Source organism: Pseudomonas fluorescens, from assembly GCF_902498065.1.
In the GTDB taxonomy this organism is placed as follows: Bacteria; Pseudomonadota; Gammaproteobacteria; order Pseudomonadales; family Pseudomonadaceae; genus Aquipseudomonas; species Aquipseudomonas fluorescens_BJ.
Genome location: NZ_CABVIR010000011.1, coordinates 1 through 115,343, shown reverse-complemented (window position 1 = coordinate 115,343; position 115,343 = coordinate 1). Strand labels below are relative to the sequence as shown.

The 115,343-nt window shown below is 59.9% G+C and carries 95 protein-coding genes (1 of these 95 running past the window's edge); 56 read left to right on the top strand and 39 right to left on the bottom strand.

All coding sequences use genetic code 11. The features are described from left to right. From F8N43_RS28055 to F8N43_RS28040, 4 genes are all read right to left on the bottom strand, one after another. Nucleotides 1-976 carry the 5' portion of an aminopeptidase P family protein gene (locus tag F8N43_RS28055; RefSeq protein ID WP_150654660.1) on the bottom strand. The gene continues 833 nt to the left of window position 1, outside the view, so 976 of the gene's 1,809 nt are visible here — the first part of the coding sequence; the start codon lies at nucleotides 974-976; its stop codon lies off the left edge, out of view. Nucleotides 977-1,040: 64 nt separating this feature from the next. Further along, nucleotides 1,041-2,198 (bottom strand): cysteine desulfurase family protein, encoded by a 1,158-nt coding sequence (locus F8N43_RS28050; RefSeq protein WP_150635781.1) that lies wholly within the window; start codon nucleotides 2,196-2,198, stop codon nucleotides 1,041-1,043. Nucleotides 2,199-2,359: 161 nt separating this feature from the next. Beyond that, complete coding sequence (locus F8N43_RS28045) at nucleotides 2,360-2,974, bottom strand: LysE family translocator (protein ID WP_150654659.1); 615 nt, start codon at nucleotides 2,972-2,974, stop codon at nucleotides 2,360-2,362. A 98-nt stretch (nucleotides 2,975-3,072) separates the two neighbouring features. Continuing rightward, a complete protein-coding gene (locus F8N43_RS28040; protein ID WP_150632167.1) occupies nucleotides 3,073-3,342 on the bottom strand; it encodes a hypothetical protein in 270 nt (89 codons plus the stop codon). Nucleotides 3,343-3,822: 480 nt separating this feature from the next. On the opposite strand from F8N43_RS28040, the gene msuE reads away from it, so the two are divergent. From msuE to F8N43_RS28015, 4 genes are all read left to right on the top strand, one after another. Next, nucleotides 3,823-4,386 (top strand): FMN reductase, encoded by a 564-nt coding sequence (gene msuE, locus F8N43_RS28035; protein ID WP_150632168.1) that lies wholly within the window; start codon nucleotides 3,823-3,825, stop codon nucleotides 4,384-4,386. Between the two features lie 10 nt (nucleotides 4,387-4,396). Next, nucleotides 4,397-5,542, top strand: a complete 1,146-nt coding sequence (gene ssuD, locus F8N43_RS28030) for an FMNH2-dependent alkanesulfonate monooxygenase (protein ID WP_150632169.1) — start codon at nucleotides 4,397-4,399, stop codon at nucleotides 5,540-5,542. Between the two features lie 136 nt (nucleotides 5,543-5,678). Beyond that, on the top strand, nucleotides 5,679-6,866 hold the full coding sequence (locus F8N43_RS28020; RefSeq protein ID WP_150635787.1) for an acyl-CoA dehydrogenase family protein: 1,188 nt from the start codon (nucleotides 5,679-5,681) through the stop codon (nucleotides 6,864-6,866). 21 nt (nucleotides 6,867-6,887) lie between these two features. Then, the gene (locus F8N43_RS28015; RefSeq protein ID WP_150632171.1) at nucleotides 6,888-7,991 is read left to right on the top strand and encodes a sigma-54 interaction domain-containing protein; all 1,104 of its coding nucleotides are present in this window, start codon (nucleotides 6,888-6,890) and stop codon (nucleotides 7,989-7,991) included. Here F8N43_RS28015 and F8N43_RS28010 read toward each other — a convergent pair. Next, entirely contained in the window at nucleotides 7,988-8,353 is a 366-nt protein-coding gene (locus tag F8N43_RS28010) for an antibiotic biosynthesis monooxygenase (RefSeq protein WP_150632172.1), read from the bottom strand. The genes F8N43_RS28015 and F8N43_RS28010 overlap by 4 nt on opposite strands. A 94-nt stretch (nucleotides 8,354-8,447) precedes the next feature. Between F8N43_RS28010 and soxR the strand changes: the two genes are divergently transcribed. Next, nucleotides 8,448-8,915 carry a redox-sensitive transcriptional activator SoxR gene (soxR, locus tag F8N43_RS28005; RefSeq protein ID WP_150632173.1) on the top strand — a complete coding sequence of 156 codons (468 nt, stop codon included), beginning with the start codon at nucleotides 8,448-8,450 and terminating at the stop codon, nucleotides 8,913-8,915. Nucleotides 8,916-9,000: 85 nt separating this feature from the next. On the opposite strand, the gene F8N43_RS28000 is transcribed toward soxR, so the two are convergent. The 3 genes from F8N43_RS28000 to F8N43_RS27990 all read right to left on the bottom strand — a co-directional run bounded on the left by F8N43_RS28000 (nucleotide 9,001) and on the right by F8N43_RS27990 (nucleotide 11,727). Then, on the bottom strand, nucleotides 9,001-9,771 hold the full coding sequence (locus tag F8N43_RS28000) for a MetQ/NlpA family ABC transporter substrate-binding protein (RefSeq protein ID WP_150632174.1): 771 nt from the start codon (nucleotides 9,769-9,771) through the stop codon (nucleotides 9,001-9,003). Nucleotides 9,772-9,844: 73 nt separating this feature from the next. Next, complete coding sequence (locus F8N43_RS27995; RefSeq protein ID WP_150632175.1) at nucleotides 9,845-10,510, bottom strand: methionine ABC transporter permease; 666 nt, start codon at nucleotides 10,508-10,510, stop codon at nucleotides 9,845-9,847. Nucleotides 10,511-10,512: 2 nt separating this feature from the next. After that, complete coding sequence (locus tag F8N43_RS27990; RefSeq protein WP_150654658.1) at nucleotides 10,513-11,727, bottom strand: SfnB family sulfur acquisition oxidoreductase; 1,215 nt, start codon at nucleotides 11,725-11,727, stop codon at nucleotides 10,513-10,515. Between the two features lie 264 nt (nucleotides 11,728-11,991). On the opposite strand from F8N43_RS27990, the gene F8N43_RS27985 reads away from it, so the two are divergent. The 9 genes from F8N43_RS27985 (at nucleotide 11,992) to F8N43_RS27945 (ending at nucleotide 18,966) form a co-directional block, all read left to right on the top strand. After that, complete coding sequence (locus F8N43_RS27985) at nucleotides 11,992-12,450, top strand: VOC family protein (RefSeq protein ID WP_150635794.1); 459 nt, start codon at nucleotides 11,992-11,994, stop codon at nucleotides 12,448-12,450. Between the two features lie 282 nt (nucleotides 12,451-12,732). Then, complete coding sequence (locus F8N43_RS27980; protein ID WP_150632178.1) at nucleotides 12,733-13,935, top strand: PepSY-associated TM helix domain-containing protein; 1,203 nt, start codon at nucleotides 12,733-12,735, stop codon at nucleotides 13,933-13,935. Further along, entirely contained in the window at nucleotides 13,932-14,474 is a 543-nt protein-coding gene (locus F8N43_RS27975) for a thiamine pyrophosphate-binding protein (RefSeq protein WP_150632179.1), read from the top strand. The genes F8N43_RS27980 and F8N43_RS27975 overlap by 4 nt, the downstream gene beginning before the upstream one ends. Continuing rightward, nucleotides 14,471-14,800: a hypothetical protein gene (locus tag F8N43_RS27970; protein ID WP_150632180.1), complete on the top strand. Its 330-nt coding sequence runs from the start codon at nucleotides 14,471-14,473 to the stop codon at nucleotides 14,798-14,800. The genes F8N43_RS27975 and F8N43_RS27970 overlap by 4 nt, the downstream gene beginning before the upstream one ends. Further along, on the top strand, nucleotides 14,797-15,369 hold the full coding sequence (locus tag F8N43_RS27965) for a DUF6162 family protein (protein ID WP_150635798.1): 573 nt from the start codon (nucleotides 14,797-14,799) through the stop codon (nucleotides 15,367-15,369). Before F8N43_RS27970 ends, F8N43_RS27965 begins: the two co-directional genes overlap by 4 nt. Nucleotides 15,370-15,404: 35 nt before the next feature. After that, the gene (locus tag F8N43_RS27960) at nucleotides 15,405-16,331 is read left to right on the top strand and encodes a metal ABC transporter substrate-binding protein (protein WP_150635800.1); all 927 of its coding nucleotides are present in this window, start codon (nucleotides 15,405-15,407) and stop codon (nucleotides 16,329-16,331) included. Then, nucleotides 16,328-17,164 carry a metal ABC transporter ATP-binding protein gene (locus tag F8N43_RS27955; protein ID WP_150635802.1) on the top strand — a complete coding sequence of 279 codons (837 nt, stop codon included), beginning with the start codon at nucleotides 16,328-16,330 and terminating at the stop codon, nucleotides 17,162-17,164. The genes F8N43_RS27960 and F8N43_RS27955 overlap by 4 nt, the downstream gene beginning before the upstream one ends. Next, the gene (locus F8N43_RS27950; protein ID WP_046049213.1) at nucleotides 17,164-18,063 is read left to right on the top strand and encodes a metal ABC transporter permease; all 900 of its coding nucleotides are present in this window, start codon (nucleotides 17,164-17,166) and stop codon (nucleotides 18,061-18,063) included. Before F8N43_RS27955 ends, F8N43_RS27950 begins: the two co-directional genes overlap by 1 nt. Beyond that, nucleotides 18,064-18,966: a metal ABC transporter substrate-binding protein gene (locus F8N43_RS27945; RefSeq protein WP_150654657.1), complete on the top strand. Its 903-nt coding sequence runs from the start codon at nucleotides 18,064-18,066 to the stop codon at nucleotides 18,964-18,966. A 554-nt stretch (nucleotides 18,967-19,520) separates the two neighbouring features. On the opposite strand, the gene F8N43_RS27935 is transcribed toward F8N43_RS27945, so the two are convergent. The 5 genes from F8N43_RS27935 to F8N43_RS27915 all read right to left on the bottom strand — a co-directional run bounded on the left by F8N43_RS27935 (nucleotide 19,521) and on the right by F8N43_RS27915 (nucleotide 23,926). After that, nucleotides 19,521-19,745 (bottom strand): MbtH family protein, encoded by a 225-nt coding sequence (locus F8N43_RS27935; protein ID WP_150632186.1) that lies wholly within the window; start codon nucleotides 19,743-19,745, stop codon nucleotides 19,521-19,523. 81 nt (nucleotides 19,746-19,826) lie between these two features. Continuing rightward, the gene (locus F8N43_RS27930) at nucleotides 19,827-21,239 is read right to left on the bottom strand and encodes an aspartate aminotransferase family protein (protein WP_150654656.1); all 1,413 of its coding nucleotides are present in this window, start codon (nucleotides 21,237-21,239) and stop codon (nucleotides 19,827-19,829) included. A 76-nt stretch (nucleotides 21,240-21,315) separates the two neighbouring features. Beyond that, the gene (locus F8N43_RS27925) at nucleotides 21,316-21,801 is read right to left on the bottom strand and encodes a GNAT family N-acetyltransferase (RefSeq protein ID WP_150635809.1); all 486 of its coding nucleotides are present in this window, start codon (nucleotides 21,799-21,801) and stop codon (nucleotides 21,316-21,318) included. A gap of 119 nt (nucleotides 21,802-21,920) precedes the next feature. Continuing rightward, entirely contained in the window at nucleotides 21,921-23,246 is a 1,326-nt protein-coding gene (locus F8N43_RS27920; RefSeq protein ID WP_150635811.1) for an ATP-binding protein, read from the bottom strand. Further along, nucleotides 23,243-23,926 carry a response regulator gene (locus F8N43_RS27915; RefSeq protein ID WP_150635813.1) on the bottom strand — a complete coding sequence of 228 codons (684 nt, stop codon included), beginning with the start codon at nucleotides 23,924-23,926 and terminating at the stop codon, nucleotides 23,243-23,245. The genes F8N43_RS27920 and F8N43_RS27915 overlap by 4 nt, the downstream gene beginning before the upstream one ends. Before the next feature lie 154 nt (nucleotides 23,927-24,080). Here F8N43_RS27915 and dsbD point away from each other — a divergent pair, with 154 nt between their 5' ends. Genes dsbD through dsbG form a run of 3 tightly spaced genes read left to right on the top strand, consistent with a single transcriptional unit; the run spans nucleotide 24,081 to nucleotide 27,429 of the window. Then, nucleotides 24,081-25,817, top strand: coding sequence for a protein-disulfide reductase DsbD (gene dsbD / locus F8N43_RS27910; protein WP_150654655.1), 1,737 nt, complete (start codon nucleotides 24,081-24,083; stop codon nucleotides 25,815-25,817). Continuing rightward, nucleotides 25,817-26,683, top strand: coding sequence for a TlpA disulfide reductase family protein (locus tag F8N43_RS27905; RefSeq protein WP_150632191.1), 867 nt, complete (start codon nucleotides 25,817-25,819; stop codon nucleotides 26,681-26,683). Before dsbD ends, F8N43_RS27905 begins: the two co-directional genes overlap by 1 nt. Next, nucleotides 26,659-27,429 (top strand): thiol:disulfide interchange protein DsbG, encoded by a 771-nt coding sequence (gene dsbG / locus F8N43_RS27900; protein WP_150632192.1) that lies wholly within the window; start codon nucleotides 26,659-26,661, stop codon nucleotides 27,427-27,429. The genes F8N43_RS27905 and dsbG overlap by 25 nt, the downstream gene beginning before the upstream one ends. A gap of 115 nt (nucleotides 27,430-27,544) precedes the next feature. On the opposite strand, the gene F8N43_RS27895 is transcribed toward dsbG, so the two are convergent. After that, on the bottom strand, nucleotides 27,545-28,357 hold the full coding sequence (locus tag F8N43_RS27895; RefSeq protein ID WP_150654654.1) for an alpha/beta fold hydrolase: 813 nt from the start codon (nucleotides 28,355-28,357) through the stop codon (nucleotides 27,545-27,547). 181 nt (nucleotides 28,358-28,538) lie between these two features. Then, nucleotides 28,539-41,537, bottom strand: coding sequence for a non-ribosomal peptide synthetase (locus F8N43_RS27890; protein ID WP_150654653.1), 12,999 nt, complete (start codon nucleotides 41,535-41,537; stop codon nucleotides 28,539-28,541). A gap of 386 nt (nucleotides 41,538-41,923) precedes the next feature. Between F8N43_RS27890 and F8N43_RS27885 the strand changes: the two genes are divergently transcribed. Next, nucleotides 41,924-42,472 carry an RNA polymerase factor sigma-70 gene (locus F8N43_RS27885; protein ID WP_150632195.1) on the top strand — a complete coding sequence of 183 codons (549 nt, stop codon included), beginning with the start codon at nucleotides 41,924-41,926 and terminating at the stop codon, nucleotides 42,470-42,472. Nucleotides 42,473-42,631: 159 nt separating this feature from the next. On the opposite strand, the gene F8N43_RS27880 is transcribed toward F8N43_RS27885, so the two are convergent. The 3 genes from F8N43_RS27880 to F8N43_RS27870 form a co-directional block, all read right to left on the bottom strand. Next, nucleotides 42,632-43,636 (bottom strand): GNAT family N-acetyltransferase, encoded by a 1,005-nt coding sequence (locus F8N43_RS27880; RefSeq protein WP_150654652.1) that lies wholly within the window; start codon nucleotides 43,634-43,636, stop codon nucleotides 42,632-42,634. A gap of 101 nt (nucleotides 43,637-43,737) precedes the next feature. Beyond that, nucleotides 43,738-44,532 carry a substrate-binding periplasmic protein gene (locus F8N43_RS27875; protein WP_191630163.1) on the bottom strand — a complete coding sequence of 265 codons (795 nt, stop codon included), beginning with the start codon at nucleotides 44,530-44,532 and terminating at the stop codon, nucleotides 43,738-43,740. A gap of 93 nt (nucleotides 44,533-44,625) precedes the next feature. Continuing rightward, the gene (locus F8N43_RS27870; RefSeq protein ID WP_150632198.1) at nucleotides 44,626-45,252 is read right to left on the bottom strand and encodes a TetR/AcrR family transcriptional regulator; all 627 of its coding nucleotides are present in this window, start codon (nucleotides 45,250-45,252) and stop codon (nucleotides 44,626-44,628) included. A 190-nt stretch (nucleotides 45,253-45,442) separates the two neighbouring features. Between F8N43_RS27870 and F8N43_RS27865 the strand changes: the two genes are divergently transcribed. The 8 genes from F8N43_RS27865 (at nucleotide 45,443) to F8N43_RS27830 (ending at nucleotide 54,704) form a co-directional block, all read left to right on the top strand. Then, the gene (locus F8N43_RS27865; RefSeq protein WP_191630162.1) at nucleotides 45,443-47,233 is read left to right on the top strand and encodes an acyclic terpene utilization AtuA family protein; all 1,791 of its coding nucleotides are present in this window, start codon (nucleotides 45,443-45,445) and stop codon (nucleotides 47,231-47,233) included. A 12-nt stretch (nucleotides 47,234-47,245) separates the two neighbouring features. Then, nucleotides 47,246-48,115: an SDR family oxidoreductase gene (locus F8N43_RS27860; protein WP_150635823.1), complete on the top strand. Its 870-nt coding sequence runs from the start codon at nucleotides 47,246-47,248 to the stop codon at nucleotides 48,113-48,115. Between the two features lie 3 nt (nucleotides 48,116-48,118). Continuing rightward, nucleotides 48,119-49,735 carry a geranyl-CoA carboxylase subunit beta gene (atuC, locus tag F8N43_RS27855; RefSeq protein ID WP_150654649.1) on the top strand — a complete coding sequence of 539 codons (1,617 nt, stop codon included), beginning with the start codon at nucleotides 48,119-48,121 and terminating at the stop codon, nucleotides 49,733-49,735. A gap of 24 nt (nucleotides 49,736-49,759) precedes the next feature. Beyond that, nucleotides 49,760-50,917: a citronellyl-CoA dehydrogenase gene (gene atuD / locus F8N43_RS27850; protein ID WP_150632202.1), complete on the top strand. Its 1,158-nt coding sequence runs from the start codon at nucleotides 49,760-49,762 to the stop codon at nucleotides 50,915-50,917. Continuing rightward, nucleotides 50,914-51,711 carry an enoyl-CoA hydratase/isomerase family protein gene (locus F8N43_RS27845; protein ID WP_150654648.1) on the top strand — a complete coding sequence of 266 codons (798 nt, stop codon included), beginning with the start codon at nucleotides 50,914-50,916 and terminating at the stop codon, nucleotides 51,709-51,711. The genes atuD and F8N43_RS27845 overlap by 4 nt, the downstream gene beginning before the upstream one ends. Nucleotides 51,712-51,774: 63 nt before the next feature. Then, nucleotides 51,775-53,736, top strand: a complete 1,962-nt coding sequence (locus F8N43_RS27840) for an acetyl/propionyl/methylcrotonyl-CoA carboxylase subunit alpha (RefSeq protein ID WP_150654647.1) — start codon at nucleotides 51,775-51,777, stop codon at nucleotides 53,734-53,736. 71 nt (nucleotides 53,737-53,807) lie between these two features. Continuing rightward, nucleotides 53,808-54,350: an exonuclease domain-containing protein gene (locus F8N43_RS27835; RefSeq protein WP_150654646.1), complete on the top strand. Its 543-nt coding sequence runs from the start codon at nucleotides 53,808-53,810 to the stop codon at nucleotides 54,348-54,350. Nucleotides 54,351-54,419: 69 nt separating this feature from the next. Beyond that, the gene (locus tag F8N43_RS27830) at nucleotides 54,420-54,704 is read left to right on the top strand and encodes a pyrimidine/purine nucleoside phosphorylase (RefSeq protein ID WP_010461229.1); all 285 of its coding nucleotides are present in this window, start codon (nucleotides 54,420-54,422) and stop codon (nucleotides 54,702-54,704) included. Between the two features lie 72 nt (nucleotides 54,705-54,776). Here F8N43_RS27830 and F8N43_RS27825 read toward each other — a convergent pair whose 3' ends face one another. Together F8N43_RS27825 and F8N43_RS27820 are read right to left on the bottom strand one after the other, a co-directional pair. After that, nucleotides 54,777-55,583 (bottom strand): MOSC domain-containing protein, encoded by an 807-nt coding sequence (locus F8N43_RS27825; protein ID WP_150635831.1) that lies wholly within the window; start codon nucleotides 55,581-55,583, stop codon nucleotides 54,777-54,779. A gap of 202 nt (nucleotides 55,584-55,785) precedes the next feature. Further along, nucleotides 55,786-56,721, bottom strand: coding sequence for a chemotaxis protein CheV (locus F8N43_RS27820; RefSeq protein WP_150632207.1), 936 nt, complete (start codon nucleotides 56,719-56,721; stop codon nucleotides 55,786-55,788). Nucleotides 56,722-57,183: 462 nt separating this feature from the next. Here F8N43_RS27820 and F8N43_RS27815 point away from each other — a divergent pair, with 462 nt between their 5' ends. The 3 genes from F8N43_RS27815 to F8N43_RS27805 all read left to right on the top strand — a co-directional run bounded on the left by F8N43_RS27815 (nucleotide 57,184) and on the right by F8N43_RS27805 (nucleotide 59,542). After that, entirely contained in the window at nucleotides 57,184-57,654 is a 471-nt protein-coding gene (locus tag F8N43_RS27815; protein ID WP_150654645.1) for a hypothetical protein, read from the top strand. A 338-nt stretch (nucleotides 57,655-57,992) separates the two neighbouring features. Then, entirely contained in the window at nucleotides 57,993-58,886 is an 894-nt protein-coding gene (locus F8N43_RS27810; RefSeq protein ID WP_150632245.1) for a sensor histidine kinase, read from the top strand. After that, on the top strand, nucleotides 58,883-59,542 hold the full coding sequence (locus F8N43_RS27805; protein WP_150632209.1) for a response regulator transcription factor: 660 nt from the start codon (nucleotides 58,883-58,885) through the stop codon (nucleotides 59,540-59,542). The genes F8N43_RS27810 and F8N43_RS27805 overlap by 4 nt, the downstream gene beginning before the upstream one ends. On the opposite strand, the gene yegS is transcribed toward F8N43_RS27805, so the two are convergent. Then, entirely contained in the window at nucleotides 59,526-60,443 is a 918-nt protein-coding gene (gene yegS / locus F8N43_RS27800) for a lipid kinase YegS (RefSeq protein WP_150636413.1), read from the bottom strand. The two genes, F8N43_RS27805 and yegS, sit on opposite strands and share 17 nt — an antisense overlap. Nucleotides 60,444-60,675: 232 nt before the next feature. Between yegS and F8N43_RS27795 the strand changes: the two genes are divergently transcribed. Next, nucleotides 60,676-60,984, top strand: a complete 309-nt coding sequence (locus F8N43_RS27795) for a hypothetical protein (RefSeq protein WP_150632210.1) — start codon at nucleotides 60,676-60,678, stop codon at nucleotides 60,982-60,984. Between the two features lie 66 nt (nucleotides 60,985-61,050). Here F8N43_RS27795 and glp read toward each other — a convergent pair whose 3' ends face one another. Next, nucleotides 61,051-62,238 (bottom strand): gephyrin-like molybdotransferase Glp, encoded by a 1,188-nt coding sequence (glp, locus tag F8N43_RS27790; protein ID WP_191630161.1) that lies wholly within the window; start codon nucleotides 62,236-62,238, stop codon nucleotides 61,051-61,053. Between the two features lie 22 nt (nucleotides 62,239-62,260). Continuing rightward, nucleotides 62,261-62,800 carry a molybdenum cofactor biosynthesis protein B gene (gene moaB, locus F8N43_RS27785; protein ID WP_150632212.1) on the bottom strand — a complete coding sequence of 180 codons (540 nt, stop codon included), beginning with the start codon at nucleotides 62,798-62,800 and terminating at the stop codon, nucleotides 62,261-62,263. A gap of 81 nt (nucleotides 62,801-62,881) precedes the next feature. On the opposite strand from moaB, the gene mobA reads away from it, so the two are divergent. After that, nucleotides 62,882-63,484 (top strand): molybdenum cofactor guanylyltransferase MobA, encoded by a 603-nt coding sequence (gene mobA / locus F8N43_RS27780; RefSeq protein WP_150654643.1) that lies wholly within the window; start codon nucleotides 62,882-62,884, stop codon nucleotides 63,482-63,484. A 76-nt stretch (nucleotides 63,485-63,560) separates the two neighbouring features. Continuing rightward, nucleotides 63,561-63,782 (top strand): YgdI/YgdR family lipoprotein, encoded by a 222-nt coding sequence (locus F8N43_RS27775; RefSeq protein WP_150632214.1) that lies wholly within the window; start codon nucleotides 63,561-63,563, stop codon nucleotides 63,780-63,782. Nucleotides 63,783-63,852: 70 nt separating this feature from the next. Here the strand turns inward: F8N43_RS27775 and F8N43_RS27770 are convergent, their stop codons facing one another. From F8N43_RS27770 to F8N43_RS27760, 3 genes are all read right to left on the bottom strand, one after another. Beyond that, nucleotides 63,853-64,743 (bottom strand): pseudouridine synthase, encoded by an 891-nt coding sequence (locus F8N43_RS27770; protein WP_150654642.1) that lies wholly within the window; start codon nucleotides 64,741-64,743, stop codon nucleotides 63,853-63,855. Nucleotides 64,744-64,814: 71 nt separating this feature from the next. Beyond that, nucleotides 64,815-65,135, bottom strand: coding sequence for a transcriptional regulator (locus tag F8N43_RS27765; RefSeq protein WP_150632216.1), 321 nt, complete (start codon nucleotides 65,133-65,135; stop codon nucleotides 64,815-64,817). Between the two features lie 165 nt (nucleotides 65,136-65,300). Next, the gene (locus tag F8N43_RS27760) at nucleotides 65,301-65,537 is read right to left on the bottom strand and encodes a glutaredoxin family protein (RefSeq protein WP_150632217.1); all 237 of its coding nucleotides are present in this window, start codon (nucleotides 65,535-65,537) and stop codon (nucleotides 65,301-65,303) included. 210 nt (nucleotides 65,538-65,747) lie between these two features. Here F8N43_RS27760 and F8N43_RS27755 point away from each other — a divergent pair, with 210 nt between their 5' ends. Further along, on the top strand, nucleotides 65,748-67,460 hold the full coding sequence (locus F8N43_RS27755; protein ID WP_150635838.1) for a cation:proton antiporter: 1,713 nt from the start codon (nucleotides 65,748-65,750) through the stop codon (nucleotides 67,458-67,460). 1 nt (nucleotide 67,461) lies between these two features. Here F8N43_RS27755 and F8N43_RS27750 read toward each other — a convergent pair whose 3' ends face one another. After that, on the bottom strand, nucleotides 67,462-68,670 hold the full coding sequence (locus F8N43_RS27750) for an ammonium transporter (RefSeq protein WP_150632219.1): 1,209 nt from the start codon (nucleotides 68,668-68,670) through the stop codon (nucleotides 67,462-67,464). Between the two features lie 306 nt (nucleotides 68,671-68,976). Between F8N43_RS27750 and F8N43_RS27745 the strand changes: the two genes are divergently transcribed. From F8N43_RS27745 to F8N43_RS27725, 5 genes are all read left to right on the top strand, one after another. Then, nucleotides 68,977-69,291, top strand: coding sequence for a DUF883 family protein (locus tag F8N43_RS27745; RefSeq protein WP_008030332.1), 315 nt, complete (start codon nucleotides 68,977-68,979; stop codon nucleotides 69,289-69,291). Between the two features lie 2 nt (nucleotides 69,292-69,293). Beyond that, nucleotides 69,294-69,683: a phage holin family protein gene (locus tag F8N43_RS27740; protein ID WP_150632220.1), complete on the top strand. Its 390-nt coding sequence runs from the start codon at nucleotides 69,294-69,296 to the stop codon at nucleotides 69,681-69,683. Then, nucleotides 69,680-70,021 (top strand): hypothetical protein, encoded by a 342-nt coding sequence (locus F8N43_RS27735; protein ID WP_150654641.1) that lies wholly within the window; start codon nucleotides 69,680-69,682, stop codon nucleotides 70,019-70,021. The genes F8N43_RS27740 and F8N43_RS27735 overlap by 4 nt, the downstream gene beginning before the upstream one ends. 124 nt (nucleotides 70,022-70,145) lie before the next feature. After that, on the top strand, nucleotides 70,146-71,309 hold the full coding sequence (locus F8N43_RS27730; protein WP_150654640.1) for an EAL domain-containing protein: 1,164 nt from the start codon (nucleotides 70,146-70,148) through the stop codon (nucleotides 71,307-71,309). Nucleotides 71,310-71,478: 169 nt separating this feature from the next. Then, nucleotides 71,479-72,807 (top strand): deoxyguanosinetriphosphate triphosphohydrolase, encoded by a 1,329-nt coding sequence (locus tag F8N43_RS27725; protein WP_150632223.1) that lies wholly within the window; start codon nucleotides 71,479-71,481, stop codon nucleotides 72,805-72,807. A 248-nt stretch (nucleotides 72,808-73,055) separates the two neighbouring features. On the opposite strand, the gene F8N43_RS29775 is transcribed toward F8N43_RS27725, so the two are convergent. After that, the gene (locus F8N43_RS29775) at nucleotides 73,056-79,196 is read right to left on the bottom strand and encodes a calcium-binding protein (protein WP_150654639.1); all 6,141 of its coding nucleotides are present in this window, start codon (nucleotides 79,194-79,196) and stop codon (nucleotides 73,056-73,058) included. Nucleotides 79,197-79,883: 687 nt separating this feature from the next. On the opposite strand from F8N43_RS29775, the gene F8N43_RS27715 reads away from it, so the two are divergent. The 6 genes from F8N43_RS27715 to F8N43_RS27690 all read left to right on the top strand — a co-directional run bounded on the left by F8N43_RS27715 (nucleotide 79,884) and on the right by F8N43_RS27690 (nucleotide 91,716). Next, complete coding sequence (locus F8N43_RS27715; RefSeq protein ID WP_150654638.1) at nucleotides 79,884-81,605, top strand: type I secretion system permease/ATPase; 1,722 nt, start codon at nucleotides 79,884-79,886, stop codon at nucleotides 81,603-81,605. Nucleotides 81,606-81,623: 18 nt separating this feature from the next. Continuing rightward, nucleotides 81,624-82,943, top strand: coding sequence for an HlyD family type I secretion periplasmic adaptor subunit (locus F8N43_RS27710; protein ID WP_150654637.1), 1,320 nt, complete (start codon nucleotides 81,624-81,626; stop codon nucleotides 82,941-82,943). Between the two features lies 1 nt (nucleotide 82,944). Further along, entirely contained in the window at nucleotides 82,945-84,276 is a 1,332-nt protein-coding gene (locus F8N43_RS27705) for a TolC family outer membrane protein (protein WP_150635962.1), read from the top strand. A 512-nt stretch (nucleotides 84,277-84,788) separates the two neighbouring features. Continuing rightward, nucleotides 84,789-85,415 (top strand): response regulator transcription factor, encoded by a 627-nt coding sequence (locus F8N43_RS27700; RefSeq protein WP_150632247.1) that lies wholly within the window; start codon nucleotides 84,789-84,791, stop codon nucleotides 85,413-85,415. Between the two features lie 8 nt (nucleotides 85,416-85,423). Next, complete coding sequence (locus F8N43_RS27695; RefSeq protein ID WP_150654636.1) at nucleotides 85,424-88,723, top strand: transporter substrate-binding domain-containing protein; 3,300 nt, start codon at nucleotides 85,424-85,426, stop codon at nucleotides 88,721-88,723. 50 nt (nucleotides 88,724-88,773) lie between these two features. Continuing rightward, nucleotides 88,774-91,716: an HD domain-containing phosphohydrolase gene (locus F8N43_RS27690; RefSeq protein WP_150654635.1), complete on the top strand. Its 2,943-nt coding sequence runs from the start codon at nucleotides 88,774-88,776 to the stop codon at nucleotides 91,714-91,716. Here the strand turns inward: F8N43_RS27690 and F8N43_RS27685 are convergent, their stop codons facing one another. Together F8N43_RS27685 and F8N43_RS27680 are read right to left on the bottom strand one after the other, a co-directional pair. Next, nucleotides 91,717-92,199 carry a GAF domain-containing protein gene (locus F8N43_RS27685; protein WP_150632226.1) on the bottom strand — a complete coding sequence of 161 codons (483 nt, stop codon included), beginning with the start codon at nucleotides 92,197-92,199 and terminating at the stop codon, nucleotides 91,717-91,719. It lies immediately after the preceding gene. Continuing rightward, nucleotides 92,196-93,086, bottom strand: coding sequence for an ATP-binding protein (locus F8N43_RS27680; protein ID WP_150632227.1), 891 nt, complete (start codon nucleotides 93,084-93,086; stop codon nucleotides 92,196-92,198). The genes F8N43_RS27685 and F8N43_RS27680 overlap by 4 nt, the downstream gene beginning before the upstream one ends. Nucleotides 93,087-93,251: 165 nt before the next feature. Between F8N43_RS27680 and F8N43_RS27675 the strand changes: the two genes are divergently transcribed. Beyond that, nucleotides 93,252-95,573 (top strand): response regulator, encoded by a 2,322-nt coding sequence (locus tag F8N43_RS27675; protein ID WP_150632228.1) that lies wholly within the window; start codon nucleotides 93,252-93,254, stop codon nucleotides 95,571-95,573. On the opposite strand, the gene F8N43_RS27670 is transcribed toward F8N43_RS27675, so the two are convergent. From F8N43_RS27670 to msrB, 3 genes are all read right to left on the bottom strand, one after another. Then, complete coding sequence (locus F8N43_RS27670; protein ID WP_150632229.1) at nucleotides 95,557-96,018, bottom strand: MarR family winged helix-turn-helix transcriptional regulator; 462 nt, start codon at nucleotides 96,016-96,018, stop codon at nucleotides 95,557-95,559. The genes F8N43_RS27675 and F8N43_RS27670 overlap by 17 nt on opposite strands. Continuing rightward, nucleotides 96,015-96,500 (bottom strand): glutathione peroxidase, encoded by a 486-nt coding sequence (locus F8N43_RS27665; protein ID WP_150635967.1) that lies wholly within the window; start codon nucleotides 96,498-96,500, stop codon nucleotides 96,015-96,017. The genes F8N43_RS27670 and F8N43_RS27665 overlap by 4 nt, the downstream gene beginning before the upstream one ends. 141 nt (nucleotides 96,501-96,641) lie before the next feature. Next, a complete protein-coding gene (gene msrB, locus F8N43_RS27660; RefSeq protein WP_150632231.1) occupies nucleotides 96,642-97,037 on the bottom strand; it encodes a peptide-methionine (R)-S-oxide reductase MsrB in 396 nt (131 codons plus the stop codon). Nucleotides 97,038-97,263: 226 nt separating this feature from the next. Between msrB and F8N43_RS27655 the strand changes: the two genes are divergently transcribed. Beyond that, nucleotides 97,264-98,475 carry a pyridoxal phosphate-dependent aminotransferase gene (locus F8N43_RS27655; protein ID WP_150636425.1) on the top strand — a complete coding sequence of 404 codons (1,212 nt, stop codon included), beginning with the start codon at nucleotides 97,264-97,266 and terminating at the stop codon, nucleotides 98,473-98,475. A 318-nt stretch (nucleotides 98,476-98,793) separates the two neighbouring features. Then, nucleotides 98,794-99,681, top strand: a complete 888-nt coding sequence (gene htpX / locus F8N43_RS27650) for a protease HtpX (protein ID WP_008030365.1) — start codon at nucleotides 98,794-98,796, stop codon at nucleotides 99,679-99,681. 140 nt (nucleotides 99,682-99,821) lie between these two features. Here htpX and F8N43_RS27645 read toward each other — a convergent pair whose 3' ends face one another. Further along, the gene (locus F8N43_RS27645) at nucleotides 99,822-100,478 is read right to left on the bottom strand and encodes a thiopurine S-methyltransferase (RefSeq protein WP_150632232.1); all 657 of its coding nucleotides are present in this window, start codon (nucleotides 100,476-100,478) and stop codon (nucleotides 99,822-99,824) included. A 102-nt stretch (nucleotides 100,479-100,580) separates the two neighbouring features. Between F8N43_RS27645 and F8N43_RS27640 the strand changes: the two genes are divergently transcribed. Beyond that, on the top strand, nucleotides 100,581-101,348 hold the full coding sequence (locus F8N43_RS27640; protein WP_150635969.1) for a DODA-type extradiol aromatic ring-opening family dioxygenase: 768 nt from the start codon (nucleotides 100,581-100,583) through the stop codon (nucleotides 101,346-101,348). Nucleotides 101,349-101,378: 30 nt separating this feature from the next. Here F8N43_RS27640 and F8N43_RS27635 read toward each other — a convergent pair whose 3' ends face one another. Further along, the gene (locus F8N43_RS27635) at nucleotides 101,379-102,092 is read right to left on the bottom strand and encodes a UTRA domain-containing protein (protein WP_150632234.1); all 714 of its coding nucleotides are present in this window, start codon (nucleotides 102,090-102,092) and stop codon (nucleotides 101,379-101,381) included. Between the two features lie 349 nt (nucleotides 102,093-102,441). Between F8N43_RS27635 and F8N43_RS27630 the strand changes: the two genes are divergently transcribed. The 6 genes from F8N43_RS27630 (at nucleotide 102,442) to F8N43_RS27605 (ending at nucleotide 107,746) form a co-directional block, all read left to right on the top strand. Next, complete coding sequence (locus tag F8N43_RS27630; RefSeq protein WP_150632235.1) at nucleotides 102,442-103,506, top strand: ABC transporter substrate-binding protein; 1,065 nt, start codon at nucleotides 102,442-102,444, stop codon at nucleotides 103,504-103,506. A 130-nt stretch (nucleotides 103,507-103,636) separates the two neighbouring features. Next, complete coding sequence (locus F8N43_RS27625; protein ID WP_150654634.1) at nucleotides 103,637-104,443, top strand: alkaline phosphatase family protein; 807 nt, start codon at nucleotides 103,637-103,639, stop codon at nucleotides 104,441-104,443. 5 nt (nucleotides 104,444-104,448) lie between these two features. Beyond that, nucleotides 104,449-105,285 (top strand): ABC transporter permease, encoded by an 837-nt coding sequence (locus tag F8N43_RS27620; RefSeq protein WP_191623702.1) that lies wholly within the window; start codon nucleotides 104,449-104,451, stop codon nucleotides 105,283-105,285. Continuing rightward, nucleotides 105,272-106,072 carry an ABC transporter permease gene (locus F8N43_RS27615; protein WP_150632238.1) on the top strand — a complete coding sequence of 267 codons (801 nt, stop codon included), beginning with the start codon at nucleotides 105,272-105,274 and terminating at the stop codon, nucleotides 106,070-106,072. Before F8N43_RS27620 ends, F8N43_RS27615 begins: the two co-directional genes overlap by 14 nt. Further along, entirely contained in the window at nucleotides 106,069-107,058 is a 990-nt protein-coding gene (locus F8N43_RS27610; protein ID WP_150632239.1) for an ABC transporter ATP-binding protein, read from the top strand. The genes F8N43_RS27615 and F8N43_RS27610 overlap by 4 nt, the downstream gene beginning before the upstream one ends. Nucleotides 107,059-107,092: 34 nt before the next feature. Next, nucleotides 107,093-107,746, top strand: coding sequence for an HAD family hydrolase (locus tag F8N43_RS27605; RefSeq protein WP_150632240.1), 654 nt, complete (start codon nucleotides 107,093-107,095; stop codon nucleotides 107,744-107,746). A gap of 110 nt (nucleotides 107,747-107,856) precedes the next feature. On the opposite strand, the gene F8N43_RS27600 is transcribed toward F8N43_RS27605, so the two are convergent. Beyond that, on the bottom strand, nucleotides 107,857-108,819 hold the full coding sequence (locus F8N43_RS27600) for a zinc-binding dehydrogenase (RefSeq protein ID WP_150635973.1): 963 nt from the start codon (nucleotides 108,817-108,819) through the stop codon (nucleotides 107,857-107,859). 140 nt (nucleotides 108,820-108,959) lie between these two features. On the opposite strand from F8N43_RS27600, the gene F8N43_RS27595 reads away from it, so the two are divergent. Together F8N43_RS27595 and F8N43_RS27590 are read left to right on the top strand one after the other, a co-directional pair. Then, nucleotides 108,960-111,041 carry a carboxy terminal-processing peptidase gene (locus tag F8N43_RS27595; protein ID WP_191623703.1) on the top strand — a complete coding sequence of 694 codons (2,082 nt, stop codon included), beginning with the start codon at nucleotides 108,960-108,962 and terminating at the stop codon, nucleotides 111,039-111,041. A gap of 133 nt (nucleotides 111,042-111,174) precedes the next feature. Continuing rightward, nucleotides 111,175-112,965: a bifunctional diguanylate cyclase/phosphodiesterase gene (locus F8N43_RS27590; RefSeq protein ID WP_150632243.1), complete on the top strand. Its 1,791-nt coding sequence runs from the start codon at nucleotides 111,175-111,177 to the stop codon at nucleotides 112,963-112,965. Between the two features lie 128 nt (nucleotides 112,966-113,093). Here F8N43_RS27590 and F8N43_RS27585 read toward each other — a convergent pair whose 3' ends face one another. The 3 genes from F8N43_RS27585 to F8N43_RS27575 form a co-directional block, all read right to left on the bottom strand. Next, nucleotides 113,094-113,417 (bottom strand): hypothetical protein, encoded by a 324-nt coding sequence (locus F8N43_RS27585; RefSeq protein ID WP_150654633.1) that lies wholly within the window; start codon nucleotides 113,415-113,417, stop codon nucleotides 113,094-113,096. Between the two features lie 479 nt (nucleotides 113,418-113,896). Further along, nucleotides 113,897-114,307 (bottom strand): hypothetical protein, encoded by a 411-nt coding sequence (locus F8N43_RS27580; RefSeq protein WP_150654632.1) that lies wholly within the window; start codon nucleotides 114,305-114,307, stop codon nucleotides 113,897-113,899. A gap of 8 nt (nucleotides 114,308-114,315) precedes the next feature. Beyond that, on the bottom strand, nucleotides 114,316-115,343 hold a 1,028-nt coding region (locus F8N43_RS27575), incomplete at its 5' end, for an RHS repeat domain-containing protein (protein WP_191630160.1).

The following is a 115,343-nucleotide window of genomic DNA, read 5'->3' as shown; positions in this document are numbered from 1 at the left end:
CGTCCTGCTCCATGGCACGACGGATGTGCTCGGCATCGGCCAGGCTTTTCTGCGATTTGGCCAATGTCGTCGGGTTCAGGCCTTCGACCAGTTTCACGCCGCTGTCCAGGTTATCCAGCAGACCGGCGGTGACACGTGCCGGGTCGACTTGCAGGCTCGCGCCGCTCGGCACGGCGCGCAACGCGTCGGCCACTTCGCGGTAATCGCGCAGGGTCACGCCGTCCTGTTCAAGGATCGCGCGCAGCTCGGCGCTGACTTTGCTCAGGGCCACGAACAGGGTCGCCTGCTGTTGGCTGATCAACGCGAACGAGACGAACACCGGGTTGAAGGACACATCGCCGCCGCGCAGGTTGAACAGCCACGCGATGTCATCGAGGGTGGCAATGAAATGCCAATCGGCGCCCCGCTCTTTCAGCACTTCACGCAGGTTGGCGAGTTTTTCGCCACGGCTGACCGTCGCCTGGGGCGGCAAGTGTTGATAAATCGGCTCGTTCGGCAGCGTCGGGCGGTCGCTCCAGACTTCGCTCAACAGATCGATGTCGGTGCGCAGACGGGCGCCGCGCTCTTCGAGCTTGCTGCCCAACGTGCGTGCCGAGGCCACGGCCATCACCGCACCGTCGACGGCGACGACGCCACCTTCAGGGGTTTGTTCGGCCAGCCAGTCCAGCGGGCTGGGCTGGCCCGGTTGCAGCTTGACCAGTTCGATGCCGCTGCCTTTGAGTTCCTTGCTCGCTTGTTCCCAATAACGGCTGTCGGCCCAGACACCGGCAAAGTCCGGCGTGACGATCAGCGTACCGACCGAGCCATGGAAGCCCGACAGCCATTGCCGACCTTGCCAGTAGCCCGGCAGGTATTCCGACAGGTGCGGATCGGCCGACGGCACCAGCAGGGCATGAATGCCCTCCCGACTCATCAGCTCGCGGGTGTGTGCCAGGCGCTCGGGCACCGACCCATTGATCGAAGGCTGCGTACTCATCATGTCTCCTGCTAATCACTTCATCATTATTGTTGAGTGCCGATCAACGTCGGCACTTAAGGCCTTATTGCCAGAATGCCGGAGCACTGGCGCAGGCCGACTTAATCAGTTGGGCCGCCTGGTCGATGTCCTGCTCGGTGGTGAAACGTCCCAGGCTCAAGCGAATGGTGCGGCCCGCCGAGCGAGCGTCATGCCCCAGTGCCAGCAGCACATGGGACGGAGCATTGCTCGCGGAGTTGCAGGCCGAAGTCGCGGAAAACGCGATCGAGGCGCTCAACGCCGCGGAATTGAACTCACCTTCGCTGAAGGTCAGGCTCAAGGTGTGAGGGATGCGCTGGGTCGCACTGCCATTGAGGCGAACGCCGGGAATACTCAGCAGGTGTTCAAGCAAGCGCTCCCGCAGACGCGCGATAGTGGCTTTCTCTTCATCGAACAGTTGCGCGGCCAAGGCGAACGCCACGCCCATGGCAGCAATCTGGTGCGTCGCGAGGGTCCCGGAGCGCAAGCCACCTTCATGGCCTCCACCGTGAATCTGTGCCTGCAAACGCTGTTGCGCTCGAGGCCCGACATACAGCGCGCCGATGCCTTTGGGACCATAGATCTTGTGCGCCGAAAACGACATCAGGTCCACCGGCAAGTGCGCCAGGTCGATCGCCACTTTTCCCGCGCCCTGAGCGGCGTCGACATGGAACAACGCCTCGCGGGCCCGCACGACCTCGCCGATGGCCGCGATGTCATTGACCGTGCCCAATTCGTTATTGACCAGCATCAGCGACACCAGAAAGGTGTCCTCGCGCAGCGCTTCGCTGACCGCTTGCGGGGTAATCAAACCTTGCGCGTCGGGCACCAGATACGTCACGGCAACGCCGGCATCCTGCAATTGCTTCGCGGTGTCGAGAATTGCCTTGTGTTCGATCTGGCTGGTGATGATGTGGCCGCCGGACACTCCGCGCGCCTGGGCTACGCCCTTGAGGGCGAGGTTATTCGATTCGGTAGCGCCGGAAGTCCAGACGATCTGCTCCGCTTGCGCACCCACGAGTGCGGCAACTTGCAGTCGCGCCTGCTCGACCGATTGCCGGGCCTGTTGGCCGAATGCATGGGAGCTGGACGCAGGATTGCCGAAATTCCCGGCAAACCCCAGACACTCGACCATGACCTTGATGACCCGCTCATCCACCGGCGTGGTGGCGGCGTAGTCGAAATACAACGGACGTTTATTCATAAAAGACTCGCAGAGCTTGTTCCGGGATCAGGTGCTGGGAACCAGTCAACCAGCAATACCTGATCGGATGCGTAATAGAAGTACGACTTCATTGAAAAGTGCGTAGGAACGCTCCTGAAGTCGAGCTTAACAGGCATCGGGCAACCGGATGAAGCAATGCGTCAGCTAAAGCTTTCGAGCAACAACGGATACAGCGAAATCACCAGCAACGCGGCCATGCCCCAATTGAACACGCGCAACCAGCGGCGGTCCTTGAGCACATTGCGCAGCAGTGTGCCGCACGCGGCCCAGACGCCGACGCTCGGCAGGTTGATCACGGCGAAAACCGCCGCAATCACGATGACGTTGGTGAAATAGCCCTGCATCGGCGTGTAGGTGCTGATTGCACCGATGGCCATGATCCAGGCCTTGGGGTTGACCCACTGAAACGCTGCCGCGCCGAGGTAGCTGATCGGTTTGCTTTCACCGTTATGACCATCGGATACCGGCCCGGAATGCGCGATTTTCCATGCCAGGTACAGCAAATACGCCGCGCCGACGTAGCGCAGCACGGTGTAGAGCAACGGATAGGTTTGAAACACCGCGCCCAGACCAAAACCCACCGCCACCACGAGCACAAAAAAGCCGCAGGTTATGCCAAGCATGTGGGGGATGGTGCGGTTAAAGCCGAAGTTCACGCCCGATGCCAGCAACATGGTGTTGTTCGGACCAGGGGTGATCGAGGTAACGAGGGCAAACAGGGCGAAGCCCAGCAGCAGATCGAACGAGAGCGTCATCGGTGGCAGTCCATCAGGGTCAGTCAGGTATTGACCCTATCGCACACCTTCAGCGAAACCCATGGACAGTTGGGGGAAACTTCGAGCGGTACAGTCGCTCAGCTTGGGCGGCCGTGCAGTTGAACAGCGCGCTCGGCATTCATTTCGCCTTGTTTGTCGAAACGGAAAGATTTCTGCGGCTGACCGAGCAATGCGGCTTTTTGCGCATGGTACTCATCGAAAGACAAACCGCGACGATTCAGCGATTCCAACGCCAGTTGCCGGGTTTCTTCAGCGGTGTAAGGCCGCAACTCCGGGGACACGTGGCTGGCACATCCGGCGAGAACGGAGACCGCGAGCAGCAAGAAAGTGGCGATTAGAGGTTTCATGATGTGGCGTCCTGGCATCTGGGTTCGGGGCAATGAACACAGGCTACTCGCGCCTTTGGATGGGCAGAAATCAACGCGCTCGATAGTGGGTATTGAGGCTGGATCACTCCCCCTTGTAGGAGCCGGCTTGCTGGCGATGACGGCCGTAAAACACTGCATTGCTCAAGGGCGTCTTCGCCGGTAAGCCGGCCCCTACAAGACCGCTCATATTCATTAATGATCTATAAATATCAATCAATGATCTTTTGAGGAATAACAAACAACCTTTATAACAACCCCATCGCCGCAAACAACTGTTGCCCACGCAACTGTTTGCCAGGCAACAGTCATTCAACAAACAGTCCTTAAAATCGAACAGCACGCAGGCATCAATACGCTGCAAGCCACGCAAAACGTGGGCTCGATGGATTGGTACAGCTCTTGCTCAAGCCCTGTGACTACTCACTGCTCGCTGAGCAACTGTTTAAAAAGGAACTGATCATGTCGCGTCCATTGAAAGTCGTTGCCCTCTCCGGCGGTACCTGGCGTCCGTCCCGCACGTTGGTGCTGACCCAGGCGCTGTTGGCCGAACTGGCCGAGCAATTGCCGATCGAGAGCAAGCTGATCGAACTGGGAGACATCGCCCGGCCACTGGGCGCTGCACTGTCGCGTCAGGAACTGAGCGCCGACATCGAAGCCGAGCTGCAAGCCATCGAGCACGCTGATCTGCTGATCGTCGCCGCGCCGGTTTATCGCGGCTCCTACCCGGGCCTGCTTAAACACCTCTTCGACCTGATCGACTTGAACGCGCTGATTGATACGCCGGTACTGCTCGCTGCCACCGGTGGCAGCGAACGGCATGCGCTGGTGCTCGATCACCAGTTGCGGCCGCTGTTCAGTTTCTTCCAGGCGCTGACCCTGCCGATCGGCGTCTACGCCACCGAAGCCGATTTCGCCAATTACCAAATAACCAGTGAGCCCTTGAAGGCCCGCATTCGTCTTGCTGCAGAACGCGCAGCGCCGTTGTTCGGCGTGCACCCCAAAAATCTGCTGAAAATCGCTTAAGGATCTCTTCATGGATGTTTTCTGGTTTCTGCCAACCCACGGCGATGGCCACTACCTGGGCACCACGCAGGGCGCTCGCCCGGTGACGCTCAACTATCTGAAACAAGTGGCTCAGGCCGCTGACAGCCTCGGCTACCACGGCGTGCTGATTCCCACCGGGCGTTCCTGCGAGGATTCGTGGGTGATCGCCTCGGCGCTGGTGCCGTTGACCGAGCGCCTGCGCTATCTGGTGGCGATTCGTCCGGGGATTATTTCGCCGACGGTCTCGGCGCGCATGGCCGCGACCCTGGATCGTCTGTCCAACGGCCGCTTGCTGATCAACGTAGTGACCGGCGGCGACCCGGACGAAAACCGTGGCGACGGGATCTTCCTCGATCACAGCGAACGCTATGAAGTCACCGACGAATTCCTGCACATCTGGCGTCGCGTGCTGCAAGGCGAAGCGGTGGATTTCGAAGGCAAACACCTGCAGGTGCAAAACGCCAAAGCCCTTTATCCGCCGGTGCAGAAACCCTATCCACCGTTGTACTTCGGTGGTTCGTCCGAAGCCGCCCATGAACTCGCCGCCGAGCAGGTTGATGTCTACCTGACCTGGGGCGAACCACCGGCCGCCGTCGCGGAAAAACTCGCCGATGTGCGTGAGCGCGCGGCACGCAACGGGCGCACGGTGAAGTTCGGGATTCGCTTGCACGTGATCGTTCGCGAGACGGCCGAAGAGGCGTGGAAAGCCGCCGACAAACTGATCGAACACATCAGCGACGAGACCATCGCCGCGGCGCAAAAGTCGTTCTCGCGCTTCGACTCCGAAGGCCAGCGGCGCATGGCGGCGTTGCATGACGGACGTCGCGACAACCTGGAAATCGCCCCCAACCTGTGGGCCGGTGTCGGCCTGGTGCGCGGCGGTGCCGGCACGGCGCTGGTGGGTGATCCGCAGCAAGTGGCGGCGCGCATCAAGGAATACGCGGACTTGGGGATCGAGAGCTTCATCTTCTCCGGTTATCCACACCTCGAAGAGGCGTATCGCTTTGCCGAGTTGGTGTTCCCGCTGTTGCCTGAACCGTACGCAAGCCTGGCGGGGCGCGGTGTCACCAACCTCACCGGGCCGTTTGGCGAAATGATCGCCAATGATGTGCTGCCCGCCAAAGCCACGGCCTGACCACCCAATACCTGTGGGAGCGAGCCTGCTCGCGAAAGCGTCCGTACCGTCGACACTGATGTTGAATGTACCGGCCCCTTCGCGAGCAGGCTCGCTACCACAGCGGATCGGTCCTGAATTCACTGAGGAGCCCCGCGTGACTGCCAAGCCGCTAAGCGCCCTGATATCCCCCTTGCAAACCGCCCGCCAGTTGGCTGCCGAGTTTGCCTTGACCGCGGTCGAGCGCGACGAACGTGGCGGTACGCCGAAAGCCGAGCGTGACGCCCTGCGCCGCAGCGGCCTGCTCGCCTTGAGCATTCCCACCCAGTACGGCGGCCTCGGCGCCAGCTGGAGTGAAACCCTGACCATCGTGCGCGAGTTCGCCAAGGTCGACAGTTCGATCGCCCACGTCTTCGGTTTTCATCACCTGATGCTCGCCACCGTGCGCCTGTTCGCCCGGTCCGAGCAGTGGCAGCCGTGGTTCGAACAGACCGCGCGCAAGAACTGGTTCTGGGGCAATGCCCTCAACCCGCTGGACACCCGCACCGTGGTGAAAAAACTCAGCGGCTGGCGCGAGTTTTCCGGCAAGAAAAGTTTCTGCTCCGGCGCCAGCGATTCGGAAATGCTGATTGCCTCGGCGGTGGACGAAAACGCCGGCGGCAAGCTGTTGATCGCCGCGATCCCCAGCGGCCGCAGCGGCATCACCCTGCACGACGACTGGAACAACATGGGTCAGCGCCAGACCGACAGCGGCAGCGCTTCGTTCGAACGGGTGCGGGTCGAAGAATCGGAATTGCTGCTCGACCCGGGTCCGCTGAGCACACCGTTCGCCTGCCTGCGGCCATTGATCGCGCAGCTGACGTTCACCCACATGTTCCTCGGCATTGCCGAAGGCGCCTTCGAGGAAGCGCGGCAATACACCCTCACCGAAACCCGCCCGTGGCACAAATCCAGTGCGCAGGATGTGCGCCAGGACCCGTATGTCCTCAACCATTACGGCGAATTCTGGGTCGCACTTGAAGGCGTTCGCTTGCTGGTGGAACGCGCCGCCGACCTGCTCGACAAGGCCTGGGCGAAAGGCCCGAACCTCAGTGCCGAAGAACGCGGTCACCTGGCTACCGCCATCGCCACGGCCAAGGTCGCCGCCACCCGCAACGGCCTTGAACTCTGCAGCCGGCTGTTCGAAGTGACCGGCGCGCGCTCGACTCACGCCTCACTGCGACTGGACCGCCACTGGCGCAACCTGCGCACGCAAACCCTGCACGACCCGGTGGATTACAAACTCCATGAACTGGGCGACTGGGCATTGAACCAGTCCCTGCCGATTCCGACTTTCTATTCATAGCCTTCTCATGGAGCCTGCCCCATGCAACTGCTGACCTTACCGCCCTCGCCCGCCCTGGCCACGTCGATCCGCGCCACGGCGCAGGTGTTCGAAGACCCGAAATCCCAGGCCCTGCTCGCCCACATCCAACAGGTCGCGCCCAGCGAAGCCAGCGTGCTGATCATTGGCGAAACCGGCACTGGCAAAGAGTTGGTGGCGCGACATATCCACAACCTCAGCGCCCGGCGTAACCGACCGTTCGTGGCGGTGAACTGCGGCGCGTTCTCTGAATCCCTGGTCGAGGCCGAGTTGTTCGGCCACGAAAAAGGTGCGTTCACCGGTGCCTTGAGCGCCAAGGCCGGCTGGTTCGAAGAGGCCGACGGCGGCACCTTGTTCCTCGATGAAATCGGTGATCTGCCGATGGCGATTCAGGTGAAATTGCTGCGGGTGTTGCAGGAGCGCGAAGTGGTGCGCCTGGGTTCGCGCAAGAGCATTCCGATCAACGTGCGGGTGCTGGCGGCGACCAACGTGCAACTGGAAAAAGCCATCAACGCCGGGCATTTTCGCGAAGACCTGTATTACCGCCTCGACGTGGTCAGCCTGGAACTGAGCCCGCTGCGTGATCGCCCCGGCGACATCCTGCCGCTGACCCGTCACTTCGTCGAAGCCTACAGTCAGCGCCTAGGCTACGGCACCATCACCATCAGCAAAGACGCTGAATTGAAACTGCGCAGTTACAGTTGGCCGGGGAACATCCGCGAGCTGGAAAACGTCATTCACCACACCCTGCTGATTTGCCGGAACGGCGTGATCGAGCGCGATGACTTGCGGCTGTCGAACATGCGCATCGAGCGTCAGGACGACTACCACAGCCAACTCGACGATTCCCCGGAAGCCCTGCTCGACCGGGCCTTTCAGAAGCTGTTCGAGGAACAGGCCGGCGCGCTGCACGAGAAAGTCGAGGACGCCTTGCTGCGTGCGGCTTACCGTTTCAGCCATTACAACCAGGTGCACACCGCCGCGCTGCTGGGCTTGAGCCGCAACGTCACGCGCACACGCCTGATCAAGATCGGTGAGCTGGCGGTGAACAAACGCCGCCCCACGGAAAACGTGCAGGGTGAGCGCTTGATGCAACTCTCGATCTAAGCCACCAGATTGCAGTGCAACGCGTTGTCGTGGCTGCGCTCGAGACTGTGCAGCACCTGGAACGAGCCGAAGGTCACGGTTTTCGCCTGATGGGCGCGGATCAGTTGCCAGAAATCCTGCTCGCCGCTTTCAAAACTCTGAAACGCGGCTTCCCCCGCCTCACGCGATTGCCATTGCAGGTAATTGAGCACCCGCCGGCCATCGTCGCTGGCCTGGATGCTCGCGCTGAGAAAACCGCTGTAGCGCTGAGCCAGGCGTTCGGTTTGTAACGACAGCGCCGAGACCAGTGCGGGCTGCTGATGGGGTTCGATCTCGAATTCGATCAATTGGGTGAAGCTGCGATTTTTCTCTGGTGCTTGCATGAAAAGTCCCCACTGACGTGTCAGGCGGATCTTGCGATCCGAAGGCCTGCAGGGTAAAACCTTGAGTTAACTAGAGGTCAAGGGCATTTTTCACATGATCACCTCGGAACACCTGCATCAAGAACTGACCGTCGGCCAGGTCGCCGCCCGCAGCGGCGTGGCGGTCACGGCGCTGCACTTTTATGAATCCAAAGGGCTGATCAAAAGCAATCGCAATCAGGGCAACCAGCGGCGTTATCCACGGGAAGTATTGCGGCGGGTGGCGCTGATCAAAGTCGCACAGCGCCTGGGGATTCCGTTGGCGGAGATTGGTGAGGCGTTGAAAACCCTGCCGGATAACCGGGCGCCGACGGCGGCGGACTGGAAGGTGTTGTCGGCGCAATGGAGTCGCGAGCTGGATGAGCGGATCAATCAGTTGACCTTGCTGCGGGACAAGCTCAATGGCTGTATCGGCTGTGGGTGTTTGTCGATGGAGGCGTGTCCGTTGCGCAATTTTGGGGATGTGTTGGGGGAACAGGGGCCGGGCGCGCAGCTTCTTGAATCGGGGACAGATCCTAAATAACGGCGCGGCCATCACGGGCAAGCCCGACACAAAACCTGTGGGAGCGTGTGTTGCCCGCGATGGCGTCCTGTCTATCAACGAAAATTTAGAACCCCGGCGCAATCTGCCCTTTGTAACGGGTCAGGATGAACTGGCGGACCTCGTCGGAATTCAACGCCTTGGCCAGTTTCTGCAAACCCGGGTCGTTGATGTTGTCCGGCCGGGCCACCAGAAACTCGATGTACAGGCTCTTGCCCTTCTCGACGATCAACGCGCTGTTGGTGTCGATCCCCGCTTCCAGGGCGTAGTTGGCGAACACGAACGCCAGGTCCACCTGGCTCACCGAACGCGCCAGCAACGCGCCTTCCAGTTCACGGATTTTCAGGTGCTTGGGGTTTTCCGCGATGTCGCGCGGAGTGGCCAGGGTATTGATCGGGTCCTTGAGTTTGATCAGCCCGGCCTCGTGCAGCAGCACCAGCGCGCGGCCGGTGTTCACCGGGTCGTTAGGGATGGACACGGTGGCGCCATCCTTCAGCTCGGTAATGTTTTTGATTTTGGTCGAATAAGCCCCGAACGGCTCGATGTGCACGCCGACCACTGGCACCAGATCGGTGTGGCGGGTTTTGTTGTAGTCATCGAGAAACGGCCGGTACTGGTAATAGTTGGCGTCAAGGTTCTTCAGCGCAAGCTGCTGGTTGGGCTGGATGAAATCAGTGAAGACCTTGATGTCCAGGTCCACGCCTTCCTTGGCCAGGGTTGGTTTGACGAACTCGAGGATCTCCGCGTGCGGCACCGGCGTGGCACCGACGGTGAGTTTTTCGTTGGCGTGAACGCTTAACGAGACGAGGGCAGCCAGAATGGCCAGGGTCTTTTTCATGTTGTGCTCCTAGGCAGATTGAGTGGCCGTCGTGGGGTGGACGTGGGCCTGCGTGTTTTTTTGAGTCGAATATTTATCGTCGGCTGTACCGCGCCACCAATCGGTCGCCGGTCATTTGCAGGGCCTGGACCAGAATCAGTAAAAGCACCACAGTGACCACCATCACGTCAGTCTGGAACCGCTGGTAGCCGTAGCGGATCGCCAGGTCGCCCAGACCGCCGCCGCCAATCACCCCGGCCATCGCCGTGTAATCCACCAGCACAATCGCGGTCACGGTGACCGCCGCCAGCAACCCGCCGCGAGCCTCGGGCAACAAGGTGTGGCGGATGATTTGCCAGGTGGTGCCGCCCATGGCCTGGGTCGCTTCCACGACGCCGCGATCGACTTCGCGCAAGGCGGTTTCCACCAGCCGCGCGAAGAACGGCGTGCAACCGACCACCAGCGGCGGAATGGTCCCCGGCACGCCCAGCGAAGTGCCGACCAGCAGCGTGGTCAGCGGAATCAACACAATCAGCAAAATGATGAACGGCAGCGAACGCAGCATGTTCACGATGACCGACAACACCCGGTAAACGCCGATGGCTTCGTGCAACTGGCGCTTACCGGTGAGGAACAGCACCACGCCCAGCGGCAACCCCAACAGCACGGTAAAACCGAGGGCCGCACCGAGCATGCTCAACGTGTCGAGACAGGCCTGGCCGATGTCGGCCCAGTAAATGTTTTTGAACAGTTCGGCCATGATCAGGACCAGTCGTGGCGCGGCGGTTTCACGCCGTTGAGCAGCCAGTTGCCGACCACGTGGTATTTCCAGCGCACAGGATCATGCAGGGTGTGCACGCGAGCGTTGCGCCAGTGTCGGTCGAAGTTGTGCTTCTTCAGGGTCGAACGGGTGCCGCCGAGTTCGAACAGCTTGTTGCTGGCTTCGATGGCGATTTCGGTGGTCAGCACTTTGGCCTTCGCGACGGCGAGGGACGCTTGGGCGACGTTGTCTTCATCGGGCATCGAACGTGCCGCATCCAGCGCCCAACCGGCGCGTTCCAGCAAGGCTTCGGCGGCTTCCAGGCGAATCTCCAGGCCGCCGACCTGAATGATGGTCAACGGATCTTCGCTGGCCTTTTCCACCCCGGCATCGATCCATGGCCTTGCGAATTGCTGAACGAAGGCGATGGTGTCGCGTAGCGCTGCGCGGGCGATTCCGGCGTCGATGGCGGCGGTGGTCAGTTGCGCGAACGGACCGGCCAGAGTCGGGCTTTCATAGGAGCGCCAAGTCGGGAACACGTTGAACGCCGGGACGTGCAGGTCCTCGGCCAGCACGGTGCCGCTGGAGGTGGTGCGCTGACCGATGCTGTCCCAGTCGTCGACGATCACCAGCCCTGGGGTGCCGCGTTTGACGAAGGACAACTGGCCTTTCAGCTCTTCATCCAGCGCCAGCACCGCCAGCCAGTGGGCGTAAAGCGAACCGGTGCAATAGCCCTTGCGGCCGTTGATCACATGGCCGTCACCATAGCGGCGGATGGTCGCCTGAATGTCCTGCACGTTCTTGCCGCCGGTTTCCGACAAGGCATTGGCGAACCGATGTCCTTGCAACGCCAGGCCGAAGAAGTGCGCCTGCTGCTCGGGCGTGCCTTGCAGGCGGATGTCTTCCAGCAGGCAATAGTGGTTTTGCGGGATTTGGCCCAGCGACGGATCGGCCGCCGAGATGATCGCGATGACCTGCGCCAGCACCGCGTATGACACCTGCGCGCCACCGAATGCTTTCGGCACGCTGATGCCCCACAAGCCACTGTTGGAATACAGATCGACGATCTCGGCTGGCACCTGGCGCGTGCGGTCGCGCTCGGCGTCCTGTTCCAGCAGGACCAAAGCGACGCGCTCGGCCACGCGCAAGGCTTCGGCTTCATCGGCGATCCGATGGGCGGCCGGCGGGTTGATCGGATAAACGGCAGATTCAGGCATATGTCTCTCGGCAACAGTGTTTACCGGAGGACATTGCAGCTTCTGTGCCTGACCGCCTCGGCCAGTGTTTTCGGGTAGTTGCGGGGTTTTCAACAGCCTTGCAATGAGAAACCCGAGCATTCTGTTGCTTCACTGTTTATGGCCGAACAGTGGCGCTGCTGCTCGTCGGGCACTCGGTTGCGTAAAAGCCGCTGACCTATAGTTATCCGGCCGGAATCGGCGAAGGACTATCTTCAACCAGAACAATAGACAGGGAGAATCGTCATGAGCGTCAAACCCATTCCAGAGGGTTATCACAGCATCACCCCCTATCTGGGCATTCAAAAAGCGGCCGAAGCCATCGAGTTCTACAAGAAAGCGTTCGGCGCGACCGAAGTCATGCGCCTGTCCATGCCCGACGGCAGCATCGGTCACGCCGAACTGCGCATCGGCGACTGCCCGATCATGCTCGGCACGCCGTGCGATCAGGGGCCGTTGAGCAATCCCGATAAATCACCGTCCGTGGGCTTGCACCTGTATGTGAACGATGTGGACACGTCTTACAAGCAGGCCATTGCGGCCGGCGCCACGGTGGTGTCCGAGGTCAAGGATCAGTTTTACGGCGACCGTTCGGGAACGTTGAAAGATCCGTATGGGCATTTGTGGTTTCTGGCCACGCGCAAGGAGGATTTGACCCAGGAGCAGATTGAGCAGCGGGCGCAGGAGATGTTTAAGCAGGGTTGAGATCTTCCGTACCTGACCAGGCCCCATCACGGGCAAACCACGCTCCCACAGGTTTTGTGTGCGCCGCAGATCAACTGTGGGAGCTTGCCCGCGCCCACAGTTAACTGCATTCACGGAACGCGAAACATTTACTTTCATATCCCGGTTCGGGATTTCTGATTCTCATTCGTCTTATATAGATGCAGACGGTTCGCGTAGGCAAAAGCCACGACCGTACTTTTCATGGACCCCACGCTGGGAAGCCCGCAGCAGAGGCCCTCTCATCGATACAAGACCTTAATCATGTCGAAGAAATCCCGTTCAAAACTCTGGTTTCTGGTCCATAGCTGGCTGGCACTGCCCATCTGGTTTTTTGTCCTGATCGTTTGTGTGACCGGCACGCTGGCGGTGATCAGCCAGGAAATCGTCTGGCTGGCCAACCCGCAAATGCGCGCCAGCCAACCCTCCGATGATGCGCCGCTGTTGAGCTATGACCAGCTCATTGCCGCGATCAAGCAGGCCGAACCGCAGATCCTGGTCGAGAGCATCAGCCGACCTGACGAAACGCATTTCGCCCTGGATGTGGAAGTGACCTACCCCGACGGCCGCTCGGTGGTGGTGTACGTCAACCCGTACAGCGGCGTGATCCAGGGCACGGCCCCACAATTCAACTTCAGAGCCTTCACCCGCGCCTTGCATGGCTGGTGGCTGGTGCCGTTCACCAATGGCTACAGTTGGGGCTGGTACCTGGTGTCGTTCCTCAGCCTGCCGCTGCTGGCTTCACTGATTACCGGGTTGGTGGTCTACAAGCGCTTCTGGAAAGGTTTTCTGCGACCGACCCTGCGCATTCGTCATGGCGCACGGATTTTCTGGGGCGACTTTCACCGCCTCAGCGGCATCTGGTCGATCTGGTTCATCGCGGTAATTTCCGTGACCAGCACCTGGTTCCTGATCGAAGCGTTCATGTTCGATAACCAGATCACGATTTCCACCGCCCCGGTGGCGCCCGTGGTCCCGCGAGAGAGCGTGCCCCTCACCGCCGATGGTTCGCCGGCACCGATGATCAGCCTGGAAACGGCGATCCGTGAAGCGAAAGCACGCATTCCCGGCCTCGAAGACAGCTTCGTCAGCCTGCCCGCCAATGCCTACAGCTACCTCTCGGTGGGCGGCCGCAGTTGGTATCCGCTGATGTTCCAGACTGCTGAAATCAATCCGTACACCGGCGACGTCGCCGTCACCCGCCTGCTCTCGGACCGCTCGGGGCTGGAGCTGGTAACCGAATCAATGCGGCCGCTGCACACCGGTGATTTCGGCGGGATCTGGATCAAGCTGATCTGGTTCTTCTTCGGTCTGCTCCTGAGCATGATGGTCCTCAGCGGACTGCTGATCTGGACCAAGCGCACCGCCCTGGCCACCGCCAATGCGCTCAAGCGCAGCAACAAACGTCCCCGCGCTGCCGATGCCACTCAAGTCACCAGCCGCGACACCGCGGAGGTCAGCCCATGAGCCTGTTCGCCGCCGAAAAACCGGGCTCCAGACTGAGCCGCTTCTGGCACAAATGGCGCTTCCACATCAACGTCCTGCTGTTGCTCGTGCCCCTGGGCTTTATGCCCAAGTACTTTGCCGATGCCGCCCTCTTTCGCGGGGACACCGGCCTGGGTGAGCGGGAAATCGGGGAAGTTCAGGTCGGGCCGTGGAGTCTGCGCCTGGCGGAATTTCGCAACGAAGCACCGCGGCCCGATGGCCCGGCCGGTTACATGAAGAGTTTCAACGCGGCGCTGTGCGACAGCTGCCGCGAGCAGGTCAAGGCGACTTACCTGCGCATCGGCAAACCGCGCAGCCTGCGCGCCGCCGGGGTGATTTTCTTCGGCACGCCATACCGCATGGGCGCCATGCTGCCGATCCCGGAAAAAACCAAGGCCGACGCCGAGCTGTGGATCACCATGGAAGGCTGGGACGGCGCGATGCATCAAGCCTCCATCCCGCTGAGCCAGGCATCCCCCGCCACCCTTGAGTGGCTGACCAAACAAGGAGGCAAACCATGAGCAACGCCTTTCGCCCTCTCCACGCTGTTTTGCTGGTGCTGTGCGTCGGCTTCAGCGCCAGCGCCCTGGCCCACAACCCGATGTGCGAGTGCAAGGCCATCGACGCCGAGCAGATCCAGTGCACCGGCGGTTTCTCCGACGGCAGCGGCGCACCGGGCGTGACCCTGGATGTGATCGGCTACGACGAAACCATTCTGGTGCCGGGCAAGCTCGGGGCCGATTCCAAGTTGACCTTCAAGAAGCCCAGCGCCGAGTTTTACGTGCTGTTCGACGCCGGTCCCGGCCACGTTGTCGAGATCGACCAAGCGGACATCGAAGCCCCATGAGTACACCCACTACGCACGTCGTCCGCCCGGCCGGTGCCGGCCATGAAACCCTGTATGTGTTGCTGTTGTGCCTGATGATTCTGGCGGTCGCCGGTTCGGTGGTCGCCTGGCGTCATGAGTCCCAGGAAACCAGTAACGTCAGCAGCCATCAACTGGATGCCCGCCGTGACCTGAGCGCTTCCGAGCAAGGCATCTACGCCGATTTGCGGGTGACGCTGGACGAGATTCACCTGCTGCGTCAGGAACAGCAAACCCTGCCAACGCCCGAAGTTCTCGCCGACGAGGGTTTTGCGCCGTTTGCCCAGGACGCCAGTTCCGTCAGCCGTGGCGCTCATGCCTGGCAATTGCTCGACGCCAAGGCGTATTTCGGTCAGAGCCAGACGCCCGCCGTGGCCGGATCGTTTCTGATGCGCCTGACCGCCGACGATGATGCGCCTGACATCTGGCTCAACCGCGCCGCCGACCTCAACGCCCCGATCGACATGGCCGACACCGCGCTGGAAAGCGCTGGCTGGCAGCAGATCGTCGCGCAATTCGATGCCGGCGTGACCCGCCAGCACCGGCACTGAACCCTCGCCTTCACCCGAGAGAAGACCGCTTTCCCATGCCAATTTCATCTCAACGTTCTTACTTGCGCCCGCTGCTGGTCGGCCTGCTTGCCTTGCTGCTGACCCCACTGGCCAGTGCCGACGAAGCCAAGCGCCTGCGCATCGGTATCACCCTGCACCCTTATTACAGCTACGTGGCCAACATCGTCGGCGACAAGGCCGAAGTGGTGCCGCTGATTCCGGCCGGTTTCAACCCGCATGCCTACGAGCCCCGCGCCGAAGACATCAAGCGCATCAGCGGGCTGGACGTGGTCGTGCTCAATGGCGTCGGCCATGACGACTTCGCGGACCGCATGATCGCTGCCAGCGAAACGCCGAACGTTGCGGTGATCGAAGCCAACGAAAACGTACCGCTGTTGGCGGCCACCGGCACGGCCGCGCGCGGAGCCGGCAAGGTGGTGAACCCGCACACGTTCCTGTCGATCAGTGCCTCGATTGCTCAGGTCAACAACATTGCCCGTGAACTCGGCAAGCTCGACCCGGACAACGCCAAGACCTACACCCAGAACGCTCGCGCCTATGGCAAACGCCTGCGGCAGATGCGCGCCGACGCCCTGGCGAAACTGACCCAGGCGCCGAATGCCGAACTGCGGGTGGCTACGGTTCACGCGGCCTACGACTACCTGTTGCGTGAATTCGGCCTGGAAGTGACCGCCGTGGTCGAGCCGGCGCACGGCATCGAGCCGAGCCCGAGCCAGTTGAAAAAGACCATCGATCAACTGCGCGAACTGGATGTGAAAGTGATCTTCTCGGAGATGGATTTCCCGTCTACCTACGTCGAGACCATTCAGCGCGAATCCGGGGTGAAGCTGTACCCGCTGTCGCACATTTCCTATGGCGAATACACCGCCGACAAGTACGAAAAGGAAATGACCGGCAACCTCAACACCGTGGTCCGGGCGATTCAGGAGTCTGGCGCATGACGGCTAAAGAAACCCTCAGCGAATCCCCTGTGGAAGCGAGCCTGCTCGCGAAAGCGTCAGGTCAGTCCGCACATTCGTTAAATGACACAGCGCCTTCGCTGGCAAGCCAGCTCCCACAGGTTTCGGGACCGACGCTGGATTTTGCGGAGGTCAGCTTGACGCTGGGCCGCACGACGATCCTCGACCAGGTCACGTTTCAGGTCCAGCCCGGCAGCGTGCATGCGCTGGTCGGCCCCAATGGGGGCGGCAAGAGTTCGTTGATCAAGACCCTGCTCGGGCAGATGCCGCATCAGGGTCGCTTGAGCCTGCAATGGACTGGCGAACCCGGCACCATCGGCTACGTGCCGCAAGCGCTGGAGTTTGATCGCGGCTTGCCGATGACCGTCGACGATTTCATGGCCGCCATGTGTCAGCGACGCCCGGCGTTTCTCGGGTTGAGCAAGCATTACGCGGCGGCGATTGGTGAAGCGCTGGAGCGGGTCGGCCTGCAGGACAAGCGCAAACGGCGCATGGGCGCCCTGTCCGGCGGCGAGCGTCAGCGCGTGTTGCTGGCGCAGGGGCTGATTCCGGCACCGCAGTTGCTGGTGCTCGATGAACCGATGTCGGCCCTCGACGAGGCGGGCATTCAGGTGTTCGAACGGTTGCTCGGTGACTGGCGTCAGAGCGGGATTACCGTGCTGTGGATCGAGCATGATCTGGAAGCGGTCGGACGTCTGGCGGACCGCGTTACCGGTCTCAATCGCCGGGTGTTGTTCGATGCCACGCCGAAACAGGCACTGACCCCAGACCGTTTGCTGACCCTGTTCTCGACCCATCCACGGAGCGCTGCCTGATGAGTTACGAAGCCTTTCGTTTGATGGTTCAAGGCTGGGCATCTTCAGGTTATCTGCCTGAAGCGCTGGCCTATGGATTCGTGGTCAACGCCCTGCTCGCCGGTTTGCTGATCGGCCCGGTACTCGGTGGTTTGGGCACGCTGGTGGTGGTCAAGCGCTTCGCGTTTTTCTCTGAAGCGGTGGGTCACGCGGCACTGACGGGCGTGGCCATCGGCATTCTGCTCGGCGAGCCCTACACCGGGCCATATGGCAGCCTGTTCGGTTACTGCCTGTTGTTCGGCATTTTGCTCAATTACCTGCGCAACCGTACGGGTCTGGCGCCGGATACATTGATCGGTGTGTTCCTGTCGGTGTCGTTGGCGCTGGGCGCGAGTCTGCTGCTGATTCTGGCGGGCAAGATCAACGTGCACATTCTGGAGAACGTCCTGTTCGGCTCGGTGCTGACGGTCAACGGTAATGATTTGCTGGTGTTGGCCATCGTCGGTTCGCTGGTCATGGCGCTGGCGTTGCCGCTGTACAACCGCATCATGCTCGCCAGTTTCAACCCGCAACTGGCGGCGGTGCGCGGCGTGGCGGTGAAGACCCTGGATTACCTGTTCGTGATTCTGGTGACGCTGATCACTGTGGCGGCGGTGAAAGTCATCGGTGCGATTCTGGTCGGTGCATTGCTGGTGATTCCAGCTGCAGCGGCGCGGTTGCTCAGCCAGTCGCTGAAGGGTTTCTTCTGGTGCTCGGTGCTGATCGCCACGGTCAGCACGCTGTGCGGGATTCTTGCGCCGATTGTCTTCGACCTGCCGATCCCCTCCGGTGCCGCGATCATTCTGGTGGCCGGTATCGCCTTCGCCCTCGCCGCCATTGCGCGCGGTGTCGTACCAAGTCTGAAAGGGAATATTGGATAAATGTCATTTTCTCTGCGTCAACTGACCCTGGCCGTCGCCCTGTGCGGGCTGGTTAATACCTCGTTTGCGGCAGACAGCGCCAAGCCGCTGCAGGTGCTGGCGTCCCTGCCGATCACTTATGGTTTGGGCGAGGTGTTGCTCAAGGGCACTAACGTCAACCTTGAACGGGCGGCGCCGGCGAACTTGCCCGGCAGCCGTCAGACCGCTTATTTCACCGGGCGTGGCGCGCCGGCGCTGGCGAAACTGGCGACGGACGCCGATGCGGTGATTGGTCTGCGTTCGTTGTGGGCGGATGATCCGCTGTACCCGATCGCCCGGCGCAGCAACATTCGCATTGTCGAAGTCGACGCCGCGCGCCCGGTGGACGGCGCCCTGCCCGGCATCGCCGTGCAGCCGGGCAACAAGGTCGATGGCTTGAACAGTCAGCCGTGGTTTTCCAGCAACAACATGGGGCGCATGGCAGACGTGATGGCGGCGGACCTGGTGCGCCTGGCCCCTGCTGCAAAGCCTGTGATCGAGGCAAACCTGGCGGCGCTCAAGCAGCGCTTGCTCAAGTTCAGTGCCGACAGCGAAGCGCGGCTGGCCAGTGCCGATAATCTGAGTGTGATGAGCCTGAGCGATCATTTTGGCTATCTGATTGGGGGGCTCAACCTGGAGCTGATCGGCCTCGATGCGCGGCCGGATGCCGAGTGGACACCGGAAGCGTTGAAGCAATTGGGCGTGACGCTGAAGGACAATGATGTGGCGGTGGTGTTGCATCATCGGCAGCCTTCGGAGGCGGTGAAAGCGGTGATTAATGAGGCCGGTAGCCGGTTGGTGGTGTTGAGTGTGGATGCGGAGGATCCGGTGGGTGAGCTGGAGGGGAATGTGGATTTGGTGATTAAGGGGTTGAGTGGGGCGTAGCTGGCCAATTTTTTCGGGTTTACATATCCGTTGCTGCGGTAACGGCGGCTATTGGTTCCGCCTTTACGGCGGCACCGCAAGGCGGCCTACCGGCCTATCTCTTTGATCGTACGCATGACCCTGTGGGAGCTGGCTTGCCAGCGATGGCCGCCAACGATGATGCGTGCTGCCTGGATGAACACGCTGTCTGGACCTCCATCGCTGGCAAGCCAGCTCCCACAGGGGATTGTTGGTGGACATGTGGAAAAGGGACTCGCTGTACGGGCGAAACCGCCAGTCGCCGTTACCGCAGCAACGGATATGTACACCATCAAGAACCCCGCCGCCTGACACACCGCTTCGCTAGCAGGCTAGCTCCCACAGGGGTTCCGGGTACATCCGCAAGAACATGTCGGCTGTCAGGCCGCCATCGCGGGCAAGTCGGATCGCCGCACCGCCGCTCCCACAGGGATCGAGGCTTGCTCAGAAAACACGCCTCCAGCCAACACAACGTACAAAGCAAAAAAAGCCCGCTGACCTTACCGGTCCAGCGGGCTTTTCTTTGCGCGAAATCTTTAGTGAGCCGCAGCCTGCTCTTCCATCTTCTTGCGCAAGCTCAACGGACGCATGTCCGTCCAGGTTTCTTCGATGTAAGCCAGGCATTCCTTCTTCAGCCCGCTCTTGCCCACGGTGCGCCAGCCTTCAGGCACCGCTTTGTAGTCGGGCCAGATCGAGTATTGCTCTTCGTGGTTGACCACGACCTGAAAGAGGATGTCCTCGCGGTCGAATACTGACGTCATGGTGTCTCTCCATCGCTGTTAGGTTCGCTGCACTGCGCGCGCAGCCGTTATGTAGAAAGAACGTTCCGGGGCCCGGAAAATTTAGAGGATGGCGGTGGCGGCGGCCATGGCCCGACCAAAAATCTCCGCCACCCGATCAATTTCCGCAGCGGTAATCACCAGCGGCGGCAGGAAACGCACCACGCCACCATGACGGCCACCCAACTCCAGAATCAGTCCACGTTTCAGGCATTCACGCTGCACCAGCGGCGCCAGACGAGCGAAGATCGGTGGATGACCTTGCGCATCCGGCGCGCCAGTCGGGTCAACCAGCTCGACACCCAGCATCAAGCCACGACCGCGAATATCACCCAATTGCGGGAAATCCCGCTGAAGAATGCGCAGGTGTTCGCTCAAGCGCTCGCCCATGGCCGCAGCGTGTTCGCAGACCTTGTGCTCAACCAGATAACGCATCACCGCAGAGCCCGCCGCCATGGCCATTTGGTTGCCACGGAAGGTCCCGGCATGCGCGCCCGGCAACCAGGTGTCGAGCCAGTCGCGATACACCACCACCGCCAGCGGCAGGCTGCCGCCGATGGCTTTGGACATCACCACCACGTCCGGAATGATCCCGGCGTGCTCGAAGGCGAACATCTTGCCGGTGCGGGCGAAACCGCTCTGGATTTCGTCGACGATCAGCGCCACGCCCGCCTTTTCAGTGATACGTCGCAGACCGCGCAACCAATCGAGATCGGCCGGGATCACCCCGCCCTCGCCCTGAACGGCTTCGACAATCACAGCAGCCGGCAACTGCACGCCGGCCTCGGGATCGTTCAGCAGGTTTTCCAGGTAGTTCAGGTTGACCTGCACGCCTTGTGCACCACCGAGGCCGAACGGGCAACGGTAATCGTAGGGGTACGGCATGAACTGCACGCCACTACTGAGCAATGCGCCCAAGGGCTTTTTCGGCCCCAGGCTGCCCATCAGGCTCAACGCGCCCTGGCTCATGCCGTGATAACCGCCCTGGAACGACAATACGGTGCTGCGCCCGGTGGCGGTGCGCACCAGCTTCAGCGCGGCTTCCACGGCGTCGGTGCCGGTCGGGCCGCAGAACTGGATCTTTGCTTCAGCGGCTAGCGCCGGTGGCAGCAGACCGAACAGGTCCTGGACAAACTGGTCCTTGACCGGGGTGGTCAGGTCGAGGGTGTGCAGCGGCAGTTCATCGGTCAGCACTTGCTGGATCGCTTCGATCACCACCGGATGGTTATGCCCCAGGGCCAACGTCCCGGCGCCGGCCAGGCAGTCAATGAAACGGCGGCCTTCAACGTCTTCGACATAAATGCCCTTGGCACGCTTCAGGGCCAGGGGAATGCGGCGCGGGTAGCTGCGGGCATTCGATTCCTGCTGGTTCTGGCGCGCGAGCAATGGCGATTCGTTGAACTGATAAAGCGTTTCGGCCGGCGCCGGAGCGATCCGGGCCGACTGATCTTCCATAAGGCTGGTAGCGACTGACATCTCTCGACCCCTCAATAAGGTTTTCCTGTTCTGGAAACGCTTCGGCGCACCGAGGATTTAGACCCTTGATCAGCTTTTATGAAGGTGGCGTCAGCGCCTTGTGCATGGGGATGGCATGGAGTCCGGCGACGGTGAACGTTTCAGCACAGGGCTGATAACCCAGATGACGGTAAAAGGCTTCGCTGGTTCGGGTGCTGTTGAGTCTGACTTGAGCCAGACCGTTATCGATCAGCCAGCCTTCAAGATCGCGCACCAGCGCTTGCCCGGCACCCCGGCGAAACCATTCCGGTTGCACGTAACAGAACGCGAGCTTGCCGCTGATCGCCGCCATCGCAACGCCGACCGGTTTGTCCTGCAACAGGGCAATGTTCAGGTACAGCCGTTGGTCAGTCAGCCACGGTTGAATGTGTTCGATGGTTTTGTTGTGAGTCCAGATGGCGACAGTTTGCGGGTTGTTGCGGTGGTCGAGCGCACAACCGACGCGGATGGAACGCTCGACGATCCGGCTGATGATACCGGCGTCGGCAGGGGTTGCCTTGCAGATGTACAGGGGTGCATCCATAGCGCTGTGACCTCAATCCATTGAGAAAAAGCTGCCGGGGACGATAGCGTTGGTGGTCGTCGGAATGCCAATGGAGAGACGTTACATTTGATGTGCAACACAACCTCCCTGTGGTGTGCTCAGACCGGTTGCAGCGGCATAGTCAGCTCAACCCGCAAGCCATCCGGTCGGCTGTCGAAATGCAGCGTGCAGCCACAACGCTGAACAATCGCCTGGACAATCGCCAACCCCAGACCGCAGCCGGTGCTCTGGCCATTGCGCCAGAAGCGTTGGGTCAGGTGTTGCAGATCGTCTTCGGCAATGCCCGGGCCATGGTCGCGCACCACGAACTGCACACGGCTGCCGGTGGTCTCCAGACTCAGTTCCACCGGTCCGTCGTTCGGGGTATGGCGCAGGGCGTTGTCCAGCAGGTTTCGCAGCGCGGCAATCGACAGCACGGCGGGCATTTGCACCGGTGCGTGAGAGAGCTTCGGCGGCAACTTGAATTTGATCCGCTGACGATCACCGCTGGCGGCATCCTGAATCGCCAGTTTCGCCACTTGCTCGGCGCTGCATTGCACACCGTCGTCGAACGACAGGCTGCCCTCGACCCGCGCCAGCAACAACAGTTGCTCAAGGGTACGGTGCAGACGGTCGGCGCCCTCTTCCGCCCGGGCCAGCGATTGATCCCGTGCCGCGCCATCGGTCATGCGTGCCACTTGCAGGTGAGTCTTGATCGCCGTCAACGGGCTGCGCAGTTCGTGGGCCGCGTCACCGGTCAGCCGGCGTTCGCGCTCGATGGTCTTGCCGATGCGCTGAAACAATTGGTTCTGGGTATCCAGCAACGGTTGCAATTCGCTGGGCAGCGGCTGGATCTGCAAGGGTTCCAGCGAGTCGGCACTGCGGCGCATCAAGGCATCGCGCATGCGGTTCAGCGGCGCCAAACCCTGGCCGATGCCCAGCCACAGCAGGCACAGGCAACCGAGCAATGCCACGCCCACCGGCACCGATGCCGCCAGCAAAATCGACATGTTCAACGCTTCGCGCTCGATCTGCCGATCCGCTGTGGTAATGCGCAGATCGCCACGGGCCAGGGTGAAACTGCGCCACGGCGCACCGTCGATCATCTGATCGTGGAAGCCCATTTTCTCGGCCTCCAGAGTTTGCTGCGGATCGGTGTGACTGCGGGCCAGGATTTCGCCGCGCAGCGAGCTGACCTGACACGCCATGCCGCCCGGAATGTTCAGTTGTTCCGCGCTGAAATGGGTGCCCTCGCCCTTGGTCGGCAAGGCGGGCAATTGCTCCATCAGGCCGGCAACCATGCGCGCCGACGCCACCAGCCGCTGGTCGAGGGAAAACATCATCTGGTTGCGCAGGTCGCTCAGCATCCAGGCCGCTGCCAGGGCCCAGATCAGCGCAAATGCGGCACCCAAGGTGAGGCTCAGGCGCAAACGCAGGCTCATCACTTTTTCAATTCCTCTGCGCCATCGGCCGGCCCCAGGCGATAGCCCAGGCCGCGCACGGTCTCAACAATGCCATTACCGAGTTTGCGCCGCAGGTGATGGATATGCACGTTGAGGGCGTTGCTTTCCAGCTCGTCGTTGAAACCGTAGACGCTGTCTTTCAACTGCTCGGTCGACAGCACCCGGCCACGGTTGTGCAACAGCGCTTGTAACAGCGACTGTTCGCGCCGGGAAAGGTCCACCGGTTGGCCGGCGAGCGTGGTTTCGCGGCTGCTCGGGTCGTAGGTCAGGGCGCCATGCTCGATCAGGTTGACGCTGCGCCCCGCCACCCGTCGCAACAGCGTGTGCAGGCGTGCGGCGAGTTCGCGCAGGTCGAATGGCTTGAGCAGGTAATCATCGGCCCCCGCTTGCAGGCCGTCGACACGATCGATGACCGAATCCCGCGCGGTGAGAATCAGCACCGGGATTTCCAGACCGTTGTGGCGAAGCTGCTGCAACAGCTTCAGCCCGTCTTCGTCAGGCAGACCGAGGTCGAGCACCATGACGTCGAACTCGGCGACCTTGAGCATGGCGCGGGCAGCCGAAGCCGTGGCCACGTGCTCGACCGTCAGGCCTTGAGCGGTGAGACCGGCGACAATCCCGCTGGCGATCAGCTCGTCGTCTTCGCAAACCAGTACGTGCATGGTCAACCCTGTTGAAAAAAAGCTGATTAGGCCGGTGGCCGATTAAGCGGACATTATGCCGCAAGCGCCACGTCCACAAGGTTATCGCGGTTAATCATCGGTTAATCGCCGCCTCCCATTGTGCACCTCACTTGCAAAGGGATAAGGCTTACCCATGCGTCGTCTGTTTTTGTTTTTTGTTCTCTTGATCTCGGGTGTGGCCCAGGCAGGGACCAATCCGTTCGAAACCAAACCTGAATTCCTGCCGGTGGAAAAGGCGTTTGTCTTCACCTCCGAGCGCCTCGAATCAGGTGAAACACAGCTCTATTGGCAGATCACCGACGGTTACTACCTTTATCAGAAACGCCTGAAGTTCGATGGGTTGCCCGCCGAGCTGCACCCTGTGTTACCCGAAGGCGAGTCTCACAGTGATGAATTCTTCGGCGAACAGCCGGTTTATCGGCAAGGCCTGGAACTGAAGATTCCGGCGGGTGCGACCGGCCAGATCAAGGTCGGCTTCCAGGGGTGTGCCGATGCCGGGCTGTGTTATCCGCCACAAACCCAGGTCGTGGATCTGGGTGGCAGCGCTGTCACTTCGACGGCCAATGAAGCGCCGGATCAAGCCCTGGCCAGCGGCCTGCAACAACGGGCGCTGGGCTGGAGCTTGCTGGTGTTCTTCGGTCTGGGCCTGCTGCTGGCCTTCACCCCTTGCACATTGCCGATGCTGCCGATTCTGGCCGGTTTGATCGTCGGCAGTGGCGCTACGCCCAAACGTGGATTTGCCTTGGCTGCCAGCTACGTCGTGAGCATGGCGCTGGTGTACGCGGCGATGGGCGTTCTGGCGGCGCTGCTCGGCGCAAACTTGCAGGCGCTGCTGCAAAACCCATGGTTGCTGGGCAGTTTCGCCGCCGTGTTTGTGTTGCTGGCGCTGCCGATGTTCGGTTTCTTCGAGTTGCAACTGCCGGTGGCGTTGCGGGATCGGCTGGAGAACGTGTCGCGTAATCAACGCGGTGGCAGCCTGATCGGCGCGGGTGTGCTGGGCGCGCTGTCCGGCCTGTTGGTCGGTCCGTGCATGACCGCGCCGCTGGCGGGCGCCCTGCTCTACATCGCGCAAAGCGGCAACGCGCTCCACGGCGGGTTGATTCTGTTCGCCATGGGCATCGGCATTGGTGTGCCGCTGCTGTTGCTGGTGACGGTCGGCAATCGCTTCCTGCCCAAACCCGGCGCCTGGATGAACCTGCTCAAAGGCGTGTTCGGCTTCCTGTTCCTCGCCACCGCGTTGCTGATGCTGCGGCCGGTGCTGGATGAATCGTTGTGGGTCGGCCTGTGCGGTGCGTTGTTGCTGATTGCCGCCTACAGCGCCTGGAAACAGTCGGAAGGTTTCGGGCGTGTCGCGCATCTGTTCGGTGCCAGCTCATTGTTGCTCGGCGTGTGGGGCAGCTTGTTGATGATCGGTGCGGCGGGTGGCAGTGATGACCTGTTGAAACCGCTACAGGTCTATAGCACCGCCAATGCGAGCAATTTCGCCCGCCCGGTTGGCCACGATGCCTTCACCACGATCAAGGACCCGGCCGCACTGCAACGGGAACTTGACGCGGCAAAAGCTCAGGGGCAATGGGTGCTGCTGGACTACTACGCCGACTGGTGCGTGTCGTGCAAGGTCATGGAAAAACAGGTGTTCGGCCAACCCCGCGTGCTTGACGCCTTGAACGACGTGCGCTTGCTACGGCTCGACGTCACCGCCGACAATGCCGCCAGCCGTGAACTGCTCGGCCGTTATAAAGTGCCGGGACCACCGAGTTTTCTGTGGATCGGCGCCGACGGCGAAGAACGTCGCAGCCAGCGCATCACCGGCGAGGTCGATGCCGACACCTTCCTGCAACGCTGGACCACCACCCGAGACGCCCGTTAATGCTGACTTTTACCCTCGGCACGTTTGCCATCGCGCTTAACCACCTGCTGCTGATCAGTGCCCTGGCGCTGGCGACGTTTGTCGGCTGGCGGGCGGCCAAGCGTGGCGGCGAAAACCCCGAGTCAGCGCTGTTCAGCCTGTTCCTGGTGGGCATGCTGGCGGCTCGAATCAGTTTCGTCGCGCTCTACTGGAAGCATTATCGTGACGATCCGTGGCAAGTCATCGACCTGCGCGACGGTGGCTTTCTCGCCTGGCCGGGTGTGATCGCTCTATTGCTTGCCGCGGTGTATCGAGGCTGGCGTCGCCCGGGTTTGCGTCGTCCGCTGGGCTTTGGCGTAGCCAGTGGTTTGGCCTTCTGGCTGCTCGCGACGTTCTCCCTGAGTATTTACGAGCAAGGCACGCGCCTGCCGGACATCACCCTGCGCAATGCCGCCGGTGAAACCGTGAAACTGGCCGACTACAAGGGCGGGCCTCTGGTGATCAATCTCTGGGCCACCTGGTGCCCGCCGTGCCGCCGGGAAATGCCGGTGCTGGAAAACGCCCAGCAACATCGTCCGGACCTGACCTTCCTGTTCGTCAATCAGGCGGAAAGCATGCAAAGTGTCAGCACCTTTCTGGAAACCCAGGGCCTGAGCCTGTCCAACGTGCTGTTCGACGGCGGCGGTCGATTGGGTCAGGCGGTCGGTTCGATGGCATTGCCGACTACGCTGTTCTATAGCCCTGACGGTCGCCTGCTGGGCAGTCATCTGGGCGAGTTGTCGGACGCCAGCCTGGCCCGCGCCCTGGAAAACTTTGACACCCCTAATCCGGCCACACCTTCCACTTCTTCAAGGAAACTGCCATGCCCCGCCTCCGCCATCTGCTGACGCTGACCCTGGGCGCTGCCCTGCTGCACCTGCCGTCGGTACAGGCTGCCGAAGAACTGCCCGAGGCGATCAAGAAGATCGAAGCCAAGGGCGCGAAAATCGTCGGTCAGTTCGATGCCCCCGATGGCTTGCGCGGTTACGCGGCGCAGTACCAGAACCGCGGTATGGCGCTGTACCTGACGCCGGATGGCAAGCATGTGCTGCTGGGCAATTTATACGACGCCGAGGGCAATGACCTGAGCAGTGCGCCCTTGCAGAAACTGGTGTACGCGCCAATGGCCAAGGAGATCTGGGGCAAGATGGAAGCCAGCAACTGGATCGGTGATGGCAACAAGGACGCACCGCGCGTGGTGTACCTGTTCAGCGATCCGAACTGCCCTTACTGCAACCTGTTCTGGGAACAGGCGCGGCCATGGGTGAAGGCCGGCAAGGTGCAGTTGCGGCACATCATGGTCGGCATCATTCGTGAAGACAGTCCGGGGAAATCCGCGGCATTGCTGGCCGCGAAGGATCCGCAAAAAGCCCTGCAAGACCACGAAGGTGCCGGCAAGGCCAGTACGCTCAAAGCACTGAAAGAAGTACCGCCAGCGATTCAGGCGAAACTGGCGGCGAACATGCAGTTGATGGAAGACCTGGAACTGCAGGCCACGCCGGCGATTTTCTACATGGACGACAAGGGTGAACTGCAACAACAGCAAGGCGCGCCTTCGCCGGACAAGTTGGTGAAAATTCTAGGGCCGAAGTAGTTTCTTTCAGAGGTTTAGTGACCTCATTGGCCCCATCGCGAGCAGGCTCGCTCCCACATTGGAATGCATTCTCCTGTGGGAGCGAGCCTGCTCGCGATGGGGCCAGTCAAAACAACTAATTTCTCTCAGCCAGAAACTTCAGCAAAGCCTCAGTCACAAACGACGGATTCTCCAGATTGGAGATATGCCCCGCTTCCGGCACCAGCACACACGGGCAACCGATCAACCCGGCCATTTCCATCGCCTCCGACGGCGGTCGCGGCTTGTCCTGATCGCCACACATCACCAGCGTGGCGTCAGCCTTCAACTCGCCCAGACGCGGCAACAGATCATCCCGACCAAACGTGATCCGGCCCATCGGCACAATGCTTTGACGCAGGCGCTCCGGCGGCAGCGCAGCCAGTTTCGCGCGGAAATCCTGATACAGCGCCGACTGCGCATCGATGCCCGGACGGAAGAAGATCGGCACGACGATGTCGAGCAACTGCGGGGCAATCACGCCGGTGTCTTCGATCTGTTTGAACAGTGAGAAATAATACTGGCGGGTCGGTTCCGGTTCGACGCCGACGTAGGTGTCCATCAGTACCAGGCCGTTGATTCGTTGCGGAACTGACAGCGCCAGACGCACGCCCCACATGCCACCAACCGACAGACCGACCAGCGTGACCCGGTCGATGTCCAGATGATCGAGCAACGCCAGTGCCTGACGGGCAATGTCATCCAGCGATTGCGTGCCTTCGGGTAGCGGGCCTGATTCACCGTGCCCCCACAGGTCCAGGGCGATGACCCGGTATTGCTGCGACAGCGCGGCGATCTGCGGCGCCCACATGGCCTGGTCCCAGAGGTAGCTGCCGGCGAGCAGCACGGCGGGACCGGTGCCTTGATCGATGAAGTGAAGGGGTTGTCCGTCAATCGTAACGAGGGGCATTGACTGTTTCCTTTGTGAAAACTGGAGCAGGGAGACTGTGCTGCTGTGGTTCCACAGTCAACCTTGTGGTGCTTTAAGAGGCCCCATCGCCAGCAGGCTGGCTCCCACATTTGTCCTGCGAACACAGTTCAAATGTGGGAGCCAGCCTGCTGGCGAATAGGCCCTTACAGACGCTGGAGAATTAAAGCCCCTCCAACTCCGCCATCAAGTCATTCAACCGATCAACCTTGTCCTCGGTGATATCACTCGCCGCCAACCCGTCGATGTACTCCGCCAACTCTTCCACCGTGCTGCACTCGAACATCGCCCGCAACGGCACATCCCGTTGCAGCGATTTCTGCACACGCGACGCAATCTGCGTCGCCAGCAGCGAATGCCCGCCCAGCTCGAAGAAGTTGTCGTGAATCCCCACCTTCTCGACCTTCAACACCTCGGCCCAGATACCCGCCAACGTCTGCTCCAGCTCATTGCTCGGTGCCTGGTAATCCTGGCTCTGCAACTGGCCGATCTCCAGCGCCGGCAGTGCCTTGCGATCCAGTTTGCCGTTGGCGTTGAGCGGCATCCGCTCCAGCCACAACCAGTGCAGCGGCACCATGTATTCCGGCAGCTCGGCGCGCAGGCGTTGCTTGATGCGCTCCAGTCGTTCGCCCGGATTCAATGCCGAATCCGCGGCTACCAGATAGCCAACCAAGTGTTTGCCGTTCACGCCTTCCTGCACCCCGACCGCCGCTTCGCGCACTTCGGGTTGCTCGTGCAGACGCGCTTCGATTTCACCCAGTTCGATGCGGTAGCCGCGAATTTTCACCTGATGGTCGATCCGCCCGACGTATTCCAGCACGCCGTCACTGCGACGGCGCGCGAGATCGCCAGTGCGATACAAACGATCCCCCGGCTCGCCAAACGGGTTCGGCACAAACACCTGTGCGGTGCGCAGCGAATCGCTGACATAACCACGCCCGACACCGGTGCCGGCCACGCACAACTCGCCGACCGCACCCAACGGCACCAGGTCCAGCGCGCCGTCGAGCAGGTACAAACAGTTGTTGTCGGTCGGCGTCCCAATCGGCAGATAGCTGCCGCGGGTCGAGGCCATGTCGACACGGAAGAACGCCACGTCGTCCGAGCATTCCGCCGGTCCGTAAGCATTCACCAGCCCGATGTCCGGGTAGCGCAGCAACCATTGGTGTGCGAGCTCCGGCGGCATCGCTTCGCCCGTCGGCAGCATCCAGCGCAGCCCGTCGAGGCTCATGCGTTCCTGGGCAAGCATGCCCTGAATCAGCGACGGCACGCTTTCCAGCACGGTGATGCCCTGGGCCGACACATGCGCCAGCAAACCCTGTGGATCGTGGGCGATGGTGTTTGGCACGATGTCCACCCGCGCGCCAAACAACGGGGCGGCGAGGAACTGCCAGACCGAAATGTCGAAGCTTTGCGAAGCGGTCTGGGCGATCACATCGGTGTCGCTGAGGTTCAGGTACGGGACCTTGCTCAACTGGTTATTGAGCATCCCGCGCTGTTCGACCATCACACCTTTGGGCAACCCCGTCGAACCCGAGGTGTAGATGACGTAGGCGAGGTTATCCGGACCGCTGTAGAGGCCCGGATTCGCCACCGACACATTGCTCGCCTGCACCTCTTCCCACACCAGCAACCGTGGCCGATTGGCGCAACCGAATTCCTCCAGCAGCGCGACAGCCTGTTCACGACAGGACTGCGTGCACACCAGCAACGGCGTGCGGCTCAGGTCAATGATCCGGCTCAGACGCTGACTCGGCAGCCCCGGATCCAGCGGCAGATAACCCGCGCCCGCCTTGAAGCTGCCGATGATCATCCCGAGTAGGTCGAGGTTACGTTCGGCCAGCAACGCCACCGGTTGATCCAGCCCGACACCGGCCGCCGTCAACGCATGACCGAGACGGTTGCTGCGCTGGTTCAGCTCGACGTAACTGTGTTGCTGATCGAGGCAACGGGCGGCGATCCGTTGTGGATGCAACGCCACCTGCGCTTCGAACAACGCGACGTAGCTCTGCTCAAGCGGGTAAGCGTGTTCGCTCTGGTTACAGCCGTGGATCAGGAAGTCCTGTTCCTCGATACCGAGCAATGGCAAGTCCGCCATGTCGCCATGGAAACCTTCCACCAGCGCCAGCAACAAACGCTTGAACTCGCCGAGCATGCGTTCAACGGTCGACTCGTCGAAATAGCGCTGGTCGTAAGACAGGTGCAAGCCCAGGTCATCACCCGGATAACACACCGCCGTCAGCGGGAAGTTAGTGTGGGTCCGTCCCGAATCCGAGGTTGCATTGAGGCTTTGCGCGCGGTCCAGCACCGAGACTTCCACCGGGGCGTTTTCGAACACGAACAGGCTGTCGAACAGCGGTTGGCCCTTCGGCAATTCGCTGTTTTCCTGGAGGCTCACCAGCGGCAGGTATTCGTACTCGCGCAGTTGCATGTTGCTGTCGAGTAAATCGCTCAGCCACTGGCGAACGCTGCAACGCTGATCGTCCTCGGGCATTTTCACCCGCAGCGCGATGCTGTTGATGAACAGCCCGACGGTACGTTGCATCTCCGGCATTTCCACCGGTCGCCCGGCCACCGTGACGCCGAACAGCACGTCGCGATCACCGCTCAAGCGACGCAGCACCAAGGCCCACGCCGCTTGGGCGAAGGTGTTGATGGTCAGTTGATGGGCCTGCGCCAGTTCACGCAATTGCGCACCGTCGCGGGCATCGAGACGGGTGTAGCGATCGCCGACAATCATGCCGCCGCTGTCGCCGGCATGTTCACGCAGGAACGGCCGGTCACTCGGGATCGGCGTGGTCCGTTCGAAGCCTTGCAGGTTGGTTTTCCACCACTGCCGTGCCTCGGCCAGGCTCTGGCGTTGCAGCCAGCCGATGTAGTCGCGGTAGCGCGGCGGCACAGCCAACCGGGCTTCGCGACCTTCACCCAACGCGGAGTAGATTTCGAAGAAATCGTTCATCAGCAACGACCGGCACCAGGCATCGATGAGGATGTGGTGGTTACTCATCATGAACCAGTAGCGCGCCTCGCCCACCCTGATCAAACGCAGGTGGAACGGTGCCTGGTTGAGCAGATCGAACCCGGCTTCGCGCTCGCTTTTCAGCAGTGCTTGCAACTTCGGCTCTTGCTCGGCCTCGGCGATGGCGCTCCAGTCCAGATACTCGATCGGCGTGCTGCCCGGCTTGTGGATAACTTGCAGCATGTCCTCGCCGACGTTCCAGCAGAACGACGCACGCAAGGCTTCGTGACGGGCAATCACCGCTTGCCAGGCCTCGGCGAAACGCTGCGGATCGAGCGCGCTGTTGATGCGGTAGCGGTCCTGCATGTAATAGAGGCCGGTGCCCGGTTCGAGCAAGGTGTGCAGGAGCATGCCTTCCTGCATCGGCGTCAGCGGGTAGACGTCTTCGATGGCGGCGGCCGGGATCGGCAGTGCATCGAGTTGCGCCTGGGTCAGCTTCGCCAGCGGGAAGTCCGAAGGTGTCAGGCCGCCCGCCTCGTCACGCAGGCAATGCTCGATCAGGCTCTGCAATTCCCCGAGGTAGGCGTCCGCCAGCTCGCTGATGGTTTGCGTGTCGTGACGTTCGGCGCTGAAGGTCCAGCGCAGCACCAGTTCGCCGCCATAGACCTGACTGTCGACGCTCAGCTCGTTGGGCAGCGGCGCACGCGGATCGTGGGCGGTGCCGACGGCTTCATCGAGCGGTCGGAACAACGCGTCCGCGCCGAAGCTCTGGTCGAACTGACCGAGGTAGTTGAAGGTGATCGGCGCCACCGGCAACGCGGCCATGGCTTCACGGCACGGCGCATCGGCGAGGTAACGCAACACGCCAAAACCCAGGCCTTTGTGCGGCACGCCGCGCAGTTGTTCCTTGATCGCCTTGATCGAGGCGCCCTGGCCGGCGGCTTCTTCGATGTTCTGCGGGGTCAGGCGCAGCGGGTAGGCGCTGGTGAACCAGCCGACGGTGCGGGTCAGGTCGATCTCATCGAACAGCGCCTCACGACCGTGGCCTTCAAGTTGAATCAACGCCGACTCATCACCGCTCCAGCGGCACAGTACGCGGGCCAACGCCGTCAGCAGCAGATCATTGACCTGCGTGCGATAGGCGCTCGGTGCCTGTTGCAACAACTGTCGGGTGTACTCGGCGTCGAGGCGCACGCTGACGGTTTGTGCATGGCGATTCTGCCGCCCGCCCTCAGGCCGCTCGCACGGCAGCCCGGCGCTTGCCCCCGCCAGCTGCGATTGCCACCAGCTCAGCTCTTCGCGCAGGGATTCGCTGCCGGCATACGCCTGCAAGCGGGCAGCCCAGTCCTTGAAGGCGCTGGTTTTCGCCGGCAGTTTCACCGACTGTTCAGCCGCCAGTTGGCGATACACCGTTTGCAGATCGTCCAGCAGCACACGCCAGGAAACGCCGTCCACCACCAAGTGATGGATCGCGAAGAACAGCCGTTGCTGGCCTTCGGGACCATCGACCAGCAGCACCCGCATCAACGGCCCTTGTTCGAGGTCGAGGCTGCGCTGGGCATCGGCAAACAGTGCGGCGCATTTATCCATCGTCGACACACGCACCTGCCACAACACCGGGGCATCGGAGACCTTCTGGTGTGTGGCCGACCATTGACCCGCAGTCTGGGTGAAGCGCAGGCGCAAGGCGTCGTGCTGTTCGATCACCGCCAGCAACGCCTGCTCCAGCCGATGAGGTTCCAGCGCAACGGTCGGTTCCAGCAACAACGCCTGATTCCAGTGCTGACGCTCGGGCATGTCGGTGTCGAAGAACCAGTGCTGGATCGGCGTCAAACGCGATTCACCGGTGAGCAAGCCTTGCTCGGCCGTAACCTGCTCGGTGCGGCTGGCCACCGCCGCGAGGGTCTGCACGGTCTGGTGCTGGAACAGGTCACGCGGAGTGAAGTGAATGCCCTGCTGCCGCGCACGGCTGACCACCTGGATCGACAGGATCGAGTCGCCGCCCAGTTCGAAGAAGTTGTCATTGAGGCCGACCTGGGCGACGTTCAGCACTTCGCACCAGATCTGCGCCAGCGTCAGTTCCAGCTCGTTGCTCGGCGCCACGTAGTGCTGACGGCTCAGCTCTGGGTCCGGCGCCGGCAGTGCGCGGCGGTCGAGTTTGCCGTTGGCGGTCAGCGGCATGCTTGCCAGCAGGATCAGGTGCGTCGGCACCATGTATTCCGGCAGTTGCGATTTCAGGTGAGCCTTGAGGACTTCACGCAATTCGGCTTGTTGTGCTTGGTCCTGCCCGGCCACTTCGGTGACCAGATAGCCGACCAGTTGTTTGCCGCTTGGGGCGTCGAGCGCCAGCACCACCGCTTCACGCACAGAGTCATGGTCCAGAAGACGGGTCTCGATCTCGCCCAGCTCGATGCGGAAACCGCGAATTTTCACCTGATGGTCGATGCGCCCAAGGTATTCCACCAGCCCGTCGGCGCGCTGCCGCACCAGGTCGCCGGTGCGATAAATCCGCCCGCCATCCGCTGTAAACGGGTTGGCCACGAAACGCTCTGCGGTAATGCCCGGACGGTCGTGATAACCCTGGGCAAGACCGGCACCACCGACATACAACTCGCCGGTCGCGCCTTGCGGCACCAGTGCCAGATCGGCGTCGAGGATGTACGCCACGCGAGCACCGATCACACTGCCGATCGGCACGCTGCCCATGCCCTCTTCAAGCTGCTCGGGCGCGAGACTGGCCAACGGCATGACCACGGTTTCCGTCGGACCGTAGGCGTTGAAGAACAGGCTCGGCTTGAACGCGGCGCGAATCCGCTGCAGATGTTCGCCGGTCAGGGCTTCACCGCCGGTGATGCACATCCGCACCGGCAGGGTTTCGCCCTGCGTCGCCAGCCACTGCGCCAGTTGGCTGCCGTAGCTTGGGGTAAAACCGAGGATGTTGATGGAGTGGCGACGGATCAACCCGCAGATTTCTTCCGCGTCCCACTGGCCCTGAGCACGCAGGACCACTTGCGCACCGCTCAGCAATGGCACCAGCAGACGTTCGGTCGCGGCGTCGAAATTGATCGAATAGAAGTGCAGCTCACAGTCGTCCGGGCGCATGCCGAAACGCTCGATCACGGCACGGCAGTGCATGGCGATTTCACCGTGGGACACCACCACGCCTTTCGGCTTGCCGGTGGAGCCGGAGGTGTAAATCAGGTACGCCTGATGCTGCGGCAGGCTGATGAACGGCAGCTCGGTGGCCGGGTAGTTGGCCAGTTCCGCGGCGTCATCTTCCAGGCACCAACGGGCCACGGTTGGCGGCAAATCACCGAGGGCGTTGAACATCGCCGCATCGCTGAGCAGCAAACCGACGCCGCTGTCTTCGATCATGTAATGCAGGCGATCGAGCGGGTATTCCGGATCCAGCGGCACGTAGGCGCCCCCAGCCTTGAGGATCGCCAGCAGGCCGACGACCATTTCCAACGACCGCTCAAGCGCCAGGCCGACGCGAACCTGCGGCCCCACCCCACGCTCGCGCAACATCCAGGCCAGGCGATTGGCGCGGCTGTCGAGCTCGGCGTAGCTCAAGGTTTCACCGGCGAACGTCAGCGCCGGCGCATCTTTGCGCACCAGTGCCTGTTCGCTGAACAGGTGATGGATGCACTGATCCAGTCGGTGTTCGCCCGGCTCGACGCCGAGGCTGTCGAGCAGGTTTTGCTGTTCCGTGGCTTCGAGCAACGGCAGTTCACTGAGGCGCTGTTGCGGATCGGCCAACAGCGCTTCCAGCAGATTGCGCCAGTGCCCGGCCATGCGCGCAATGCGCGGTTCATCGAACAGATCGGTGCTGTAAGTCAGGCAGCAACCCAACCGATGATCGAGGTCGGTGACTTCCAGGTTGAGGTCGAATTTGGTCGCACGCGCATCGTTCGCCAGGTATTCGACAGTCATGCCGGCGAGCGTGCGGCTTTGCTGGAATTCCCAGCGCTGCACGTTGCACATCACCTGGAACAGCGGGTTGTAAGCGGCGCTGCGCGGTGGCTGCAACGCTTCAACCAAATGGTCGAACGGCAGGTCCTGATGGGACTGGCCTTCGATCACGGTGTGACGCACCTGCTCGAACAACTCGCCGACCGACATCTGCCCGTCGAGCTGGCAACGCAGCACTTGGGTGTTGAGGAACGCACCGATCAGCCCTTCGCTTTCCGGGCGAATGCGGTTGGCGACGGGCGCGCCGATGCGCAGGTCGGTCTGGCCGCTGTAGCGGTAAAGCAGCACGGCCAGCGCGGCGGTCATGGTCATGAACAGGGTCAGGCCGTTTTGCGCGTTGAAGGCGCGAACCCGTGCGGCGAGGTCGTCGCCCAGGTCGAAACGGAACAGCTCGCCCCGATGGCTTTGCACGGCTGGACGCGGACGGTCGGCGGGCAATTCCAGCAGCGGATGTTCGCGTCCCAGTTGCGCGGTCCAGTAATCGAGCTGGCGCTGACGCTCGCCGGACTCCAGCCACTGACGCTGCCAGACGCTGTAATCGAGGTATTGCACCGGCAGCGGCGCCAGTGGCGATTCGCGGTCATCGACGAACGCTTCGTAAAGCGCACTGAGCTCCCGGGCGAAAATGTCCATCGCCCAGCCTTCGGTGACGATGTGGTGCAGGGTCAACACCAGGTAATGTTCCTGCTCGGCGGTCTTGACCAGACAGGCACGCAACAGTGGACCGGTTTCCAGATCGAAGGGCTGATGCGCTTCGCTGTCGGCCAATGCCTGAACCCGCTGTTCGCGCAAGTCGGTGTCCAGCGCGGAGAAATCCTTCCACTGCATACGCATCCCGGTTTCCGGGTGCACGCGCTGTTGCGCTACGCCGTCGATGCTCGGGAACGTGGTGCGCAGGGTTTCGTGACGCATGATCAGCGCCTGCAAAGCCATCTCGAAGCGCCCGACATCCAGCACCCCGCGCAACCGCGCCATACCACCGACGTTGTAGGCCGGGCTGTCCGGCTCCATCTGCCAGAGGAACCACATGCGCTGCTGGGAATAGGACAGCGGCACCGGTTGGCTGCGGTCGACTTTCTTGATCGGTGGTTGCTTGTTCGTACTGCCGCTGGCCTGAATCTGTTGAACCTGCCCGGCGAATGCGCCCAGTTCACTGTTTTCAAACAATGCGCGCAGCGGCAATTCGACGTCACAGGCCTGACGGGTGCGGGAGATGATTTGCGTGGCCAGCAGCGAATGACCGCCGAGGGCGAAGAAGTCGTCGCGCAGGCCGATCTGCTGCAGGCCCAACACCTCACGCCAGATCGCGGCGATCTGCTGTTCAAGTTCAGTGACCGGCTCAATGTGTTCGCGTACCTGCCATTGCGGCTCCGGCAAGGCGCGGCGGTCGAGTTTGCCGCTTGGGCTGAGGGGCATTTCGTCGAGGCGCATCAGTTGCGCCGGGACCATGTATTCCGGCAGCTCGGCCGCCAGCGCGGTGTTCAGGCGTGCGGTTTGAGTGTCTTCGGATTCACGGGTATCGGTGGCGGTGTAGTAGCCGATCAATTGCCCGCCAGCGGCAGTTTCACGCACCAGCACCACCGCTTGTGCGACACCGTCCTGCGCCAGCAGGCGCGCTTCGATTTCTTCCGGTTCGACGCGGAAGCCGCGCAGCTTGACCTGCTGATCGAGACGGCCGAGGTATTCGATCACGCCATTGGCAGTCCAGCGTGCACGGTCGCCGGTACGATAAAGGCGTGCGCCCTGCTCGCCAAATGGATCGACGACAAAGCGTTCAGCCGTCAGGCCCGGACGCCCCAGATAACCACGGGCCAGGCCGATGCCGCTGATGCACAACTCGCCGGGCACACCGGCCGGCACAGGGTTGAGCTCGCTGTCGAGCACGCGGCAGATCACATTGCCCAACGGACGGCCAATCGGCGAGCGCTCGCCATCGGCCGCGCTGCACTGCCAATGGGTGACGTTGATCGCGGTTTCGGTCGGGCCATAACGGTTGTGCAGTTGCACGGCCGGCAGTTGTTCCAAAACGCGGTTGCGCAGTTCCGCCGGCAGGGTTTCGCCGCCAGAAAATACGCGGCGCAGGCTGGTGCATTCGGCGGTGAGCGGTTCGTCGATGAACAAGGCAAGCAACGGCGGCACAAAGTGCAGCGTGGTCACGCCGTATTGCTGAACAAGCTGGGCAATGCGATGCGGATCGCGGTGTTCACCGGGACCGGCAATCAGCAAACGTGCCCCAGTGATCAGCGGCCAGAAGCATTCCCACACCGACACGTCGAAACTGATCGGCGCCTTTTGCATCAGCACATCGGTGTCGTTCAGGCGATAGGTGTCCTGCATCCATTGCAGGCGTTCGGCGAGCGCCGCGTGGGTGTTACCGACGCCCTTCGGCTGACCGGTGGAGCCAGAGGTGTAAATCACGTAAGCGAGGTTGTCGCCGTGCACATGCAGGCCCGGCGCCTGGCTTGGCCAATTCTCCAGATGCAGCGCATCCATGGCGATCACGCTGACGCCATCGGTGGCCGGCAGCCGGTCGAGCAATTGGCTTTGCGTCAGGAGCAACTCCACGCCACTGTCGCTGAGCATGTAGGCCAAGCGTTCGGCGGGGTAATCCGGGTCCAGCGGCACGTAGGCACCACCGGCCTTGATGATCGCCAACAGACCGATCAGCAACTGCGGCGAGCGTTCGGCGGCGATGGCCACGCGGACGTCCGGGCCGACGCCTTTGTCGCGCAAGTAATGCGCGAGGCGGTTGGCCTGGGCGTGCAGTTCGGCGAAGTCGAGGTTGCCGCCGTCCCACATCAACGCCGTACGTTCCGGGGTCCGGCGGGCCTGTTCGCCGAGCAGTTCCGGCAGCCATTGGCTGGCCGGTGTGCACGGTGCGGCGCTCCAGTTTTCCTGCTGATCGTGCTCGCTGGGCGCCAACAATTGCAGATCGCCGACGGCCGTTTTCGGTTGCTCGCAGATGGCGCGCAGCAGGTTACTGAAATGCTCGGCCAACCGCTCGATGGTGCTGGCGTCAAACAGTTCGCTGGCGTAGTCGAACGACAGGCTCAGGCGACCGTTACGGTCTTCCTCGCTGTGCAATTGCAGGTCGAACTTGGCTTCGCGGCTGTACCACGGCAATTCTTCGGCGAGCAGACCGGGCAAGCGGCGCAATGCGCTCAAATCCCGTTGCTGGTGGTTGAACATGACCTGGAACAAGCCTTGTTCGCGAGCCTGCGGGAACGCTTCCAGCAGTTGTTCGAACGGCAAGTCCTGATGCGCTTGGGCACCCAAGGCCGCCTGACGGGTTTGCGCCAGCAGTTCAACGAACGGCAACCGCGAATCCACTTCGGCGCGCAGCACCTGGGTGTTGATGAAGAAGCCGATCAGGCCCTGGGTTTCCAGGCGTGGTCGGTTGGCGTTCGGCACGCCGATGCGAATGTCGCGTTGGCCGCTGTAGCGGTGCAGCAGGCTCTGGAACGCCGTGAGCAACAGCATGAATGAGGTGGAATCGTGGGCCTGGGCAGTCTGGCGAATCGCCTCGCCAAGGGGGGCGGCCAAACGCACTGTATGGCGTGCGGCGCTGTGCAGGTGTTGCGCCGAACGCGGATGATCGGTGGCCAGGCTCAGGGTCGGATGCTCATCGCCCAACTGTGCTTTCCAGTAGACCAGTTGCCGTTCGCCCTCGCCTTGCGCCAGCCATTGGCGCTGCCAACTGCCGTAGTCGGCGTACTGGGTCGGCAATGGCGCGAGCGTTGCCGTTTGCCCTTGGGACGCAGCGGCATACAGGCGCGAGAATTCGTCGATCAGCACGTTCAGCGACCAGCCGTCGGCAATGATGTGGTGCAACGTCACCAGCAGTTGGTGATTCTCATCATCAAGGCGTACCAAAGTCACCCACAACAGCGGGCCTTTCTCCAGATCGAACTGGGTACGCGCTTCGTCCTCGCGGATTTGCTGCGCGCGGGCTTCACGCTCGGCGACGGGCAAATCGCTGATGTCGATCAGTTGCAGGTTGAATTCGCCAGCGGCATCGACCTGTTGCAGCGCCACGCCGTCACGCTCGAAGAAGCGTGTGCGCAGGGATTCGTGGCGTTCGATCAGTTGCTGGAAACTGGCGCGCAAGGCGTCTTCGTCCAGTTCACCGCGCAAACGCAAGGCACCGGGAATGTTGTAGGCGCTGCTGTGCGGGTCGAGCTGCCAAGTGATCCACAGACGGTTTTGCGCGAGGGATTGCGGCAGCGCTTCACTGCGCGACAACGTGCCGATCGCGCCTTGGGCCAGGCCGCCGTCCTGTTGTTGCTGCGCGACCGCGGCGGTAAACGCGCCGAGCGTTGGCGCTTCGAACAACAGGCGCAGGTTCAGCTCCAGACCGAGTTCTTCGCGCAAACGCGCCACCACCTGAGTGGCGGCGATGGAGTTGCCGCCGAGCAGGAAGAAGTGGTCATCGGCGTTGACCTGCTTGACCTGCAACTGCTCAGACCAGATCTGGCCGATCAGGGTTTGCAACTCGGAAGCCGACTCGGTTGTTGCTTGGTTTTCAGGGGTCGCCGACGGGAACACCGCGTAGCTGTCGAGACTGCCCTCCGCCAGGCGATTACGGCATGCCGAGCGTTGCAGTTTGCCGCTGGAAGTCTTGGGCAATGCCCCCGGATTGAGCAACACCACCACGCTCGGCGCTTCCTGATACACCTCGGCCACAGCTTGGCGAATGGCTTTGATCAGCGCTTCGGGCGGGAGGATTTTCTGCACGCTGCGGCTGATTTCCGCGGCGATGCCGATGCCTTCCTGACCGTCGATGTTCACCGCGAATGCAGCGACGCGACCTTTGCGCACCACTTCCACTTCTCGCTCGATGGTCTGCTCGATGTCTTGCGGGTACAGATTGTGCCCGCGAACGATCAGCATGTCCTTCAGGCGACCGGTGATGAACAGCTCACCGTCGCGCATGAAACCCAGGTCGCCGGTGCGCAGCCAGGTTTTTCCGGCGTGCTGGACGAAGGTCTTGGCGCTGGCCTCGAGGTTGCGCCAGTAGCCGTGGGCGATGCTCGGCCCGGTGGCCCAGACTTCGCCGACCGCGTTGTCGGCCAGCTCGGTAAGCGCCGACGGATCGACAATCAGTACCGCGTGATCCGGCTGGCTGATGCCGCAACTCATGATCGCGCTGCCTTCGCCCGGTTCGGCGCGATGTTGCGCCAACGCCTGATCGTCCACCCGCAGATTTCCGATGCCTTCGCCACGCGGTGTGCCGGCGACGAACAACGTGGCTTCCGCCAAACCGTAGGACGCCATGAAACTGTCCGGGGTGAAACCGCAGGTCGCGAACTTCTCGGCGAAGCGGTCCAGAGTGTCGAGACGAATCGGTTCGGAACCGGAATACGCCACGCGCCAGGCGCTGAGGTCGAGGCGCTCCAGCGCCGATTCGCTGACCCGCTCGCTGCACAGTCGATAGGCAAAATCCGGCCCGCCGCTGATGGTCCCGCCGTACTCGCTGATCGCTTCGAGCCAGCGCAACGGCCGGCCGAGGAAGTACACCGGCGACATCAACACGCACGGCACGCCGCTGAAAATGGGTTGCAACAGACCGCCAATCAAACCCATGTCGTGGTACAGCGGCAGCCAGCTGACGATCACGTCATCCGGGTTCAGGTCGATGCCGAAACCGTGGCGGATCAGCCGTTCGTTGGCGACCAGGTTGCCATGGCTGACTTGCACGCCTTTTGGCAACGCGGTCGAGCCGGAGGTGTATTGCAGGAAGGCGATGTGATCGCCTTCGAGATTTGGTTCGATCCACTTTGTGGCCAGTTCACCGTCGAGGGTGTCGACGCACAGCAGCGGTGGCGCGCCTTCGATGTGCAGTAACGCGTCGCGCAGGCCGGCGCTGGTCAATAGCAGACGCGGTTCGGCGTCGCTGATGATCGACAGCAGGCGATCCTGATGGTGGCGCTTGGCCGATTCCGGCGGATAGGCCGGCACCGCAATCACGCCCGCATACAGGCAACCAAAAAACGCCGCGACGTAATCCGGACCGCTGGGAAACAGCAGCACCGCACGATCGCCGAAATCAGTTTCGGCCTGCAACGCGCCGGCAATGGTGCGCGCCCGTTGATCCAGTTCGCGATAGCTGAGTACCACCGACTGATCCGGGGTTTCGGCGAGAAAACGCAAGGCCACCCGATCCGGCGTCAGGGCCGCGCGGCGCTGAAGGGCTTGGACCAGTGTGCCAGGTATTTCGAACGCGTCGGTCATGAGGTTTCCTGCCTGAATTCGGCTTGCAAGTGGAATCGGTTTTCTGACGTCACGCCCCTTCAGGGGCATGCAGGACGCGGTCTTCGCCGACCGCGCAAGGCATTGGGAATGCTGTTTTGGCCGGGGCTTGCGCCCGGAGCCATTCACCAATGAGAACGGATGACGTCTTGAAATAATTAGTCGACGGGCTGGATCGTCAACGGGGGCGCGGCTGCGGCAAGCGGGCGCGACAGCGTGTCGCAGTTCTCACTGCGCACCTTTGAAGAGCATTACTTCTCTTTCTCAATTGACAATCATTATCATTCAGAATAATTTGGCGCTCGATGTGTAGGACGGCTCCGCTCCTCTTGCCGTCCCACGACCCTATTTGCAGCAAGGTGATTTCCATGACGGAACAAGTATCCACAAGCAGGTGCGATTCACCGCTACTTCAGGCATTCGTGGACAATCGACTGATTCTGGTCAAGATTGCCGCCCGTATTACCGGCTGCCGGTCACGTGCCGAAGATGTGGTTCAGGATGCGTTCTTCCGCCTGCAATCGGCGCCGCAGATCACGTCCTCGATCAAGGCTCAGCTCAGCTACCTGTTCCAGATCGTGCGCAACCTGGCGATCGATCACTACCGCAAACAGGCGCTGGAGCAGAAGTATTCGGGGCCTGAAGAGGAAGGGCTGAACGTGGTGATTCAAGGCGCATCGCCGGAAACCTCGCACATCAATTTCTCGACCCTGGAAAACATCGCCGACGCGCTGACGCAGCTGCCCAGCCGCACCCGTTACGCCTTCGAGATGTACCGCCTGCACGGTGTGCCGCAAAAGGACATCGCCAAGGAACTGGGTGTTTCGCCGACCCTGGTGAACTTCATGATTCGTGATGCGCTGGTGCATTGCCGCAAGGTGTCGGGCAGTCGGGCGGATACCTTCGCCCGTCGTTGAAAGCTGAAATCGCATCGCCCCCATCGCGAGCAGGCTCGCTCCCACATTTGATCTCTGCCTTTCACACATTGTGTGATCACAGAAGATCCCATGTGGGAGCGAGACCGGCTTGCCGGCGATGACGGACCCAAGACCGACGCAGGTCTTGAGCCTTGTTTATCAAGCCAACCCACACCGCTCGAAAAACCGCTCCCGCCCCAACACCATCAACGCCGCGCGCTTGTGCGGGAAGTCGAACTCTTTCTCGCAATGAAACCGCTGCCCCTGCATGTACCCGATCATCTTCGCGTTGTCCGCACGCGGCTCGGCGACCACTCGCCGGGTGCGTGGATCGTCGAGCAACAGGTAATGCGTCAACGCCGATAACCAGCTCGCCACCTTGTGCGGACCGCGGTGATTTTCCTCGCCGACCAGCATGTGAATGCCACGGTCGTAATCGTCGACATCGTAGAACGGCGCAATGCGATCCTCCTTGGCCCAATAGGCTTCGAAATAGGCAAACGGCTGATCATCGAAACAGCCGATCAACGTCACGGTGTGAGGATCGGCGTCGAGTTTGCTCAGGTATTCGCGATGCTGTTCAAGGCTGCCCTCCTCCTGCCAGAAACTCGCCACCCGCGCACTGTTCTGCCAACGATTGAACCGCGCCAGGTCCAGGTCGATGTCCAGCGTTCGCAGGGAAATCCAGGCACCCAGGCGCGCATCAAAACGCCGATAAACCTCACCGCGCGGTTTGACCGGGCGCAACGGGTGACGCTTGCCCCCGCTGATCACCATTTGCTGTGGGTAGCTGCTGGTCAGCGACGTGCCCAGCCAAGGCTGCGGCAACTGCCAGAACAGCGTGCGCTCGCAGCGATACTGGCCAGCGAGTCCGTTCGGCACCAGCAAACCGCTGAGCAAGGCTTCGGCGGGGGCTTCATCAAGGTGCCAGGTCAGGCGCTGGCAGGCCGGGTCACGGGCAAACAGCCAATAACCGGCAGCCCACACGGCCTGAGTGTCGACGCGCGCCTCGACGCGCACCTGCAACTCCGGCTCACGGGTCAGTTGCAGCGTAATCAGCAGCTGCTCGTCCAGGCTTAGGCTCAGGCAGTTTTCGGTTTCATCCGCGACAAGGCGGCTGCCTGTCGGCAAGGCCAGGGCAGTCAGGTCATTCAGATTGGGCATGGGTCGGGCTCACGATAATCGTCGACAGTTCAACGAAGTGACGTGAGCCAGTGCGGAAAATTTAAGGGCAGTCGGCCAATACGCCGCCGGGCGACGCGAACTCAGTTGCCCGGAACCGGTACCACGGCGATCTTGTACGGATCGAAAATCTTCAGCATCTGGCCGTTGTCCCGCAACCCTTGCAGCAACTTGCCGAAGGCAACACCACTGATGGGCGCCGCCGGGCGGAGAATGGCGTAGTGGTGATAGACCTGATCGACACGCTCGGACACCAGCAGTTGATCGGCGACTTTCTCGTTGCGCAGCAGGTAATCGCTCAGGTAGGAGCGCGTCACCAGGGCAATGTCGGCGCGCCCGCGCAACACCATCAGCAGGTTGCTGTCATGGGAATAGGTCAGCGTAGCGTTGTAGTTTTGCGCGAGGGCTTTGGGGTCGGCATTGAAGTTGGCGAATTCATAGTGGTAGCCGCTGAACAGTGCCAGACGCTTGCCGGCGAGTTCGGCGAAGTAGTTCTGCTGACGATTGGGAATCCGTTGCGCGACAAAAACCTCGGCATCTTCCAGCCCCATGTCGACGCTGATGTGGGGAATGTCCTTCCAGCCCCAGTTCGGGTTCTCGAAAATGGCCATGTCCACCCGGCCTTGCTTGAAGTCACCGAAGCGCCGCGGAATGGACGTCGGCACCAGCACAAACTGATAGTCGGTTTGCAAGGCATTGAGCGCCTCGACCAATTGCGGCAACAGGCCGGTGTCGGCGCCGGATTCGGGGCGTACGGTGTAGGGTGGAAAATGCGCGGCACCGACCCGCACCAGTTGCGCCGCCGGGGAGGGCAATACCCAAAGCGCTGCAAGCGCCGCGAGAAGGAGCCGTGAGGCCGTCCGAATTGGCGAAGACATCAAAACAACCCACTCCCCAAAAAAATACTCATCAATGCATTCAAGCTAGGCGGTTTCGGCCACTTAGCCAGTTTCCTGCGGCTGCGGGCAACACTATTGTTTTTCTTCAAGCACCAGAGTCAATGCCTCATCGGCCAATTGATCGAGATTCATGCTTCCATCCGCGCGATACCACGTCGTGGTCCAGGACAGCGCACCGGTCAGAAAACGCCGGGTAATGAACACATCCCCGCGGATGAATCCCGCGTCCTTGGCCTCCCCCAGCACCTGCAGCCAGAGGTCTTCATAGATGTCGCGCAGCGCCAAGACCTTCGCCTGCCCGTCCTCGGACAGCGAACGCCATTCATACACCAGCACCGCCATGGCCTCGCCGCTGCCGCCCATGATCGACTGCAACTCACAGCGAATCAGCGCCAGCACCCGCTCGCGCACGTTTTCGGCTTCGGCGATCGCGGCCCGCATCAACGCGGTGTTGTAGCAAATGGTTTCCTCCATCACCGCCCGCAGGATCTCGTCCTTGCTTTTGAAGTGATGAAAAATACTCCCCGACTGAATGCCCACTGCGCCGGCCAGATCACGCACCGTGGTGCGCTCATAACCTTTGTTGCGGAACAGGTGAGCGGCCACTTGCAGCAGCTTTCCACGGGCGCTGTCCGGGTCGGTCAACTGGCCGCTGTCGACCAGTTCGCGCATTACCCTCAGGGCTTTTTGCTCGTCCACCCGTTCTCTCCTACAGTCGATCAGTCATATGCACCGCTCTGCGCTAAAACAGTGGGGTTGCGCGGGCAATTTAAGCTGGCGAAGACAACCAAGCAAGCGCTCGGGCCGAAGATATTTAAGACGTTTACAAACCAAGCGCTTGCTTGGTAGTCTCGATGCACGTCTATGGGAGGTGGCTATGGAAAGGGCTGTGCCTGAAACTGTTCGCATCGGTTGCGCCAGCGCCTTCTGGGGCGACACCTCGACCGCCGCCGCGCAACTGGTGGAAGGTGGGCATCTGGATTACCTGGTATTCGATTATCTGGCCGAAATCACGATGTCGATCATGGCCGGGGCGCGGATGAAAGATCCCCAGACCGGCTACGCCAGCGACTTCATCGAAGTCCTCAGCCCGCTGCTCACGCAGCTCGCCGCGCAGAACATTCGCGTCATCAGCAACGCCGGCGGCGTCAACCCACTGGCCTGTGCCGCGGCCCTGCAAGCGGCCTGCGACAAGGCTGGCGTGGCGCTGAAAATCGCCGTGTTGCTGGGCGATGACCTGCAACCGCAGTTCAAACACCTGAGCACCCGCAGCCTTCAGGAAATGTTCAGCGGTGCGCCCCTGCCGCCGATGTGCGTTTCAACCAACGCCTACCTCGGTGCACCCGGCATAGTCGAAGCCTTGCGCCTGGGCGCGGACATCGTCATCACCGGGCGCGTGGTCGACAGCGCCGTGGTCAGCGCCGCGCTGGTGCATGAGTTCGGCTGGTCCTGGCACGATTACGACAAACTCGCGCAAGCCGCACTCGCCGGTCACCTCATTGAATGCGGCGCCCAGTGCACCGGCGGCAACTTCACCGATTGGCGCGACGTGCCCGACTACGAACACATCGGTTTCCCCATCGTCGAAGTCAGCGCCGACAGCCAGTTTATCGTCAGCAAGCCCGAAGGCTCCGGCGGCCTCGTTACGCCACTGACCGTCGGCGAGCAGATGCTCTATGAAATCGGCGACCCGCAGGCCTATCTCCTGCCCGATGTGGTCTGTGATTTCACCCAGGTCAAACTTCAGCAACAAGGCAAAAACGCGGTTCACGTGCATGGCGCCAAAGGCTTGCCGCCGACCGCTCAATACAAGGTCAGCGCGACGTATCCGGACGGTTTTCGTTGCACCGCCAGTTGCCTGATCGCTGGGATCGACGCGGTGGACAAGGCGCGACGCGTCAGCGAAGCGATCATCAACAAGACCTCGGAAATCTTCAGTCAGCGCGGGTGGGCACCCTACAGCGAAGTCAATATCGAACTGCTCGGCAGCGAGGCCACGTACGGTCCCCATGGCCAGCGTCAGGACAGTCGCGAAGTGGTGATCAAACTCGCCGTGCGCCATCCGAATAAACAGGCGTTGATCGTGTTCTCCCGGGAAATCGCCCAGGCCGCCACCGGCATGGCGCCGGGGCTGACCGGGATCGTCGGCGGACGGCCGACGGTGTATCCGCTGATCCGGCTGTTCTCGTTCCTCATCGACAAAAGCGCCTGCACGCTGGACATTGATCTCAACGGGCAACGCCATCCATGCGCCCTGCCCACCCTCGACGCGCTTGCCACCGCGGACTTGCCGGTACCGATCGACCCACCGAAACCCACCGGCCGCGCCGATGCCAGCGTGGCGCTGATCAAACTGGCGGTCGCCCGCTCCGGTGACAAGGGCAATCACAGCAACATCGGCGTCATGGCCCGCGAGCCCGAGTACCTGCCATGGATCGCCGAGGCCCTGACCCCGGCCGTGCTCGTCGACTGGATGCGCCACGTGCTCGACCCGGTGCACGGTCGCGTCGAGCGCTGGTATTTGCCGGCCACCCACAGCCTGAATTATTTGCTGGAAAACGCCCTTGGCGGTGGTGGCGTGGCCAGTCTGCGGATCGATCCGCAAGGCAAAGCCTTCGCTCAACAACTGCTGGAGATCCAGATTCCGGTGCCGCAGCGCATCGCCGACCAGGTCAACTAGAGGACTGCCGCCGTGGCCTACGATTCGATTTTCAAAGCCGATCTGTTTGCCGGCCAAACCATCATCGTCACCGGCGGCGGCAGCGGCATTGGTCGCTGCACAGCCCATGAACTGGCGGCCCTTGGCGCCCATGTGCTGTTGATCGGACGCAAGGCCGACAAACTGAAAAGTGTCGCCGCCGAGATTGCCGAAGACGGCGGCAAGGCTGACTGGATGACCTGCGATATCCGCGAGGAAGAAGCGGTGACGCATCTGGTCAGCGAACTGATCCGCCAACACGGGCCGATTCACGGATTGGTCAACAATGCCGGCGGGCAATACCCGTCGCCGCTGGCCTCGATCAATCAGAAAGGTTTCGAAACGGTGATGCGCACCAACCTGGTCGGCGGCTTCCTGATGGCCCGGGAAGTGTTCAACCAGTCCATGAGCAAACACGGCGGCGCCATCGTCAACATGCTCGCCGACATGTGGGGTGGCATGCCCGGCATGGGTCACTCGGGCGCCGCCCGCTCGGGCATGGACAACCTGACCAAGACAGCCGCGTTCGAATGGGGTTATGCCGGGGTGCGGGTCAACGCCGTCGCGCCGGGCTGGATCGCCTCCAGCGGCATGGACACGTATGAAGGCGCGTTCAAAGCCGTGATTCCAACCCTGCGCGAACACGTGCCATTGAAACGCATCGGCACCGAGTCAGAAGTCAGCGCGGCGATCGTGTTCCTGCTCAGCCCGGCCGCGGCGTTTGTCAGCGGTAGCACCTTGCGCATCGACGGCGCCGCGAGCCTGGGCGGTCGGGCGTGGCCGATCCACAAAGCGACGAACAGTGAGTCGTACAACGGTTTCCACCGCGCTTACTTACCAGACGTGCTCAAGGACAAGGAATAAGCCATGCCGGTGATTCAGTCGCAAGTCGACCCGAACAGCGAACAGTTCGCCCGGAACCGTGCCGCGATGCTGGCCGGGATCGAGCAGGTCCGTCAGCTCGAACAAAACCTGCTGAACAAAGCGGCCGAAGCCAAACCGAAGTTCGACAAGCGCGGGCAATTGCTGCCCCGTGAGCGCCTCAATCTGTTGCTCGACCCCGGTGCGCCGTTCCTCGAACTGGCGAGCCTGGCCGGCTACAAACTGCATGACGACAAGGACGGCAGTTCGGCGGGCGGCGGCTTGATCGCCGGGATCGGCTATGTGTCCGGCGTGCGGGTTCTGGTGGTGGCGAACAACAGCGCGATCAAGGGCGGGACGATCTCCCCCAGCGGCTTGAAAAAATCCCTGCGCCTGCAACAGATCGCCATGGAGAACAAACTGCCGGTGATCACCCTCGCCGAAAGCGGCGGCGCCAACCTCAATTACGCCGCAGAGATTTTTGTCGAAGGCGCGCGCAGCTTTGCCAATCAGGCGCGGATGTCGGCCATGGGTTTGCCGCAGATCACCGTGGTCCACGGTTCGGCCACGGCGGGCGGCGCTTATCAGCCAGGTCTGTCCGACTACGTGGTGGTGGTGCGTGGCAAAGCCAAACTGTTTCTCGCCGGCCCGCCGTTGCTGAAAGCCGCGACCGGTGAAGTGGCCACCGACGAAGAACTGGGGGGTGCCGAAATGCACGCGCAAACCGCCGGCACCGCTGAATACCTGGCCGAAAACGATGCCGATGGCGTGCGCCTGGTGCGCGAGATTGTCAGCCTGTTGTCATGGAATGAGCAGTTGCAGTGGGTCCCCGAACGCCGCTATCAAGAACCGCTCTACCCCATCGAAGAACTGCTCGGGCTGATCCCGGACGACCCGAAAAAACCCTATGACGTTTGCGAAATCATTGCGCGAATCGCCGACGGTTCGAACTTTCTCGAGTTCAAGGGCGAGTTCGATCAACAGACCGTCTGCGGCCATCTGCAGATTCAGGGTCGCACCTGCGGATTCATCGGCAACAACGGCCCGATTACGCCCAAAGGGGCAAGTAAAGCCGCGCAATTCATCCAGCTCTGCGATCAGAGTCAGACGCCACTGCTGTTCTTTCACAACACCACCGGGTTCATGGTCGGCACCGAGTCGGAACAGCAAGGCGTGATCAAGCACGGCGCAAAGATGATTCAGGCGGTGGCCAACGCCCGCGTGCCAAAACTGACCATTGTCGTCGGCGGCTCCTATGGCGCCGGCAACTACGCGATGTGTGGCCGTGGCCTCGACCCACGCTTCATCTTTGCCTGGCCCAACAGCCGCACGGCGGTGATGGGCGGCGCACAGGCCGGCAAGGTGCTGCGCATCGTCACCGAGGCCAAGCAGCTCAAGGACGGTTTGGTGCCCGACCCGAAAATGCTCGACATGCTGGAGCAGGTCACTGCGCAGAAACTCGACAGCCAGTCCACCGCGCTTTATGGCAGCGCCAGTCTGTGGGACGACGGACTTATCGACCCACGGGACACCCGGACCCTGCTCGGTTACTTGCTGGACATCTGTCATGAGGCCGACGTGCGGCCGCTGCAAACCAACAGTTTTGGCGTAGCCCGGTTCTGAGCCGGCCAGAGGAGAACAATAAAAATGATCTTCACCCAGGAACACGAAGCACTGCGCCGTACCGTTCGCCAATTCGTCGAGCACGAGATCAATCCGCACGTCGAGGAATGGGAAAAGGCCGGACGCTTTCCCATCCACGAGATCTTCCGCAAGGCCGGTGAACTCGGCTTGCTGGGGATTTCCAAGCCGGAAAAATTCGGCGGCATGGGGCTCGACTACAGCTATTCGATTGTCGCCGCCGAAGAATTCGGCACCATTCATTGCGGCGGCATTCCGATGTCCATTGGCGTGCAGACCGACATGTGCACCCCGGCGCTGGCGCGTTTCGGTTCCGATGAACTGCGTGAAGAATTTCTGCGCCCGGCCATAACCGGCGAACAGGTCGGCTGCATCGGCGTTTCCGAAGTCGGCGCCGGTTCCGACGTGGCCGGGCTGAAAACCACCGCCCGCAAGGACGGCGACGACTACGTGATCAACGGCAGCAAGATGTGGATCACCAACTCGCCAAGCGCCGATTTCATTTGTCTGCTGGCCAACACCTCGGACGACAAACCGCACATCAACAAGTCGCTGATCATGGTGCCGATGAACACGCCGGGGATCAGCCTCAGCTCGCACCTGGACAAGCTCGGCATGCGCAGCTCGGAAACCGCCCAGGTGTTTTTCGACAACGTGCGCGTACCGCAACGCAACCGCATCGGCCATGAAGGCGCCGGGTTCATGATGCAAATGCTGCAGTTTCAGGAAGAACGCCTGTTCGGCGCGGCGAACATGATCAAGGGCCTGGAATACTGCATCGACAGCACCATCGAGTATTGCAAGGAACGCAAAACCTTCGGCAATGCGCTGATCGACAATCAGGTCATCCACTTCCGCCTCGCCGAATTGCAAACCGAAATCGAATGCCTGCGGGCGCTGGTCTATCAGGCCACCGAGCAATACATCAAAGGTCAGGACGTCACGCGTCTGGCCTCAATGGCCAAACTCAAGGCCGGGCGGCTGGGCCGCGAAGTCAGCGACAGTTGCCTGCAATATTGGGGCGGTATGGGCTTCATGTGGGACAACCCGGTGGCCCGCGCTTACCGCGATGTGCGGCTGGTGTCGATTGGCGGCGGCGCCGACGAAATCATGCTGGGAATCATCTGCAAACTCATGGGCATCCTGCCGGGGAAAAAGAAATGAGCACCCTGCCGGTTTGCCAGACGTTACTGCTCGAACCGCATAACGGCGTGCTGCACATCACCCTCAACCGCCCGGAAAGCCGCAACGCCATGAGCCTGCTGATGGTCGCCGAACTGCGCGCGGTGTTGTTGGCTGTGCGCGACGACCGTGCGATTCGGGCCTTGGTGATCGGCGGTGCCGGGGGACATTTCTGTGCCGGTGGCGACATCAAGGACATGGCCAACGCCCGTGCTCAGGGTGCGAGCGCCTTTCGCGATCTGAACCGCGCATTCGGCGCGCTGCTGCAAGAGGTGCAACACGCGCCGCAAGTGGTGATCACCGTGCTGCACGGCGCGGTGCTGGGCGGCGGTTTGGGGCTGGCCTGCGTCAGCGATGTTGCCCTGGCGGATCACCAGGCGCAGTTCGGAATGCCAGAGACCAGCCTCGGCGTGTTGCCCGCGCAGATCGCGCCGTTTGTGGTCCAGCGAATCGGTCTGACTCAGGCCCGGCGCCTGGCGCTGACGGCGGCGCGGTTCGATGGCACCCAGGCGCGGCGCATGGGGCTGGTGCATTTTGTCGAGCATGACGCGCAAGCTTTGGCCGAGCGTCTCGGTGAAGTTCTGGCCCATGTGCTGTGTTGTGCGCCGGGGGCCAATGCGACGACCAAAAAGTTGTTGCTGGCGAGTGCCGGACAGCCTTCGGAGGCGTTGCTGGATGAAGCGGCCGAGTGGTTCAGCGAAGCGGTGACCGGGGCGGAAGGCGTTGAGGGGACCATGGCTTTTGTGCAAAAGCGTAAACCGGGGTGGGCCATTTAAAAGCTGCGCGGGCAAGCCCGCGATGAGGCCATCACTTTCACCGCAATCCCAAGGGAATAAACCATGCCCGCCCTGAAAAAAATCCTGATCGCCAACCGCGGTGAAATCGCCTGCCGCATTCAGCGCACCGCCCAGGCTTTGGGCTACCGCACGGTCGCCGTGTTCAGCGACGCAGATGCAGATGCCCTGCACGTGCAAATGGCCGACGAAGCCGTCAACATCGGCCCGGCCCCGGTGCAGCAGTCGTACCTGAACATCCCGGCCATCCTCGACGCCGCCCGACGCACCGGTGCCGATTCGATCCACCCCGGCTACGGCTTCCTCTCGGAAAACGCCGAATTCGCTCGCGCCTGCCACCTCGCCGGCCTCACCTTCATCGGCCCCAGCCCCGAAGCCATCGAGCTGATGGGCAGCAAACGCCTGTCGAAACTCGCCATGCTCGAGGCCAATGTACCCTGCATCAAAGGCTATCAAGGCACCGGGCAGGACGACGCGACCCTGAGCCGCGAAGCCGCGCGCATTGGCTTTCCGCTGATGATCAAGGCCAGTGCCGGCGGTGGCGGACGCGGCATGCGTCTGGTGCACGATGCAGGGGACTTGCTCGCACAGATCCGCACCGCGCGCTCCGAGGCATTGCACGGGTTCGGCAGCGGCGAACTGATCCTCGAACAAGCGCTGATCGATCCGCGTCACGTTGAGGTTCAACTGTTCGGCGACCAACACGGCAACCTGATCTACCTCGGCGAACGCGACTGTTCGATCCAGCGCCGCCATCAGAAAGTCATCGAAGAAGCGCCCTGCCCGGTCATGACCGCCGAACTGCGTCAGGCCATGGGCGAAGCGGCACTCAAGGCCGGTCGCGCGGTGAATTATGTGGGCGCCGGCACTGTGGAGTTTTTGCTGGATGCACACGGGCAGTTCTACTTTCTGGAAATGAACACACGGTTGCAGGTGGAGCACCCGGTGACCGAATTGATCACCGGTCTCGACCTGGTGGCCTGGCAACTGCACGTCGCCGAAGGATTGCCGTTGCCGCTGCGCCAGGAACAGGTGCACCTCAACGGCCACGCCATGGAAGTGCGCCTGTATGCCGAAGACCCTGCCCAGGGATTCCTCCCGCAGACCGGGCGCATCACCACCTGGGAACCGGCCTTGCAAAGCGGAGCGCGGATCGACCATGGGCTGATCGAAGGTCAACAGGTCAGCCCGTTCTATGACCCGATGCTGGGCAAGATCATCGCCCACGGTGCTACCCGTGAAGAAGCCCGGCGCAAGTTGTTGCGCGCGGTGCAGGACAGCGTGCTGTTGGGCCTGCCGAGCAATCAGCGCTTGCTCGCCAGCCTGCTGGAACATCCATGCTTCATTAGTGGCGAGTTCAGCACCGGGTTCATCCCGTCGCATTTCGCTGACCATCCCTGCCTGCATCCTCATGTACCCAGCGCCACAGAGCTGGCGATTGCAGTGGCACTGTTCTATCAGGCTTGCGCGCAGGTTCATCCCGCCGCGCTGGCCGGTTGGCGCAACAACGCCAGTGTGCCGCTGCACTATCGCATCGGCCTGGGGGATCGGGACTGGCTGGTGCAATTGAACGCGGTGCCGGGCGAACCGTACCGGATTGAAGTCGCCACACAGACCTTCGAACTGGACGTCATCCAGTGCGACGGACGCTGGGCCACTCTGGAGATCGACGGCATCCGCCAGCGTCATGCCTATCGTCTGGAAGCCGGACAACTCTGCCTCTTCACCCGCCCCGGCAGCCTGCACCTGGAGGACCGCACGCAAGCGCTGGTCAACGGCCAGGCCAGCGCCAGCTCCGGCACGCTCAAGGCGCCGATGGACGGCGCGATCGTCGACGTGCTGGTCGCGGAAGGCAGCCCGGTCAGTAAAGGCCAACTGCTGGTAGTGCTGGAAGCAATGAAAATGGAGCATCCGCTCAAGTCCGGCATCGACGGCGTGCTTAAACGCTTGCAGGTCAGGGTGGGCGATCAGGTAAAAAATCGTCAGATTTTGTTGGAGGTCGAATAAGCCGCTAGGCGGATCCGTCGGGTTTGGCTACGCTCAAGCCCTATCAGGATGCGGATACCGGGAACCCTTCAATGCCTCACTGGCTGGTGATTGATCTGGAAGCCACCACCGATGAGGGTGGCTGGCCAGTTACGGAAATGGAAATCATCGAAATCGGCGCCACACTGGTGGACCGAAAAGGGCGTGAACAGGACCATTTCCAGCGCTTCGTGCGACCGTTGCGACGGCCCCTGCTCACGCCGTTTTGTCGCGAGCTGACCCACATTACCCAGGCCAATATCGACACCGCGCAGCCGTTGACCGAAGTCTGGACGGCCTTCGAACGCTGGCTCGCGCAGCATCACTCGCGCCTGGAAGGCTGGGCCAGTTGGGGCGATTACGACCGCAAACAACTGTTGCAGGAATGGCAGAAGTTGCAACTCGACAGCCAACTGAGCCGCGTGCCCCACATGAATCTCAAGCAACGCTTTGCCAAGGCCCGGCGGCTGGAACGCCCGCTGGGCCTCAACGGCGCCCTGCAACTGGCGGGCATGCAGTTCACCGGCCAGCAACACCGGGCGCTGGAAGATGCGCGCAATACAGCACGTCTGTTACCGCTGATTCTCCCGTTCTAGAGAGGTGACGGCGCCAAGGGCCTTGTGCATACTGGCCGGCCCTTTTTAGCCCTTTTCGAGGAATCGCCCATGTTTAAAGTCAACGAGTACTTCGACGGCACCGTCAAGTCGATCGCCTTTGGCACCGCTGAAGGTCCGGCGACCATTGGCGTCATGGCTCCGGGCGAATACGAATTCGGCACCAGCCAGCGTGAAATCATGCACGTAGTGACCGGCGCCCTGACCGTCAAACTGCCAGACAGCACCGACTGGGAAACCTTCGCCGCCGGTAGCCAGTTCAACGTGCCAGCCAACAGCAAGTTCCAGCTGAAAGTGGCCGTCGACACCGCTTACCTGTGCGAATACCGCGGCTAAAACCGCGGGCTTGCACCGCGCAAAAAAATGCCCGTGTCCTTTTGGACACGGGCATTTTTCATTCCAGGGCGCTTACTCCAGGATCGTGACCGGCATGCCGACTTCGAGTTGGCCGTTGCCGTCATTGACCAGATTCTGGCCGAACATCGCACCGTCTTCCTGGGCGCGATATTTCTGCAAGGTTGCGAGGGGCTCACGATCATCGCTGCGTTCGCCGGTTTGCGGATCGATGGTGGTCAGAATGCAGCGCGAGCACGGCTTGACCACGCGGAACTCGACGTCGCCGATACGGATGCGCTTCCAGCCATCCTCGGCATAGGCGTCGCTGCCCTCGATCACCAGATTCGGTCGAAAACGCAGCATCTCCAACGAACGCCCGACTCTTTGCGAAAGATCCTCAAGGGATGCCTGCCCGATCAGCAACAACGGGAAGCCATCGGCGAAGGCCACCTTGTCGTCGTCCTTGCCATAACCTGCCTGTGTGGTCCGTGCGCGATCAACCGGCACTTGCACCAGGCGAGTCGGCTTGCCAATGAATTCACTGACCCAAGCCCCGGCCGCATCGCCGGCATCAGGCACACGCAAGGTGTCGCGCCAGATGGTCACGCCACGCAGTTCAGCGTCGCTGGCAGGCAAGGCAATATCGATCGGCGTATGGCCGGGAGCGCTGAGGGTCAAGCCACCTTGGGTATTCCACAACGCCGACAGCTGACTCATCTGCGCCACCGCACGCTGGGTCAGGAAGCGCCCGCTGGCCTCGTCCACCAGCATCCAGCGTCGATCCCCGTCCAGCCCCAGTGTGTCGAGGCTGACCTGTTGCAGGGACTCGCCCTTGCCGGATTTCAACGGATAACGATAAAGCGCGCTCAGACGCAGCATGACCAGCTCCCTGGAGGACAAAAACGCCACCCTATACGAGCTTTCTCATTGAATCAAAGGCTGAAAGTTGGACACCAGGCCCCTGTGGGGGCGGGCTTGCCCGCGAAGGGGGCATCACTTCCAGCATCAATGGCGACTGGTCTAGCGCTATCGCGGGCAAGGCCGCTCCCACAGGTCGGTTGTTTGCAGCCTTTACGGATTATCAGGCAGGCACTTCATCGAGCATCAGGCGCTGACGCACCACGTCGACCAGTTTGTCCGGCTGGAACTTGGAGAGGAAGTTGTCGCAGCCGACCTTCTTGACCATCGAGTCGTTGAAACTGCCGGACAACGAGGTGTGCAACACCACGTAGAGTCCGCGCAGACGCGGATCGTTGCGGATCTCGGTGGTCAGGCGATAGCCGTCCATTTCCGGCATCTCGGCGTCGGTGAAGATCATCAGCAGTTTGTCGGTCATGTTCACGCCAGTATCCGCCCAGCCTTTGAGCATGTTCAGCGCTTTCAAACCATCGCTGGCAATGTGCATCTTCACACCCAACTGGCCGAGGGTGTCGCGCAACTGCGAGAGCGCCACGTTGGAGTCGTCCACCAGCAGCACTTCACGCCCACGGGCGCGTTCCAGCACCGGATCGTCAAGCTTTTCGCGGGACACCTTGGCGTTGTACGGAACGATTTCGGCGAGGACTTTTTCGACGTCGATAATCTCCACCAACTGATCATCGACCTTGCTGATGGCGGTCAGGTAATGCTGACGGCCGGCGCTGGTCGGCGGCGGCAGAATGGCTTCCCAGTTCATGTTGACGATGCGGTCCACGCCGCCAACGAGGAACGCCTGCACCGAACGGTTGTATTCGGTGACGATGATCGTGCTGGTCGGACTTGGCACCAGCGGACGCATACCGATCGCCTGGGACAGGTCGATCACCGGCAACGTCTGGCCACGCAGGTTGACCACGCCGCAGACGAACGGATGGCGCTGGGGCATCAGGGTCAGCTTCGGCAGTTGCAGCACTTCCTGCACTTTGAAAACGTTGATCGCAAACAATTGCCGCCCCGCCAGGCGAAACATGAGAATTTCCAGGCGATTCTCACCCACCAGTTGCGTGCGTTGGTCTACCGTGTCGAGAATGCCGGCCATCAATGACTCCTGGTCTTGTTCTGATGAATTCACTAAAGAGGGTTATCGGCTGTTTTTTCCGGACCTTGACCCCGATGCAAAATGCCACGTTCAAGCATTGATGTCACATTAACATCATGCTTTACTAGCCCCATCACTTCATCTGCTTCATTCCCTGCGGCGCGACCACGTTTCGTCCGTTAGGTTCCCGTGCGTAAGGGATTCCCCTAGTAACAATCAGGCCCGACCTGATATTCGCAATATCCAATAGCCATTAATGTGACGCCATTCTCATTGCATGAACGGAGTCAGGCTTTTGTGTGCGATCGCAGATCAGTGGCCATCCTCCCTCTCGAACTCCCCAGCCTGCAGACAGCCCGGCTGGGCCACGATCTCACGACGGCACGGCAACGCCATGGCGCCGATCATCTTCACCGACGCACACGACATTCCCTCAATTGACATGACGTTGTGGAGATAAGCATGCCGAACGACCGTAAAGAGTGGGCACAGCGACTCCCTGAGTTTCTCGTCGAAGCTGAAACGCTCCTGGCCAAATCCGAGGAATGCGTGAGTCATTTGCAACTGATCAGCAATGACAAAGACGCCATTGAATGCATGCTCAGCACCCTGCTCAAGCTGGCCAGCAAGGCCGATGCCCTTGCCCTGGTCGCCGTTTCGGAGTTTTCGCTGCACATTCATGGCCTGCTGAACCATGCCCAAAACCACGTTGACCTGCACGCTCAGGCGCTGGATGCCTTGAAAGACTGTCTCACATTGATGGCCTGGCAACTCGAACTGATCGATCAGACCACGGGTCAACTCAGCCTTGATGGCAGTGAACAGACCTCGTTGATCGAAGCCTTTGCCTACCAGGTCGGGCAAAACCAGTTTCAGCCACCGGTTAATTCAAAACCGTTCCGACTCGTGTCCTTTTCGGAACGGCAAGCTTAATTTCACCCGCTAACTTCATCGTGGTTCGTATTCATATTGCCACGATGCCATTCTGTAACTTGAGCACGCTCATGTCGCAATTGAATACTTCATACCTGTCAACGACAGCCTGATACAAACAACTATTCCCCGCCGAACTTTTCCATTGTGGAACTACCGTCCCAAATCTCTATTTCCTGACTGTATAGACATATATACCGAACGCGACCAACGGTATGTTAAGTGGTATTATGCCGACCATTAGTTGACGTCAATTAATGGCAGAGTGACTCAGACAGTGACCCGTCAATCAATTGGACCGGTCTGCCCGCAGCGAACATCCATTGGCTCCATCCGCTATGTACGCCAGCCTCAAGTCAATCACCATGTGGCCCCCCTCCCGAGTAAACGCACGTCGGTTCACGCTTTTGCTGTGTACCTGCTCGGCGCTCGGCAGCCTGCTGATCTATGGCCTTTCCACGCGTTTGCCGCTAAGCCTGCTGGTGCTTAATATTGCAGCGCTGACGTGCGTTTGGGTACAGCATCGCCTCTCGCGCAAGTCGATAAAGTTCGAGCCTCAAGAGCTCGCCGACCGCTTATTGAAGGTTCAGGAAAACGAGCGCCATCGGCTCAGTCGTGAACTGCATGACGATATTGGCCAGTTATTGACGGCGGCAAAACTTCAAAGTGAATGGCTCAAACGCCGAATGCCCGAAGAACTGCAAGAGCAATGCGCGGTGCTCTGCGACACGCTGGAAGAAACCCTGACCAAAGTGCGGGACGTATCGGCCATCCTCAACCCCAGACAGCTGACTAGCCTCGGGCTGGAAGCCAGTCTGCGTGCACATTTGCTCAAGACACTGGGCAACACGCCGGTGCACTGGAGCCTGGAATGCCATTCACGCTTGACCGGCATCCCCGAAGAAATGGCGGTGGCCGCCTTTCGAATTACTCAGGAAGCGGTGACCAACATACTGCGCCACGCCGAGGCGAAAAACCTGTTGGTCCGCCTGCAGCGCCAGCCTCAAGGCTTGACGCTGTTGATCAGCGATGACGGCCTGGGGTTCGCGCCGGCAACAGATCCGGGTCGTGAGGGGCAGCGCGGAATGGCCGGGATGTCGGAACGTATCGATCAGTTGGGCGGCACACTGACCGTCACCAGCGAACCGGGCAAAGGCACTCAAATCGAAGCTCTCTTCCCCTGGGCGCCACGTGCGCTCGAACGGGCCAGTACGAATAAGGTTAGGCGTTGACTTGTAACTTACTTCTGGTGGATGACCACTCGCTTATCAGGGCTGGCGTGCGCGCTCTGGTGCTGGATATTCCCGGCTACGCCGTCATCGGCGAGGCCAATGACGGCTCGCAGCTGCTCGAAATGGTCGAACAGCTGTCCCCGGACATCGTGCTGCTGGATATTTCCATGAAGGAAACCGGTGGCCTTGAAGCCTTGCAACGCCTCAAGCGCGTGCGCCCGCAAAGCAAGGTGCTGATTCTGTCGATGCACACCGATCCGGCGCTCATCATGCAGGCTCTGGAATCCGGCGCCCATGGCTACCTGCTCAAGGACACCACGGCCACCGAACTCGAACACGCCCTGGATGCCCTGCGCAATAACGAGCGCTACTTGAGCCCGGCCATCGCCCATACTGTTATCAACCAGGCGCTGACCCGGAACCAGAAACATCAGCCGGAACCCGCTGACTCGCACAACCTGACGGCACGTCAGCTGGAAATCCTGCGGCTGATTGTCCGCGGAAAATCCACCCGGGAAATCGCCAATGGCCTGGGCCTGAGCATCAAGACAGTAGAAACGCACCGCTCGCAAATCATGAAACGCTTGCAGATTTACGACGTGGCGGGTCTGGTGCTGTTCGCCGTGCGTGAGCAGATTATCAGCCTGGACGATTGATCGTTGCCGGAACGCTCAGCAGCGGTGAGTCCTCGGGCAAATGCACCCGCAGTGCTGCCGGGCGCGCCGAGAAGCGCAAGCTGTCGCCTTCCAGTGGTTCACCATCGAGATTGATGTAGAGACCTTCCGAGACCTTGATCTCGACCCATGGCAAACGGGCGCGCACGAACATATTGTCGATACCGAAGCCTTCAGCGAGCAAACTTTTCAACGTTCCGACCACTTCCTGCGGCGCAGGTAGAATGCTGATATCCAGCAGACCGTCGTCCGCCAGCGCCTGGGGGCACAGCACGTGACCACCGCCCGCCTGGCGCCCATTGCCGATGCCCAGCGCCAACAGTTCGCCACTCCACTGAAAATCCGGGCCATGCAGCTCGCCATAGGCTGCATGCAACTCGCTGAAACGTGACAAACCCGTGAACAGGTAGGCGGCGCCTCCGAGCACTTTCTTCAAGTCCTCGGAGGTATTGGCCGTGACCTGACTGCCGAAGCCGCCCGTGGCCATATTCAGAAACACCTGCCCACCGACTTCCCCCAGATCAATGGCCCGTGGTTCAGTGTCCAGAAGATTCAAGGCTTGGGCGGGTTCCAGAGGTACGCCGGCAGCGCGTGCGAAATCGTTGGCCGTTCCCAACGGCATCAATACCAGACTGGCCTGCGTCGACTGCGCAGCCATGGCCTCGGCAATATCACGCAACGTTCCATCACCCCCTCCGGCGATGACCTGCCTATAGCCCGCCGCCAGCGCCTCATCCACCAGGCGCCGTGCGTCACCAGCCTCCCAGGTCAATCGAACAGCCAACTCCCAACCTTGTGCGCGCTTACCTTCGACCGCCGCACGGACCTCCTCGTTGACCGCCTGCTTGCCATGCAGAATCAACAGCGCCTTGCGTTCGCTCATTGTGATCACTCCCATGTTTGCATTCCGTATGGGGGATGTTGACCGCGATGCGCCCCATAAAAGTCGCAGGAAAAAGAATTATTTCAAAGAGACCGGGATTGCGGTCCTACAAGGCGGGATTTTTTCTTACAAAATCTGAGGAATCGGCTCAATTGACCCACCCGTTTGATTGGTACACCTTGGTGGCTGCGGTTTATCAGCCATCCATCAGCAGGAATTACAGGGACGTACCATGCAAAGCCATGACATCAGGTTACCGGGCATTCCGGTTGTACCACACGTAGAAAGACGGGCCAAACAGCAAGCCGAATCCAATAAAAGCAGAAACCCCACTGGAGAAGTTGAAATGGAACCTCGTGTCATTGAACTGGAAACGCACCTCGAATACATCCGAAGAGACATGGATGAAGTACGCAATGACGTCAAATCAATCAAACACAGGCTTGCCTATTCAGCCGGTGGCACCGCCGTGGTGCTCGGCCTTCTGGGCTGGATCGCCAACAGTCGTTTCGACCAGGTCGCGGCGCTTCTCGCACATTGAGCGTCAGCCAACAACGCAAAACCCGGTTCGATCAACCGGGATTACGTGGTCAGCGCGAGGCAAGTATCAGCCCAGAACTTCGCTCAGCGGGATGAAATACACGCTCTCACCTTCGATCAGCGTGCGATCCTCCAGCACTTCAACCAGACCATCAGCCCAGGCTGCGCTGCGCAGTACACCTGAACTCTGGTTCTTGTAGATGATCGCCCGGCCGTTTTCCAGACGCCCACGCAAGTACTCGCGTCGACTGCCGGCTTTGGGCCAATCAAACCCTGCCAGTACCTGAAATTTCAGCGGTTCAACCACTTTTACGCCCTGACGGCGCAGAAGATAGGGCCTTGCCAACAAGGCAAAGGTCACCAGGGTCGATGCCGGGTTGCCGGGCAATCCAATGACCGGAACCCCACGAAAATGCCCGAAGGTCAGCGGCTTGCCCGGTTTGATAGCGAGTTTCCACAATGTCAGCTCGCCCTCCTCCCGCAAGGCAATGCCCAGAAAATCGGCCTCACCCACCGATACGCCACCTGTCGAGAGGATCAGGTCGACGTCTGTCAAACCGGCAAGACGGGCACGAGTGGTCTCCAGGTTATCCGGAAGAATACCGGCATCGATCACCTCACAACCCAAACGCTGCAACCAGCTACAGAGCAACACTCGATTGCTGTTGTAGATCTGGCCGGGGCCCAACGCTTTACCCGGTTCAACCAATTCATCACCGGTGGACAGTACGGCGACACGCACTTTGCGAATCACCTCCAGCTCTGCGCATCCCAGTGAAGCCGCCAAGCCCTGCTCTATTGGCCCAAGCCGCGTGCCGGCTGGCAGAATCAGTTCACCGACGGTGGTTTCCTGGCCTTGTGGACGGATGTTTTGTCCTGGCGCCAAGGCTTCGGTGAAACGGACTCGTTCATCCGCCTGGACTTCGGCGTTTTCCTGCATCTCGACGCAGTCGGCCCCAGCAGGAACTGGCGCACCGGTAAAGATTCGCGCGCAGGTTCCGGGCCTCAAGGGCTCCGGTGCGATGCCCGCAAATATTTTTTGGCTGACCTCCAGCGGTTCTCCCGTCCAGTCAGCCATCCGCAAGGCATAACCGTCCATTGCACTGTTAGGCCACGGAGGAAGATCAAGCGTCGAGACCAGGTCATCGGCCAGAACACGGCCCTGAACCTGCGCCAGAGGCAAGCGCTCACGTTCACGAATTGGCGCGGCCTCAGCCATTTCCAGCAAGCGCGCCAGTGCCGCTTCGACAGGCATCAGGCTGCCTGTCTTGCCTGGCTTACCCACGGGATTCACAGGGTGCAGCCTGTTTCAGATGAGGCACGAAATTGCATGGGCGGTGCCGCGAATCCAATTGTTCAGCGAGAATACCGTCCCAACCGGTTCGCACAGCGTTGGTCGAGCCGGGCAAGCAGCAGACCAATGTCCCATTTGCCAAACCGGCCAAGGCGCGGGACTGGACAGTGGAGGTGCCAATATCCGCCACCGATATTTGCCGGAAAAGCTCGCCAAAACCATCGACCTGTTTATCCAGCAGGCAACTCACCGCTTCGGGTGTGCTGTCGCGCCCGGTGAATCCCGTGCCGCCCGTGATCAGGACAACCTGTACCACATCGTCGGCAATCCAGTTGGCGACTTGCGCACGGATTTTGTAGAGGTCATCTTTGAGCAGAACCCGAAAGGCCAGGTTATGGCCAGCAGCGCTCAAACGGTCAACGAAGACCTGGCCTGACGTGTCGGTTTCCAGAGTTCGGGTATCGCTGACAGTCAGCACCGCGATGTTGAGCGGTGCGAAAGGTACATCAGCCTTGGCTTTCATAGGCTCGTCCAGTTGTAGGAGAAACAGCCCGGTGTTATATCACAGCGCCTCCTTTTTTCGCCGCCCCCATGGAGACCTGCCATGACCTCGAATACACATTTACCCCCCTGTTCCATTTTGCTCCTGGCGGGAGGGCGCGGCCAACGTATGGGGGGGCAGGATAAGGGGCTTATCGAGTGGCACGGCGAGCCATTGATCGCGCATCTACATCGCAAGACTCGTCTGCTGAGCGATGACCTGATCATTTCCTGCAACAGGAACCTTGAAAAGTATGCGCCCTACGCCGACCAGTTGGTCCATGACGAAGACGGCGACTTCCCCGGTCCGTTGGCCGGCATGCGTGCAGGCCTGAGGGCCGCTCGTCATGCACATCTGCTGGTATTGCCTTGTGACGTTCCACGCATCGATGCCACGCTACTGCATAGCATGCGCGAAACCGCCAGCCAGCATCCGGACAAACCGCTGATGCTGCGCCATGGCGAACATTGGGAACCCTTGCTGTGCATCATTCCCGTAGCGCTGCGCGAAGCGTTCGAAAGTGCCTGGAATGACGGCGAACGCAGCCCGGGTCGCCTCATGCGCAAACTGGGTGCTACCGCGCTGCAGTGCCCCGACAACGATCCTCGCCTGGCCAACCTCAATACACCGGAACTGTTAAGTGCCCACAACACTGTGTCAGACTGACACGAGAATGAACTTGCGCGTGTCGCAAACGTCTCAAGCTCAGTTACTAAAAGAATTCATATTCGGAGACACACTCATGACTCAACGGACCCTCGCCGCTTTCATGCTCGCACTCGGCATCGCTACCCTTGCCGGTTGCGCATCGCCTGCAGTGATCACCTTGAATGACGGGCGCGAAATCCAGGCTGTCGACGCGCCAAAATACGATGATGAATCGGGTTTCTACGAGTTTGAACAGTTGGACGGCAAACAAACCCGCGTCAACAAGGATCAAGTTCGTACCGTCAAAGAGCTGTAATCTTTGCGGCACCCACCGGATACAGAAAAGCCCGCTTTATGCGGGCTTTTTCGTGGCTGAAGAATGACCATCACCATTGCAGGGTGATAGCACTTTCGAAGTCTCTTTCCTCCCCCGTGACCGGGTCCACAAACCGCAGTCCTTGTGCCAGCAACTTCAAGGGATTGGCATAATCGTCGTCGACATCCTTGAGCACTTGCGGATAGAACGGGTCATTGCAGATGCTGGCACCCAAAGCCGTCATGTGCACCCGCAACTGATGCTTTTTGCCTGTCACCGGGTAAAGCGCATAACGCCAGAGATCACCGTTCTTCTCCCTGACCTCGACAGCTGTCTCGGTGTTGCTGGCGCCCGGCCCTTCCTGCATGCGGAAGAAAGGCTCGCCATCTATGAGCCGACTCTTATGGACCAAGGGAAAGGCCAGTTCCGGTAATGCCCTGGCAATGGCCTCGTAGCGTTTTTCGATCTGCCGCGTTGGAAACAACGACTGATACGCAGAACGGCTCTGAGGGTTGGCTGAAAACAGCACAAGCCCCGCCGTATGCCGGTCAATGCGATGCAACGGCACAAGGTGCGGGTTATCCAGCCGACGGATCAACCGCCGCAACAGCGTCTGCTCGACATATTCACCGGCCGGGGTTACAGGCAGGAAATGCGGTTTGTCTGCCACCACCAGATGTTCGTCCGCATACAGAATCGACTCGATCACAGGGATCGGCTTTTCGTCCGGCACTTCCCGAAAATAGTGAATCCGCAGGCCTTCCTTGTAAGGAAGATCAAGGGAGATTGGCGCACCGTGCCCATCGAGGACACGACCCCGGGCGATTCGATCCAGCCATTGCTCGCGACCGATGGCGCTGAAGTGTTCGCACAGGCAATCGAGTACGGTCTGCCACGGGCCAGGCGGCAAGTAGAGCGTACTGGCCTGGCTGTGCGCAGCAGAAAAAGATGAAGTGGACATACGGAAGTTCTGACCCTCAATGCAGGGCGGTATTATCCAACAGTGGCCGGACCGAACCTAGCAGAGAATCCTCAGGCCGGGATCGACTGCGTGCGCGCCGCCGCTTCGGTGAACTCCTTGAGCCAGCGCAACACATCTACCGCCTCCCAGCGACCCGGATCATAAATCGCGTACAACAAGCCCTGATAGCCCACGACGTCCAGCTGCCGGTGATAACCCGCTCGTTGGAACAGCGCTTCGATTTCGGCGAAACAGGTATTGAAATGCAGCTTGTTGAACGGGGTTTTTCCTTCCGTAACCAAGCCATCCAGACGCAATTCGAGGACGGCCTCACGCACTACATCCACCGACATCCGGTTCACGCTGTTCTTCAATTGTTCGACATTGACCAAGATTCATCCCTCTGACTTCCGGGATCACCTGCCTGAATCCGCAATCAAGAGAACACGACAGGTGATCGGCATAACTGTATGCACATACAGTAACCGAATAACCTTAATTTGGCCAACGACCGAAACGGCAACAGCGACGGGCGGGAATCGCGAAACCTGTCAAGGTCAGCGCAGGAACGCCACAACCTGGTCGGCACTGAATGGCCAGCCCAGATCAGCGCCGGTATCGACTCGCCGTAACACCGGAATACGCAGGCTGTAGGCTTCGAACCATGCTTCATCGTCAGCGATATCCACCAGTTCGACCAGCAGACCGCGCTCGACAAACTCCATCAGCATGGCTTCGGCCACTTCGCATAGATGGCACCCAAGGGTGCCGAAAAGCTGACATTCAGGAAGCATGAGCTCAAGCCCCGATATAGTAAGCGTTTATTCTAGGCCCGCTATCAGGAGCAGTCGAGCCAATGAATCAGACGCCCAGGCAACGGCGCATCTCAAAAGTTTTCGGCAACTCCCTGACTCAAATCATTCAAGCGCAATGTCATTTGCGCGATGCTCGCGGCTTTTTTGCCTCTACGCTTGAGTCATTCGCACCCTGACCGGAGTTTCTTTGTGTTCGCCAACCTGTTGATCATCCTCGCCTCCTCTCTGGTGGTAATTGCACTGTTCCAGCGCCTGCGCCTGCCACCGGTGCTGGGTTACCTGTGCGTAGGGTTGATGATCGGACCGACCGCATTCAACTGGGTCAATGAAAGCGAGGAGTTGCCTGACCTCGCCGAACTGGGCGTGGTGTTCCTGCTGTTCTCCCTCGGCCTGGAGTTCTCCCTGACAAAAATGCTCGCGTTGCGCCACGTGGTGTTCCGGCTGGGCGGCCTGCAAGTACTGGTCACCGCGATACTGCTTGGGGGGGTGCTGATGTTGCTCGGCATGTCGGCAACCCCTGCGCTGCTGCTCGGTGCCGGTCTGTCGCTGTCTTCCACCGCCATTGTCAGCAAGGAGTTGGGCAGTCTCGGCGAAATTTTCAGCAGCCATGGCCAGAATGCCATTGCGGTGTTGCTATTCCAGGACGTCGTGGCGGTATTGCTGCTGACCCTGGTGCCGGTGTTCGCCGGCAATAGCGATCAGCCTTGGTATTGGGCGCTGCCTCTGACGCTGGGCAAGACCATTGTGCTGTTCGTCGGGCTGTTGCTGGCCAGTCGCTGGTTGCTGCCTCGGCTGTTCCATGAAGTGGCGGAGGCTCGCTCCGCCGAACTATTTGTACTGTTGGCGCTGGTCATTGTGTTGCTGACCGCCTGGCTGACGCACCTGCTCGGCCTCTCCCCTGCCCTGGGGGCGTTTCTCGCCGGCATGCTGCTGGGGGAGAGCCATTACCGCCATCAAATAGAAGCCGATATCCGTCCGTTCCGCGACATTCTGCTCGGGGTGTTTTTCGTCAGCATCGGCATGTTGATCGACTTGCAGTTGTTTGCCAGCCACGGCCTGCTGATCCTCGGTCTGACCCTCGGTTTGCTGCTGATCAAAGGCTGCGTGGTCGCGCTGCTGGTCAAATGGCGCGGCAGCGATCGCGAGACCGCCTGGCGCAGTGGCCTGGCTTTGGCCCAGGGCGGCGAGTTCTGCTTCGCGTTGATGGCCCTTATGCAACAGAACAAAATGATGCCCTCCGATCTCGGGGGGCTGCTGCTGGCCGCGACCTTCTGCTCGATGCTGCTAACGCCGCTGTTGCTGCGCGCGGCGCCCAACATCGCGACACGTCTGCACCGCAAACCCAACGAAGAAGCCAAACTCGAGGAAATAAGCACGCTGAACGCCGGTTTGCACAGCCATGTTGTGATCTGCGGCTACGGTCGCGTCGGTCAGTCGATCGGGAGAGCACTACGCAATGCGCTGCAGCCCTATATCGCGCTGGACACCGATCCGGTGCGTGTCCAGGAAGCCGCCGCGGGTGAGACCTGTGTGCACTATGGCGACTCACGGCGCGGTGAACTGCTGCTGGCGGTCGGGCTGGTGCGCGCCAGGCTGCTGGTGATTGCCGTGGACCAGGCCGATATCGCGTTACTGATTCTCAAGGAGGCGCGCCGATTAAACTCGACCGTTCCAATCCTGGTACGCACTCGGGACGACAGCCAACTGGCCGAGTTGAAAGCAGCCGGCGCCAGCGAAGTCGTGCCCGAATTACTCGAGTCGAGCCTGATGCTCGCCTCCCACGCGTTGATCATGCTGGGTTTACCCGCGCATCAGGTCCAAGAGCGGGCCAACCAGATACGGCATGACCGCTATCGTCTGCTGCACGGTCTTTATCCCGGCACCGACGATGAAGAAACCTGACTCAGTCCTGACTCACGGCGCCGATCTTGTGCACCGACAAGTCCGCGCCGTAATACTCTTCTTCCTGACTCAGGCGCAGACCATGGAACGCCTTGATCACGCCATACACTGTGAAGCCACCGGCCAGCGCCACGACCACTCCCAGGGCGGTTCCGATCAACTGACTGATCAGGCTCACCCCACCCAGACCACCCAATGCACTCTGACCAAAAATGCCGCAGGCGATTCCGCCCCAGACACCGCACAGACCATGCAATGGCCACACACCCAATACGTCGTCGATGTGCCATTTGCCCTGGGCGGCGGTAAAGCACCAGACAAACAGCGCCCCGGCGATGGCACCGGTCACCAGCGCGCCTACCGGGTGCATCAGATCGGAACCGGCGCAAATCGCCACCAACCCGGCCAGTGGACCGTTATGCAGAAAGCCCGGGTCATTGCGCCCGACGATCAGCGCCGCCACAGTGCCGCCAACCATCGCCATCAGCGAGTTGACCGCGACCAACCCGCTGACGCCCTGCAAGGTTTGCGCGCTCATCACGTTAAAACCGAACCAGCCCACAATGAGAATCCACGACCCCAGGGCCAGGAAGGGAATACTCGAAGGGGCGAACGCCACCAAGCGTCCATCGCGATAGCGACCTTGCCTGGGGCCGAGCAACAACACCGCAGCCAGCGCCAGCCAGCCACCCATGGCGTGGACCACCACCGACCCGGCGAAATCATGGAAACTGGCGCCAAAGTGCGCCAGCAACCAGGCCTGCAAGCCAAAGTTGCCGTTCCAGATCATGCCCTCGAAAAAGGGATAGATGAATGCCACGATCAACGCCGTCGCACACAACTGCGGAACGAACCGGGCGCGCTCGGCGATGCCGCCGGAAATGATTGCCGGTATCGCTGCGGCGAACGTCAGCAGAAAGAAAAACTTAACCAGGCTATAACCATGATCGGCATTGATCACCGCCGCCGGTTGCATGAAGGTGACACCGTAGGAAATCCAGTAGCCTATAAAGAAGTAGGCGAGGGTCGAAATGGCGAAATCGCTGAGGATCTTCGACAAAGCGTTGACCTGGTTCTTTTGTCGAACCGTGCCGACTTCGAGGAAGGCAAAACCGGCGTGCATGGCCAGGACCATCACGGCACCGATCAGAATGAACAACGTATTGGAGCTGTGGACCAGACTGGCCACAGCGCTTTGCAGATTTTCCATGAGGTTGGCAGACCTGAAGGCTAAAAAAAGCACCAAATCGGTTCGCGCTGACAATTCATGCACCAAGTTGCAACTTCGACGAATCAGTCCATTGATCCCGTTGAGCCACTTTGGCGCACAAGGTTGGAACCTTTGCGCGGGTTTTCATAATTTGAGATAAGGTTTTGCCCGATTCTTGCCCAGCAACAGCGCAAACACGCGGGCTAACGCACCACGACATAGCAAAAGTTGTACCAGTCATTTGTACTGAACCTTCGCGCAAGGCTCATACTCGAACGCAACAGAAGCCACTTACGGAGATCACCAATGGCCAGCATCAAGGCAAAGACTGCTCAAGAAATCCTGATGAACGACTTTCAGACTTTGGTCAGCGACACCGAGCGGTTGCTGGAACACACCGCCACATTGGCCGGCGATCAGGCGGATGAGTTGCGCGAGCAGATCCACGACAGTCTGCTGCGTGCACGCGAAACCTTGAAACTGACTGAAGACTCTTTGCGCGAACGTGGCAAGGCCGCAGTCACCGCCACTGAAGACTACGTTCAGGCCAACCCATGGCAATCGGTCGGGATCGCGGCCGGCGTGGGTTTCCTGATTGGTCTGCTGGCAACCCGGCGCTGATTATGGCGATCGGCGAATCCGGCTCGTCCGCGACGGGCCCAAACTCCTCACCGCGGCGCCTGGGTGCCGCTTTCCTCGGCCTGCTGCACAGCCATGTCGAACTGTTCGGCATCGAATTGCAGGAGCAAAAAGCCCGCACCGTCAGCCTGCTGCTGTTCGCAGGCCTGGCGCTGGTGTTTGCCTTGCTGTTGCTGGTGGGATTGTCGACGCTGGTGTTGATCCTGTTTTGGGACACCTATCGTCTGCCCGCCATCATCGGGCTCTGCGTGTTCTACACCCTCGCGGCCATCTTCTGCGCGATGCGTTTGAGAGCAGCGATTTTCGATGAGTCCTCGCCCTTCCATGGCACCCTGGAAGAACTGGCCAATGATCGGGAGCGCCTGCTGCCATGAGCCTGCCTGAACTGCCTCACAACAGCTCGCGCACGGAAATGCGCAAGGCGCTGATCCGCCTGCGCATGGAAATGCATCGCCAGGAAATCCGTCACGAATCCGCGCAACTGCTACAACCCTTGCAACGTATGCGCGGGATGACGCAAAACCTGCAAGACGGCTTCGGCATCAAGCATGCCCCGCTCTGGGGCGTGGCGGCCGTGACTCTGCTGGGCTTTTTGACTGGCAAGGGCGCCAAGAGCGGTGGCGCAAGCAGCCTGACTCGCCTGGTTCGTCTAGGCACCACGCTGGGGCCGCTGATCAAGCTGGTTCTGCAAGGCAGCTCGCGCAAACACTGAAGCCACTATCTGGCTGCATTCTTGCAACATCGCCGGGATGAACCTCTTTATCGAGGGGTTCAAACCTGCGCGTCTACCGGGCCATCAGGTTTCATCCAGAACAAGACCTTACTAAGGAGGCCTCGTGATCGACGGGCAACCGCTCGCCTGCTTTCAACCGTTCATCGATACCGCCACCGGCCGTATCGCCGGCGTCGAAGCACTGGGCCGACTGCGTCAGGCCGATGGTCAATTGGCCTCGGTAGGCCCACTGTTCGCCGACCCGAGGACTCCCGCCATCGCCCTGCGTCGTCTGGATCGCCAGATCCGCGATAACGCCCTGAGCCGTTTGCATGAAGCGCCCTCAGAGTGGTTTCTCAGCCTGAACATGTCACCACGCTGGATCAGCCGCTTGCGCCCGGACCAGGCATTGCCGAGCCTCAAGCAACTGAGCCGGCATGGCGTCGACCCGCAGCGAATCGTTTTCGAAATCACCGAACTGGGCGGCGACATCCAGCGTCTGGCCGACGTGGTAGCGAGATACCGGCTCGCCGGCGCGCGAATTGCCATCGATGATTTCGGTGCCGGTTATTCGCAGCTCGATCGTGTGCTGGCCCTGCAACCGGACATTCTCAAGCTCGACATGCGGCTGTTCCAGGCTGCAGCGTTGGGCGGCCCCAGCAGCGACGTGGTCAAGGCCCTGGCGCAAATGGCGGAAAAAACCGGGTGCTGGATCATTGCCGAAGGGGTGGAAACCGACACTCAACTGAATTTTGCCCTTGAGTGCGGATCGCGCTATGTGCAGGGTTTTCTGTTTGCCCGCGCGCAAGCAGACTTCTTCGCCACAGACGCCTTTGTCGAGCGCTTCGCCCGGCTGCGTCAGCGCTATGTACAGCAGAAACTGGCTGAACGCGGTCGCCTGATGATCATGCGCCAGCAACTGTGCGAGCTGATGGCGATTCTGCAAGCCTGGGCCCAGGCTTGCGCGCCGCTAAGCGCCTTGCCACAACTGGATGCCTTTCCCTGGCTATTGCGCTTCTATCAATGCGACCGCCACGGCACGCAACTGACACCCAACCTCGAGTGGCGCAACAACGCCTGGAAAGCCGACGGTCGTTACCTGGGCCACAACTGGTCATGGCGCCCGTACTTTTATCATCTGCTGGCAGAGGGTTGGGATGAGCGCCGACTGACACTTTCCAACACTTACCGCGACGCCACCAGCAACCAGTACTGCCTCACCGCCGGGCAGTTTTTCGCCGACGGCGAGCGACTGCTGCTCATCGATATCGACGCCGCGGGGCTGTAGGAATCGAGCTTGCTCGCGATGATGGCAGTTCACTCGATATTGCAGTGCCTGACACGCCGTCATCGCCGGCAACCCGTGCTCCTGAAGTCGTGCGTATGTTTTTCCCTTGCAGCCCATGGCGCGAACCGGGAAGCTTAAGGCATCAGTCACCTGACGGAGAGATACAGCCTTGGATTGGCAAACCCTGCTCACCCGCGAACGCCTCGGAAAGCCTCTGCACAGCCCGGAAGAACTCGGCCGCAGCCCTTTCCACAAAGACCACGACCGCATCATTTTCTCGGGAGCGTTTCGCCGTCTCGGCCGCAAGACCCAAGTCCATCCGGTCACCAGCAACGACCACATTCACACGCGCCTGACCCACTCGCTGGAAGTCAGTTGCGTTGGCCGCTCGCTGGGCATGCGCGTTGGCGAAACCATCCGCAATGCCCTGCCCGACTGGTGCGAACCCAGTGACCTGGGCATGGTGGTGCAATCGGCTTGCCTGGCCCACGACATCGGCAACCCGCCCTTCGGTCACTCCGGCGAAGACGCGATCCGTCACTGGTTTCAACAGGCGGCAGGCCGTGGCTGGCTGGATGCAATGAGCGAAGCGGAACGCAATGACTTCCTCAATTTCGAAGGCAATGCCCAAGGCTTCCGAGTGCTCACCCAGCTTGAATACCATCAGTTCGATGGCGGTACCCGGCTGACCTACGCCACGCTGGGTACTTACCTGAAATACCCATGGACGGCCATGCACGCCGATTCGCTGGGTTACAAGAAGCACAAGTTCGGTTGCTATCAGAGTGAACTGCCATTGCTGGAGCAGATCGCTCATAAACTTGGCCTGCCCCAACTCGAGGAGCAGCGCTGGGCCCGCCATCCGCTGGTCTATCTGATGGAGGCCGCCGATGACATCTGCTACGCGCTGATCGATCTGGAAGACGGTCTGGAAATGGAGTTGCTGGAGTACGCGGAAGTCGAATCCCTGTTACTGGACCTGGTCGGCGACGACCTGCCGGAAACCTATCGCCAGCTCGGCCCGCAGGATTCGCGGCGACGCAAACTGGCGATCCTGCGCGGCAAAGCCATCGAGCACCTGACCAATGCCGCCGCCCGTGCTTTTGTCGAGCAACAGGATGCGTTGCTGGCTGGCACACTGCCCGGTGATCTGGTGGAGCACATGCACGGACCGGCCAAGCGCTGCGTACTGAATGCCAAGGACATGGCGCGCAAGAAAATCTTTCAGGACAAGCGCAAGACGCTGCACGAAATCGGTGCCTATACCACGCTGGAAATCCTGCTCAACGCCTTCTGCGGCGCAGCGCTGGAACAGCACAACGGGCGCACGCCTTCATTCAAGAGCCGTCGCATCCTCGATTTGCTGGGTAACAACGCGCCTGACCCTCAAGGGCCGTTGCACACGTCATTCTTGCGCATGATTGACTTCATCGCCGGCATGACCGACAGCTATGCCAGCGAAATGGCCCTGGAGATGACCGGTCGTTCGAGCCACTGATGAGAGCAGCTTGATCAGCCATTCCGCGGCGTGAAATGGTTGATCAGCGTCCCACCTGTTTTTGAATGAAAAACGCCCGATGCGATGCATCGGGCGTTAGGGTGAAACAGGGGTAAACCTATTTCAGGACTAGACACTTATTTAATTCGTTTGGCGATTTCAATCTCCAGATTACCGGGTTGGAGGGTTTCCAATTATCGAATGGCCGGCAGCGCATCGGCGCCGCCGTCATTCTTGACAGCCCTGGCTTAGAGCAACAGGTCCGCCGCGGTCAACGCAGTGACGCCCATCAGCTTGATCGAGAAATCAGCCGTGTGGTCGGTGTTGCTATTGCCGTAAAGCACCACATAGCTGCCTTGCTCGTCCGAGCCGGTTTCGTAACGAAGTTCTTTGGCCGCACCGGTGAAATCGTCCGCTTCGCCCACAAACTTGTAGCCCTTGAGTGCCGAGAAGTCGAGCTTGTCGCCGCCCCCCGGCTTAACGGCATCTGTGGTGAACTCGTAGATTTCATCTTGCGTGGTACCCAAACCCATTTCGTTGAGGGCATTGAACTTGAAGATGTCGACGCCGGTGTTGCCCATCAAATGGTCGGTGCCGGTCCCGCCGTTCAGAATATTGATGCCACCCACGCCGGCATAGAGATTGTCGTCTCCCGCACCTCCGTTGAGGGTGTTGTTGCCGGCATTGCCAAAGATTAGGTTGTTGGCAGCGTTACCGTTCAGAGTGAGGTTCAGCGTCCCGGTTTCCCGCGCATCGAGCCATTCCAGATTGGCGCCCAGGGTGACGGAAGCGGTGCCTTGGAAGGCTGCGATCTCTTCACTGTCCATACGCAGTATCACGCGGTCCAGATCGCCTTCACCGGCTTTCTCGATGATGGTGTCTTCCAGTACCACAGTAGCCTTGGCACCGACACCGCTGGTGACCAGGTCAACGACGTAGGTGTCGTTGCCTTTGCCGCCGATCAAGGTGTCCGCACCCGCGCCGCCATCGATCAGGTTGGCCTCGTCGTTGCCGGTGATGATGTTTTTCAGCCCGTTGCCGGTGCCTTCGATAGCCGACCCGGTCAGGATCAGGTTCTCGACGTTGGCTGCCAGGATGTAGTTGACCGACGCGCTGACGGTATCGACGCCTTCGTTGAGCAGTTCGACGACGCTGTCGTCTTCATTGTCGACGACGTAGGTGTCGTTGCCCTTGCCACCGATCAGAGTGTCCACACCAGCACCGCCGTTCAGGACGTTGTTGGCGGCGTTACCGGTCAGGGTGTTATCCAGCTCGTTGCCGACGAGGTTGATCGCCGCCAGGGAGTCGATGATGGCGTTTTCGATGTTGTCGCCCAAGGTGTAGCTGTTGCCGGTGTAAGAGGCAACACGCACGGTGTCGTTGCCACCATCGGCAGCTTCGACCACCACGTCCTTGTTGCTGTAAATCACGTAGGTGTCATCGCCGCTGCCACCGATCAACAGGTCGCCGCCGTTTTTGCCGTCGAGCAGGTCATTGCCGGCACCGCCGGTGATTTCGTTGCGCGCCGCGTTGCCGGTCAGTTTGTTGCCCAAGTCGTTGCCGATCAGATTGAACAGCCCGGTACCGGTGACGGTGATGTTTTCGAAGTTCTGCAGGTTGCCGCTGCTCAGATTGATGCTCTGGACTTCAGTCCTGGGCACATTGTAAGCGATTTGCAGGGTGTCGTTACCTTCATCCGCTGCTTCCGATACAAACGCCAGCTCTTCCGCCCTGTCGAGGACGTAGGTGTCGTTGCCTTTTCCGCCGATCAGGGTATCGATGCCGGCACCACCACTGAGGACGTTGTTGCCGTCGTTGCCGGTGATGGTGTTGTTGGTGGTGTTACCGGTCAGGTTGATTGCCAGCGAGCCGGTCGCGGAAGCATCGAGGTCTTCGAGGTTGAGACCCAGGGTCACGGCAGCGGTACCGCTGAAGTTGATCAGCGAATCGCCGCGCAATTTCAGGATGTCGTGATCACCTTCACCGGCCTTCTCGGTGATGGTGTCTTCCAGTACGGCGATGGCTTTGGAACCGACACCGCTGCTGACCAGGTCAACGACGTAGGTATCGTTGCCTTTGCCACCGATCAGGGTGTCCGCACCCGCGCCGCCATCGATCAGGTTGGCCTCGTCGTTGCCGGTGATGATGTTTTTCAGCCCGTTGCCGGTGCCTTTGATAGCCGATCCGGTCAGGATCAGGTTCTCGACGTTGGCTGCCAGGATGTAGTTGACCGACGCGCTGACGGTATCGACGCCTTCGTTGAGCAGTTCGACGACGCTGTCGTCTTCATTGTCGACGACGTAGGTGTCGTTGCCCTTGCCACCGATCAGAGTGTCCACACCAGCACCGCCGTTCAGGACGTTGTTGGCGGCGTTACCGGTCAGGGTGTTATCCAGCTCGTTGCCGACGAGGTTGATCGCCGCCAGGGAGTCGATGATGGCGTTTTCGATGTTGTCGCCCAAGGTGTAGCTGTTGCCGGTGTAAGAGGCAACACGCACGGTGTCGTTGCCACCATCGGCAGCTTCGACCACCACGTCCTTGTTGCTGTAAATCACGTAGGTGTCATCGCCGCTGCCACCGATCAACAGGTCGCCGCCGTTTTTGCCGTCGAGCAGGTCATTGCCGGCACCGCCGGTGATTTCGTTGCGCGCCGCGTTGCCGGTCAGTTTGTTGCCCAAGTCGTTGCCGATCAGATTGAACAGCCCGGTACCGGTGACGGTGATGTTTTCGAAGTTCTGCAGGTTGCCGCTGCTCAGATTGATGCTCTGGACTTCAGTCCTGGGCACATTGTAAGCGATTTGCAGGGTGTCGTTACCTTCATCCGCTGCTTCCGATACAAACGCCAGCTCTTCCGCCCTGTCGAGGACGTAGGTGTCGTTGCCTTTTCCGCCGATCAGGGTATCGATGCCGGCACCACCACTGAGGACGTTGTTGCCGTCGTTGCCGGTGATGGTGTTGTTGGTGGTGTTACCGGTCAGGTTGATTGCCAGCGAGCCGGTCGCGGAAGCATCGAGGTCTTCGAGGTTGAGACCCAGGGTCACGGCAGCGGTACCGCTGAAGTTGATCAGCGAATCGCCGCGCAATTTCAGGATGTCGTGATCACCTTCACCGGCCTTCTCGGTGATGGTGTCTTGCAGTACGGCGATGGCTTTGGCACCGACACCGCTGGTGACCAGGTCAACGACGTAGGTGTCGTTGCCAGTGCCACCAATCAGCGAATCCACACCCGCGCCACCGTCGAGGGTGTCATTGCCGGCGCCGCCACTGAGGATGTTTTTGCCGCTGTTGCCAGTGATGACGTTGTACAGCCCGTTACCGTTGCCATTGATCGCGGCGGTGCCGGTCAGGGTCAGGTTTTCCAGGTTGTCGCCCAGGGTCCAGGTAATCGAGGACTGCACCGAATCGACACCTTCGCTGGCTCCCTCAATGATCAAGTCCTTGAGGTTATCGACCACGTAGGTGTCGTCACCCGCACCACCCTTCAAGGCATCTGCCCCGGCACCACCATTCAGGATGTCGTTGCCGTTTCCACCGTCGAGGCTGTCGTTACCGGCACCGCCGGTCAGCGTGTCATTGCCATCTTCACCTTTGAGGATGGCCGACCCCGAACCGCTCCAGATCAAGGTGTTGTCATTGGCATCGCCAGTGAGCGTTGTGGAGTTGCCGTTCGCATCAAAGCGCTGGCTATGGATATCGCCGATCTGGTTATCCGACGACAACACTTCCCACGTGATCACGAAGCCGCCGTCCTGGGTGGCATTGACCACCGGGAACATGTCGTTCTCATTGCTGGTGAGCAGCAACTGATTGCCGACTTTGACGCCGTTTTTGTCGTAGACCTGCGCGTACAGGTTGGCGTCTGCCGAGTGCGCGGCTTCATCGGAAGTGGCCCAACTGATGACATAGCCGCCACCTTTCAGTGCCGTGATCGCCGGCTCGCCCTGAATTTCCGAAGTGGGCGTATTGACCAGCGTTTCGCCGCCCAGTTTTACCCCTTTGTCGTTGTACCGCTGCATGTAGACGTTACCGGTGACCGGCTCGCCGTTTTTCATCGTGACGCTGACCCAGGTCAACACCAGACTGCCGTCTTCGAGCGTGGCAACTTCCACCCCATACTGATCGCCGGCCTTGCTGGTATTGACGGGTGCTGCACTGCCATCGCCGACTTTTTGACCGTTGGCGTTGAAGCGCTGCATGTAGATATCGACGTCACCCGCGGCTTTGGTTTCGCGCTCCCAGACGATGACGAAGCCGCCATCTTTCAGATTGGTGATGCTCGGCTCTCCGGCGAAGATCGAGGCGTCCTTGACTTTGGTATCGACCTTGACCATTCCGCCGATCGGCGTATGGTCGTCGCGGTTGAACATCTGCATGAACAGTTCGGAAGCGTAGAACAGCGAATTGCTTGAGCCGCTGGAGCCATTCATCTCCTCTGCCCAAGTCACCACATAGTTGCCATTGGCCAGAACGGTAACCGCGATGTCCTCGAAGTGAACATTGGGTTCGTCGCTGTCTTCCGGCGACAGGCTGATCAGGGAACCGGTGGCGACACCTTCAGCGTTGAACGCCTGGACCTCGAGCTTGTTGCCGTCAGTGGTCCAGCCGACCACGAAACCGCCAACGTTGTCTGCGGCAATCACCGGATTACGGCCGTTGATGCCTTCCAGCAGATGGTCGCTGAGCACTGCATGGTTCTGATCGAACTTCTGCAGATGAAGCTGCCCGGCTTCCTCCCAGACCACCACATAGTTGCCATCGCTCAGCAGCGTGGAAGCGGGTTCCATGGAGACCACACTGCCGGCTTCGTTGTCAAACTTGCCATCGTTGATGCCAACGGTCGTGCCGTCGCCCAAGACTACTTGTTCAATGCCGACCAGCGTTGTGTCCTGCGTGCCATGCACCACTACATTGCCCTGGCTGTCCTGAGTAAAACTGTAACCGGACTGGCCAGACAAACCGGCGGTATCTTCACCCCCGCCACCGTTGAGGGTGACGTCGTCGGTACCCGTCCAGTTCAAGGTATTGTCGTTTTCATCGCCGCTGATCACCGTGGTGCTGGAGCCCACCAGCAGGTTACCGGCAGTGACTTTTTGTATGTGGACTTCAGTGCCGCTTCCGGCTTTGGCGCTTTCCCAACTGACCACGACGGTACCCGAAGTACGCACGGTGACCACCGGGGCATCCCGCAGTTGTTCGTCAGCATCGGCGGTGGCCACCCGCACCGGCGAGAGATCGGTCTTGGTGCCGTCGGCAGCGAAGCGCTGGATGAAAACACCGCCGCTACCCTGGGCGAATTCGTTCCAGGCCAGGACATAACCACCGTCCGGCAGCGAAGTGATTGCCGCGCCGTTGATCGAGAGGTTGCTGCCGACTTCAACCGGGTCTCCCACAGGGGAGAAATTCTTGTCGTAGAGCTGGGTGATGATCACCTGATCCATACCGCCCGAGCCTTGATCGACACGGCTGAGTACATAACCGTCGGTGACGGGAGTGATATCGAAGTAAGAGTCGTATCCGTCGCTGCTGACCAAGCTGTCCAGGGTCTTCGCCGAATCCGCGACGACCTTGCCGTTGGCGTCAATCCGGCTGATCTGGAACTTGGAGTCGAATGTCTGGTTATCCACGGAAAAATGCTGGGTGGTATAGGTCAGCCAGTACCCGCCATCGCCCGTTGGCAGCACCGTGATATCGTCGGCTTCGCCCAGGGCTTCGTTGCCCTTGGTCAGGGTTTGCACGGCGCCCGGCTTACCATTGGTGTAAACGACGGCCTTGATATCGGAAAGGTCGAGCAGATCGTTACCCGATACATGTTCATGGGTCTCACCCCAGGTCACGATGTACTTGTTGTTGGCCAGTACCGTGACTTGTGCATCCTCCAGCTCGAAGGCGGCGCTCGCAACTTTTACGGCATTGCCACTGGCGACGCCATTGGTGCCGAACGACTGTGTGTAAACGGTCGAGACGTGAGTGGCTTCGTTTTCCGAAGTCCAGGACAGAATGAACTGACCATTGGCCAGCGCAGTGACGGAAGGATCATCCGCGTCCGGCGTTGGAATGTTGGTGCGTTGCAACATCTCGCCATCGGCCGTGTAACGCTTGACCACGATGCCTTCAAAGTTGTCGTTACTCAACGCCCAGGTAATGACATAACCACCGTCGCTGAGCGCCGTCACATTCGGGCTTTCGGCACCGTTGCCCGCCGTTTTCGTTTCGATTTCACGAGTAGCCGTCAGCGTGCTGCCATCGGTAAATTCCAGAACCCGCTCACCGCTGTCGCCGCCGACACTATGGATAACACTTCCTTCGTTGTCCGTTACTACGATGTTTTCACCGTCGTCACTGAAACTATAATCCGTTTGATTTCCTGGGACCTGGGTCGGAGTGCTCATAATCCTTTCCTTGCATAGCGAAATGCGGCGTTTTAGCCGTGGCGTTGTATGGGGGTGTGATGACCACTGCCAGGTTCGCGGGAGCGCGAATTGACAGTTTATGGCGACTGCTAAAATTACAGCGTTATAGCAAGGCGGCAAGCTAATGGCAATTAGCCATTTCCTATTGCTATATGCTTTTCACTGAGCATGTATTTTTTTTCTCGGCAAGCAGATATGCTCGCCGCGCCGGAGCGCTGGTCTGCCCGCAGCGGAAAATGTTTTTCCTTGTCGGGATTATTGTTCTCCCAAAAAACGACTCGATAAAACACAGCGCTGTATAGCACCAAAAAAGGTTGTTTTCAGTGTTTCTTCAATGTTTGGCCCTGCACTGAAATGCCGTTTTAACTCACGATTGTTTATGCGCCTTCCATTAAAAAAGCAAAAAATGGCGACCATCAAGAGTGGTCATACAACTGGCAGTGCAGATCGTGATGTTTTGATCTTCGAGGCGGAAGATTGCATCACCGATTCAAGCGTGAACGCACAATATTGGTTTCGATCTTTACAGCGGCTAGGTCGCATACCCTGAAAGCTGACCCTGAAAGCTGTAAAAGGTACACATTTTTCCCGCCACGAAGGTCCGTCTGCACCTTCGCGGATAACGAATTTTTACGGCTCGCTTACGCGGGCCTCAGGTAATGGACTATGTCAGCCCCTCCCAGGACCGAACTGGAAAATGCCCTAGCCGTTTGCAAAGGCAGCTTTCTTTCAGTCGGTTTCTTCAGCTTCTTCGTCAATTTGCTGATGCTGGTTCCCTCTTTCTACATGCTTCAGGTCTATGACCGCGCGGTGGGCAGCGGCAGCCTGTCGACTCTGCTGATGCTGACCCTGATCATGCTGCTGCTGATGATCACGCTCGGCGGCCTGGAATGGGTGCGTTCACGGATCATGGTGCGCATTAGCACACGCCTTGAAACCCTGCTCGGCCAGCGCCTGTTTGATGCCAGCTTCAAGCAGGCACTCAACACCGGGGGCATGAACGCCTCGGCACAACCGCTGAGCGATCTGAGCAGCCTGCGTCAGTTCCTTACCGGCAACGGCCTGTTCGCCTTCTTCGATACACCATGGATTCCCATTTACCTGGCGGTGATGTTCATTTTCCATCCCTGGTACGGCTGGATGGGCGTGATCAGCGCCCTGCTGCTTGTAGGGCTGGCGTACATCAACGACAAGCTCACCAACAGTCCGCTGCATGCCGCCAACCGTGAACACATGGGCGCCACCGCGTTCACCAACAAAAGCCTGCGCAACGCCGAAGTCGTCCAATCCATGGGCATGCTTGGGCATTTGCGCCAGCGCTGGAGCGCTCGAGTCCACAAGGTGCTGTCCTTGCAAAGTCAGGCCAGTGATCGAGCGGGCGCGATCTCGGCGATTTCCAAGACTTTCCGCCAGATCGTCCAGTCACTGGTGCTGGGCCTCGGCGCCTATCTGGCTATCCAGCACGAGATTTCCTCAGGCTTGATGATCGCCGGCTCGATCCTGCTGGGCCGGGCACTCGCGCCCATCGACCAGTTGATCGGCGCCTGGAAGGGTTTTATTGGCGCGCGCTCGCAATACGGACGCCTGCATGAACTCCTGGAAAAAATCGCCGCCGAACCTCAGCGCATGTCACTTCCGGCGCCACAAGGGAGGGTGAGCGTGGAGAACCTGTCGGTGGCGCCGCCCGAAAGCCGCAAAGCGATCATCCGTGGCCTGACCTTTGATGTGGCAGTGGGCGAATCGGTGGGCATCATCGGCCCTAGTGGCTCTGGCAAGTCCACCCTGGCCAGAGCCCTGCTGGGTATCTGGCCGCCCCTGGCCGGCAGCGTACGGCTGGACGGAGCGGACATCACACAATGGCGGCGGGACGAGTTGGGTCCGCACATCGGTTACCTGCCCCAGGACATAGAACTGTTCGAAGGCACCATCAGCGAGAACATTTCGCGTTTTTCCGAACTGGATGCCGAAGCCGTCGTGGCGGCAGCACGTATGGCCGGCGTGCATGAACTGGTACTGCAATTGCCCGATGGTTACGACACCGTGATCGGTGCCAATGGTGGCGGCCTGTCCGGTGGTCAACGCCAGCGAATCGGGCTGGCCCGCGCCGTGTACCGCGAGCCACGGCTGGTGGTGCTTGACGAGCCCAACTCCAACCTCGATGACGTCGGCGAAAAAATGCTTGCCCAGTCCCTGCACAAGCTCAAGCAAAGTGGTGCCACGGTGTTCGTGATTACGCACCGCCCCAGTGTCCTGGCCCATGTCGACAAGCTGCTGGTGCTGAACAATGGCGAACTGGCCATGTACGGACCGCTGAAACAGGTCTGGGCCAAGCTGCAAAATACGCAACAGGCCGCCGCAAGCGCGGAACCCACCTCCGTGCAACGATAAAGTGTAGAACGCCACACCATGCAAACCCCCAAGCCCTTATCTACTGATGCATCCGAACTGCCTGTCGATGACCGGCCGACCCGCCGCGTCGGCTACCTTATTCTGCTACTGACGTTTGGCCTGTTCGGTGGATGGGCGACCCTGGCGCCCCTCGGTAGCGCCGCGTTGGCGCCCGGGGTGGTCACGGTCAAGAGTTACCGCAAGACCGTGCAACACCTGGAGGGCGGTATCGTTCGCGAATTGCGTGTGCATGACGGTGACCAGGTGAAAACCGGCGATATCCTTCTGGTGCTGGACAACACCCAGGCCCGCTCCGAGATGGAAATGATGAGAAGCCAATTGGTCGCCGCGCTCGAATTGGAAGCGCGCCTGGTAGCCGAGCGTGATGGGTTGCCCGAGCCGAAAGCGGTCCCGGGTCTCAACGCTGACGATCCGCGGGTGCGTGAAGCACACGACAGTGAGTTGCGGATTTTCCAGACCCGCCGCAACTCGCTGCTGGGTGAAATAAGTCTGCAGGAACAGGCCATCGGGCAGATCGAGCAGCAGATCCGCGGCTTCAAGGCGATCGTCGCCAGCAAACAGACACTGGCGCACTCCTACGAGGAAGAAATCGTCGACCTGCGCGCGCTGCTGGCCGATGGCTACGTCGACAAGCAGCGCCTGCGTGAACAGGAACGCAGCCTCTCGCGCTTGCAAGCTGAAGTGGCCGAGCAGCAGTCGGAAAGTGCCCGGGCTTCCGTGCAGATAGGCGAGGCCAAGCTGAAGATCCTGCAACTGAAAAAAACCTTCGCTTCCGAGGTGGCCGGGCAACTGGGCGAGGCACGAACCAAAGTCTATGACCTTCGCGAACGACTCTCCTCCGTGCAGGACCGCGACCAGCGCACCGAGATTCTCGCCCCGGAATCGGGGATGGTCATGGGCATGACCGTGCACACCCTCGGCGGTGTGATCAGCCCCGGAACACCATTGCTGGATATTGTCCCGGCCAGCGAAGAATTGATCGTCGAAGCCCAGGTGTCGCCGATCGACATCGACCGAATTTCAGTGGGACGTCCGGTGGACATCCGCTTCAGCGCCTTTAAAAGCAGCACCACACCCGTGATCAGCGGTCGGCTGATCCAGATTTCGGCTGACCGCTTGACCAACAAGGACACCGGCACGGCTTATTACCTCGCTCGTGTGGCCGTCACCGATGAAGGCCGCAAGGCCTTGGGCAATCTGGCTTTGGTACCGGGCATGCCGGCCGAGGTGCTGATCAACACCGGTGCACGCACGCTCTTGGAGTACATGATGCAACCGGCAACCAATGCGTTCGCCCGTTCGTTGATCGAGGACTGATATGAGGCGTTGCATTGCATTATGGCTGTCCTTGCCGCTGGGGCTCCTTTGCGCTGGCTCGATGGCCGCCGAGGCCCAGTCAAACTATGTCGATCTCTGGCAGCTGCAACAGGAAGCACGAGGCGCCGACCCGCGCATTCTCAAGGCGCAGGCGCTGGTCCGCAGCGGCGAAGGCCGCCAGCGCGAAGCCCTGGGCCGAATGCTGCCTCAACTCAATGCCAACGGCAGCTTCAACCGCAGCCGCCGTGATGATGACCTGAGCCGGACCGAGTACAACGGCAAACGCGCATCGCTGGCGCTCAATCAAATGATCTACGACCCGCAAAGCTGGCGCAGCTATCAGAAATTTTCCGAACTGGCGCAACAGAGCCAGTTCGAATCGACGGACGCCCAAGTGCTGAGCAGTATCGACCTGTCGGATCGTTACTTCACCGTACTCGCGGCGGAGGATGAACTGTCCCTGGTGCGTAGCGAGCTGGAAGCGACCCGGCACAACCTGAAGCGGGTGAATAGTCTATTTAAACGACAGATGGTGACGGTCACTGATCCACTGGAGATCCAGGCCCGGGTGGACACCCTGGAAGCTGATGAAATCGAAGCCGCCAACAGGGTGGCAATCAGCCGCGAAGCCATATCGGAGCTGGTCGGTCGCGACGTTCAGGAACCCCTCAAGCGCATCAGCGACAACCCGGCCTTCAGCTTGCCGGCGCAAGCTGAAGCGTACTGGGTCCAGACCGCACTTGAGAGCAATCCGGCCCTGAAAGCCCGCGAACACAGCGTCAACGCCGCTGAAGCGGCCATCCGCGAGGCCAAGGCCGGGCATCTACCGCGCTTGGGTTTGAATCTGACCGCGCAACGCAGTGACATCGGCTATGAAGGCACACTGACGCCCCGCTCCGATAACTTCGTAGCCTCCCTCGATCTGCAGGTTCCGCTGTACAGCGGTGGCTCCACCAGCGCCAGGGTGGTGGCCTCCGAAGGCGACAAGGAAGCCGCCCAGCAAGACCTGGAAGCCCTGCGTCGACAGGTGGTCAAGGAAACGCGAAGCGCTTACATCGGCATCACGGCCGGCCTCAGCCGAATCAAGGCAACCCGCCGTGCACTGGAATCTGCCGAAAAATCACGCATCGCCACCGAGGCCGCCTTTCAATACGGTGTCAAGACAGCTACCGATGTACTGGACAGCATCAAGAACGACTTCAGCGCCCGACGCGATCTCTACCAATCACAATACAAATTTGTTGCCAGCCTGCTGGTGCTGCACCGCTGGAGTGGCCGACTGAGTGACAATGATATTCGCCAGGCGAACGATTGGCTGGTCGCGCCACTGTAATGTGCGCATCACTGCATAATGTCTGAAACCCTGCGACATCAGGCTTTTTGGTTCAAAAAAGCGAAGTGAACAATTGTTTGATACTGCTTGAATGGAGAATAATCCACGTTGGGGGCCATAATACCAAGCAGTTTGAGCTGTTCAGAATTCGATAGATTTTAAAAAGCTGTAATCACACAAGGGTTATCCATACTTGGTTATTCAATCGAACAATTGAAACAATCTGAATTCAGAAAATCATTGACCCTAGCCTCACTACAAAAACAGCACAACTGCAAAAAACCGTACATCCCCTAACAACTTAAAAATAACAAATAAAAACTTACAACAGCCCGACTGGCCAAACACCATTCCCAGCCATCCTCATATAAAACCTAGTTGATTCGTAGCCCCTTTCCTCTTCGCTTGTAGGATTATTCCTATATTGCTGCTTGAGGTCGGTCAGTTCATGCGTCCCCTCAACTATCTGAGCTAAGGTGCGCGCTTTATTTGAGCTCGTATGGGATTTGATTATGAACTCCGTTTTTATTGTCGACGATCACCCCGTCATCCGCCTCGCCGTCAGAATGCTGCTGGAGCACGAAGGCTACAAAGTCGTCGGCGAAACCGACAATGGGGTCGATGCCATGCAGATGGTTCGCGAATGCATGCCCGACCTGGTCATTCTCGATATCAGCATTCCGAAACTGGACGGCCTCGAAGTTCTCGCCCGCTTCAACGCAATGAGTACGCCGCTGAAAACACTGGTATTGACTGCACAGTGCCCGACACTTTTCGGTATTCGCTGCATGCAATCCGGTGCTTCAGGTTATGTATGCAAGCAGGAAGACCTGAGTGAACTGGTGAGCGCGATCAAAGCAGTACTGTCCGGTTACAACTACTTCCCGAGTCAGGCCTTGAACCCTGTTCGCGGCGATGAAGTGCGTTGCGCCGAACTGGAACTCTTCAAGTCAGTCAACGACCGAGAACTGATGGTATTGCAACTTTTTGCCCAGGGCCGCACCAACAAGGAAATTGCCAAAGGGATGTTTCTCAGCAACAAAACTGTGAGCACCTACAAAAAACGACTCATGCAAAAACTCAAAGCCAAATCCCTGGTTGAACTCATCGAGATGGCAAAACGTAACGCATTAGTGTGAGACACAGGATGCCCAGTCGCATAAAGGATTATCTGCTACTCATGGCCGCTGTATGCCTGACCACCTCAGTGCCTGCCGCACAGCCTGCCAGCGAGCACTACAACCTGCTCAGTCGCTCAACGGCCGGACATCTGGACGTCCAACTGGATCAATCACAACAACAATGGATATCGAGTAAACAGCAACTGATTCTCGGCACGTCAGCGCCGGACTACCCCCCTTTCGACCTGACCGTCAGCGGCCAGGACTATGAAGGTTTCACCGCCGATTACGCGGGCCTCCTCGGCAAGGCCATCGGTTTGCCGATCAAGGTTCAACGCTTCGCGTCCCGAGGGGCTGCGATCAAGGCACTGGAGAAAGGCGAGGTCGATCTGCTCGGCACCGCCAATGGCTTCGAGGCTCACAATACCGACATTGTTCTTTCGACCCCTTACGCCGTGGACCAACCGGTTCTGGTGACACGGGAAGGAGACACCCGATCCCTGACCGACGGCCTCGCCGGCCTGCGGCTGAGCATGGTGTATCACTATTTGCCACTGGAGGAAGTCAGGGCCCTGTATCCCAAAGCCATCATCACGTCCTATCCGTCCTACCAGAATGCAATCAATGCCGTGGCTTTCGACCAGGCCGACGTCTTCCTCGGCGACACCATCTCGACCCATTACATGATCAACAAGGGTTACCTGAACAATATCCGCATGGCCAACTTCGGCAAACACGAAGCCCATGGTTTCAGTTTTGCCGTGCACAAAAACAACCCGGAACTGCTCGCAATCATCAACGCGATGCTCATGGCTATCCCGGCCAGCGAGCGGGAAAACATCGCCGAACGCTGGAGTGCCGGCAGCGACATTCTGCTCACCGACCAGAAACTGCAGCTCACCCACCTCGAAGAACGCTGGCTGGCGCAACATCCTGTGGTGCGCGTGGTGGTCAATGAAGCCTATGCACCGCTGACGTTTTTCGACAGCGATGGCAACTTTCGCGGCGTTACCGCAGACCTGCTCGAACTGATCAGATTGCGTACCGGCCTGCGCTTCGACATCCGTCGCAGCCGAAGCGACGACGAGATGATCAAACAGATCAAAGACCAGCAGGCCGACGTAATCGCCGCCCTGCTCCCCAGCGCCGAACGTGAAACGATGCTGAACTTCACCCGTCCCTATCTGCAAAATTCCTTCGTACTGCTGACGCGCAAAGCCGCCGACAGCCCGACCAACCTTGAGCAACTGCAAGGCAAGCGCCTGACCATCGCCCAAGGCAACCCACTGGTCGATTACCTGCGCCGCGAGTTCCCGCGGATCAAACTGATTGAGACGCCAGACACCTTCAGCGCGGTAGAATTGCTCGCCGAAGGCAAAGCGGAAGGTGCGGTGAACGCACTGGTAATCGCCAACTACTTCATGTCATCGCGGCTCTTCGAGCAAACACTTCAGATCAGTACCACCATCGGCACCCGACAGGCCGCGTTCTCTCTGGTAACCGGGCAAGACGCCAAAGAACTCAACGCCATCCTCAACAAGGCGCTGCTGAGCATCGCCCCGGAAGAGCTTGGCATCATCAACAGCCGCTGGCGGGGCTATTCGGCGTCGTCGCACAGTACCTGGCGCAACTACCAACGGTTGTTCTATCAGATCGTTATCGGTGCCGGCGTACTGCTGCTGATTTCCGCTGCCTGGAACGCTTACATGCGTCGCCAGATCAAACAACGTCAGGCGGCTGAACGTGCGTTGAACGATCAATTGCATGAACGGCGGCAACTGTTCGACGAGCTGCGCTGTGCGAAAGATCGCGCCGATGAAGCGAACCGGGCCAAAAGCACGTTCCTGGCGACCATGAGCCATGAGATCCGCACCCCGATGAATGCAGTCATCGGCATGCTCGAACTGACGCTGAAGCGGATTGATCGCAACCATCCGGACCGCCCGGCCATTGACGTGGCGTACAACTCGGCGAAGGACCTGCTGATACTGATCGGAGATATTCTCGACATCGCCCGCATCGAGTCCGGGCGCCTGAGCCTGAGCCCGGAACGCGTCAATCCGCTTGAAATCGTGGGCTCGGTGGTACGGATCTTCGATGGGCTGGCCCGTCAGAAAAACCTTAATCTACGGCTGGCGTTCAACCCGGCCAACCCATCAGTCGGTGTCCTGCTGGACCCGATGCGCTTCAAGCAGGTGCTGTCGAATCTGGTCAGCAACGCCATTAAATTCACTGAGCATGGCGAAGTCAGAATCACCGTTGAGTTGCTCCCGAGCACCGAGCCCGAGCACATCCGGATGCGGTTGCAGGTGGAGGACAGCGGTATCGGCATCAGCGAACAGGATCAGCAGCGGCTGTTCGAACCTTTCGCCCAGGCCAATGACAACGGGCAGTCCGGCAGAGGCGGCGCCGGGCTGGGTCTGGTGATCAGCCGGAGTCTGTGCGAAATGATGGGCGGCAGTCTGCATTTGAGCAGCCGACCGGGGGTAGGCACACAGGTTCAGGTTTCGCTGCACCTGGCCACCCTGCCCGTAGAACAGGTGCCGACAGTCGCCGAAGTGCCCATCCACACAACGACGCCCTTGAACGTTCTGGTAGTCGACGACCACCCGGCCAATCGCTTGCTGATGTGTCAGCAACTGGAGTTTCTGGGGCATCGATTCAGCGTTGCAGAAGACGGAGAAACAGGGCTGGAGGTGTGGAAAACCGGATTGTTCGATCTGGTGATTGTCGATTGCAACATGCCGATCATGAACGGATACGAGCTGACCCGCGCCATTCGCCGCCATGAACAACACTCGGCACCACCGCGCTGCACTGTGCTCGGCTTCACCGCCAACGCACAGCCCGAAGAATTATTGCGCTGCAAACAAGCCGGGATGGACGATTGCCTGTTCAAGCCTCTGACGCTGACCGCGTTGAGCGAATGGGTCGCAGGTATCAAACCGCCCGTTCGCGATCCAGCCTTCAGCCTGCAAGGGTTGCACCTGTTGACCGGTGGCAATCCGCTGATGGACAGGCGATTGTTGACCGAGCTGCTGAGCAGTAACCGCCAGGACCTGCAAGCGCTGCGGGCGTTGTCCCGCTCGAACGACCCGCAGGCATTTCTCGATGTAGCCCACAAAGTCAAAGGCGCCGCGCGCATTGTCCAGGCCACCCGCTTGATCGCCAGCTGCGAGGCGCTTGAGCAGGTCTGCCATGGCGCCTTCCATCACGACGACGTGGCTGAACGCAGCAAAGCCATGGAGCGCGCCATGCTCGAACTGGAGCAGGCATTGCAGCAACAAATTGGACAAAACGACAAAAGCAGAGTCACGGAGCCTTAACTATGCTTGATCGCTGAGCAGTGTGTTAAACATCATGGAGAGACCCCGCAATGCCCAGCCCACTGCGCCCGGATCAACGGCGGTTCCCCCTGCACGTCCATATCAGCGTGATGTTCACCCTCCTGTTGCTGCTGACTGGCGTGGTGCTGGGCATTTTCAACTATCGACAAACCACGCAGGTCATTCTTTCCAGCAGTGAGAAGCTCTTCGAGCGCATCGAGCAGGATGTCCGCCTGGACCTGCGCGCCACCTATGAGCCCATTCGCCATCTGTTGAGCCTGTTGGTGTACAACCCGGCGGTGCATGCGCCCGACCTGGAGCAGCGCCTGGCATTGCTCAAGCCATTCAGCCAGTCGCTCAAGGACAATCCTGACCTGGCCTCGCTGTATCTGGGCTACGACAACGGTGACTTCTTCATGGTTCGCCCCCTGCGAACCGCCGCCCTGAAAACGCTGCTTGAAGCCCCGGAGACCGCAGCTTATCAAGTCTGGAGCATCGAAAAAAATGACGGCCCGGCGCATTCCCAATCATTGTTTTTCGATCAGGACCTGAACCTCATCAGCCGTCAGGACCACCCCGACGACACCTACGATCCGCGTACTCGCGCCTGGTTCTCCAGCGCTCGCGGCGACAATGATCAGATCACCACCGAGCCCTACCTCTTTTTCTCCACCCACAATGTCGGTACCACCCTTGCCCGGCGCAGCGGCGAGCACGCCGTCATGGGCGCCGACCTGACCCTGGCGGAACTGTCCGCGACGCTGGCCAAGCACGTTGTAACCCCCAGTACCGAAATAGTGCTGTTCGATGCCCAGGGCAATGCCATCGCTTATCCCGATAGCAGCAAACTGATCGTCGATGATCAGACCGCACGCCTGAGCAAGGCCGCCGACCTGAGTCCCGGCCTCGGCGCATTGTTGAACAATCCGCCAACAGGCAAACGGCTGACAACCGCCGGTCGGCAGTGGATCGTTGCCCGTAGCAGCCTGCAGGAAGGTGGTCCGCAGGGACTGCAATTGGCGCTGCTGGTGCCGGAAGACGAATTGCTCGCCGATGCCTACCGCATCCGTTGGCAAGGCGCGCTGATTACGCTGGCCACGTTGCTACTGTGCCTGCCATTAGGCTGGCTGACCTCCAGGATTCTGGTCAAACCTCTGCGTGCGCTGGTGCAGGAAGCCGATGCGATTCGTAGTTTCGATTTCAATTTTCCGGCTTCCCGTCGCTCTCCGGTACTCGAAGTCGATCAATTGAGCGTGTCGATGGCGCGCATGAAAGACACCCTGGCGAGTTTTTTCCAGATCTCGGACAGCCTGAGCGCCGAAACCCGATTTGCGCCCTTGCTGGAAAGGGTGTTGTTCGAAACCGTAAAGATCGGCCAGGCCCAGGCGGGTCTGATCTATCTGCGGGAAAATGACGGCGATCGCATGGAGCCTCATGGCCTGGTCATCAACGATATTTCACAGGCATTACCTTCGTTCGACATTCGCGGCCACGAACTCCAGGATCCACAGAGCCCTGCCTGGCTACAGCAGCTGTCGCATGCCGACAATGTGGTCACCACGTTTGGTTTCGAGCAGGCGGGGGATTTGCAGAACGTGTTGCTGGCGATGGAGTGCCCACGGGTGCATCTGATCGGTATCCGCCTGCACAATCGCCATAACGAAACCGTGGGCCTGCTGATCCTGCTGTTGACGGACAGTGGCGATCAAAGTGATCTGGAGAAGCTTCGTCCGGACCGCATCGCGTTCCTTCAAGCCGTGTCCGGCGCCGCCGCCGTGAGTATTGAAAGTCAGCGCCTGCAAGCCAAACAGAAGCAACTGCTGGACGCCTTCATTCAATTGCTGGCCGGCGCAATAGACGCGAAAAGCCCCTACACCGGCGGTCACTGCCAGCGAGTCCCGGCGCTGACGTTGATGCTCGCCCAGGCTGCCGCTGCCAGTCAGGCCCCAGCCTTCAGCGCTTATCAACCGACCGAGGACGAGTGGGAGGCCCTGCACATTGCCGCCTGGCTACACGACTGCGGCAAGGTCACCACGCCGGAATACGTGGTCGACAAAGCCACCAAGCTGGAAACCCTGAACGACCGCATCCACGAGATCCGCACCCGCTTTGAAGTGCTCAAGCGCGATGCCTGGATCAATTACTGGCAAGCCATTGCCCTGGGCGGAGACGAGCAGCCTCTGGCGCAATTGCGCAATGCCACCCTGGCGGCGCTGGACGATGATTTCGCGTTTGTTGCCCGCTGCAACCTGGGCGGAGAGGCGATGGCCGAGTCCGACCTGCAACGCTTGCGCAACCTGGCCCAGCGCACCTGGACCCGAACCCTCGATGACCGCCTGGGCGTTTCCTGGGAAGAGAACCGGCGTCAGGCGCGAACATCGGCGCCGCCCTTGCCCGTGAGCGAGCCGCTGCTGGCGGACAAACCGGAGCATCTGTTCGAACGCGCCGAAGGCGAGCTGATTCCCGAAGACAATCCCTGGGGGTTCAAGCTCGATGTACCCCGCTACAAGTACAACCGGGGCGAGCTCTACAACCTGAGCATTGCCCGAGGCACGCTGACGCCCGAGGAGCGTTACATCATCAACCACCACATGGTGCAAACGATCAAGATGCTCAGCCACCTGCCATTCCCCGGCCACCTCAACAATGTTGCGGAAATCGCCGGCGGCCACCATGAAAAAATGGACGGCACCGGTTATCCCAAACAGTTGAAGCGCGAGGAAATGAGTCTGCCGGCGCGGATGATGGCGATTGCCGATATTTTCGAAGCGCTGACCGCCGCCGATCGTCCCTACAAGAAAGCCAAGTCGTTGAGCGAAGCGCTGGGCATCATGGCCACCCTGTGCCGTGACGCCCACATCGACCCGGAACTGTTCGGGCTGTTCATCAACGCCGAAATCTACCAGCAATACGCCGAGCGATTTCTCGATCCACAACAGATCGATGCCGTAGACCCGCCGGGCCTGCTGGCCAAGGCAGGCTTGCGGGCGTGATCAGCAGTCGGTCAGACGCAGGAAGATGGCCGCCAGTTTTTCAATCCCGGCTTGATCATATTCAGTGAAGCGCGCCAGTTTCGGGCTGTCGAGGTCCAGCACGCCGATCAGGCGGCCGTCCTTGACCAGCGGCACGACCAGCTCGCTGTTCGACGCGCTGTCGCAGGCGATGTGCCCGGCAAAGGCGTGCACGTCTTCGACCAGTTGAGTCTGCAACGTCGCCGCCGCAGTCCCGCACACGCCGCGTCCAAACGGAATGCGCACGCAGGCGATCTGCCCCTGGAACGGCCCCAGCACCAGCTCTTCGTTGCGATTGAGGTAGAAACCGGCCCAGTTCAAGTCATCGAGCTGGTTGTACAGGAACGCCGAAAACTGCGCGGCGTTGGCGATGAAATCCCGTTCGTCCGCCAGCAAGGACTCCAGCTGCGCGTGCAGCATGCCGTAGCCTTCGAGGCCTTGGCCGCTTTGTTGTAAATCGATCATGCCTTGTGCTCCAACAGCTTCAGCCCGACCCAGTAGCGGGCAAATTGATAGGCGCAACGTCCGTTGCGATTGCCCCGGCCCGTGGCCCAGCGCACCGCGAGGATGTCCAGCTCCTCGTCACGCTGCCACTTCAGGCCGGCCTTGTCGGCCAGTTGACCGATCCAGTGCTCGACCACATTGAGGAAGTGTTCCTGGGTAAACGGATAGAACGACAACCACAGGCCGAAACGGTCCGACAGCGCGATCTTGTCTTCCACGGCCTCGCTGGGATGCAGTTCGCCGTCGACTCTTTTCCAGTTTTCGTTATCGCTTTCCTTTTCCGGCACCAGGTGGCGACGGTTGGAAGTGGCGTACAGCAAGACGTTGTCCGGCGCCTGTTCGAGGGAGCCGTCGAGCACGCTCTTGAGCACGCGATAGTCGCCCTCGCCCGCTTCGAACGACAGGTCATCGCAGAACAGCACAAAACGCTGGGGCAGCTTGGCGATTTGCTCGACCACCCGCGGCAAATCGGCCAGGTGATCGCGTTCGATCTCGATCAGTCGCAGACCAGCCCTGGCGTGTTCGGACAGCAACGCGCGTACCAGCGACGATTTACCGGTGCCACGCGAGCCCCAGAGCAACGCGTGGTTGGCCGGCATGCCGTCGAGAAATTGTTGAGTGTTCCGCCCCAGTTGCTCAACCTGGCGGTCCACACCGATCAGGTCGGACAACCGCGTGTCGAGGCTGACCTGCAGGGGCAGCAGAAAACCGCTGCGACCTTCACGCTGCCAGCGCGCGGCCAGGCAATGCGTCCAGTCGATGGCTTGCCGAGGTGCGGGCAAGAGCGGTTCGATACGGGCCAGAACGGCATCGGCGCGTTCAAGAAAAGCATTCAATCGGGAATCCACGTCTTCTCCTCGGGCACGTTCACAGTAATGATGGCGTTACAGCAACGAAATTCAGCATCCAGTGACCTGTTCATCCCGTGCACAAGGGCTCGCGAGAACATCGGTATCCATGCATGATCGACTATGCTTGAGCAGCGAAGGGAAACGGAAGTGGTTCGACACCCCATGGATATCAAGTTCACCAACCGGCTGTCCTACAAGCAAGCCCGGCTTACCGTGCTGGTCGGTTTCATTCTGGGCACGCTGCTCAGCCTGCTGCAAATAGGCATCGATTATGCCAGTGAAGACGCCTCCATCAACCGTGAAATAGTGTCCCTGCTGGAAATCAGCCATAACCCCGCTTCGCGCATTGCCTACAACATCGACGCCGAACTCGCCCAGGAACTGACCCTGGGCCTGCTGCGCTCGCCAGCGATCATCGCTGCGCAACTGACCGACAACAACGGTACGGTGCTGGCCAGTGTCAAGCGCCCGCCATCGCAGAGCGGCTATCGCGTCATCAGCGACTTCCTGTTCGGTGCCGCCCGAGCATTCGAAGACCGGCTGTATCTGGATCACTTGCCGAACGAATCCCTCGGCACCTTGCGCCTGGAGGTCGATACCTATTCTTTCGGCAACCGCTTCCTGCGACGGGCCGAAGTGACCTTGCTCAATGGCTTTGCCCGCAGCCTGATTCTGACCGGCATCCTGCTGGCGCTGTTCTACGTCATGCTGACCAAACCGCTGGTGCGGGTTATCCGCGAACTCAGCAGCCGCGATCCGCGCAGCGTCGAACCGACCTGGCTGGAGTACCCGAGCGGGCATGAAAACGATGAGATCGGCGTGCTGGTCAAGGTTGCCAATCAGCAGTTCGAGAACATTGCCACCGAAATCCAGCAGCGGCGCAACGCCGAAAACCGTCTGACCGATTACCTCGGGCAACTGGAAAACATCGTGTCGGCCCGCACCGCCGAACTCAAGGCGATCAACAACCGGCTCAGCCAGTCGAACCAGGAACTGGAAGTCGCGCGCAGCACCGCCCTGGACATGGCCGAGGCCCGCTCGGTATTCCTCGCCAACATGAGCCACGAGATCCGCACGCCCCTCAATGGTTTGCTGGGGATGATCGCGCTGTCCCTCGACGGCCCGCTCAATGCCGAGCAACAGCAACAGCTGTCCATCGCCCACGACTCGGGCAAAGTGCTGGTGGAGTTGCTCAACGATATTCTCGATCTGTCGAAATTCGACGCCGGTCAGCTCGAACTCGAACACATTCCGTTCGACCTCGGTTCGCTGATCGAGGACACCGCCAACCTGCTGTCGCAGAACGCGGCACCAAGCGTTGAACTGACGTGCCTGATCGAACCGACATTCCCCGCGCTCGTGCTCGGTGACCCGACCCGGGTCCGGCAGATCGTCAGCAACCTGTTGTCCAACGCCCTCAAATTCACCCGCTTCGGTCGGGTCGATGTGCGTCTGTCGACGTTTGAAGACGGCGTCAGAATCGAAGTCTGCGACACCGGCATCGGCATCGCCCAGGACGCTCAGGTCAAGATTTTCCAGCCGTTCACCCAGGCCGGTGCCGGCATTACCCGTCAATTTGGCGGCACCGGGCTGGGGCTGGCGCTGACTTACAACCTGTGCGAAGCCATGCAGGGGCGCCTCACCATCAGCTCGGAAGCGGGTTTCGGCAGCCAGTTCTGCGCCGATCTGCCGCTGCCGTGCCACACCCGCGCCTTCGCCCCGGCCACGTTGCGCGGCAGGGTGATCGCCATCACCGCCGCCACCAGCGGCCTCGCGGAACTGTTGAAGAATCTGTTACCGGGTTGGGGGCTCGACTATCAGCAGCGTTCGATCGATGACGCGATGAGCGGCCTGAAGCCCGACGTGGTCATCACCGATTGTCCGGAATGCCTGTTTCACCTGCGCCCGCTGTGTGCCGCACCGATTCTGCTGGTGACCGCTTACGGCAGTTTCATGCCCAGCGAACAGGCCAGCGCCCTGGCGCCGTTACAACAACAGGCCCGACCACTGGCGCGCAATGCGTTGTACCAGACACTGCGGCGAGTGTTGCAGCCGGAAATCAACACCATCAATGATGCACGACTGGAGGCGCTCACTCCCCAGCGGCGCGGACGGGTGCTGTTGGTGGAGGACAATCCGGTCAATCAATTGGTGGCCAAGGGCATGCTCGGAAAACTCGGCTGCGAGGTGACTGTCGCCGCTCACGGCGGCGAGGCCCTGGATCAGCTGGAGCAAAGCGAGTTCGATCTGGTGCTGATGGACTGCAACATGCCGGTGATGGACGGCTACGAAGCCAGTCGGCAAATCCGTCGCAGCGGGCGCTGGCCGCAATTGCCCATCGTCGCCCTGACCGCCAACGCCATGTCCGAAGAACGCGAACGCTGCCGTGCGGCGGGCATGAGCGATTACCTGGCCAAACCTTTCCGTCGGGAAGAACTGGCCGCCCTGCTGGACGTATGGATGCCTGCTACGACAGTGCCTTGATCTGCCCCAACAAGTGATCAAGCCCCTCGCGCAGATCACTCAAGCGATCCAGATCGACACCGCTGTCACACAACAGTCGGGCCTTGAGCGGACCGACCTGATCGCGCAACGCCTTGCCCGTTGGCGACAGGCTCAGGTGCACTTCACGCTCATCCCGCGCTGAACGCTGGCGCTGCACCAGTTGCAGTTGCTCAAGACGCTTGAGCAGCGGCGTCAACGTGCCGGAATCCAGCGCCAGGCGCTGGCCCAACGCCTTGACCGTCGGCTGCTCCGGTGCCGCCTCCTGCCACTCCCACAAGACCAGCATCGCCAAGTATTGCGGGTACGTCAGGCCGAGTTGATCGAGCATCGGCTTGTAAGCGCGGATCACCGCTCGGGAGGCGGCGTACAGCTTGAAGCAGAGCTGACTGTCGAGCTTCAGGGAATCGACGGACAAGGTGTTCATTTGAGCAGGGCTTCGATCTCGCGGCTCAGGTCCTGCGGTTTGGTCGCCGGTGCGAAGCGCTTGACCAATTGGCCGTCCTTGCCGATCAGAAACTTGGTGAAGTTCCATTTGATGCCCTGAGACCCCAGAACACCCGGCGCACGTTTTTTCAGCTGCACGAACAGCGGATGGGCGCCGGCACCGTTGACGTCGATCTTTTTGAACAACGGAAAGCTGACACCGAAGTTCAGTTCACAGAACTCGGAAATCGCGCCTTCATTGCCCGGCTCCTGCTTGCCGAACTGGTTGCACGGGAAGCCGAGCACCACCAGCCCTTGATCCTTGTAGGTCTGCCACAGTTCTTCCAGGCCTTTGTACTGCGGGGTGAAACCGCATTTACTCGCGGTGTTGACCACCAAAACGGCTTTACCGGCGTAATCCGCCAGGGTCTTTTGCTCACCCTTGATGGTGGTGCAAGGGATGCTCAGCAGGTTGTCGCTCATGATTTGGACTCTGGAATGAAAGAAGATGAGGCAAACATAGCGAGCAATTGAATTGCGTGCAATTTAATTAATCGATCTTTCATCACGCAGCACAAATTGCAGGAGCCGGCTTGCCGGCTCCTGCAGAGGATCGAGGTGATTTTACTCGCGTGGCACCAGGTCCAGGCACACCGAGTTGATGCAATACCGCAGGCCAGTGGGCGGCGGGCCATCCGGGAACACATGCCCCAGGTGCGCATCGCATTTGGCGCAGACCACTTCGGTGCGGATCATGCCGTGGCTGACATCTCGAATCTCGGTCATGGCGTTGTCGCCGATCGGCGCATAGAAACTCGGCCAGCCGCAGCCGGAATCAAACTTTGTTTTTGAGTCGAACAGCGGCTCTTTGCAGCAGATACAGTGGTAAACACCGTCGACCTTGCTGTCGTTGTACTTGCCGGAGAACGGCCGTTCGGTGCCCTTGAGGCGGCAAACGTTGTATTGCTCCGGATCAAGCATCGCCCGCCATTCTTCCAGGGTTTTTTCCAACTTTTCCATCATCACACCTCAGCAGCTGAAAAAGCCCGATCTGTACCTTTTCCACGGATCGGACGGCACGTATGATTGCGCCTCGTCAAACGCCAGTCTGGCAGCCAGACCACGCGCATTCAAACGGATTTATGGGTGCTGCCTCTCAAGGCGTCAGGCCTGTGTGAATACGCAGGATTCCCAGTACGGTAGTTCTTACACCGCCTGGATCGTTCATTTTCGGGAACACATCGCCATGCAGGTCAGCAAATCGAACAAGCTCGCCAACGTCTGCTACGACATTCGCGGCCCAGTGCTCAAGCACGCCAAACGCCTGGAGGAGGAAGGCCATCGCATCCTCAAGCTGAACATCGGCAACCCGGCGCCTTTTGGTTTCGAAGCGCCGGATGAAATCCTCCAGGACGTGATCCGCAACCTGCCGACCGCTCAGGGATACAGCGATTCCAAAGGCCTGTTCAGTGCGCGTAAGGCCGTCATGCAGTACTACCAGCAAAAGCAGGTAGAAGGCGTCGGCATTGAAGACATTTACCTGGGCAATGGCGTTTCCGAGCTGATCGTGATGTCGATGCAAGCGCTGCTCAACAACGGCGACGAAGTGTTGGTCCCGGCTCCCGACTATCCGCTGTGGACCGCTGCCGTGAGCCTGTCGGGCGGCAATCCGGTGCATTACCTGTGCGATGAGCAGGCCAACTGGTGGCCGGACCTGGCCGACATCAAGGCCAAGATCACCCCGAATACCAAAGCACTGGTGATCATCAACCCGAACAACCCGACCGGCGCGGTGTATTCGAAAGAAGTCCTGCTGGGCATGCTGGAACTGGCCCGCCAGCACAACCTGGTGGTGTTTTCCGACGAGATCTACGACAAAATTCTTTACGACGATGCCGTGCACATCTGCACCGCATCCCTGGCCCCGGACCTGCTGTGCCTGACCTTCAACGGCCTGTCCAAGTCCTATCGCGTGGCCGGTTTCCGTTCCGGCTGGATTGCTATTTCCGGGCCGAAACACCATGCGCAAAGCTACATCGAAGGCATCGACATGCTGGCCAACATGCGCCTGTGTGCCAACGTGCCGAGCCAGCACGCGATCCAGACGGCCCTCGGCGGTTATCAGAGCATCAACGATCTGATACTGCCGCAAGGTCGCCTGCTGGAACAACGCAACCGTACCTGGGAATTGCTCAATGACATTCCCGGTGTGAGCTGCGTCAAGCCGATGGGTGCACTGTATGCGTTCCCGCGCATCGACCCGAAAGTCTGCCCGATCCACAACGACGAAAAATTCGTGCTCGACCTGCTGTTGTCGGAAAAGCTGCTGGTGGTTCAAGGCACCGCGTTCAACTGGCCATGGCCGGACCACTTCCGCGTCGTGACCCTGCCGCGCGTCGACGACCTGGACATGGCCATCGGACGAATCGGCAACTTCCTCAAATCCTATCGCCAGTAATCGGTCTGGCCCCGTGCGACTTTTCTGCGAAAGTCGCACGAGGATTAATTCAGCAACATATCTTTAAGCCTCGCCGGGCATCCTCACTGCAATCGCTGACCGGTAGCAAGCTTTGCGACCGCGTCCAACAATGACGGGGGCTGCGAGGCGAATCGGCTGACAAACACTTCCCCCTCCCACGTCGGAAATGCCCTTCAAGCGGCTAGACTGTTGCTGTAGGACACAGTTTGAAATAGTCACCCGGTTGAATAGCCCGTTGCAGCACCTTATATACCCCGCAGTACGCTACATCTTTAGCAAAAGGAGATTTCTACAACCATGATGCGCATCCTGCTGTTTTTGGCCACTAACCTGGCGGTCGTGCTGATTGCCAGCATCACCCTGAGCCTTTTCGGCTTCAACGGGTTCATGGCGGCCAATGGGGTTGACCTCAACCTCAATCAGCTGCTGATTTTCTGTGCGGTCTTTGGTTTCGCCGGTTCCCTGTTCTCGCTGTTCATCTCCAAGTGGATGGCGAAGATGAGCACCAGCACCCAGATCATTACCCAGCCGCGCACACGTCACGAGCAATGGCTGCTGCAAACGGTCGAGCAACTGTCTCGCGAAGCCGGGATCAAGATGCCGGAAGTCGGGATTTTCCCGGCCTACGAGGCGAACGCCTTCGCCACTGGCTGGAACAAGAACGACGCGCTGGTCGCGGTCAGCCAGGGCTTGCTCGAGCGATTCTCGCCGGATGAAGTAAAAGCCGTTCTGGCCCACGAAATCGGCCACGTGGCCAATGGCGACATGGTGACTCTCGCGCTGATCCAGGGCGTGGTGAACACCTTCGTCATGTTCTTCGCGCGGATCATCGGCAACTTTGTCGACAAAGTGATCTTCAAGAACGAAGAAGGCCAGGGCATCGCCTACTACATCGCGACCATTTTCGCCGAACTGGTGCTGGGTATCCTGGCCAGCTCCATCGTCATGTGGTTCTCGCGCAAACGCGAGTTCCGTGCCGATGAAGCCGGTGCACGCCTGGCAGGCACCAACGCGATGATTGGCGCCCTGCAACGCCTGCGTGCTGAACAAGGGCTGCCGGTGCACATGCCCGATACCCTGAACGCTTTCGGCATCAACGGTGGCATCAAACAGGGGTTCGCCCGCATGTTCATGAGCCACCCGCCGCTGGAAGAGCGCATCGACGCGTTGCGTCGTCGGGGCTGAGAGGTTCCGCACTAAAGAAAAGGCCCGCAGCGATGCGGGCCTTTTTTGTCTGTCTGAATTGTGTGGTGCTTACTCTGACCTCATCGTCGGAACGCCGCCCGGACCAAGCCCGCGATGAGGTCAGTACAAACAACACACGTTTATCGGCTGGAAACCCGATAAACCCGCTCCTCAAGTCGCGTTACGCCGCTCTCGATAAACTTCCAGCTCTCACCCAGGACATCCTGGTCTTCCAGAATCTTCAGCGACCACACCGCGCCGAACAACCGTTGCACTTCATCATCAAGCACGGCAAACGGCGGCCCGTCTTTTTGCGCCTGGTCGTAATCCAGCGTGATCAAAAGCCCCAAAGAGTCTTTCGGCAGAATCCGGATCAGGTGAGCCGCATATTGCTCTCGCATCTTCGGTGGCAAGGCAATCAACGCTGCGCGGTCGTACAAAGCGCTGCAATCGGCAACATCCCCGGCAGTCAAGGCGAAGAAATCACCACACCAGATCTCGATCGAACCCGCCCGATACACCGTAAAAGGCCCTTGATCGCTGACATCCGGGTCAAATTGGTGCTCGTGGAAAAAGTCTTCCACTGCTTTTTCCGACAACTCGACACCCAACACTTCGTGACCGCATTTCGCCAGCCATAGCAAATCCAGGCTTTTCCCACATAACGGCACCAGTACGCGCGCCCCTTCCTCCAGGCCCAACTGAGGCCAGTACCGTTGCAAATATGGATTCACTTCCGGCAGATGAAAGCCGATCTGATTCGACGTCCACCGCTTGTGCCAAAACTCCGGCTGCATAAATAACCCCGAAAATTCGATCAAAACACCCTAAAACTTATATTAGATTTAGATCAATGATCTGACTGAAGATAGGGCCATCTTACTCTCAGGAGCTCATTCATGTTTCCCAGCCTTTACATCTCTCATGGCTCACCGATGCTGGCACTGGAACCCGGCGCCAGCGGGCCGGCCCTCGCACGCCTGGCGGCTGCATTGCCGAAGCCCCGGGCCATCGTGATTGTTTCCGCGCATTGGGAAAGTAATGAATTGCTGGTCAGCGGCAACCCACAGCCTGAAACCTGGCATGACTTCGGCGGCTTTCCAAAAGCGTTGTTCGAGGTGCAATACCCTGCGCCCGGCGATCCACAATTGGCGACAGAGGTTGTCGAGTTGCTCAAGCGCAGTGACCTGCCCGCCCGCATCGACAGCAAACGGCCTTTCGACCATGGCGTCTGGGTGCCGTTGTCGTTGATGTATCCGCAGGCCGATATCCCGGTGGTGCAAGTCTCGCTGCCCACACACGGCGGTCCTGCGCTGCAAACCCGCGTCGGCCAAGCCCTTGGAAGCTTGCGCGAACACGGTGTGCTGTTGATTGGCTCGGGCAGCATCACCCACAACCTGCGCGAACTGGACTGGCACGCTGGCCCGGAAAGCGTCGAACCGTGGGCGAAGGTGTTTCGCGACTGGATGATCGAGAAACTTGAAGCCAACGACGAAGCCGCCCTCCACGACTATCGTCAGCAAGCACCGAACGCCGTGCGCAACCACCCGAGCGATGAACATTTGTTGCCGTTGTACTTTGCCCGCGGTGCCGGCGGGTCATTCAGCATCATTCACCAGGGATTCACCATGGGCGCCCTGGGCATGGACATTTATCGCTTCGGCTGATGAAAAAACCGAGACCTGCGGCCGCCCGACTCAGACCACATCAACGCCGACATGAATCGCATCATGTCGCCAGAACTCCAGGTCACAATCGATCAGCCGCTCATGCTGATCGTAATTGACCCGGGCAATGCGCAATCCCGGGCTCCCGACCGACACCCGTAACGCCGCCGACGCATCCACCGACAACGCTGTCGGCACGATCTCGAAACGCACCCGCCCGTAGTGCAAATCGTAATGCCGCGCGTACAGCTCGGTGATCGACTGATTCAGATCAAACTCGAGAATCCCCGGGAAATACTGCGGATTGAGGTAGTGCTCCACATACAACACCAGCCGCTCGTCAATTCGCCGAGCGCGGCAGATCTGAATCACGCTCGACAACGCCGGCAACTGCAACCAGGCACAGACCGCCGCCGACGCCGGTTGCAAGCGTGCCGAAATCACCTCCGTGGACGGCACCCGCCCCTGAGCGCTGACCATCGCGTGGAAGTGGCTGCGTTGCATCAGGTTGTAAGCCAGGCGCGGTGGCGACACGAACCAGCCCCGCCGCTCTTCGCGATAAATCTGCCCTTGGGCTTCCAACTGAAGCAACGCTTCACGCACGGTAATGCGCGTGGTACCAAACAACTCACTGAGCTTGCGCTCCGCCGGCAACTTGCTGCCGGGTGCCAACAGGCCGTGGTCGAGCTGCTCCTGAAGAACCTGCCCGATGGCTGTCACCGCTTTGGTTGTCTCGATGCGCATCAACGTTACCTATCTGGACTAGACCAGCACTGTTTCGGAGCGAAACCGTCCTTTGAAACGGCTCCGTCAACTGTCTGCAAGCCTAGGCACTGCAGATGACTGACAGATGACAAAGGCGCCGAACGGTTCCGTCAGGTGCCTGCAATATCATGGCCAAGTCCTTTTATATCAGCTCGTTAGCCATGGTCTACGCTTATCCCGAAGCCTGAGCGTTGTTGCACAAAAAATAGAGGAGGACCGCTGGTCGACATCAAAATGTCATCAGAGGCGCCTAGATTGGCTCAGGTATTGCTGACCTAGACCAACACCACCGCAATCGCAGCGTTGAAAACGCCCAAAGGAGCTTCGGATGAAAAAGCTTTTCCTGGCATCACTGTTAGGCTCGACCATTGCCATGTGCACCGCCGCCATGGCGGCTGATGATTTGAAAACCCTGGAAGCCGCGGCGAAAGCGGAAGGTGCCGTCAACAGTGTCGGCATGCCCGACAACTGGGCCAACTGGAAAGGCACCTGGGATGACCTCGCCAAGAACTACGGCCTGAAACACATCGACACCGACATGAGCTCGGCCCAGGAAATCGCCAAGTTCAAAGCTGAAAAAGACAACGCCACGGCCGACATCGGCGACGTCGGAGCAGCGTTCGGTCCGATTGCGGTCAAGCAAGACGTTGTCCAGCCTTACAAGCCAAGCACTTGGGATCAGATTCCGAGCTGGGCTAAAGACAAGGACGGCAACTGGGCGCTGGCCTACACCGGCACCATCGCCTTCATCATCAACAACAAGCTGCTGCATGGTTCGGATGCCCCGACCAAATGGGCTGATCTGAAGACCGGTAAATACAAGGTTTCCATCGGTGACGTCAGCACCGCCGCACAAGCCGCCAACGGCGTCCTGGCGGCAGCCCTTGCCAACGGTGGCGATGAGAAGAACCTTCAGCCGGCGCTGTTGCTGTTCGCCGACATCGCCAAGCAAGGCCGCCTGTCCATGGCCAACCCGACGATTGCCACCATGGAAAAGGGTGAGATCGAAGTCGGTGTGGTCTGGGACTTCAACGGCCTGAGCTACAAGGCCAAGATGGCTAATCCGGATGACTACACCGTGCTGATTCCTTCCGACGGCTCGGTGATTTCCGGTTACACCACCATCATCAACAAATACGCCAAGCACCCGAACGCCGCCAAACTGGCCCGCGAATACATCTTCAGCGACGCCGGCCAGATCAACCTGGCGCGCGGCAACGCTCGTCCGATCCGTGCCGAACACCTGACATTGCCAGCCGATGTTCAGGCTCAGTTGCTGCCTAACGAGCAGTACAAAGGCGTGACCCCGATCAAGGACGCGGACGCGTGGGAAAAGACTTCCAAGGCCCTTCCTCAGAAGTGGAACGAAGAAGTCATCGTCGAAATGAAGTAACACCCGTGTAGGAGCCGGCTTGCTGGCGATGCATCACCGCGGTGCTCTGATGAACCGCGGTGCCTTGATCGCCAGCAAGCCGGCTCCTGCAGATTTTGTCGATCCATCTGTTTCGCGGAGTTCCGCCCCTATGAAGCACAACGTCATCCTTGTCGTGCTCGACGGCCTCAGTTACGAAGTTGCGCGCCACGCCATGGGGCACCTGCAGGCGTATGTTGGCGCAAGACGCGCGGCGCTCTACAAACTGGAGTGCGAACTGCCGGCCCTGTCCCGCCCGCTGTATGAATGCATCCTGACCGGCGTCACGCCGATCGACAGTGGCATCGTCCACAACAACGTCTCGCGCCTGTCCAATCAGCGCAGCATCTATCACTACGCGACTGACGCCGGACTGAAAACCGCCGCTGCGGCCTATCACTGGGTCAGTGAGCTGTATAACCGCTCGCCGTTCGTGCCCGCCCGGGACCGTCACACCGACGCCCCCGAATTGCCGATCCAGCACGGACATTTCTACTGGAACGACCATTACCCGGATTCGCACCTGTTCGCCGACGCGGAAAACCTGCGCCTGCGCCATGCGCCGAATTTCCTGCTGGTGCACCCCATGAATATCGACGACGCCGGACACAAGCACGGCCTCGACACACCGCAATACCGCAACAGCGCCCGCTCGGCGGACATCATCCTCGCCGACTACCTGCAAGGCTGGCTCGACGCCGGTTACCAGGTGCTGGTGACCGCTGACCACGGCATGAACAACGACCGCTCCCACAACGGCCTGTTGCCAGAGGAGCGCGAAGTTCCATTGTTCGTGTTCGGCGACGCCTTCAGCTTCAACGCCAGCGCCGCACCGAAACAAACCGAAATCTGCGGCACTGTCTGCGAACTGCTGGGCGTGACCCACGACAAACCAGTGTGCCGGGAGCTGCTCAAGTGAATGCCATGACTCGCGGCAAATGGCTGGCGGCCTTGTGCCTGGTGCCCTTCGCGCTGTTCTTTATCGTGTTCGAGATCGCCCCGCTGGTATGGGTGATGATCAACAGCCTGCAATCGGAAGAGTTCGGCTGGGGCCTGGCCAACTTCACCCGGATCTTCAATTCGAAGTTCTATCTGCAGGCGATCCAGTACAGCCTCGAGATCAGTTTCTGGTCCAGTGTGTTCGGGATCATCATCGCCGTACTCGGCGCCTACTCCCTGCGCCGGGTCGACTCGAAGCTGCGCAACTTCGTCAACGCCTTCGCCAACATGACCAGCAATTTCTCCGGCGTCCCGTTGGCTTTCGCGTTCATCATCCTGCTGGGTTTCAACGGCAGCATAACCATCATGCTCAAGCAGGCCGGGATCATTGAGGACTTCAACCTGTACTCGAAAACCGGGCTGATCATTCTCTACACCTACTTCCAGATTCCCCTGGGCGTGCTGCTGCTCTACCCGGCCTTCGACGCCCTGCGCGAAGACTGGCGTGAGTCCGCCGAACTGCTCGGCGCCAACAGCTGGCAATTCTGGCGACACATCGGTTTGCCGGTGCTGACGCCTGCGCTGCTCGGCACGTTCGTGATCCTGCTGGCCAACGCCCTCGGCGCCTACGCCACGGTGTATGCCCTGACCACCGGCAACTTCAACGTGCTGACGATCCGTATTGCAGCGATGGTCTCCGGCGACATTTCCCTGGACCCGAACCTGGCCAGTGCCCTGGCCGTGGTGCTGGTGGCGTTGATGACCCTGGTGACCGTCGTGCATCAGCTGCTGTTGAAGAGGAGCTACCATGTCTCGCGCTGAATTGGGCCCCGCCGGTGTGTATCACCGCGTCGTGGTGTACCTGCTGTTTGCCATTCTGTTGCTGCCGCTGGTCGGCACGTTTATCTACTCGATTTCCAGCAGTTGGTCGGCAACCATTCTGCCCAGCGGTTTCAGCATCAAATGGTACGTAGAGCTGTGGAGCGATCCGCGTTTCCTGAGTGCTTTCGGCCAATCGCTGCTCGTCTGCGTCGGCTCGCTGATCCTGGCAGTGGTGCTGATTCTGCCGCTGCTGTTCGTGGTGCATTACCACTTCCCGAAACTCGACGCGTGGATGAACATCCTGATCCTGCTGCCGTTCGCGGTGCCGCCGGTGGTGTCATCGGTGGGGTTGTTGCAGCTCTACGGGTCGGGGCCGCTCGCGATGGTCGGCACGCCCTGGATTCTGATCGGCTGCTATTTCACCGTGGCGCTGCCGTTCATGTACCGGGCAATCACCAATAACCTGCAAGCCATCAACCTGCACGACCTGATGGACGCCGCTCAACTCCTCGGCGCCAGCACCTGGCAAGCTGCGTTCCTGGTCGTACTGCCGAACCTGCGCAAGGGCTTGATGGTGGCGTTGCTGCTGTCGTTCTCGTTCCTGTTCGGAGAGTTCGTATTCGCCAATATCCTTGTCGGTACCCGTTACGAAACCCTGCAGGTCTACCTCAACAACATGCGTAACAGCAGCGGCCACTTCACCAGTGCGGTGGTGATTTCCTACTTCCTCTTTGTGCTGGTTCTGACCTGGGCGGCCAATATCTTGAACAAGGACAAAAGCGAATGAGCTATGTCAGCGTCCAACACTTACAGAAAAACTACGCGGGCACCACGGTGTTCAGCGACATCAACTGCGAAATCCGCAAGGGTGAATTCGTCACCCTCCTCGGCCCGTCCGGCTGCGGTAAATCGACGCTGCTGCGCTGCATCGCCGGGCTGACGTCGGTAGATGGCGGCAAGATCCTGCTCGATGGCCACGATCTCGTACCGCTGAGCCCGCAGAAGCGCGGCATCGGCATGGTCTTCCAGAGTTATGCGCTGTTCCCCAACATGACCGTGGAGCAGAACGTCGCCTTCGGTTTGCGCATGCAGAAGGTCAACAGCGACGACAGCCAGAAGCGCGTCGCCGAAGTGTTGCAACTGGTGGAACTCAACGATTTCGCTGCGCGCTATCCGCATCAACTGTCCGGCGGTCAATGTCAGCGTGTCGCCCTCGCCCGCTCATTGGTGACTCGTCCACGTCTGTTGTTGCTGGACGAACCGCTGTCGGCCCTCGATGCGCGGATTCGCAAGCACTTGCGCGAACAGATCCGTCAGATCCAGCGCGAACTCGGCCTGACTACGATCTTCGTCACACACGATCAGGAAGAAGCCCTGACCATGTCTGACCGGATTTTCCTGATGAATCAAGGAAAAATCGTACAGAGCGGCGACGCCGAAACCCTGTACACCGCGCCCGTGGATGTTTTTGCCGCCGGCTTCATCGGCAACTACAACCTGCTGGACGCCGACAGCGCCACGAAACTGCTGCAACGACCAATCACCCATCGCCTGGCGATTCGCCCGGAAGCCATCGAACTGAGCCTGAATGGCGAGCTAGACGCTCAAGTGCGCAGCCATAGCCTGCTTGGCAACGTGATTCGCTACCGGGTTGAAGCTCGCGGCGTGGAATTGGTGGTGGATGTGCTCAACCGCTCGGCGGCCGATCTGCACCCCGATGGTCAGCGCTTGGCGCTTTCCATCGATCCGTCGGCCCTGTGTGAGGTAGCCTGATGACTTTGCTGATGTTGAAGAGAGAACTGCACTGATGGCCCTGGCAATTTTTGATCTGGACGAAACCCTGATCCACGGCGACTGCGCCACCCTCTGGAGCGAACAGATGGGCCGGCTGGGCTGGGTCGATCCCGAGTCGTTCATGCGTCAGAACAACGAATTGATGGACGCTTACAGCCACGGCAAGCTGCGCATGGAGGACTACATGACCTTCAGCCTCGAGCCGATGATCGGACGCACGCCGGAAGAGGTCGACCATCTGGTGGGCCCGTGGGTGGAAGACTTCATCGAACCGATCATCTTCAGCGACGCCACCAAAGCCATCGCCGCGCACCGCAAGGCGGGCGACCGGATTCTGGTGATTTCGGCGTCGGGTACGCACCTGGTCAGGCCGATTGCCGACCGTTTGGGCATCGACGAGATTCTCGGCATCGAGCTGGAAGTGTTGCATGGGGTTTATAGCGGCCACACCGTCGGCACGCTGACCTACCGTGAAGGCAAGATCACGCGCTTGCTGGAGTGGCTGGATGCGGAAGAAGAAAACCTGGAGGGCGCGAGTTTCTACTCGGATTCACGCAACGATTTGCCGCTGCTGCTGAAGGTAGATTTCCCACACGTGGTGAACCCTGATCCGGTACTGCTCGAGCACGCCGAAAAAGCCGGCTGGCCGATCCATAGCTGGAAGTAACGCAGATCCGGTGGGAGCGGACTTGTCCGCGATTCAGGCGACGCGGTATGTCTGTGATAGCTGCGTCATCGTTCATCGCGGGCAAGCCCGCTCCCACAGGTTCGGTGTTGTCAAGTAAGGCTTTCGTCGATCACCAACACCAACTTCCCCGCCACCTTGTTCGTCGCCAACTCGGCAAACGCCGCTTCGGCATCCTTGATCGGGAAGGTCTTCGCCAACTGCGGGCTCAACCGCCCTTCGGCAAATAACGGCCAGACATGCTGGCTCAGATCACTGAACAGATCCGCCTTGAACTGATCGTCCCGGTTGCGCAAGGTCGAACCCAGCAACTGCGCACGTTTGGCCAGTACCTGCGCCAGATCCAGTTTTGCCTCACGGCCGCCCATCAAGCCGATCAGCACCCAACGGCCATCACGGGCCAGCAGCTTCAGATTCAGTGCAGCGTAGTTGCCGCCGACCGGGTCGAGAATCACATCGAACGGACCCAGGTCGCTCAAGCTTTCAAGTTCGTCGGTGCGTACCACGCCACCCTGGGCACCCAGCGCTTCGCAGTAAGCCAGCCGCTCGGCAGAACCGACGCTGACCCAGCACGGGTTGCCAAACGCCTTGCACAGCTGAATGGCAGCTGAACCGATTCCACTTGCTCCGGCGTGCAGAAGAACTTTCTCACCCGGCTTGAGCGCGGCCAATTGAAACAAATTCAGCCAAACGGTCGCATAGACTTCGGGTAGCGCTGCCGCCTCTACCAGGGACAATCCTTCGGGCACCGGTAGAACATGCCGTCCGTCGACAACCACCTCTTCGGCCATCCCGCCCCCGGCCAGCAAGGCACAGACCCGATCACCGACCTGCCACGACGAGCCAGGGCCGACCTCGCTGATCACCCCGGAACACTCCAGACCCAGTACCTGACTGGCCCCCGGCGGTGGCGGATAAAGTCCCGCCTTCTGTAACAAATCGGCGCGATTGAGGCCCGCTGCCGCTACCCGAATGCGAACTTGCCCTACATCACATGTAGGACTGGGCTCTTCAAGCCACTCCACTTGACCTTCCACGCCTTGCAATGCTTTCACAGTGCCTCCATAGTGAGTCTGGACTGAGCCCGTAGCTGTAGCTCCGGGCTTTCTTGCATTATGTGACCGGCCCTTTGTGGAACCGGCGACTTCAAAGACGGCCTAATATGCGTGATCAATTGTCCCCGCGTCGAATCAGCATGAAGCATCTGTTCCCCAGCACCGCCCTCGCCCTATTTATTGGTATCGGCCTGCTGCCGATGTCGAGCAATACGTTCGCAGCCAATAGCTGGGACAAGCTTCAGCCAGATCGTGACGAAGTGATCGCCAGTCTGAATGTCGTCGAGTTGCTCAAGCGTCACCATTACAGCAAGCCGCCGCTCGACGACGCGCGCTCTGTAATCATCTACGACAGCTACCTCAAGCTGCTGGATCCGTCGCGCAGCTACTTCATGGCCAGCGACATTGCCGAATTCGACAAGTGGAAAACCCAGTTCGACGACTTCCTCAAAAGCGGCGACCTCAATGCCGGTTTCACCATCTACAAGCGCTACCTGGACCGCGTAAAAACGCGTCTGGACTTTGCCCTTGCAGAGCTGAACAAGGGCGTCGACAAGATCGACTTCACCGCCAAGGAAACCTTGCTGATAGACCGCAAGGACGCTCCTTGGCTCAAGTCCACCGCAGAGCTCGACGACCTGTGGCGCAAACGCGTCAAGGATGAAGTACTGCGGATGAAGATTGCGGGCAAAGAACCCAAGCAGATTCAGGAAACGCTGACCAAGCGCTACAAGAATCAGCTCGCTCGCCTGGACCAGACCCGCGCGGAAGACATCTTCCAGGCGTACATCAACACCTTCGCCATGTCCTACGACCCGCACACCAACTATCTGTCGCCGGATAATGCGGAAAACTTCGACATCAACATGAGCCTGTCCCTCGAAGGCATTGGCGCTGTGTTGCAGAGCGATAACGACCAGGTGAAAGTTGTGCGCCTGGTGCCTGCCGGCCCTGCCGACAAGACCAAGCAGGTCGCACCGGCCGACAAGATCATCGGCGTTGCCCAGGGCAACAAAGAGATGGTCGACGTGGTTGGCTGGCGCCTGGACGAAGTGGTCAAGCTGATCCGTGGCCCGAAAGGCACCGTGGTGCGCCTGGAGGTCATCCCGGCCAGCAATGCGCCGAACGACCAGACCACCAAGATCGTGCCGATCACCCGCGAAGCGGTGAAGCTTGAAGATCAGGCAGTGAAGAAGTCGGTTCTCAACCTGAAACAGGACGGCAAGGACTACAAGCTCGGCGTCATCGAGATCCCGGCCTTCTACCTCGACTTCAAGGCCTTCCGTGCCGGCGATCCGGACTACAAGAGCACCACGCGCGACGTCAAGAAACTGTTGACCGAGTTGCAGAAAGACAAGGTCGACGGCGTGGTCATCGACCTGCGCAACAACGGCGGCGGTTCCTTGCAGGAAGCCACCGAGCTGACCAGTCTGTTCATTGACAAGGGGCCGACCGTACTCGTGCGTAACGCCGATGGCCGGGTCGATGTGCTCGAAGATGAAAACCCGGGCGCGTTCTACAAAGGCCCGATGGCGTTGCTCGTCAACCGCTTGTCCGCCTCGGCCTCGGAGATTTTTGCCGGCGCCATGCAGGACTACCACCGCGCGCTGATCATTGGCGGCCAGACCTTCGGCAAAGGCACCGTGCAGACCATTCAGCCGCTGAACCATGGCGAACTGAAACTGACCCTGGCCAAGTTCTACCGGGTTTCCGGGCAGAGCACCCAGCATCAGGGCGTACTGCCGGACATCGATTACCCGTCGATCATTGACACCAAGGAAATTGGCGAGAGTGCCTTGCCGGAAGCCATGCCGTGGGACACCATCCGCGCGGCCATCAAGCCTGCGATCGATCCGTTCAAACCGTACATTGCGCAGCTCAAGTCCGAGCATGACGTACGTTCGACCAAGGATGCGGAGTTCGTGTTCATCCGCGACAAATTGGCCCTGGCGCAGAAACTGATGACAGAAAAAACCGTCAGCCTCAATGAAGCTGAACGTCGTGCGCAACACAGCGATATCGAAGCCAAGCAACTGGCGATGGAAAACATCCGTCGCAAAGCCAAAGGCGAAGAACCGCTCAAAGAGCTGAAAAAAGAAGACGAAGATGCCCTGGCGGCCGAGCCGGACAAGACCAAACCAGAAGACGATGCCTACCTGAGCGAAACCGGTCGCATTCTGTTGGACTACCTGAAACTCAACACCGCAGTCGCCAAGCACTGAGTGGTGACGTGCAAGATGATGGCAATTTAATGCTGACTCTTCCTTAGCGTCATCAAACAGTCATCATTCTGTCGTGAAATAAAGGACTGAGAGCTTTGGCTCTCAGTCCTTTTTTTTTTCGCCAGAGATTGCCATGACCACTACCGAACAGCTGAGTGCATTGAGTTCAATACTGACTCAAAGCGGTTTGCACAGCCTGTTCCAGCCAATCATTTCGCTCTCTGAACGACGCATTGTCGGATACGAAGCGCTCAGCCGCGGCCCCTCCAACAGCCCGCTGCACTCGCCTATCGCCTTGTTCGCCGTCGCCCGCCAGGCTGGCCGTTTGAACGAGCTGGAAATTGCCTGCCGTGAGAGCGCTTGCCGGCGCTTCAATGAACAAAAGCTGCCGGGCAAACTCTTTCTCAACGTGTCACCGGAATCGCTGCTTGAAGCGGCTCATCAACCGGGTCGCACCCTGCAACTGCTGCAGGATTTCGGCATACCGCCCAGCCAGGTGGTCATCGAACTGACAGAACAGACGCCGACCGACGATTTCCAGCTGTTGCAAAATGCGCTGCATCACTATCGGGCGATGGGATTTTCCATTGCCCTGGATGATTTGGGCGCCGGTTATTCGAGCCTGCGCCTGTGGTCTGAGCTGCGACCTGACTATGTAAAGATCGATCGACACTTCATCGACGGTATCCATCAGGATGCACTCAAGCGCGAATTTGTAGGCTCCATCATGCAAATCGCCAAAGCCTCTCGGGCACAAGTGATTGCAGAAGGTATCGAGCTGCCGGAGGAACTCGCGGTGTTGACCGATATGGGCGTTGATCTGGTTCAGGGTTACTTGCTCTGCCGTCCTCAAGAACATCCGCCAAGGGATGCGCGAAACCTGATGCCCAAACAGGACAGTTCCGCTGTGGCGCTGAACGACGAAGGCAGCGACCTCAGCGCTCTTTTGATCGATCAGCCAGCGGTCGCGCGCAATACGCCGACTGCCACGGTACTGGAAGCTTTCCGTCGCCAAGCCAACCTCAACTCGCTGGCTGTGCTTGATGAACAAGGCCACCCCTGTGGCATTGTCCATCGGCATTCGCTGTCGGACGCCCTGCTCAAACCCTTTGCCACCGACCTGTTCGCCCGCAAGCCCATCAGCCGCTTGATGAACGATGACTTTCTCGCCGTCGAAATGAGCCAGTCGCTGCAACAGGTCAGCCGGCTGATCACCAGCCGCGCACGACAACGCATTGAAGAGGACTTCATCATTACCCTGAACGGCGGGTATCTGGGGTTGGGCCGGGTGATCGACGTTCTGAAGCTGATTACCGAACTGAAGATCCAGCAGGCCCGCTACGCCAACCCGCTGACCCTGCTGCCGGGCAATGTACCGATCCAGCAATGCCTGACGCGCCTGCTGCAACAGCAACGGGAATCGGTGATCTGCTACGTGGACATCGACAGTTTCAAACCCTTCAACGACATCTACGGCTACGGCCGCGGGGACGAAGTCCTGCTGTGCCTGGCGCAATGTCTGAATGATCGCGTCGACCCGTCCCGCGACTTCGTCGGCCATATCGGCGGTGATGACTTTCTGCTGGTGCTCGGCCCCGAAGACTGGCGCAAACGCCTGACCCAGTTGCTCGACGATTTCCAAAGTCAGTGCCGACGCTTCTACCGCGCCGAACACCTGGAAGCCGGCTGCTTCATCGCCCCGAACCGCCAGGGTGTGCGGCAGGAATTTCCGTTGTTATCGCTGTCGATTGGTGTGGTGCATTTGCATCCACAGGCCTGCGGACAACTCGATGCGAGCCAGTTGGCGGAGATGGCGTCGCAGGCCAAACATCACGCGAAAAATGTGCCGGGGTATAGCGTGCATGTGATTGATAGTTTGGCGGTGCCAGCTAGCGAAGAGGCGTTATTAACCGGGCAGCGCTGATAATCACAAAAAAGATCGCAGCCTTCGGCAGCTCAGATATACGCGATTCCCCTGTAGCTGCCGAACGCTCTGATCTTTTGATCTTGGTGGCGAGGGAGCTTGCTCCCTCGCCACAACAGCGATCGGCGCTACTCCGAACGCCGCGCTTTCAATCGCCGCCCCAACACATCCAGCACATCACACCCATCCCGCAACGGAATGGCGCAGAGCAAGGCGAAATCACTGAGGATGAACGACTGACATTCGATCGAGCCGCGCATCGACAGGTTTTCCATGACTTGGGTGACGGCGCGGATTCGATAGCTGGCCGCGTCGTACAAAACATCAAGCGGTGCGCGGGTATCGACGAACAGCGTGGGCATGTCGTCGCAGTTGCTGGTGAGCGCCATGAAGCGGTTTTCGGGGGGTGGGGCTGGCTTTTCGTAGGGTGGGTCGGGGTGAAGAGTTGTCATCAGTCAGATTCCTAACGTATGAATTGGACCGCCAACAATCACTTCCACGCAATGGGTGGCGGCTGTACGCAGGTGTGGAAGACCGAGACGTTAGGCACTCGGCGCACTCGAAAGCGCCCCGCGCACAGCCACCATAAATCACAGACGATAAAAAACGCCGAACTGGTGGCGCTTGACGCGCCTAACGATAGAAGGGCTTCCACACCCTGTCACTGAATTTGCAGTGACCGCTAGAGACTATCGATGTGGCCCGATGCGCACCAGTTCATGGAAACCGCTACAACTTGAAGGAAACTTCCGACGACCTTGCCCAGAAATTTCGCAGCCTGTAAGACCGCCTTCGCGGGCAAGCCTTGCTCCTACAGAATGGAGGCATTCCGCCAAAATTTTGGGCACGACTCCAACCCTGTAGGAACGAGCCTGCTCGCGAATTGAGCGCGAAGCGGTCATAAATCTATCTGTCTCAGAGATAACAAGTCTTACCAGGTTGATTGATCTTCAAGACTGGCCTTGTGGAGGTCGTCCTTCCACTGAATAGTCGCCAAGCGAAAGATGTCTTCGAAAAATAACCGTGGACAATTCATCTCGTCCCAACCATCGGGGAGAGACGAATACTCTTCAGGATCATGTTCAAGCAATGCCTGAAAATCGTAATTCTTGTCCTGAAGGCTCTCCTCTAAACATTTATAAAGCAAATATCTGTGACGATAGGATCGCTTGTTGGTTAGGCAGTACTTCAGTATTAACTCCTCCCGATCTATTGGATTATTAGGGTCGTATCTCTCAAGCTCTTCTCCGAGGGTCTCCTCACGATCATATATATCGAAACATCCTAAAAAATATGAAGGTGTCGGAATATATGGCTGCTCAGTTCCAGGATCAATAAGCATCGTATTACCTACTTTGGATATAGCGTGAAAGGCACGCCAAATTTATCAAATTTCATTTCAAACCCATTAAGTTCAACGAGTTTCGGGTTTTGTTTCGACTTTGAATTCGGCTTATACCCTTCCCCTGCGCCGGGGAGCTCCATCCGAACAATGTCATTATCTCTATTATCCTTTCCTGTAAAACGAGGTAGTCCTTGTTCAGTTCTCGTGGTTCCGAGGATATAAGCCTTATGCATCAGTTCCCAGCTGTAAAATCGAGAACTGGGGTTACCTATTTTATTTTTAGGAGTTCTACCAGTTATGGGATCCGTACCATCAATAGCTCGCTGCTTCCATTTGGCATCTGGTACCGCTGGACTATGTTTCCCCACCATATGCATGCCCTGGCTTTTATCCAACCGTCTAATTTCGTTCTCGGAAAGCTCCGCAGCACTTAACTTAGGCCTCGGTAACTCAGGCTCACCCTCATCAACCTTAGCGCCAGATGCATCATCCGGCGCCCTACACCCAAGCTTATCCGGCGGCGGACAATTCCCGCTCAACCCCAACGGATCAACCCACCCCGTCGGATTCAGCGCATACCGATACTGATTCAGCCCACCCGCCAGCTTCACCGGATCCGGCGTCAGGTACCGCCCCACCTCCGGATCATAGTACCGATGCCGGTTGTAATGCAGGCCGCTCTCGTTGTCGAAGTATTGGCCTTGGAATCGAAGCGGTTGGTCGAGTTGCTCCCCCCCGCCAAACGCCAGATGCGTAACTTTGCCGTAGGCGTTGTACTTCGCCGACCAGACAATTTCGCCGCCGTAATCCGTCAGTTCCTGCGGTGTGCCGAGGTGGTCGAGTTGGTAGTAAAACGGGCAGGCCTTGCGCGGGCCTTTGCCGTCGAGCATGGCGAGGGGGCGGAAGGTGCCGGGTTCGTAGACGTAGCTGCGGTAATGCTCGCGGCTGCTTTCGGCGACGAGGTTGTCGCCCTGCCAGAAGAATTCGGTGGTGTGGTCGTCGACGGTTTTGGCGATGCGGCGGCCGAAGGCAT

What these genes read in the sequence shown, in the direction of transcription:
- F8N43_RS27835 (WP_150654646.1), top strand. Translation starts at nt 53,808, where the DNA reads ATGCCTCACTGGCTGGTGATTGATCTGGAAGCCACCACCGATGAGGGT.
- F8N43_RS27890 (WP_150654653.1), bottom strand. Translation starts at nt 41,537, where the DNA reads ATGACCGACGCGTTCGAAATACCTGGCACACTGGTCCAAGCCCTTCAG.
- ssuD (WP_150632169.1), top strand. Translation starts at nt 4,397, where the DNA reads ATGGATGTTTTCTGGTTTCTGCCAACCCACGGCGATGGCCACTACCTG.
- F8N43_RS27905 (WP_150632191.1), top strand. Translation starts at nt 25,817, where the DNA reads ATGCTGACTTTTACCCTCGGCACGTTTGCCATCGCGCTTAACCACCTG.
- F8N43_RS27700 (WP_150632247.1), top strand. Translation starts at nt 84,789, where the DNA reads ATGAACTCCGTTTTTATTGTCGACGATCACCCCGTCATCCGCCTCGCC.
- F8N43_RS27925 (WP_150635809.1), bottom strand. Translation starts at nt 21,801, where the DNA reads ATGGATGCACCCCTGTACATCTGCAAGGCAACCCCTGCCGACGCCGGT.
- F8N43_RS27675 (WP_150632228.1), top strand. Translation starts at nt 93,252, where the DNA reads ATGGATATCAAGTTCACCAACCGGCTGTCCTACAAGCAAGCCCGGCTT.
- F8N43_RS27825 (WP_150635831.1), bottom strand. Translation starts at nt 55,583, where the DNA reads ATGCTGCGTCTGAGCGCGCTTTATCGTTATCCGTTGAAATCCGGCAAG.
- F8N43_RS27690 (WP_150654635.1), top strand. Translation starts at nt 88,774, where the DNA reads ATGCCCAGCCCACTGCGCCCGGATCAACGGCGGTTCCCCCTGCACGTC.
- F8N43_RS27620 (WP_191623702.1), top strand. Translation starts at nt 104,449, where the DNA reads ATGACTCGCGGCAAATGGCTGGCGGCCTTGTGCCTGGTGCCCTTCGCG.
- F8N43_RS27820 (WP_150632207.1), bottom strand. Translation starts at nt 56,721, where the DNA reads ATGGCCGGCATTCTCGACACGGTAGACCAACGCACGCAACTGGTGGGT.
- F8N43_RS27645 (WP_150632232.1), bottom strand. Translation starts at nt 100,478, where the DNA reads ATGCAGCCGGAGTTTTGGCACAAGCGGTGGACGTCGAATCAGATCGGC.
- dsbD (WP_150654655.1), top strand. Translation starts at nt 24,081, where the DNA reads ATGCGTCGTCTGTTTTTGTTTTTTGTTCTCTTGATCTCGGGTGTGGCC.
- F8N43_RS27665 (WP_150635967.1), bottom strand. Translation starts at nt 96,500, where the DNA reads ATGAGCGACAACCTGCTGAGCATCCCTTGCACCACCATCAAGGGTGAG.
- F8N43_RS27830 (WP_010461229.1), top strand. Translation starts at nt 54,420, where the DNA reads ATGTTTAAAGTCAACGAGTACTTCGACGGCACCGTCAAGTCGATCGCC.
- F8N43_RS27915 (WP_150635813.1), bottom strand. Translation starts at nt 23,926, where the DNA reads ATGCACGTACTGGTTTGCGAAGACGACGAGCTGATCGCCAGCGGGATT.
- F8N43_RS27990 (WP_150654658.1), bottom strand. Translation starts at nt 11,727, where the DNA reads ATGCCTGAATCTGCCGTTTATCCGATCAACCCGCCGGCCGCCCATCGG.
- F8N43_RS27715 (WP_150654638.1), top strand. Translation starts at nt 79,884, where the DNA reads ATGTCAGCCCCTCCCAGGACCGAACTGGAAAATGCCCTAGCCGTTTGC.
- F8N43_RS27970 (WP_150632180.1), top strand. Translation starts at nt 14,471, where the DNA reads ATGAGCAACGCCTTTCGCCCTCTCCACGCTGTTTTGCTGGTGCTGTGC.
- F8N43_RS27895 (WP_150654654.1), bottom strand. Translation starts at nt 28,357, where the DNA reads ATGCCCCTCGTTACGATTGACGGACAACCCCTTCACTTCATCGATCAA.
- F8N43_RS27840 (WP_150654647.1), top strand. Translation starts at nt 51,775, where the DNA reads ATGCCCGCCCTGAAAAAAATCCTGATCGCCAACCGCGGTGAAATCGCC.
- msuE (WP_150632168.1), top strand. Translation starts at nt 3,823, where the DNA reads ATGTCGCGTCCATTGAAAGTCGTTGCCCTCTCCGGCGGTACCTGGCGT.
- F8N43_RS28045 (WP_150654659.1), bottom strand. Translation starts at nt 2,974, where the DNA reads ATGACGCTCTCGTTCGATCTGCTGCTGGGCTTCGCCCTGTTTGCCCTC.
- F8N43_RS27750 (WP_150632219.1), bottom strand. Translation starts at nt 68,670, where the DNA reads ATGGAAAATCTGCAAAGCGCTGTGGCCAGTCTGGTCCACAGCTCCAAT.
- F8N43_RS27760 (WP_150632217.1), bottom strand. Translation starts at nt 65,537, where the DNA reads ATGCTTCCTGAATGTCAGCTTTTCGGCACCCTTGGGTGCCATCTATGC.
- F8N43_RS27945 (WP_150654657.1), top strand. Translation starts at nt 18,064, where the DNA reads ATGTCATTTTCTCTGCGTCAACTGACCCTGGCCGTCGCCCTGTGCGGG.
- F8N43_RS27705 (WP_150635962.1), top strand. Translation starts at nt 82,945, where the DNA reads ATGAGGCGTTGCATTGCATTATGGCTGTCCTTGCCGCTGGGGCTCCTT.
- F8N43_RS27960 (WP_150635800.1), top strand. Translation starts at nt 15,405, where the DNA reads ATGCCAATTTCATCTCAACGTTCTTACTTGCGCCCGCTGCTGGTCGGC.
- F8N43_RS27630 (WP_150632235.1), top strand. Translation starts at nt 102,442, where the DNA reads ATGAAAAAGCTTTTCCTGGCATCACTGTTAGGCTCGACCATTGCCATG.
- F8N43_RS27710 (WP_150654637.1), top strand. Translation starts at nt 81,624, where the DNA reads ATGCAAACCCCCAAGCCCTTATCTACTGATGCATCCGAACTGCCTGTC.
- F8N43_RS27985 (WP_150635794.1), top strand. Translation starts at nt 11,992, where the DNA reads ATGAGCGTCAAACCCATTCCAGAGGGTTATCACAGCATCACCCCCTAT.
- F8N43_RS27740 (WP_150632220.1), top strand. Translation starts at nt 69,294, where the DNA reads ATGGCGATCGGCGAATCCGGCTCGTCCGCGACGGGCCCAAACTCCTCA.
- F8N43_RS27640 (WP_150635969.1), top strand. Translation starts at nt 100,581, where the DNA reads ATGTTTCCCAGCCTTTACATCTCTCATGGCTCACCGATGCTGGCACTG.
- msrB (WP_150632231.1), bottom strand. Translation starts at nt 97,037, where the DNA reads ATGGAAAAGTTGGAAAAAACCCTGGAAGAATGGCGGGCGATGCTTGAT.
- F8N43_RS27775 (WP_150632214.1), top strand. Translation starts at nt 63,561, where the DNA reads ATGACTCAACGGACCCTCGCCGCTTTCATGCTCGCACTCGGCATCGCT.
- F8N43_RS27965 (WP_150635798.1), top strand. Translation starts at nt 14,797, where the DNA reads ATGAGTACACCCACTACGCACGTCGTCCGCCCGGCCGGTGCCGGCCAT.
- F8N43_RS28050 (WP_150635781.1), bottom strand. Translation starts at nt 2,198, where the DNA reads ATGAATAAACGTCCGTTGTATTTCGACTACGCCGCCACCACGCCGGTG.
- F8N43_RS27670 (WP_150632229.1), bottom strand. Translation starts at nt 96,018, where the DNA reads ATGAACACCTTGTCCGTCGATTCCCTGAAGCTCGACAGTCAGCTCTGC.
- atuC (WP_150654649.1), top strand. Translation starts at nt 48,119, where the DNA reads ATGCCGGTGATTCAGTCGCAAGTCGACCCGAACAGCGAACAGTTCGCC.
- soxR (WP_150632173.1), top strand. Translation starts at nt 8,448, where the DNA reads ATGATCACCTCGGAACACCTGCATCAAGAACTGACCGTCGGCCAGGTC.
- mobA (WP_150654643.1), top strand. Translation starts at nt 62,882, where the DNA reads ATGACCTCGAATACACATTTACCCCCCTGTTCCATTTTGCTCCTGGCG.
- F8N43_RS27930 (WP_150654656.1), bottom strand. Translation starts at nt 21,239, where the DNA reads ATGTCAGTCGCTACCAGCCTTATGGAAGATCAGTCGGCCCGGATCGCT.
- F8N43_RS27635 (WP_150632234.1), bottom strand. Translation starts at nt 102,092, where the DNA reads ATGCGCATCGAGACAACCAAAGCGGTGACAGCCATCGGGCAGGTTCTT.
- F8N43_RS27585 (WP_150654633.1), bottom strand. Translation starts at nt 113,417, where the DNA reads ATGACAACTCTTCACCCCGACCCACCCTACGAAAAGCCAGCCCCACCC.
- F8N43_RS27625 (WP_150654634.1), top strand. Translation starts at nt 103,637, where the DNA reads ATGAAGCACAACGTCATCCTTGTCGTGCTCGACGGCCTCAGTTACGAA.
- F8N43_RS28040 (WP_150632167.1), bottom strand. Translation starts at nt 3,342, where the DNA reads ATGAAACCTCTAATCGCCACTTTCTTGCTGCTCGCGGTCTCCGTTCTC.
- F8N43_RS27695 (WP_150654636.1), top strand. Translation starts at nt 85,424, where the DNA reads ATGCCCAGTCGCATAAAGGATTATCTGCTACTCATGGCCGCTGTATGC.
- F8N43_RS27980 (WP_150632178.1), top strand. Translation starts at nt 12,733, where the DNA reads ATGTCGAAGAAATCCCGTTCAAAACTCTGGTTTCTGGTCCATAGCTGG.
- F8N43_RS27810 (WP_150632245.1), top strand. Translation starts at nt 57,993, where the DNA reads ATGTACGCCAGCCTCAAGTCAATCACCATGTGGCCCCCCTCCCGAGTA.
- F8N43_RS27955 (WP_150635802.1), top strand. Translation starts at nt 16,328, where the DNA reads ATGACGGCTAAAGAAACCCTCAGCGAATCCCCTGTGGAAGCGAGCCTG.
- F8N43_RS27875 (WP_191630163.1), bottom strand. Translation starts at nt 44,532, where the DNA reads ATGTCTTCGCCAATTCGGACGGCCTCACGGCTCCTTCTCGCGGCGCTT.
- F8N43_RS27975 (WP_150632179.1), top strand. Translation starts at nt 13,932, where the DNA reads ATGAGCCTGTTCGCCGCCGAAAAACCGGGCTCCAGACTGAGCCGCTTC.
- F8N43_RS27845 (WP_150654648.1), top strand. Translation starts at nt 50,914, where the DNA reads ATGAGCACCCTGCCGGTTTGCCAGACGTTACTGCTCGAACCGCATAAC.
- F8N43_RS27745 (WP_008030332.1), top strand. Translation starts at nt 68,977, where the DNA reads ATGGCCAGCATCAAGGCAAAGACTGCTCAAGAAATCCTGATGAACGAC.
- moaB (WP_150632212.1), bottom strand. Translation starts at nt 62,800, where the DNA reads ATGAAAGCCAAGGCTGATGTACCTTTCGCACCGCTCAACATCGCGGTG.
- F8N43_RS27605 (WP_150632240.1), top strand. Translation starts at nt 107,093, where the DNA reads ATGGCCCTGGCAATTTTTGATCTGGACGAAACCCTGATCCACGGCGAC.
- F8N43_RS28010 (WP_150632172.1), bottom strand. Translation starts at nt 8,353, where the DNA reads ATGCAAGCACCAGAGAAAAATCGCAGCTTCACCCAATTGATCGAATTC.
- F8N43_RS27685 (WP_150632226.1), bottom strand. Translation starts at nt 92,199, where the DNA reads ATGATCGATTTACAACAAAGCGGCCAAGGCCTCGAAGGCTACGGCATG.
- F8N43_RS27935 (WP_150632186.1), bottom strand. Translation starts at nt 19,745, where the DNA reads ATGACGTCAGTATTCGACCGCGAGGACATCCTCTTTCAGGTCGTGGTC.
- F8N43_RS27595 (WP_191623703.1), top strand. Translation starts at nt 108,960, where the DNA reads ATGAAGCATCTGTTCCCCAGCACCGCCCTCGCCCTATTTATTGGTATC.
- dsbG (WP_150632192.1), top strand. Translation starts at nt 26,659, where the DNA reads ATGCCCCGCCTCCGCCATCTGCTGACGCTGACCCTGGGCGCTGCCCTG.
- glp (WP_191630161.1), bottom strand. Translation starts at nt 62,238, where the DNA reads ATGCCTGTCGAAGCGGCACTGGCGCGCTTGCTGGAAATGGCTGAGGCC.
- htpX (WP_008030365.1), top strand. Translation starts at nt 98,794, where the DNA reads ATGATGCGCATCCTGCTGTTTTTGGCCACTAACCTGGCGGTCGTGCTG.
- F8N43_RS27770 (WP_150654642.1), bottom strand. Translation starts at nt 64,743, where the DNA reads ATGTCCACTTCATCTTTTTCTGCTGCGCACAGCCAGGCCAGTACGCTC.
- F8N43_RS27610 (WP_150632239.1), top strand. Translation starts at nt 106,069, where the DNA reads ATGAGCTATGTCAGCGTCCAACACTTACAGAAAAACTACGCGGGCACC.
- F8N43_RS27580 (WP_150654632.1), bottom strand. Translation starts at nt 114,307, where the DNA reads ATGCTTATTGATCCTGGAACTGAGCAGCCATATATTCCGACACCTTCA.
- F8N43_RS28015 (WP_150632171.1), top strand. Translation starts at nt 6,888, where the DNA reads ATGCAACTGCTGACCTTACCGCCCTCGCCCGCCCTGGCCACGTCGATC.
- F8N43_RS27995 (WP_150632175.1), bottom strand. Translation starts at nt 10,510, where the DNA reads ATGGCCGAACTGTTCAAAAACATTTACTGGGCCGACATCGGCCAGGCC.
- F8N43_RS27950 (WP_046049213.1), top strand. Translation starts at nt 17,164, where the DNA reads ATGAGTTACGAAGCCTTTCGTTTGATGGTTCAAGGCTGGGCATCTTCA.
- F8N43_RS27880 (WP_150654652.1), bottom strand. Translation starts at nt 43,636, where the DNA reads ATGCCCAATCTGAATGACCTGACTGCCCTGGCCTTGCCGACAGGCAGC.
- atuD (WP_150632202.1), top strand. Translation starts at nt 49,760, where the DNA reads ATGATCTTCACCCAGGAACACGAAGCACTGCGCCGTACCGTTCGCCAA.
- F8N43_RS27655 (WP_150636425.1), top strand. Translation starts at nt 97,264, where the DNA reads ATGCAGGTCAGCAAATCGAACAAGCTCGCCAACGTCTGCTACGACATT.
- F8N43_RS29775 (WP_150654639.1), bottom strand. Translation starts at nt 79,196, where the DNA reads ATGAGCACTCCGACCCAGGTCCCAGGAAATCAAACGGATTATAGTTTC.
- F8N43_RS27590 (WP_150632243.1), top strand. Translation starts at nt 111,175, where the DNA reads ATGACCACTACCGAACAGCTGAGTGCATTGAGTTCAATACTGACTCAA.
- F8N43_RS27795 (WP_150632210.1), top strand. Translation starts at nt 60,676, where the DNA reads ATGCAAAGCCATGACATCAGGTTACCGGGCATTCCGGTTGTACCACAC.
- F8N43_RS28000 (WP_150632174.1), bottom strand. Translation starts at nt 9,771, where the DNA reads ATGAAAAAGACCCTGGCCATTCTGGCTGCCCTCGTCTCGTTAAGCGTT.
- F8N43_RS27735 (WP_150654641.1), top strand. Translation starts at nt 69,680, where the DNA reads ATGAGCCTGCCTGAACTGCCTCACAACAGCTCGCGCACGGAAATGCGC.
- F8N43_RS27815 (WP_150654645.1), top strand. Translation starts at nt 57,184, where the DNA reads ATGCCGAACGACCGTAAAGAGTGGGCACAGCGACTCCCTGAGTTTCTC.
- F8N43_RS27615 (WP_150632238.1), top strand. Translation starts at nt 105,272, where the DNA reads ATGTCTCGCGCTGAATTGGGCCCCGCCGGTGTGTATCACCGCGTCGTG.
- F8N43_RS27885 (WP_150632195.1), top strand. Translation starts at nt 41,924, where the DNA reads ATGACGGAACAAGTATCCACAAGCAGGTGCGATTCACCGCTACTTCAG.
- yegS (WP_150636413.1), bottom strand. Translation starts at nt 60,443, where the DNA reads ATGAGCGAACGCAAGGCGCTGTTGATTCTGCATGGCAAGCAGGCGGTC.